The sequence below is a fragment of the Proteiniphilum sp. genome, assembly GCF_040307845.1.
In the GTDB taxonomy this organism is placed as follows: Bacteria; Bacteroidota; Bacteroidia; order Bacteroidales; family Dysgonomonadaceae; genus Proteiniphilum.
The window spans coordinates 57,672-146,902 of the sequence record NZ_JAWRIS010000018.1; the positions used below are offsets into that span (position 1 = coordinate 57,672).

Annotated in this window: 75 protein-coding genes, 1 tRNA gene and 1 pseudogene (1 of these 77 only partly in view); 40 read left to right on the top strand and 37 right to left on the bottom strand. The window is 46.0% G+C overall.

Annotated features, from left to right (window positions below; genetic code table 11):
- A protein-coding gene (fusA2, locus tag ABV001_RS04000; RefSeq protein ID WP_352421636.1) for an elongation factor G2 crosses the window boundary here: on the bottom strand, positions 1 to 1,432 show its 5' portion. It extends 725 nt beyond the left edge of the window; the window shows 1,432 of its 2,157 coding nt (coding positions 1-1,432); its start codon is at positions 1,430 to 1,432; the stop codon falls past the left edge of the window.
- Positions 1,433 to 1,734: 302 nt separating this feature from the next.
- On the opposite strand from fusA2, the gene ABV001_RS04005 reads away from it, so the two are divergent.
- The 4 genes from ABV001_RS04005 (at position 1,735) to ABV001_RS04020 (ending at position 8,016) form a co-directional block, all read left to right on the top strand.
- Positions 1,735 to 4,410, top strand: coding sequence for a calcium-translocating P-type ATPase, PMCA-type (locus tag ABV001_RS04005; protein ID WP_352421637.1), 2,676 nt, complete (start codon positions 1,735 to 1,737; stop codon positions 4,408 to 4,410).
- A 182-nt stretch (positions 4,411 to 4,592) separates the two neighbouring features.
- Positions 4,593 to 4,859: an OadG family transporter subunit gene (locus tag ABV001_RS04010; protein WP_352421638.1), complete on the top strand. Its 267-nt coding sequence runs from the start codon at positions 4,593 to 4,595 to the stop codon at positions 4,857 to 4,859.
- A gap of 13 nt (positions 4,860 to 4,872) precedes the next feature.
- Positions 4,873 to 6,804, top strand: a complete 1,932-nt coding sequence (locus tag ABV001_RS04015) for a biotin/lipoyl-containing protein (protein ID WP_352421639.1) — start codon at positions 4,873 to 4,875, stop codon at positions 6,802 to 6,804.
- A 72-nt stretch (positions 6,805 to 6,876) separates the two neighbouring features.
- Positions 6,877 to 8,016 carry a sodium ion-translocating decarboxylase subunit beta gene (locus ABV001_RS04020; RefSeq protein WP_502929846.1) on the top strand — a complete coding sequence of 380 codons (1,140 nt, stop codon included), beginning with the start codon at positions 6,877 to 6,879 and terminating at the stop codon, positions 8,014 to 8,016.
- Between the two features lie 136 nt (positions 8,017 to 8,152).
- On the opposite strand, the pseudogene ABV001_RS04025 reads toward ABV001_RS04020, so the two are convergent.
- The 4 genes and pseudogenes from ABV001_RS04025 to pnp form a co-directional block, all read right to left on the bottom strand.
- Positions 8,153 to 8,631: pseudogene (locus ABV001_RS04025) on the bottom strand (indolepyruvate oxidoreductase subunit beta).
- 77 nt (positions 8,632 to 8,708) lie between these two features.
- On the bottom strand, positions 8,709 to 10,280 hold the full coding sequence (locus ABV001_RS04030; RefSeq protein ID WP_352421641.1) for a thiamine pyrophosphate-dependent enzyme: 1,572 nt from the start codon (positions 10,278 to 10,280) through the stop codon (positions 8,709 to 8,711).
- Positions 10,281 to 10,713: 433 nt separating this feature from the next.
- Positions 10,714 to 10,944, bottom strand: a complete 231-nt coding sequence (locus ABV001_RS04035) for a hypothetical protein (protein ID WP_352421642.1) — start codon at positions 10,942 to 10,944, stop codon at positions 10,714 to 10,716.
- A 226-nt stretch (positions 10,945 to 11,170) separates the two neighbouring features.
- Positions 11,171 to 13,363: a polyribonucleotide nucleotidyltransferase gene (gene pnp, locus ABV001_RS04040; protein ID WP_352421643.1), complete on the bottom strand. Its 2,193-nt coding sequence runs from the start codon at positions 13,361 to 13,363 to the stop codon at positions 11,171 to 11,173.
- Positions 13,364 to 13,606: 243 nt separating this feature from the next.
- On the opposite strand from pnp, the gene ABV001_RS04045 reads away from it, so the two are divergent.
- A complete protein-coding gene (locus ABV001_RS04045) occupies positions 13,607 to 14,965 on the top strand; it encodes an ATP-binding protein (RefSeq protein WP_352421644.1) in 1,359 nt (452 codons plus the stop codon).
- A gap of 117 nt (positions 14,966 to 15,082) precedes the next feature.
- Positions 15,083 to 16,336, top strand: a complete 1,254-nt coding sequence (locus tag ABV001_RS04050; RefSeq protein ID WP_352421645.1) for an ATP-binding protein — start codon at positions 15,083 to 15,085, stop codon at positions 16,334 to 16,336.
- Positions 16,337 to 16,577: 241 nt separating this feature from the next.
- On the opposite strand, the gene ABV001_RS04055 is transcribed toward ABV001_RS04050, so the two are convergent.
- The 5 genes from ABV001_RS04055 to ABV001_RS04075 all read right to left on the bottom strand — a co-directional run bounded on the left by ABV001_RS04055 (position 16,578) and on the right by ABV001_RS04075 (position 24,281).
- Positions 16,578 to 17,678 carry an OmpA family protein gene (locus ABV001_RS04055; protein ID WP_352421646.1) on the bottom strand — a complete coding sequence of 367 codons (1,101 nt, stop codon included), beginning with the start codon at positions 17,676 to 17,678 and terminating at the stop codon, positions 16,578 to 16,580.
- 97 nt (positions 17,679 to 17,775) lie between these two features.
- Positions 17,776 to 20,889 (bottom strand): collagen-like triple helix repeat-containing protein, encoded by a 3,114-nt coding sequence (locus ABV001_RS04060; RefSeq protein ID WP_352421647.1) that lies wholly within the window; start codon positions 20,887 to 20,889, stop codon positions 17,776 to 17,778.
- Positions 20,890 to 20,946: 57 nt separating this feature from the next.
- The gene (locus ABV001_RS04065; RefSeq protein WP_352421648.1) at positions 20,947 to 21,585 is read right to left on the bottom strand and encodes a hypothetical protein; all 639 of its coding nucleotides are present in this window, start codon (positions 21,583 to 21,585) and stop codon (positions 20,947 to 20,949) included.
- Positions 21,586 to 21,645: 60 nt separating this feature from the next.
- Positions 21,646 to 22,023, bottom strand: coding sequence for an HU family DNA-binding protein (locus ABV001_RS04070; RefSeq protein ID WP_352421649.1), 378 nt, complete (start codon positions 22,021 to 22,023; stop codon positions 21,646 to 21,648).
- Between the two features lie 446 nt (positions 22,024 to 22,469).
- The gene (locus tag ABV001_RS04075; protein ID WP_352421650.1) at positions 22,470 to 24,281 is read right to left on the bottom strand and encodes a hybrid sensor histidine kinase/response regulator transcription factor; all 1,812 of its coding nucleotides are present in this window, start codon (positions 24,279 to 24,281) and stop codon (positions 22,470 to 22,472) included.
- A gap of 728 nt (positions 24,282 to 25,009) precedes the next feature.
- On the opposite strand from ABV001_RS04075, the gene ABV001_RS04080 reads away from it, so the two are divergent.
- The 3 genes from ABV001_RS04080 to ABV001_RS04090 all read left to right on the top strand — a co-directional run bounded on the left by ABV001_RS04080 (position 25,010) and on the right by ABV001_RS04090 (position 27,264).
- The gene (locus ABV001_RS04080; protein WP_352421651.1) at positions 25,010 to 26,170 is read left to right on the top strand and encodes a redoxin domain-containing protein; all 1,161 of its coding nucleotides are present in this window, start codon (positions 25,010 to 25,012) and stop codon (positions 26,168 to 26,170) included.
- A gap of 144 nt (positions 26,171 to 26,314) precedes the next feature.
- Positions 26,315 to 26,785, top strand: coding sequence for a transcription elongation factor GreA (gene greA / locus ABV001_RS04085; RefSeq protein ID WP_352421652.1), 471 nt, complete (start codon positions 26,315 to 26,317; stop codon positions 26,783 to 26,785).
- Positions 26,786 to 26,874: 89 nt separating this feature from the next.
- On the top strand, positions 26,875 to 27,264 hold the full coding sequence (locus ABV001_RS04090) for an HIT family protein (protein WP_352421653.1): 390 nt from the start codon (positions 26,875 to 26,877) through the stop codon (positions 27,262 to 27,264).
- Here ABV001_RS04090 and coaA read toward each other — a convergent pair.
- Positions 27,261 to 28,211: a type I pantothenate kinase gene (coaA, locus tag ABV001_RS04095; RefSeq protein ID WP_352421654.1), complete on the bottom strand. Its 951-nt coding sequence runs from the start codon at positions 28,209 to 28,211 to the stop codon at positions 27,261 to 27,263. The two genes, ABV001_RS04090 and coaA, sit on opposite strands and share 4 nt — an antisense overlap.
- Before the next feature lie 83 nt (positions 28,212 to 28,294).
- A complete protein-coding gene (gene htpG / locus ABV001_RS04100; protein ID WP_352421655.1) occupies positions 28,295 to 30,190 on the bottom strand; it encodes a molecular chaperone HtpG in 1,896 nt (631 codons plus the stop codon).
- Positions 30,191 to 30,839: 649 nt separating this feature from the next.
- On the opposite strand from htpG, the gene ABV001_RS04105 reads away from it, so the two are divergent.
- Both ABV001_RS04105 and ABV001_RS04110 read left to right on the top strand, forming a co-directional pair.
- Positions 30,840 to 31,358: an RNA polymerase sigma factor gene (locus ABV001_RS04105; protein ID WP_323423013.1), complete on the top strand. Its 519-nt coding sequence runs from the start codon at positions 30,840 to 30,842 to the stop codon at positions 31,356 to 31,358.
- A gap of 154 nt (positions 31,359 to 31,512) precedes the next feature.
- Positions 31,513 to 32,454, top strand: a complete 942-nt coding sequence (locus ABV001_RS04110; RefSeq protein ID WP_352421656.1) for a calcium/sodium antiporter — start codon at positions 31,513 to 31,515, stop codon at positions 32,452 to 32,454.
- Between the two features lie 51 nt (positions 32,455 to 32,505).
- Here ABV001_RS04110 and lon read toward each other — a convergent pair whose 3' ends face one another.
- Entirely contained in the window at positions 32,506 to 34,938 is a 2,433-nt protein-coding gene (gene lon, locus ABV001_RS04115) for an endopeptidase La (protein WP_502929847.1), read from the bottom strand.
- A 281-nt stretch (positions 34,939 to 35,219) separates the two neighbouring features.
- Here lon and ABV001_RS04120 point away from each other — a divergent pair, with 281 nt between their 5' ends.
- From ABV001_RS04120 to ABV001_RS04175, 12 genes are all read left to right on the top strand, one after another.
- Entirely contained in the window at positions 35,220 to 35,936 is a 717-nt protein-coding gene (locus ABV001_RS04120) for a tRNA1(Val) (adenine(37)-N6)-methyltransferase (protein WP_352421658.1), read from the top strand.
- Positions 35,937 to 36,087: 151 nt separating this feature from the next.
- The gene (locus tag ABV001_RS04125; RefSeq protein ID WP_352421659.1) at positions 36,088 to 36,516 is read left to right on the top strand and encodes a thiol-disulfide oxidoreductase DCC family protein; all 429 of its coding nucleotides are present in this window, start codon (positions 36,088 to 36,090) and stop codon (positions 36,514 to 36,516) included.
- A gap of 81 nt (positions 36,517 to 36,597) precedes the next feature.
- Entirely contained in the window at positions 36,598 to 37,134 is a 537-nt protein-coding gene (gene hpt / locus ABV001_RS04130; protein WP_352421660.1) for a hypoxanthine phosphoribosyltransferase, read from the top strand.
- 256 nt (positions 37,135 to 37,390) lie between these two features.
- A complete protein-coding gene (locus ABV001_RS04135; RefSeq protein WP_352421661.1) occupies positions 37,391 to 38,089 on the top strand; it encodes an energy transducer TonB in 699 nt (232 codons plus the stop codon).
- A gap of 69 nt (positions 38,090 to 38,158) precedes the next feature.
- The gene (locus ABV001_RS04140; protein ID WP_352421662.1) at positions 38,159 to 39,136 is read left to right on the top strand and encodes a polyprenyl synthetase family protein; all 978 of its coding nucleotides are present in this window, start codon (positions 38,159 to 38,161) and stop codon (positions 39,134 to 39,136) included.
- A gap of 53 nt (positions 39,137 to 39,189) precedes the next feature.
- The gene (locus ABV001_RS04145; RefSeq protein ID WP_352421663.1) at positions 39,190 to 39,885 is read left to right on the top strand and encodes a hypothetical protein; all 696 of its coding nucleotides are present in this window, start codon (positions 39,190 to 39,192) and stop codon (positions 39,883 to 39,885) included.
- Complete coding sequence (locus ABV001_RS04150) at positions 39,882 to 40,658, top strand: TatD family hydrolase (RefSeq protein ID WP_352421664.1); 777 nt, start codon at positions 39,882 to 39,884, stop codon at positions 40,656 to 40,658. The genes ABV001_RS04145 and ABV001_RS04150 overlap by 4 nt, the downstream gene beginning before the upstream one ends.
- 184 nt (positions 40,659 to 40,842) lie before the next feature.
- A tRNA-Ser gene (locus ABV001_RS04155) sits at positions 40,843 to 40,930 on the top strand.
- A 111-nt stretch (positions 40,931 to 41,041) separates the two neighbouring features.
- Positions 41,042 to 41,824, top strand: coding sequence for a MotA/TolQ/ExbB proton channel family protein (locus ABV001_RS04160; RefSeq protein ID WP_323424050.1), 783 nt, complete (start codon positions 41,042 to 41,044; stop codon positions 41,822 to 41,824).
- Between the two features lie 5 nt (positions 41,825 to 41,829).
- Positions 41,830 to 42,309 carry a hypothetical protein gene (locus ABV001_RS04165; protein ID WP_352421665.1) on the top strand — a complete coding sequence of 160 codons (480 nt, stop codon included), beginning with the start codon at positions 41,830 to 41,832 and terminating at the stop codon, positions 42,307 to 42,309.
- Positions 42,310 to 42,347: 38 nt separating this feature from the next.
- Complete coding sequence (locus ABV001_RS04170) at positions 42,348 to 42,980, top strand: biopolymer transporter ExbD (protein WP_352421666.1); 633 nt, start codon at positions 42,348 to 42,350, stop codon at positions 42,978 to 42,980.
- A gap of 2 nt (positions 42,981 to 42,982) precedes the next feature.
- Complete coding sequence (locus tag ABV001_RS04175; RefSeq protein ID WP_323424047.1) at positions 42,983 to 43,441, top strand: ExbD/TolR family protein; 459 nt, start codon at positions 42,983 to 42,985, stop codon at positions 43,439 to 43,441.
- 76 nt (positions 43,442 to 43,517) lie between these two features.
- Here the strand turns inward: ABV001_RS04175 and ABV001_RS04180 are convergent, their stop codons facing one another.
- On the bottom strand, positions 43,518 to 44,747 hold the full coding sequence (locus tag ABV001_RS04180; protein WP_352421698.1) for an anaerobic sulfatase-maturation protein: 1,230 nt from the start codon (positions 44,745 to 44,747) through the stop codon (positions 43,518 to 43,520).
- A 205-nt stretch (positions 44,748 to 44,952) separates the two neighbouring features.
- Here ABV001_RS04180 and ABV001_RS04185 point away from each other — a divergent pair, with 205 nt between their 5' ends.
- Positions 44,953 to 45,366: a DoxX family protein gene (locus ABV001_RS04185; protein ID WP_352421667.1), complete on the top strand. Its 414-nt coding sequence runs from the start codon at positions 44,953 to 44,955 to the stop codon at positions 45,364 to 45,366.
- 47 nt (positions 45,367 to 45,413) lie between these two features.
- Here ABV001_RS04185 and ABV001_RS04190 read toward each other — a convergent pair whose 3' ends face one another.
- From ABV001_RS04190 to ABV001_RS04210, 5 genes are all read right to left on the bottom strand, one after another.
- Positions 45,414 to 46,652, bottom strand: coding sequence for an ABC transporter permease (locus ABV001_RS04190; protein WP_352421668.1), 1,239 nt, complete (start codon positions 46,650 to 46,652; stop codon positions 45,414 to 45,416).
- The gene (locus ABV001_RS04195) at positions 46,636 to 47,841 is read right to left on the bottom strand and encodes an ABC transporter permease (RefSeq protein WP_352421669.1); all 1,206 of its coding nucleotides are present in this window, start codon (positions 47,839 to 47,841) and stop codon (positions 46,636 to 46,638) included. The genes ABV001_RS04190 and ABV001_RS04195 overlap by 17 nt, the downstream gene beginning before the upstream one ends.
- Before the next feature lie 95 nt (positions 47,842 to 47,936).
- Positions 47,937 to 48,935, bottom strand: a complete 999-nt coding sequence (locus tag ABV001_RS04200; protein ID WP_352421670.1) for an HlyD family secretion protein — start codon at positions 48,933 to 48,935, stop codon at positions 47,937 to 47,939.
- Between the two features lie 58 nt (positions 48,936 to 48,993).
- Positions 48,994 to 50,520 carry a TolC family protein gene (locus ABV001_RS04205; protein WP_352421671.1) on the bottom strand — a complete coding sequence of 509 codons (1,527 nt, stop codon included), beginning with the start codon at positions 50,518 to 50,520 and terminating at the stop codon, positions 48,994 to 48,996.
- Between the two features lie 124 nt (positions 50,521 to 50,644).
- A complete protein-coding gene (locus ABV001_RS04210) occupies positions 50,645 to 51,085 on the bottom strand; it encodes a MarR family winged helix-turn-helix transcriptional regulator (protein ID WP_352421672.1) in 441 nt (146 codons plus the stop codon).
- A 433-nt stretch (positions 51,086 to 51,518) separates the two neighbouring features.
- On the opposite strand from ABV001_RS04210, the gene pepT reads away from it, so the two are divergent.
- The 3 genes from pepT (at position 51,519) to ABV001_RS04225 (ending at position 54,892) form a co-directional block, all read left to right on the top strand.
- Complete coding sequence (pepT, locus tag ABV001_RS04215; protein WP_352421673.1) at positions 51,519 to 52,748, top strand: peptidase T; 1,230 nt, start codon at positions 51,519 to 51,521, stop codon at positions 52,746 to 52,748.
- Between the two features lies 1 nt (position 52,749).
- Positions 52,750 to 53,835, top strand: coding sequence for a glycine cleavage system aminomethyltransferase GcvT (gcvT, locus tag ABV001_RS04220; RefSeq protein ID WP_352421674.1), 1,086 nt, complete (start codon positions 52,750 to 52,752; stop codon positions 53,833 to 53,835).
- A 61-nt stretch (positions 53,836 to 53,896) separates the two neighbouring features.
- Positions 53,897 to 54,892 carry a lysylphosphatidylglycerol synthase transmembrane domain-containing protein gene (locus ABV001_RS04225; RefSeq protein ID WP_352421675.1) on the top strand — a complete coding sequence of 332 codons (996 nt, stop codon included), beginning with the start codon at positions 53,897 to 53,899 and terminating at the stop codon, positions 54,890 to 54,892.
- Here ABV001_RS04225 and folD read toward each other — a convergent pair.
- The 4 genes from folD to ABV001_RS17280 form a co-directional block, all read right to left on the bottom strand.
- The gene (gene folD, locus ABV001_RS04230) at positions 54,889 to 55,767 is read right to left on the bottom strand and encodes a bifunctional methylenetetrahydrofolate dehydrogenase/methenyltetrahydrofolate cyclohydrolase FolD (RefSeq protein WP_352421676.1); all 879 of its coding nucleotides are present in this window, start codon (positions 55,765 to 55,767) and stop codon (positions 54,889 to 54,891) included. The genes ABV001_RS04225 and folD overlap by 4 nt on opposite strands.
- On the bottom strand, positions 55,764 to 57,089 hold the full coding sequence (ffh, locus tag ABV001_RS04235) for a signal recognition particle protein (protein ID WP_352421677.1): 1,326 nt from the start codon (positions 57,087 to 57,089) through the stop codon (positions 55,764 to 55,766). The genes folD and ffh overlap by 4 nt, the downstream gene beginning before the upstream one ends.
- 96 nt (positions 57,090 to 57,185) lie before the next feature.
- A complete protein-coding gene (locus ABV001_RS04240; RefSeq protein WP_352421678.1) occupies positions 57,186 to 57,443 on the bottom strand; it encodes an ADP-ribosylglycohydrolase family protein in 258 nt (85 codons plus the stop codon).
- Positions 57,389 to 57,604 carry an ADP-ribosylglycohydrolase family protein gene (locus ABV001_RS17280; protein ID WP_502929841.1) on the bottom strand — a complete coding sequence of 72 codons (216 nt, stop codon included), beginning with the start codon at positions 57,602 to 57,604 and terminating at the stop codon, positions 57,389 to 57,391. The genes ABV001_RS04240 and ABV001_RS17280 overlap by 55 nt, the downstream gene beginning before the upstream one ends.
- Before the next feature lie 183 nt (positions 57,605 to 57,787).
- Here ABV001_RS17280 and ABV001_RS04245 point away from each other — a divergent pair, with 183 nt between their 5' ends.
- The gene (locus ABV001_RS04245) at positions 57,788 to 58,702 is read left to right on the top strand and encodes a cation diffusion facilitator family transporter (protein ID WP_352421679.1); all 915 of its coding nucleotides are present in this window, start codon (positions 57,788 to 57,790) and stop codon (positions 58,700 to 58,702) included.
- 131 nt (positions 58,703 to 58,833) lie between these two features.
- Here ABV001_RS04245 and ABV001_RS04250 read toward each other — a convergent pair whose 3' ends face one another.
- From ABV001_RS04250 to ABV001_RS04305, 12 genes are all read right to left on the bottom strand, one after another.
- Positions 58,834 to 59,295 carry an ATP synthase subunit C-like protein gene (locus ABV001_RS04250; protein ID WP_294081254.1) on the bottom strand — a complete coding sequence of 154 codons (462 nt, stop codon included), beginning with the start codon at positions 59,293 to 59,295 and terminating at the stop codon, positions 58,834 to 58,836.
- Positions 59,296 to 59,496: 201 nt separating this feature from the next.
- Entirely contained in the window at positions 59,497 to 61,314 is a 1,818-nt protein-coding gene (locus tag ABV001_RS04255) for a V-type ATP synthase subunit I (protein WP_352421680.1), read from the bottom strand.
- Positions 61,308 to 61,922, bottom strand: coding sequence for a V-type ATP synthase subunit D (locus ABV001_RS04260; protein WP_294081252.1), 615 nt, complete (start codon positions 61,920 to 61,922; stop codon positions 61,308 to 61,310). Before ABV001_RS04260 ends, ABV001_RS04255 begins: the two co-directional genes overlap by 7 nt.
- On the bottom strand, positions 61,922 to 63,241 hold the full coding sequence (locus tag ABV001_RS04265; RefSeq protein WP_352421699.1) for a V-type ATP synthase subunit B: 1,320 nt from the start codon (positions 63,239 to 63,241) through the stop codon (positions 61,922 to 61,924). The genes ABV001_RS04260 and ABV001_RS04265 overlap by 1 nt, the downstream gene beginning before the upstream one ends.
- A gap of 146 nt (positions 63,242 to 63,387) precedes the next feature.
- Positions 63,388 to 65,148 carry a V-type ATP synthase subunit A gene (locus tag ABV001_RS04270; RefSeq protein WP_294081251.1) on the bottom strand — a complete coding sequence of 587 codons (1,761 nt, stop codon included), beginning with the start codon at positions 65,146 to 65,148 and terminating at the stop codon, positions 63,388 to 63,390.
- A gap of 161 nt (positions 65,149 to 65,309) precedes the next feature.
- On the bottom strand, positions 65,310 to 66,164 hold the full coding sequence (locus tag ABV001_RS04275; RefSeq protein WP_352421681.1) for a DUF2764 family protein: 855 nt from the start codon (positions 66,162 to 66,164) through the stop codon (positions 65,310 to 65,312).
- Between the two features lie 46 nt (positions 66,165 to 66,210).
- Entirely contained in the window at positions 66,211 to 66,798 is a 588-nt protein-coding gene (locus ABV001_RS04280; RefSeq protein ID WP_294081249.1) for a hypothetical protein, read from the bottom strand.
- Positions 66,799 to 67,156: 358 nt separating this feature from the next.
- Positions 67,157 to 67,378, bottom strand: a complete 222-nt coding sequence (locus ABV001_RS04285) for a hypothetical protein (protein WP_352421682.1) — start codon at positions 67,376 to 67,378, stop codon at positions 67,157 to 67,159.
- 66 nt (positions 67,379 to 67,444) lie between these two features.
- The gene (locus ABV001_RS04290; protein WP_352421683.1) at positions 67,445 to 67,870 is read right to left on the bottom strand and encodes a thioredoxin family protein; all 426 of its coding nucleotides are present in this window, start codon (positions 67,868 to 67,870) and stop codon (positions 67,445 to 67,447) included.
- A 34-nt stretch (positions 67,871 to 67,904) separates the two neighbouring features.
- Positions 67,905 to 69,395, bottom strand: a complete 1,491-nt coding sequence (locus ABV001_RS04295) for a TolC family protein (RefSeq protein ID WP_352421684.1) — start codon at positions 69,393 to 69,395, stop codon at positions 67,905 to 67,907.
- 115 nt (positions 69,396 to 69,510) lie between these two features.
- Positions 69,511 to 72,630 carry an efflux RND transporter permease subunit gene (locus tag ABV001_RS04300; protein ID WP_352421685.1) on the bottom strand — a complete coding sequence of 1,040 codons (3,120 nt, stop codon included), beginning with the start codon at positions 72,628 to 72,630 and terminating at the stop codon, positions 69,511 to 69,513.
- A complete protein-coding gene (locus tag ABV001_RS04305) occupies positions 72,627 to 73,694 on the bottom strand; it encodes an efflux RND transporter periplasmic adaptor subunit (protein WP_352421686.1) in 1,068 nt (355 codons plus the stop codon). Before ABV001_RS04305 ends, ABV001_RS04300 begins: the two co-directional genes overlap by 4 nt.
- Before the next feature lie 236 nt (positions 73,695 to 73,930).
- Here ABV001_RS04305 and ABV001_RS04310 point away from each other — a divergent pair, with 236 nt between their 5' ends.
- The 3 genes from ABV001_RS04310 to ABV001_RS04320 all read left to right on the top strand — a co-directional run bounded on the left by ABV001_RS04310 (position 73,931) and on the right by ABV001_RS04320 (position 79,122).
- A complete protein-coding gene (locus ABV001_RS04310) occupies positions 73,931 to 74,824 on the top strand; it encodes an AraC family transcriptional regulator (RefSeq protein WP_352421687.1) in 894 nt (297 codons plus the stop codon).
- Positions 74,825 to 74,935: 111 nt separating this feature from the next.
- Entirely contained in the window at positions 74,936 to 76,240 is a 1,305-nt protein-coding gene (locus ABV001_RS04315) for an MATE family efflux transporter (protein ID WP_352421688.1), read from the top strand.
- A gap of 71 nt (positions 76,241 to 76,311) precedes the next feature.
- The gene (locus ABV001_RS04320; RefSeq protein WP_352421689.1) at positions 76,312 to 79,122 is read left to right on the top strand and encodes a M16 family metallopeptidase; all 2,811 of its coding nucleotides are present in this window, start codon (positions 76,312 to 76,314) and stop codon (positions 79,120 to 79,122) included.
- 46 nt (positions 79,123 to 79,168) lie between these two features.
- Here the strand turns inward: ABV001_RS04320 and ABV001_RS04325 are convergent, their stop codons facing one another.
- On the bottom strand, positions 79,169 to 79,900 hold the full coding sequence (locus ABV001_RS04325; protein WP_352421690.1) for a response regulator transcription factor: 732 nt from the start codon (positions 79,898 to 79,900) through the stop codon (positions 79,169 to 79,171).
- On the bottom strand, positions 79,897 to 81,237 hold the full coding sequence (locus ABV001_RS04330) for a sensor histidine kinase (protein ID WP_352421691.1): 1,341 nt from the start codon (positions 81,235 to 81,237) through the stop codon (positions 79,897 to 79,899). The genes ABV001_RS04325 and ABV001_RS04330 overlap by 4 nt, the downstream gene beginning before the upstream one ends.
- A 292-nt stretch (positions 81,238 to 81,529) precedes the next feature.
- On the opposite strand from ABV001_RS04330, the gene ABV001_RS04335 reads away from it, so the two are divergent.
- From ABV001_RS04335 to ABV001_RS04375, 9 genes are all read left to right on the top strand, one after another.
- Positions 81,530 to 81,682, top strand: coding sequence for a bacteriocin (locus ABV001_RS04335; RefSeq protein WP_352421692.1), 153 nt, complete (start codon positions 81,530 to 81,532; stop codon positions 81,680 to 81,682).
- Positions 81,683 to 81,747: 65 nt separating this feature from the next.
- Entirely contained in the window at positions 81,748 to 81,891 is a 144-nt protein-coding gene (locus tag ABV001_RS04340; protein ID WP_352421693.1) for a hypothetical protein, read from the top strand.
- A gap of 66 nt (positions 81,892 to 81,957) precedes the next feature.
- Complete coding sequence (locus ABV001_RS04345) at positions 81,958 to 82,647, top strand: hypothetical protein (RefSeq protein WP_352421694.1); 690 nt, start codon at positions 81,958 to 81,960, stop codon at positions 82,645 to 82,647.
- 481 nt (positions 82,648 to 83,128) lie between these two features.
- Positions 83,129 to 84,280 (top strand): HlyD family secretion protein, encoded by a 1,152-nt coding sequence (locus ABV001_RS04350; RefSeq protein ID WP_352421695.1) that lies wholly within the window; start codon positions 83,129 to 83,131, stop codon positions 84,278 to 84,280.
- Positions 84,281 to 84,305: 25 nt separating this feature from the next.
- Positions 84,306 to 86,474, top strand: a complete 2,169-nt coding sequence (locus ABV001_RS04355) for a peptidase domain-containing ABC transporter (protein ID WP_323424012.1) — start codon at positions 84,306 to 84,308, stop codon at positions 86,472 to 86,474.
- On the top strand, positions 86,471 to 87,775 hold the full coding sequence (locus ABV001_RS04360) for a TolC family protein (RefSeq protein WP_352421696.1): 1,305 nt from the start codon (positions 86,471 to 86,473) through the stop codon (positions 87,773 to 87,775). The genes ABV001_RS04355 and ABV001_RS04360 overlap by 4 nt, the downstream gene beginning before the upstream one ends.
- Positions 87,776 to 87,838: 63 nt before the next feature.
- Positions 87,839 to 88,147 (top strand): hypothetical protein, encoded by a 309-nt coding sequence (locus tag ABV001_RS04365; protein WP_352421697.1) that lies wholly within the window; start codon positions 87,839 to 87,841, stop codon positions 88,145 to 88,147.
- 59 nt (positions 88,148 to 88,206) lie between these two features.
- Complete coding sequence (locus ABV001_RS04370; RefSeq protein WP_323424009.1) at positions 88,207 to 88,374, top strand: class IIb bacteriocin, lactobin A/cerein 7B family; 168 nt, start codon at positions 88,207 to 88,209, stop codon at positions 88,372 to 88,374.
- A gap of 12 nt (positions 88,375 to 88,386) precedes the next feature.
- Complete coding sequence (locus ABV001_RS04375) at positions 88,387 to 88,560, top strand: hypothetical protein (RefSeq protein ID WP_323424008.1); 174 nt, start codon at positions 88,387 to 88,389, stop codon at positions 88,558 to 88,560.
- The last annotated feature ends 671 nt before the right edge of the window (positions 88,561 to 89,231 follow it).

Sequence of the window (89,231 nt, forward strand, 5' to 3'; positions counted from 1 at the left end):
TGGTCTCACGGTATGGGATCTTGGGTTCCTGGAATTCAATTTCGATCTTGTCATTATTCTCCAACCGCCATTTCAGTGTCCTCAGGTGGAACTCACCTTGTCCGGAGACGATCACCTGTTTCAACTCCTTGGAGTTTTCCACCAACCAGGTGGGATCTTCTTCTTTCATGCGGGTAAGCGCTTCGCTCAACTTCTCTGAGTTCGATTCGTTGACGGCTTTGATGGCTCTGCGGTAACGTGGTTCCGGATAACGGATGAAGTCGAATTTGTTTTCACTATCTTTCGCGTTGAGGGTATTTCCCGTGCGCACATCTTTCAGCTTCACCGCCGCACCGATACTGCCTGCCTGTAACTCTTCGGCCTTGTTGCGGATCTGGCCTGCCACGGTGTAAAGTTGTACGAGGCGTTCTTTTGAACCGCGGTTGGCATTGACCAGGTCGTCACCTTCTTTCACAGAACCCGACATTACCTTGAAGTAGGAGACTTCACCGATATGGGGTTCGACCGTTGTTTTGAAGAAAAAGAGGCTTGTGGGAGCCGATACATCGGGTTTTACCTCCCGTCCTTCGCTGTTGAGAGGTGCGGGCACATCCAGCGGGGAGGGTGCCACCATGCTCAGGAAGTTCATGATACGGTGCACTGCCATATTCTTTTCGCCTGACGCACAGAAGAGCGGGAAAAGGTCGCGGCTGATCATTCCCTTGTGGATACCGTCGCGCATCTCTTCTTCGGTAAGTGAGCCCTGCTCGAAATATTTCTCCATCAGCCCTTCATCATTCTCGGCGGCGGCTTCGAGTAAAGCCTGGTAATATTCACCCGCTTTCTCCTGTTCACTGCCGGGGATTTCCAGCACGTCGGGGGCGGTGGCGCCCGGTTTCCATTTATAGAGTTTCTGTTTCAGCACATCTACTATCCCGTCGAAAGAGGTACCGCTGCCAATAGGATATTGTACCGGCACTACTTTGCTGCCGTATTGTTCTTTCAGGCTGGCAAGGGTATTGTCGTAGTCGGCTTTGTCATGGTCCATCTGATTCATCAGGAAAACGAGCGGCTTATTCAGGTGGTCCACATAACGGAGCTGGTTGACGGTACCCACTTCTACCCCGTTAGCCGCATCGATCAGCATTAACGCCATATCCGTGACATTAAGGGCGGAAACGACCCCTCCCACAAAATCATCCGAACCCGGACAGTCGATAAAATTCATCAGCTTCTCTTTCCACTCGTAAGAAAAAACAGTGGAGAAGACTGAATATCCATATTCCTTTTCTACAGGGAAGTAGTCACTCACGGTATTTTTTCCATCTACCGTACCGCGTCGTTTTATAAGACCACACTCGAAAAGCATGGCTTCCGCGAGGGTGGTCTTACCTGAGCCTGCATTGCCAATGAGGGCAATGTTCCTGATTTCGTTTGTTTTGTAAACTTTCATACGCCTATTTTATTTTTTATTGATGTGTATGTGTAATGTGCCAATGAGACTAAAAAAGACTTTGCCGCGCTGTAAATGCCGGCAAAGTCATGCTATCTGAAATAGCGTCGCAATATATAAAAAACGTGCGACAAATGGTGCTCTAATAGTTATGTTATATAACATATTCAGGATAAATAATGACCGGAATTGGGGAACAGGAAAGAGTAAACATTTTTTTCTACCGTTTGTTTATTTTTCAAACGTTTCAGGAAGGTAACTTCCGCCATGAGGATGCACGGATATATTTAAAAGAAAAAAGAATGAAAGATCGTTATTACAGTCAACCGGTTGAGGAGATATTGCAGCAATTGGAAGTTTCATCGGATAGGGGGCTCTCTGAGGAGGAGGTGCAGAAAAGACTTGCCAGGTATGGAGCCAATCAGCTCCAATCCAAAAAACAAAAAACTCTCCTGATAATGTTCCTTGAGCAATTCAAGAGCATCATGGTGGTTATTTTACTGATCGCCGCCATCATATCGGGAGTGATCGGCATCATGGAGGGTGAAGGTTTGGTGGAGGCTTTTGTGATACTTGCCATATTGGTCGTCAATGCGGTGATCGGAACGGTACAGGAAAAAAAAGCGCAATCATCGTTGGATGCGCTCAACAAGATGAGCTCACCCCATTCTAAAGTATTACGGGACGGACAGGTGACAGAGATCACATCCACTGACATTGTGCCCGGCGATATAGTCGTATTGGATACCGGTGATGTTATTCCTGCCGATTTGCGGCTGATAGAGGCCGTGAACATGAAAGTGCAGGAATCGGCCCTCACCGGAGAGTCGGTACCCGTGGAGAAGAGCCGGGAAGTGCTGGAGGCGAAAGACCTTCCTTTGGGCGACCGGGATAATATGGCTTTTTCTACCAGCACTGTGACGTATGGACGAGGAAAAGGTGTGGTGGTTGGTACCGGGATGGGGACCGAAGTAGGGAAGATCGCCCATATGCTTCAAAACACGCAGGATACGGAAACGCCGATGAGCAAACGACTCGGGCAACTTGGGAAAGTGCTGGGTTATGTAGCGTTGGGAATATGCGCCTTTATATTTATCATAGGCGTTTTGCACGGCAACCATTGGTTGGAGATGCTGATGATGGCTGTCAGCCTGGCAGTGGCGGCCATTCCTGAAGGATTACAGATTGTTTCCACCATTGTATTGGCTATCGGCGTACAGCGGCTGGTGAAGTTGAACGCTATCGTACGTACCTTGCCTTCTGTAGAAACTTTGGGGAGTGTCACGGTAATCTGTTCTGATAAAACCGGAACGCTCACGCAAAATAAAATGACCGTCGTGGAGGGATGGACAGGCGGCAACCGGATCGATTTCCGTAATCCGCCGCTTCCCTCAGAACTCGACAGCGATGAACAGATGTTGCTCCAATCGTCTCTACTCTGTACTGATGCGCATCTGAAGAAGTTGTCGGGCGGAGACCATGAGACTGCCGGAGATCCTACCGAAACCGCTATTGTGGATGCGGCACTCGGGTTGAAGATGGATAAGAATGAACTGGATAACCGTTTTCCCCGGGTGGAAGAGGTGCCATTCGACTCAGAAAGAAAAAGAATGTCCGTCATCAACCGTATAGAGGAAGGGCAATTCCGCGTAAACCTGAAAGGGGGATTGGACGAGGTGCTTGCAGTCTCTACATATATACTTATCCATGGAAGGGTGCGTTCCATTACGGAAGAAGATCGTGAGACCATTAGAAAGGAGAATCAACGGATGGCGCAGTCGGCATTACGTGTACTTGCCGTCGCCTATAAAGATATGGATGCTCTTCCTGAAGAAGTGAGCACGGAAACGGTTGAAAGGGAACTTGTCTTTGTGGGGCTGCTTGGTATGATCGACCCGGCCAGACCCGAGGTGGTAGAAGCGGTGAAAAAGTGCAGGACGGCCGGAATCCGCCCCGTGATGATCACCGGCGACCATAAAGTGACGGCAGTCGCTATTGCCGATGAGATAGGGATTTATAATGAAGGAGACAAGGCCGTCACCGGCACCGATCTGGAAGAGATGGATGACGGCACGCTTTATCACGACGTAGGGGCCTATTCGGTATATGCGCGTGTAGCCCCTGAGCACAAGGTGCGGATAGTAAAAGCGTGGCAGTCCCATAGTGATATTGTGGCGATGACGGGCGACGGGGTAAATGATGCGCCGGCACTCAAGCAGGCCGATATAGGCGTATCGATGGGTGTGGTGGGTACTGAAGTAGCCAAGGACGCCTCGGATGTGATCCTGACGGATGATAACTTCGCGACCATCGTGAGTGCGGTGGAGGAGGGGCGCCGTATTTACGACAACATCCTGAAGGCGATCCAATTCCTGTTGTCGGCCAATGTAGGAGAGGTATTGCTCATTTTTATCGCTTCAATTGCCAATATAGGTAATCCGCTGACTCCCATCCTTATATTATGGATCAACCTGGTTACGGACAGCCTCCCCGCCCTGGCGCTGAGTATGGATCCTGCCGATAAGGATGTGATGACCCGTAAGCCACGGGATCCCAAACAGGGATTCTTTACCAAGGGAATGGTCTGGAGAATAGGATACCAGGGAGTTACTATCGGTTTGATCTCTCTGGCGGCTTATATGATCGGCTTTAAGGATGGTGGTCAGCTTTTAGGACAGACCATGGCATTTGCCGTACTGGGCTTTTCGCAATTGTGGCATGTCCGAAATCTGCATTCCAACAGGCGTTCTTCTTTCCAAACAGGCATATTCAGTAACAAATCATTGCTCGGTGCAATTTTCCTGTCGGCACTTTTGCTCTTTGCCGTATTGGTAATTCCCGGCGTGATGGATATTTTTGGTGTAACGGCGATGGATGCAGCCCATTGGCTGTATGTCGGCCTCCTTTCGTTGGTGCCTATTGCGGTGGTAGAGTTAGTGAAACTGATGAGAATCAATCATAGCAAAGATGAATATTGAATCTTTGCAAAGGCTCCTTAAATAATACTTAAATTGCACAAATTGGTTTTTTTTGCGCAAAAAATCAGATATTTTTCGTATTTTTGAAATCCGAAAATTACACTCTTGTGCAAAATTCACTCTAATCCTTTCAATTTAATTTTGTTAGGTTATCGCCTTTTTGGGTTAAAAAACAGGTATATATGGAAAATTTGAATACGGCGTTGGGCCTATTGGTCGTGGGGATAATAACTGTTTTTATCATTCTGTGGTTGGTTGTGGTGATTGGTAATCTGGTAATCCGTCTTACCAATCGTTTTATCCCGGTTGCGGCTCCGGCGGAGGGTAAATCCGAAAACAGGGGGGCTTCGGGAAAGAAAACAGAATCTAAGAAGTTAGCTGTTATTGTGGCTGCTGTAGATGCGGTGACACAGGGGCAAGGCAATGTGGATTCCATCGAGAAGAAATAAAAAATATATAAATATGGGAAGAGAGATAAAGTTTAGCCTGATGTACAGGGATATGTGGCAATCGTCCGGTAAATATGTTCCTACCGTGGAGCAGCTTAAGGAGGTAGCTCCTGCCATTATCGATATGGGATGTTTTGCCAGGGTAGAGACAAACGGTGGCGGGTTTGAGCAGATCAACCTGCTGTTCGGGGAAAACCCTAATAAAGCCGTACGTGAATGGACACAACCGTTTAATGATGCGGGCATACAGACGCATATGCTGGAACGTGGATTGAATGGAATACGTATGAGTCCGGTACCGGCCGATGTACGCAGATTGATGTTCCAGGTGAAAAAGAAACAGGGAACCGATATTGCCCGTTCGTTCGACGGACTGAATGATCCCCGTAATCTGGAGAATTCCATCAAGTTTGCCAAGGAGGCGGGAATGGTTGCCCAGGCTGCACTTTGCCTGACGGTATCGCCTATCCATACGGTAGAGTATTATACCGGATTGGCTGATACGCTGATAGGAATGGGCGCCGACGAAATCTGCGTCAAGGATATGGCAGGTATAGGCCGCCCTGCAAGTATCGGCAAGATCATCAAAAAAATCAAAGAGAAGCATCCTTCTGTTCTTATCCAGTACCACGGCCATGCCGGTCCCGGTTTCCAGATGGCCTCCATCCTCGAGGCTGCCTACGCCGGAGCTGAATATATAGATGTGGGTATGGAACCGCTCTCCTGGGGAACAGGCCATGCCGATGTGCTGGCGGTACAGGCCATGCTGAAAGATGCCGGTTTTGATGTGCCGGAGATCAATATGAAAGCCTATATGAAAGTGCGTTCACTTTCCCAGAAGTATATCGATGATTTTCTTGGTTATTACATCAACCCGAAAAACCGGTTGAACAACTCGTTGCTGATCGCACCCGGTTTGCCCGGAGGTATGATGGGCAGCCTGATGGCCGATTTAGAGAATAACCTCTCTTCTCTTAACAAATGGAAGAGAAAGCATGGACAGCCGGAGCTTACGCAGGATGACCTGCTGATCAAATTATTCGATGAAGTAACGTATGTGTGGCCCAAGATAGGATATCCACCGCTGGTAACACCATTCAGCCAGTACGTTAAGAACCTGGCGCTGATGAACGTGGTGCAGCTTGAGAAAGGCAAGGAGCGCTGGTCGATGATTGCCGACAATATCTGGGATATGATCCTGGGCAAGTCGGGTAAACTTCCCGGTGCACTGGCTCCGGAGATTGTGGAGATGGCGAAACAGCAGGGTCGGGAGTTTTATATCGGCGATCCGCAGGCCCTCTATCCCGACCAGTTGGAGGAGTTCCGTGCCGAGATGAAGAAAAATAACTGGGATTCGGGTCAGGATGATGAAGAATTGTTCGAGTTGGCCATGCATCCCGAGCAATACAGGGCTTATAAGTCGGGCGATGCCAAGCGGTCTTTCGAAGCTGACCTGGCAACTAAGAAAGCGGAAAAAGAAGCAACAGAGGCCCTTTCATCCTCAAAAAAGGAAACAAAGGCAGTCACTATCAACGGTGGGTTCCAACCCAGGACACTGGTAATCAATATCGACAATGAAGAATATGTGGTGAATATCTCCTATCCCGGGAACGGGGATGGAAATGGCGCTTCCCAGCCGCAGCCTGCGCAGACGGCAGCTCCAGTAAGCCAGCCGATAGCCGTAAATGCGGCACCTCCCTCCACCAACGGGCGGCTGAAAGAGGTGGTTTCGCCGCTGGAAGGAAAATTCTTCCTCACCAAAGACTCTTCGGAGACTGCGTTGAAAATAGGAGTTACCGTGCAGGCAGGCGATATCATCGGTTATATAGAATCGATGAAGACCTATAATGCCGTGGCAGCCGAAGAAAGCGGCAAAGTGACTGAAATATGCTTTGCCAACGGTGACGCAGTGGACGAAGATGACGTACTCATTAAAATGGCATAAGGAATGGGTGAAATTTTTGGGAGTCTGACAGAAATGACCGGGTTCGGTATCCTGGGATGGGATACCGTGTTGATGTGGGTGATTGCCTTTGTTTTGTTATACCTCGGTATTTTTAAACAATATGAACCGCTTCTTCTCGTTCCCATTGGGTTTGGTGTGCTGTTGGCCAACCTGCCCGGTGCAGGACTCGGCATAGTGGATAGTGCTTTGGTGCATAATGCCGACGGCAGTTATATGAATCTGCTTGAAATTGCTGATCAGCATGGTATTATGAATTTTCTTTACTATGCGTTGATCAAGACCGGTATACTTCCCCCGATCATCTTTATGGGGGTGGGAGCGCTTACCGATTTCGGTCCCATGCTGCGCAACCTGAAGCTCGCGCTGTTCGGCGGGGCAGCACAGATCGGTATCTTTTCCGTATTGATTGCCGCGGTTATTATGGGATTTACCTTGCCTGAAGCGGCTTCCCTCGGTATTATCGGAGGGGCTGACGGCCCGACCGCCATCTACACGACTATCAAGCTGGCACCTCATTTACTGGGGCCCATCGCCATTGCTGCCTATTCCTATATGGCGTTGGTGCCGGTCATCATTCCCGCGGTGGCTAAACTGCTGATGACCGAAAAGGAGTTCAGGATCCACATGAAGAAGATGGATAAGCAATATCCGCCCAAGCACGATATCAAGCACCTGAAAACAGTAAAGATTATTTTCCCGATCGTACTGGGACTGGTTGTGGCGGTTTTTGTTCCCTCTTCGGCGCCTTTGCTCGGGATGTTGTTGTTCGGTAACCTTGTGAAAGAGATAGGTACCAATACGAGCCGCCTTGCCGATGCCGCTTCGGGCCCTATCATGAACACGGCTACCATATTTTTAGGATTGACCGTAGGTGCTACCATGACGGCCGAAGTCTTCCTCTCGGGGCAGACGTTGGGTATTATCGTGGGCGGGTTCCTTGCTTTTGCTATTTCGGTAGCGGGTGGAATCCTGGCTGTGAAGGTAACCAATATGTTCTCGAAGAAAAAGATCAATCCGCTTGTGGGCGCTACCGGGTTAAGCGCCGTGCCTATGGCATCGCGCGTGGCCAATGAGGTGGCATTGAAATACGACAAGTCGAATCATATCCTGCAGTACTGTATGGCCAGTAATGTGTCGGGCGTGATCGGTTCAGCCGTGGCAGCCGGTGTGCTGATTTCGTTCTTAGGATAAGGATTGTATGGTTTTAATTCTACGGTGTGCGGCTCAATGGCCGCACACTCCCTTTCGGGGTTCCAGATCATCTTGTTCTGTTGCATATTTCCAAGGGTATTCTCATATTACCGGACGGGTCTCATTCCGGATCATTCTATTTTGTTGCATATTCTTTTCCGAGCCTAAAGGCTTTTATATTCATGTTGACCATTTCTTCACCTTTTCTTCCGAAGAACACTCCGATGGCTTTCTCCAACTCTTCTTCCTCTGCATGGCCGATTGTTTCATGGTCTCCATCAGTTCATCTTCATTCGGATAATGAGGAATATTCTTATGGGGTTCGGTTGCGGTCACAATGACACCTTCGGGTGCAAGGAAAGGAAGGTATCGGAGTGCCTCCATCGGTTCTATTGACAGGATCAGGTTTGCTTTGCCAAGCGGGATCAGATCCGAATAGATCTCTTCCGACGAGATCCGCAGGTGCGATTCCACCGCACCGCCGCGCTGGCTCATGCCATGCACTTCAGCCTGCTTCACATGCAGTCCCCGGTTCATTGCCGCCAGGTCTATGATCGCGGCGATGGTCAATATTCCCTGGCCTCCAACGCCTGCTATTATAATGTTTCTATGCATTTTTTTAAGAGAGTAAAGAGTAAAGAGTAAAGAGTAAAGAGTAAAGAGTAAAGACAGTAAATTATCACATTATCACATCATTTTCTGGCTGTCTGGATGCATTCCCGTTGTGAGATGATGACGGAGACGCCTTGGTAGTCGAGTTCTTCTTTCAATACCCTGCAGTTCTCATCGAGATTTTTTTTGAGGGGTATGATCGTCCGTATATGGTCTTCTTCTACTCCGATTCCTTTGCATATATTGTAAAAACGGCCTGTTCCCGCCGAATCCTGTCCTCCTGTCATGGCCGTAGTGCCGTTATCGGATATGATGACCATCATGGACGACCGGTCATTCACCGCATCCAATAATCCCGTCATGCCGGAATGGGTGAAAGTAGAGTCCCCTATTACGCATAGGGCCGGGCGTATTCCTGCATCTGCCGCTCCTTTTGCCATGGTGATGGCCGCACCCATATCCACACAGGTACTTATGGCGCTGTAGGGTGGTAACGCGCCCAGGGTGTAGCCCCCGATATCACCGAATACATGATGTTCGGGATACTCTTCCATTACGTGGTTAATGGCGTCGAACAGGTCCCTATGGCTGCACCCTTTGCATAGCATGGGTGGGCGGCCTGCTACGATAGTAGGTATCGTTCGTATTTCTCCGGTATCCACCTTCAGTGCTTTTACCAACAGGTTGGGAGAAAGTTCTCCCGTCCGGGGCAATGCCCCGTCTAACCGTCCCCTGAATTTTCCGTTCCCGAAGTAACCTTTCAGCAGTTCTTCGTATACCGGATATCCCTCTTCAGCAATAAGGATGTCTGGATATTTTTCGGTAAACCGGGAAATTATTTTTTCCGGAAGGGGGTATTGGGATATTTTCAGTACTGCTACCGGCAGGTTGTATGCTTTGATCACTTCCATCGCGTAATTGTTAGCGATGCCGAAGGCAATGACCGCTATGGTACCTTCTCCTTCGGTGGTCCGGTTAAAAGCCGATGATTCAGAAGCGTTGGCCAGTTCCTGTTGTTTTTCGAGCAGCCGCTGGTAATTTCTGCGGGCGTTTGCGGGCAGGAGTATCCATTTTCCCTTGTCGCCGGAAGGATGGAGTCTGTTTTGCTCCCGTGGCTCTCCGCGCAGGATCGCTGCGCGGGAGTGGGAGAGTCGTGTAGGAATTCTTACCATTACGGGCAACTCGGTTTTTTCCGACAGGTCGAATCCGTAACGTACCATATCATAGGCTTCCTGCTGGTGAGCCGGTTCCAGTACCGGGATCATGGCGAATTTGCCATATACGCGGCTATCCTGTTCGTTTTGCGACGAGTGCATCGACGGGTCGTCTGCCACTGCTACCACCAATCCTCCGTGTATACCTGTGACGGCAGCGTTCATGAATGCATCGGCGGCCACGTTCAGTCCCATATGTTTCATGCAGGTCAGGCTTCGTTTCCCCGCATACGACATTCCCAATGCAGCTTCGAAAGCCGTTTTCTCGTTTGTCGCCCAGGTAGACCTCACCTGTGGGGCATTCACCGTTTGCGACCGTTGTATAAATTCCGTAATTTCCGTGGAAGGGGTACCCAGATAAGCGTATACTCCCGATATTCCGGCGTCCAGGGCTGCTTGTGCAATGGCTTCGGCTCCCAGTAATAGTTGTTTGTGCATATCATTCTGTTCGGTTCCTGTAGATTATAAATTATGCAAAAACCTTACTCAATAGTGTGTTTTTATTATAAAAATAACGATTTAGGTTGCAAATATAGTGGAAGCTGAGGGAAATGCCAAACTGGTTGGGATTGTAAATCTTTATTTTATCAAAGAAGATGCTATAATTCTATCGACTATGACATAATCTCCTAAAAGATGAAAAATAATATTCCAGTGCTTATTTTTTGACAACAACCTTTTACCTTTTGGATTTATTTGTTTTACTGTTTCCCTCTCGGAGTAAGGTAAAACTTCTGCTAAATACTGAAGTGTTGATATGTCCTCATATAGACTTTTAAGGTAATTGTTTACTGCGTCTTGCGTGTATTTAGAAAGAATAAAATTTCCAATATTTTCTAAATCATTATATACTTCATTGCTGATAGCGATTTTATACAGTTTCATTTTTGTGGATATAATCTTCTAAATCACTAAAAAATGTATCTAGTGTAACACAATTACTCGGAAAATCTTCTGGCGTTACTGTCTTATGAAATTTTTTTAGAGAGAGATTATTTTCTTTCTTTCTGCTGAATTTAGTTTCTGGAATTGTTTTATAATCAGGGAGAGGGTCACTGACTTCATTTTGTTTTTTAGGGGGAGTGTATATTCTCTTTTTCATATGATTAAAATTATTGATTTTCAAATGTATCATATGGAACTCGCTTTTGATCATATTCTTGTGTGAGAACAATTATCATGCTCGTTTCATTTTCTTTAAAAACTATTATGTGCAAAAATAAGATATAAATATAAGAAAAACAAACGATAAGCATAAGAATATTCTTTAGAAAACACAAAAAAAGCGAACCTTTTCGGGCTCGCTTTTACTATATATATCGGTCTGCTTATTCTTCTGCGTCATGGTTACCGCCTCTTTCCGGGCGTTCACTTCTTTCAGGACGCTCAGGACGTTCCGGCCTTTCGGGACGTGGCAATAATACTTTGCGGGATAATTTGAATTTACCGGTTCTCGGGTCGATATCCATCAGTTTTACCTGAATCTTGTCGCCTTCCTTGATACCGGCATCTTCCACTTTTTCTAACCGTCTCCATTCTATTTCGGAGATATGGAGGAGTCCGTCTTTTCCGGGGAGGAACTCGACGAAAACGCCATAAGGCATTACCGAGCGGACGGTACCTTCGTACACTTCACCGATTTCGGGAATGGCTACAATACCTTTGATCTTTGCCATGGCGGCATCGATGGAGGCCTTGTTGTTGGCAGATATTTCCACACGTCCCTTGTTGTCGATTTCCTCAATGGTGATGACAGTTCCGGTTTCTTCCTGCATTCCCTGGATGATCTTTCCTCCCGGGCCAATTACGGCGCCGATGAAATCTTTCGGTATTTCGATCACTTCGATGCGCGGAGCATGTGGTTTCAGGTCGGCACGCGGCTCGGAGAGGGTCTCCATCATTTTGCCCATGATATGCTCACGGCCGGCTTTAGCCTGTGCCAACGCCTTTTCGAGGATCTCATACGAGAGTCCGTCTACTTTGATATCCATTTGAGTGGCGGTAATCCCGTCTTTGGTGCCGCACACTTTAAAATCCATGTCGCCTAAGTGGTCTTCGTCGCCTAAGATATCGGAAAGAACGGCAAAATTCTGACCCTTGTTTTCCGAGATCAATCCCATGGCGATGCCGCTCACCGGTTTTTTGAGTTTTATCCCTGCATCCATCATTGCCAGGGTACCGGCACAGACAGTAGCCATGGAAGATGAACCGTTCGATTCCAGGATATCCGACACCACGCGTACCACATAAGGATATCCTTCGGGGATCATCCGTTTGAGGGCGCGGTGCGCCAGGTTACCGTGTCCTATCTCACGACGACCCGTGCTGCGTTGCGGACGGGCTTCTCCGGTGGAGAAAGGAGGAAAGTTATAATGCAACAGGAAGCGGTCGGTACCGTGTATCAGCACGTCGTCTATAATTTTTTCATCTAATTTGGTACCCAGTGTGACGGTTGTCAGCGACTGCGTTTCACCACGGGTGAAGAGTGCCGAACCGTGCGGTCCCGGGATATAATCCACTTCGCTCCAGATAGGCCGGATTTCGGTGGAGCTACGCCCGTCGAGACGTTTTCCTTCATCCAGGATACAACGGCGCATTGCCTCTTTCTCTACATCATGGTAGTAGCGTCCCGAGAGCGCTTTCTTCTCTTCCCTTACCTCTTCGGGAAATGACTCAAGGAATTCTTCGAGGATCGCTTCAAAAGCTTCTATACGCTCATGTTTGTTGGGGTTCTGTGAGGAGGCAATCGCATAAGCCTTTTGATAGCATTTGTCCCATACCTGCTTACGGAGTTCTTCGTCGTTCTCCTCGTGGCAATAGGAGCGTTTTACCGTTTTGCCTGCCATTTCGGTCAGTTCCATCTGCGCACGGCAATGTTTTTTGATCTCTTCATGGGCAAATTTGATGGCATCGAGCATTTCCGCTTCCGATACTTCATTCATCTCTCCTTCCACCATCATGATATTGTCGATGGTGGCGCCCACCATGATATCGATATCGGCCTTCTGTAACTGGTTGAAGGTAGGGTTAATCATGAATTGTCCGTTGACACGTGCCACACGTACTTCGGAAATCGGCCCGTTGAAGGGTATGTCGGAAACAGCCAGTGCGGCAGAGGCCGCGAGTCCGGCCAGTGCATCTGGCATATCTTCACCATTGGAGGAGTAAAGGATGACATTCACAAAAACTTCGGCGTGGTAATCATCGGGAAAGAGTGGGCGCAGCGCACGGTCGATCAACCGGCTGGTCAGCACTTCCGAATCGGAAGGTCTTCCTTCACGTTTCAAAAATCCACCCGGAAAACGTCCGGAGGAGGCAAATTTTTCCCTGTATTCAACCTGTAACGGCATAAAATCGGTTCCGGGGGTTGCATCTTTGGCGGCACAAACGGTAGCCAGCAACATGGTGTCACCCATACGAAGGGTGACGGAGCCATCGGCCTGTTTTGCCACTTTCCCCGTTTCCAGCGTAATCGTGCGTCCGTCTGACAGCTCGATTTGCTTTACAATTGGATTTGTCATAAATGATAAGTTGTTATTTTCTTTGCATAAAATCCCCCAAAGGTACATAAAGTTTTGGTTTCTTGGTGCATTCGGGAGGATAAATTGAGCTTTGCGTACAAAATTGGCGATGATTGCGCATGTCAATGATTAGGATAATAGGGAAAAATGCAGATTTTTTGAAAAGTGTAATTTGTTATTGGTAATTTATATTGAAAAGTGTATATTTGTAGGATGAAATCATATTGAAAAGTGTAAACGGTGATGCTCTACAGGAAAATTGGCACATATATTGAAGATCATTTAAAGTCTGATTCAGACAGGATTTTAGTCCTTGAAGGAGCCAGACAGATTGGCAAGTCATACATTATCAGACAGATTGGTGAACGTCTATACGAGAATTTTATAGAACTCAACTTCGTGGAAGACGATGAAGGGGCACAACTCTTCAAGCACGTCCGCACCACGGAAGAGTTTTATCTGACGTTGAGCATGGTGGCCGGTGAAAAATTAGATAATGCCGATAACACACTGGTTTTCTTGGATGAGATACAACATTATCCACAATTTCTCACGATGCTTAAATTTTTGCGCCAGGAGCACCGTTACCGCTTCATCACAAGCGGAAGCCTGCTGGGCATCGCTCTCCGTTCCACCACATCTATCCCGGTGGGGAGCATTATCCGCAAAGAAATGTTCCAACTCGACTTTGAAGAGTTTCTCATCGCCAATGGATTCGGCAAAGATGCCATCGCTGTATTGCGGCAGAAATTCCGACAGAAAGAAAGCCTTGGCGAAGAGCAGCACCGCAAAGTGATGGACCTGTTCCGTCGTTATCTCCTTGTGGGCGGCATGCCCGACGCCGTGAATGAATATTTGTCTTCGCATAATATCGTGAAAGTGCGTGAAGTGCAAGAGTCCATCCGGGTGATGTACGGTGACGATGCGTCGAAATACGAACAGGACAACGGGCGCAACCTCTTGATCCGCCGCATTTACAATATGGTTCCGTCTCAGATGGAAAACAGGAAGAAACGTATCGTCGTGAAAGATATCCAAGGCCAAAAGGGGGATCGTTTCAGCCGTTATGAGGAGGAGTTCGAGTATCTTATATCATCCGGCATTACCATCGCCGTGCACGCCATTTCCAATCCACATTACCCCTTGACGGAATCTGTGCGGAAGAATTTGCTGAAACTATACCTGAATGATGTGGGCATGCTTACCTCCCGACTCTTTCATCATAACCTCCGTCCCGTGTTGGACGATGAAAAGAGTATCAATCTGGGAGCAGTGTATGAGAGTGTGGTGGCGCAGGAACTCAAAGCGCATGGCCACAACCTGTTCTATTATGACAACAGGCAAAAGGGAGAGGTGGATTTCTTAGTCGATGACTACGCCAACCTGAGCATCTTGCCCATAGAAGTAAAATCCGGCAAGGATCATACCATCCATAGTGCCTTGAACAACCTCCTATCCGTGGAAGATTATCATGTCCTGACCGGCTTGGTACTCTCCAATAAGAGGGAGGTGACAACCAAAGGCAAGGTAACTTATATGCCCATCTATTATGTGATGTTTCTTGATTCGACAGGCAGGAATGAAGAGGATATTTTCTTTTAATGTTGGTCAATACGTCTTAAAAATGTAGTGTACGTTGTCTTAAAAATGTAGTTTATTTTGTCTAAATTTTGTAGTCTGTAAAACAGTCACTATTTTTGCAAAATAAAATTTGTCGGCATGGTTTATAAAAAACGAATTATAGAACAGGAAATAACGAACAAACTCGCGGCTTCGGGAGCGGTTCTCGTTAAAGGTCCAAAATCATGCGGAAAAACCGAAACGTGCTTACAGTTTGCTAAAAGTGTGTTGCGCCTTGACCAAAACGAGCAGATTGAAGCTTTTATGGCTACTGATCCCAAGCGTTTGTTGCAGGGCGATACACCGCGATTGATTGATGAATGGCAAGAGCAGAAGAAAATCTGGAATTATGTGCGCCACGAAGTGGATGAACGCAAAGCAAAGGGACAATTTCTTCTTACCGGTTCCGCCAATCCGAATGATGATGTGAGGCTGCATAGCGGTGCAGGCAGATTTACCACCGTTGCGATGAATACAATGTCGTGGCAAGAGATGGGCTATTCCACGGGTCAAGTCAGTTTATCTGATTTGTTGAGCGGCAAAGTAGCGTCGGTTTACGATGAGGCGTTAACACTTGATATTATTGCGGAAAGAATGATTAAGGGCGGCTGGCCGGCATTGATAGACGAAAGTGTCGAAAATTCCTTGCTTCTCAATACTTCCTACATTGATTTATTGTGCGAAGTGGATGTGAGCAGGGTTTCGGGCGTAAAACGCGAGCCGCATAAAATCCGTTCGCTGTTGCGTTCCCTGTCTCGTAATGTAGCCACTTTGGTTGCAGACACGACATTAGAAAAGGATTTGAAATTAAATGAAAATCAGAATATTGCACGCTCAACAATCATAGATTATCTTGATGCTTTGGAGCGGTTGATGATTTTGTATGAGCAGCCCGCTTTCAATCCGTATATCCGCTCATCGGCTTCGCTCAGAAAATCGTCTAAAAGGCATTTGTGTGATGTTTCGTTGGCTATTGCGGTACTCGAATTAAACAAAGATGCATTGTTGGAAAACTTGTTGTTGACCGGATTTCTCTTCGAGTCACTCGTAACGCACGATTTGAATATATATGCACAAGCAAACAATGCGAAAGTATATCATTATCAAGATTCTTATGGATTAGAAGTAGATACGATTGTGCAAAAATACGGAGGAAATTATGCCGCTTTTGAAATAAAACTTGGCGTAGGATTTATTGATGAGGCTGCTGAAAATTTGGCTAAATTTGTGAAGAATATAGATACAAATAAAATGCAACTTCCCCAATCGCTCAACATTATCACGGGTACCGGAATGAGCTACCGCCGCCCCGATGGAATAAATGTCATTTCGCTTGCTTCGTTGGGAAAATAGTGGGAGGACGTGAGGCGGTAGCTTTTATACTGCGCACTCATGTCACAAACATATAAAAAGTTTATCAATTGAGCAACTTTCATTATCAAAATGATATACTTACAACGATAAAAAAGACGGGAATGCCTTGTGAAGGGCATTCCCGTTTCCCGGAAAAAGAATATAAATTTATTACTTGGTCTTTCTAAACGATGACTGAGTTATTGTAAAAAATCGTTTTTTCTTTTCCGTTACAAATCCTTTATTTATCGGTTACTTCCACGCGGCGGGCTTTGATAGTAAGTGCTTCCTGTCCCGAAGTCTTGGGATCTTTCCCTTCACCGGAGGTGGAGAGTCTTGCGGCGCTGACGCCTTGTTCCACCAGGTATTTCTTCACGGCCTCGGCCCTTCTGAGCGAGAGTCCGTCGTTATACGCATCGGGACCTCTGTGGTCGGTGTAACCGGTGATCTCTACATCCGTATTGTTGAATTCTTTCAGTACGGAGACGATGGTAGCCAGTTCATCGGCATACTTCTGGGTATCCACCTTGTCGCTGTCGAATGCAAAGTGCACGGCAGGCAGCGCGGGGAATGCCTTCACCACGGGGGCAGGAGCTGGTGCGGGTGCGGGCGTGGGAGCCGGTACCGGTGCCGGCGCGGGGGCCGGTTGCGGTTCATAATAAACCGGTTCGGTCCGTTTGTAGCTCTTGCCTAAGTTGATTTTGAGACCCACAAGCGCGTTGAAGTGCCAGTCGGGATTATCTGCTTTTTTCGAGTTGAAATGGTCGGAAAGCACGTTGGCATTACCTTCAAGGTTCAGTGCCACGGCGTCGCTCAGGCGGAAGTTGAATCCCAGTCCGAAGCGTCCTCCAAAGAAACCCTTGTTATCTTTCCAGAGGTATTCCAAGTCGTAGGTGCCTGTGTTAAGCGCGTTGGCGCCGTCGTTGTCAAACCCATAGGCATAAGCACCCCCACCAAAGAGATAGGGATTGACCGCGCGGTTGGGGTTGAATCCGGCAAACATGGCTGCCAGGTCGAGTACTACATCGATGTTCCCCTGCACAAATTTGAAATCATAGTCTTGTGAAGGAGCTACCCAACCCCCTTTACCCTGCCATCCGCTGGCGCCGAGGCGCATCCCGAAGACGGGGCTGAAGTTGTAACCCAAGTTCAGGGCAGCAGCGGGCGAGACCAGGTCCATAAACTTGGCTTCTCCCAATGTATGGGCTGCACCCCCTTGCAACTGCAGGTAGGCATACGGTTTGAAAACCGTCTTTCCCTCTTCCATGATTTGCCGCTCTTGTGCAAAAGTGGAAAGTGGCAAGAGGGTCACAATGAATAAAAGAATGATTAATTTTTTCATAAGCTATTTATTTTAGTGTAATGGATGAATAGTGGAAAAGAGGACACCCCCAAGGGTATCCTCTTTTAGCATATTCATAGCAAATAATGATATTTGCTTAGTTGCCTGTGCCGGCAGCCGGTTTCACGTTGATGGCCACAGTCTTGGTCGTTACACCCCACTTGTGTGTCACTGACACAGGAATGTAGAGAATCAGATCAGGATCTGTTGCATTCACATTGGCTCCTCCTTGATTTTCGAAAATCAATTCGCCATTGTTATAGCTGAGTGCATAGTTAACAGGCAATGCGCCGTTGGTAACACCTGCGGTGGGAACCAGGTTACCGTCGCTATCCTGCTTGAGGTTGGTCTTCACGTTAGCCGTATTGGTATCCCAAACAGCGGTTTGCACTTCGTAGTAAGCGTATAGTTCAACAGCATATTTCTGTTTTTCTGTAGGAGTAGCGAACGCTGATTCACGAACGACATAACCGTTCCAGTCGGTGAATGTCAAAGCGTCAGCGGTTTTAACCCTTGAGCCGTTGATTACGGCATCGGTGAAGGTACCGCTAAGTTTCGCGTCGATGTTGATCGGTTCAATGAATTTCACTTCAAATGCCTTCACTGACTTAACGATTTCACCTTCGCCACAGAGGTCTGCGGTGATTTTCACCGGCACATTCTTGCCTACCAAAGCTTTCGCCGGGGCCAATGGCAGTGAGTTCGGATTTGCTTCGGCTTCTGTACCGTTTTCGTCGAGTGCGATCACATATTCTTCCAAGGCATTTTTCTGGATTGTGGCAGCCAGCACATCATCACCACCTACAACAAAGTACAATTCAGTCTTGTCAACCGACAGTTTCAGGTTGTTTTTAGCGACCGAGTATTCGGTGGTACCGATGTAGTACTTGTAGTCTTTCAGTTTTTCTTCGTCGAATACGAATGCCACGTTGTTAGGAGCAAAGTCTTTCAGTGATGATTTGATGATCATCGCTTCATTAGAAGTGTATTTACCATCTTTATCCACGAAACCGTTTAACAGGTTGGCACGGATATTGGCGGTTGCGTTAGCCGGGCTGGCCGTTGCAGTTCCTGCGAAGTTGTACACCATCGGGTTCACCTTGAAGAGGTTGTAGCTTGTGCTCTGCCAGTAAGTGGCGTTATGTCCATACACGCTCAGTGTTGGCATGGTCACGGTGCCGGTCACCTTGATCTTCACGGTTACTTCACCATCTTCTCTGTCGCGGTAATATACATAAGCGGTCATCGGTTTGCCGTTTGCTTTAATCACGGCATCCTTGTCAACCACCCATGCGAATGGCAAGGTAACTTGGCCTGTCCAGTAAGGATCAAAGAATTCTTGTGCATAGCCCATATCTTCGAGAGGTTCTCCGTCAGCATCATAGAGTTGTCCGTCTAAGTAATAGTTATTGTGGAATTTCGTGCTTCCTTCAAACTTATTGTAGATATTGACATTCATCCATTCTACTTTCGGGCCGAATGCGGTACCTTCGCAGTTGAAATCAGCAGTCGTTTCGAATGTCAATTCCAACGCATCCTTCACTTCTTTCACGAACCTGATTTTGATATAACCTTCTCCGATTGCGCAACCTTCGGCATCAATCAACTGTACCCTTACGAGGGGCGTACGTCCGATGGCGGCAGTGCCGTCTGTACCGAACACTTTCGATTTGATGGTTCCCTTGTTGGCATCCAATAGGTTGATAAAATCCTGTTGGTTCGTTTCGTTGTTATCTTCTTTCCATACAATCGCTTTTCCGGTCGCGCCATCGATCAAGTCAAATTTGTACTTGAAGCCATAGTCTGCCGGTTCGATTATTTTACCATACCAAGTAACTGTGGACAGATAATCGATAAGATCCACCTGCTTGTCATACTGTACGTCGATCATATAGGGTTTATACTCCGCTTTCGCTAATTCAACCGTACTATAGTCCGGTCGATAGCTCCAATCAGGATCTATCCAAGAATAAGCTTCATAGTCATCTTCGTTACCTTTACGGTCGATTCCTCCAATATAATCACCATCAGCATCTACTCTTGCCCAGTCGGAAGTCACAGTAGCTTCCACACCGCTCACGCCATTCAGCGCCTTGTCGGAAAGCGGCACTTGCAAGGCAAGCATATCCATAAATTCACTCCATTCGTAGTTGCCTGGAGTTTGTTCCCTATCTTCAGGTCTTACTCCAATCATAGTGGGATCATCGAGTTCCAGTTCCACGGTCAAGATACCGTCTTTCAATGATACAAATGTGGCTTTCGGACCAATTTCGGCAGAACGGAGATCGTTAAAACGGTTTTCCTTGCCTTGGTAAGCAAACGTGATCTTCTCGGTGTTGATCATATCCTCGGTCACGCTGGAGGGGTTCATGTGATACTTCACCAACGTTTTGGGTTTTACATATGACCAATCAGCTTCTTCCCCTTCTTCAACTTCCACACAGGGAGACATGTACCACATGGTGGACACGGCGATGGCTTCTACCCCGTTCACGTAGTAGTCGGGAATCAGCACGAGGCTTCTCAATATCCTGTTGTTGTAGATGGTGATGGTGTCCTTATCTTCGCCTGCTTTCACACCTGCGAATATGACATCACCATTGGCTTCCACAACAGCGGTCATTCCACCCTCTTGTTTCCACTGCATGTCGGTCTTGGTCTTCACATCGCCTTCCACTTTATAGAAGTAACCGTCTACATTGGGTTCATAATAGATGCCAATGGTAGTGGAACCGGCTTCGCCGGGAGCACCGGGTTCGCCGGGAGCACCTTGTTCACCCTGTTCACCTTTTTCACCCTGTTCACCTTTATCGCCCTGTTCACCTTTTTCACCTTTCCAGGTATATTCGGTTTTCACGCCGTCGATGTACCAGAAACCGTCTTCATTGGCGGTAACCACCGATCCGGCTTTACCTTCAGCACCGGTAGCTCCGGTATCACCTTTTGCGCCGGCAGCACCATCCTTACCGTTTGTCAGGTTGTAAGTACCCTTATCGGTAACAACTGTCAAACCGTCAGCGGTTGATGTTACGCTTGTGATAACGGCACCGGCATCCACTTTTGACTTGAGGTCGTTCAAAGTGGTGCTAAGCCCAGCAATCTGTTTTTCCAGGTTGCTGATGTCATCATCATAGTCCTTACACGAAGTAACTGTGACAAATGCCGCAATTACCGCGAAGACTAACAACTTAAATAAATAACTTCTTTTCATACAATAAAAATTTAATAATAAAAATGAATTAAAATAATTGGTTTTTATGTTTTACAATCAGACACTGATTTTCTTTTTTTTCTTCCTCTGAAGAAATAATTCCGCTAACGAAGGATGCTGCAGATTCAAGGAATGGCTGCCGTTGAGCAGGCCGGCGATGGGTTCTTCTTTCTGATACGATACTTTCTTAGCCTCCTTTCTTTTGTATTCTGCCTGGGATGTATATTCAGGAATATAGCATACCTCTACCGACCCCAGTTCGATCAGGTCGTCCGTGTTGGCAAAATCCATGCATACCTTCAACAGTATGCTGTTATTCACCACAACATGGCAGGCCGAACCAATGATGCAAGTGGCAGGTATTGTTTTCTTTATCTCTTCGTTATATACCACCGTGGCAGATACCGGTTCGCGCTGCTCTACTAACCGTACGAGCGTCACATGGCTCTGTATGCCGGTCCTGTGGTATGCGATCTGGATATCGGTGATCAGGCTGCCCTTGTCCACGGGTAACATCATGTAGATCCATTTGGAATCGCCCGGTTCGTTCACCCTGACCCTCAACCCCGGATGGCATACATAAGGATAGTCGATCCTGATGCTGGGATCGCCTGTAACAAACCCCAACGCGTGAAGCATCAGCGATTGTTTCCTCGAAAGGAGTTTTTTGGGAATAGGATCGAAACTGTTGTCCATCTGTCTCTATATTTCTGTTGTTGTCATGTGTTATATGAAACTATCTGCAGCTATCGGCGATTATTTTACTTCTTCGAAAGCAATATTCTGTAATGTCTTTTTCAATTCGGGCGAAGGGGTAAACACCACCCGCATGTTCTTGATGTTGCCGGGAGTGAATTCTTCCGGTTGTTCTACTCCTTCGCTCGAGAGCGAGAGGCGCAGCGTGCCGAAATTATTCAGGTTCACACTATACCCTTCTATTAAATAGCGGGGAATTTCATCCACCATATTCTCGATCACATTGATGACCGCGCCCCGGGCGAGAAATGATTTACCGGCAATACCCTTGCTTAGCTGATAATTATTTATCGTGCCTTCTTTTACAGGGCTGGCATACCACTTCCGTTCTGTATCGGGCTCGAGCGGATTGGCTTTTTGCACTAATTTATACTTCATAGACCTCTATTTTATTTGTTTTTTTGAATATGATCATTGCCGGGTATGAAACATGTGAATAGATATATTGCTCGATTGCTCTAAAAGATTGAATATGACTCTATTTTGCCGTTTGTTTCATTTTTGTTACGTTTGGAGCATTTTTTTTGCCCGTATCCTGATTGTCTTCCGACCGTTTGGCGTTTTTTTCCAGTTTTTTCGTTTTTGCTGTCTCTGAACGTTTGTAAAGATTTGGACGTCCTTTGAACCGCCTATATATTTTGATGGCAAACTTACGCTTTTCGCAAACTGTAGGTTAGGATTTATTTTGTTAAATTTAGGATAAAACAGGCTTTAACATTTATGGTCGTTAGTATTATTTACTCATTTAATAAATTTAATATATTGATATATAAAATAATATCTGTGCTAATAATCGATTTTTTGATAGCGGATTTTTTCTGATTTTAGATCAGTGGCTGTCGCTTGAATTGGGTGGGTGTGATCCCGGTATATTTTTTAAATACCCGTGAAAAGTAGTTCACATCGTAGATGCCACATTCCGCGGCTACTTCCCCGATGGTTTTCTCCTGGGTGTTGAATATTTTCTTTGCATGGTTGATCTTCACCTGTAGGATATAGGTGGAGGAGGGATATCCGGTGATGGCATTCAACTTCTTATTCAGTTGGGATACGCTGATTGCCAGTTCCCTGGCCAATTTCCCGGGCGTGAAGTCGGGATTTTTCATTTCACGGTAGATAATATCGGTCGCATGGCGGAGGAATTCACTGTTTATATTGGTTTTATTGTCGGGCTCCGTTTTTTCTTCTTTCAGTACCGATCTGCAGTATTTCTCTTTCAGCAGTTGGCGGGTCTCCAGTAGGTTTTCCACCAGCAGTTGCAGCTCTTCCGGATAAAATGGTTTCCGGACATAACTGTCGGCACCGCTTTTTAGTCCCTCAAGCAAGTCGGATTCGCTGTTCTTTGCAGAGACAATGATCACGGGGATGTGATTGAGCAGGGGAGATGACTTTATTTCCCTGCACAATTCAATCCCACTCTTTTTAGGCATGATTACGTCGGTGATGACGATGTCGGGGATCAATGTATTGGCGATATCCCATGCTTTCTCTCCGTTGCGGGCATGTATGATGTGGTAGTGCTCCTGCGGAAACAGGGAGCGGATATAGATGGCGATGTCCTTATTGTCTTCTGCCAGCAAGATGGCAGTGCGCGGGTCGTTCTCGCTGAGGTCAGAGGAAGGCGGTTCCTGGGCGGTTTCCCCGGGTGTGGACGTTATGAGCGGAAGAAGCGGACTCTTTTCGGGTGTCCAGTGGGCATACAGCTGTTTCTCATTTCTACGGAGAGGCAGTTTAACGGTGAAAGTGGATCCTCTTCCCACTTCGCTTTCCACCCGGATGGTCCCTCCGAGCGCTTCTGTCAGTTGTTTGACAAGCGCAAGCCCTATCCCGTTGCCGGCAGATATTTCCTTCCCGGTTTGCGGATATTTGTAAAACAGGTCGAAGATATGGAGAAGCGTCTCTTTCGGGATGCCTTTTCCTTGATCGATTACTTTGATTACCAGTGTATCCCGTTCTTTTTTGTCTCTCTCCATGATGAGCTGGATGCGGGAGCCTTCGTCGCTGAACTTGATGGCATTGGAAAGGAGATTATAAAGGATTTTTTGGAGCCAATCGGGTACAAAGTCGGTTTCGGTTTCGTTTTCTGTGCAGAAAAAAGAGAGTTCTATCTCTTTTTGCCCGGCATAGATACGGAAGGTTTCCGATATCATTTCTACAAAAGCAACGATATTTCCGGTTTTCCACTCGACGGTTTTGTCGGATGATTGCAAATTAGCGATGTCGAGGAGTTGGTTTACCAGTTCGGAAAGGCTTTTCCCTTGACGTTCTATGGCATTGAGGTAAGTGGACAGGTTTCCATTGGAGAGGTTTTTCTGATCTTTTAATTGTTTACTTAATCCCAGGATGACGGTCAGCGGGGTGCGGATTTCATGGGTGACCTTGGCGAAAATATCGCTAAGGAATTGTTCTTCCTGTTGCAGCATGCGGTTGTTCTTTATCCGTTCAAAAACAGAGAATAATAAGGCCAGTAAAGCCAGGAGAAACAAGCTTGCACCGATGTAAATACCCGCTTTCCCGTAATATAGTACAAGCGGAGGGGTGTGCAATGCAGGTAAAAGAACGGGGGTGACAAGTCCTCCCCATAGCGGAGTTTTATCGGGTACTAAACTGGATAGAAGAAGGTAAAGTGAATCCATGCGATATAATTCGATATAAATTGTGTTCCTACTCTTTATGCTTTATACAAAAGAATAAGAGTTTCTGAACTCTATTTCGGTATTTTATATGACTTTATTGGTGCGCCTCTCTATATATATATTGGGTGCAAGATAGCACCTTTTTTTTATTTACAAATACAGTTTCTTTTATTGAGAATTTCGGACAAATCGCTGACAGGATAAAAGTCGTTTTTTTAATTATATTTAACTAAGTCTTTTTTTTTATCCCGCACGCGTTTATCCTGCTTGACCAGTGCAAATATATTCGGGAAGTGCTAAAATTCACGCGACAATTCGTCTGAAAAACACGACATCTCTCTTTTAGCTGATTATTAGCTATATATAGAGGGTTATTTTTAAAAAATAACACTTTCCCGGACAAAAAATAACAAAATGGATACCCTTCCCATCATGGGCAATGTCACCGGGTACCGTCATTTTATTCAATAATTAGCCAAATCATGTCTATTTCAAGAGAAAATCTTGTAAATTTGCGTATTCGATTGTTATTCGCTTCGCGTTATTCGCTTTGCTGTTATTCGCTTCGCGTTATTCGCTTTGCTGTTATTTCCCGTTTTGCGGGATAACTCAATAACAACTGAATAACAACTGAATAACAACTGAATAACAACTGAATAACAACCGAATAACAATCGAATAACAACCGAATAACAATCGAATAACAACCGAATAACAATCGAATATATATGAAGAAAATATTGAGGGAATTTTTGCCGCTCTTATTGATTGGGATGGTTCTTTTTGCCTGTAAAGAAGGGAAAACGTTTAAAGTAACGGGGAATATCACATCTGCCGAAGGAGATACTTTGTATCTGGAACATCGCGGTCTGGCGGCTGTCAGTGTGCTTGATTCCACTGTGTTGAAAAATGACGGGGCGTTTTCTTTCAGGCAACCGGCGCCTGAGAATCCGGAATTCTATCAATTGCGTATGGGGGGTAAGATAGGTGTTTTTGCCGTGGATTCCACGGAAATACTCCGTATCAGTGCCGATGCTTCAGACTGGTATAATTCGTTTACCGTGGAAGATTCGCCGACCAATAACCAGATGAAAGAAGTGGACGCCCTCACCCGCGTTGCCGCCCGCAGTATTGCCGGCCTGGAGGATCAACACAAAGCCGGATCGATGGACGATATGGCGTTTATTGGGCAACTGGATACCACGTTGCAGCAATATAAAACGGCCGTATCGAAACTGATCTTGGGAAACCCGTCAAGCGCCACGGCCTATTATGCAGTTTTCCAGCGGATAAACGATTGGCTCATTTTTGATCCCTATAACAAGCAGGATTATGCGATGTTCGGTGCTGTAGCCACTTCGTGGAATCGTTATTATCCTGATACGGAAAGGACAAAACATTTGTATGAATTTACCATGAACGCGTTAAAAACCCGGAGGAAACAAGAGCAACAGGCACAACTATTTGAGAATATCCCAGTGGAAGAGGGAATGGGGTTACCCGATATTGTCTTGTCGGGTGTGGATGGACGGAAAGTGGCATTGTCCTCCCTGGACGGGAAGGTGATATTGCTCGATTTTGTGGTGTATAGTGCAGATTTTTCACCGAAACACAATATCGATCTGAATAATTTATATGGTCGTTACCATGCGCGTGGTTTTGAAATATACCAGGTGTCATTCGATTCAGATGAACATTTCTGGAAAACAGCGGCTGCCAATCTCCCCTGGATCACCGTCAGGGATCAGCGGTCGGTCAATTCCACCTTATTGGCGACCTATAATGTGAGACAAATACCCACCGCTTTCCTGATCAATCGTGAGGGTGATATCATTGCCCGCATTGAAGACTATGGCCAATTAGCCGGTGAACTGGATAAAGTGTTGTAAAACATGTTCGGAAATTTTGTGTGATTGGAATAAAGTGTTACTTTTGTAAAAGTATAAACATGGAAAAAAGGGGTTCCGGTCTTGTAATAAAGGCCGGAATTCTTTTTCTTTGCGTTGAGTTTAAAGTATAAAAAAAAGAGAACTATGGCCGTAACGTATATGACCGAAGAAGGCCTTCGGAAGTTGAAAGAGGATTTGGTAGAGTTGGAATCTGTGCAGCGCCCCGAGATATCGCGCCAGATTGCAGAAGCAAGGGACAAGGGTGACCTGTCGGAAAATGCGGAATATGATGCGGCAAAAGAGGCGCAGGGGATGCTGGAAGCAAAGATATCCCAGCTGAAGAACCTCATTGCCAATGCCCGTCTGATTGATGAGAGCGCCATTGGTACGGATGAAGTGCAAATTTTGAATAGAGTAACCATCAAGAATTTGAAAACAAATAAGTTGATGACTTACATGCTCGTATCGGAAAGTGAAGCTGATTTGAAAAGCGGTAAAATTGCCGTCAGTACCCCCATTGCCCAGGGTTTGATGGGCAAGAAAGTGGGGGATGTGGCCGAGATAAAAGTGCCGTCGGGCACGATGACGTTTGAGGTCGTTGAGATTGCGATTTAGATAGGATAAAGAGTAAAGAATAAAGACTGTTAGAACCAGGAGCCAAGACTTGGGGTTTGTTCAACAATTCAACAACTAATCGAGCAGCAATGACTATTTTTAGTAGAATAATCGCGGGAGAGATTCCTTCGTACAAGGTTGCAGAAGACGACCGGTTTTATGCTTTTCTTGATATCCGTCCGATGTCAAAAGGGCATACCTTAGTTGTACCTAAGCAGGAGACTGATTATCTCTTCGACCTGGATGATGCACTTTTGGGTGAGATGGCTGTTTTTGCAAAAAAAGTGGCAAAGGCGATTGAGAAGGCCATCCCCTGCAAGAGGGTAGGGATGATGGTTATCGGCCTGGAAGTGCCGCATGCACATATCCACCTGATCCCTATCCAAAAAGAGGGTGACATGAGCCTTGCCAACCCCAAATTGGAACTCTCTCCGTCAGAATTCGAAGAGATCGCGGAAAAAATCCGTACTTCTTTCTAAATTTTCCGGATGCGGACACCCCTGACAAAATGGCATTCTCCTTTCTCGAGGATCAGGTCGGCCCGGAAACGGGTGGGGAGGATATTTTGTTGCAGGTTGGGCAGGTTGATCTCGTCCCATACCTCATTGGCGAATTTCAGCAGTTTTTTCTCCGAGTAGGAGGCGTATCGGTGGAAATAGGAGTCGGGATCCTGAAAAGCCGTTTGTTGCAGTTTCTTAAACCGGTCGATATACCATTCCCGAAGATCTTTCTCGCTCGCGTCCACATAAATAGAGAAGTCAAAGAAATCGGACACAAATACCCTTCGTCGCATCTTCTTCCCCGGCGATACCTGTAATACGTTGATCCCTTCCACGATAAGGATATCCGGCCGCTCGATCGTTTGCATCTCTCCTTTGACCACATCATAATAGAGATGTGAATAGACAGGTATTTCGAACGTGTCGCGTCCCGATTTTACACCAGCAAGGAACGACAACAACTGCCTGGCGTCGTAACTCTCCGGAAATCCTTTTTTGTTGAACAGGTCTCGTTTCTCCAATTCTTCGTTGGAATAGAGGAACCCATCGGTCGTGATCAGTTCCACTTTGGGCTGTCCGGGCGTCATGGAGAGCAGCTTTTGCAGTACCCGCGCGGTGGTGCTCTTGCCGACTGCCACGCTTCCGGCAATGCCGATAATATAGGGAATGGGTTTGCTCGTATTGGCGAAAAACTGGTCCCGTTCGTTATGCAGGTTACGGTAGTGGGTGATGTGGATCTGCAAGAGCCGGATCATGGGTATATAGATCTCTTCCACCTCTTCGAGGGTGAGCGGTTCATTGAGCGCTTGCAATTTGGTGAGATCTATATCGGAAACAGGAAACATAGGATGTTCCTCCAGCTTGCTCCACTCCTCACGGGTGAAAGCACGGAAAGGAGAGAAGGTCACCTCGTAGACTTTGTTCATTACACAACTTTTTGCCGCAAAGATAGTGAAAATCACGTGCAATGCCCTCACTTACTCGCAGATTTCCACTTTTTCACTTTCCATCAAATCATCTCAAAACTTCTTTTCACGAAATTGCTTAGTGCCTCTCCTTTGAGCATCCCGTTAGAAAGAAGGGCGAGGTCTACTAACTGTTTTAACCGGTTGTCTGCCGAGACTTGGGCTATAAGTTCTTCCTTTTCCTTCTCTCCGCTCTCATTGATCAGTTCTTTGACGAACGGATGCTGCACATTCAGTGTGATCTGGTATGTGTCGGGCATTTCTCCGTAGAAAGCCATTTGCTGTTGCATGGCAGCCATCTCTTTCATTCGCCGTGAGAATTCGTTTTGGGTGATTTGAATCGGCCGGGAAGCTTCTCCAAGCGCTTTGAAATCGACATTGAATTCTGTTTTTTCCATTGCTGGGAGTTGTGATTTCACCGCTTCCGACAGATTCTCTTTCTGCTGGTCGGTCAATTCCACTTTTGGGGCCTCCTCTTTTTCGATGATATGTTCGATGGTGTCGCTATCCACCCTCACAAAGCGGATCTTTTCAGATTTTTGTTCCAGGAGTCCCATCCAGTGAGTGTCAAGTTGTCCGTCCATCAGAAGCACGTCGTAACCTTTCTCTTTTGCCGCGTCGATATGGCTGTATTGTTCTTGTTTGTCGCTTGCGTAGAGGTATATAAGGTTCCCGTCCTTGTCGGTCTGGGTGGATTCGGTAAGCGTCTTGTATTCCTCTGAAGTAAAATATTTGGCATCTATATTTCTGAATAAGGCAAATTTGATAGCCCTGTCGCAGAATTTCTCGTCGGATAGCATTCCATATTCAATAAACAGTTTTAAACTGTCCCATTTCTCTTCGTATTGAGTACGCTCTTTCTTGAATAAATCTTCCAGTTTATCAGCCACCTTTTTTGTGATGTGGTTCGATATTTTCTTCACGTTCTGGTCGCTTTGAAGATAAGAGCGGGAGACGTTCAACGGGATGTCGGGCGAATCGATTACACCGTGCAGGAGTGTAAGAAATTCCGGTACAATACCTTCTACCGAATCAGTCACAAAAACCTGATTACTGTAGAGTTGTATCTTATTACGTTGCAGGTCGAGGTTATTCTTTACTTTCGGGAAATAGAGGATACCGGTGAGGTGGAAAGGGTAATCCACGTTCAGGTGGATCCAGAACATCGGTTCGTCGTTAAAAGAAAGAGGATATAGTTCCCGGTAGAATTTCAGGTAATCTTCCTCCTTTAATCCGGCCGGTTTCTGCCTCCATAGCGGATTAGTGTCATTGACGACATTGTCTTCTTCCGTATCCACATATTTTCCATCTTTCCATTCCTGTTTCTTTCCGAAAACGACCGGTATGGCGAGGAATCTGCAATATTTCTTGAGTAGTGACTCAATTTTATCCTTTTCCAAAAACTCCTTGTTGTCATCATCTATATAAAGGATGATGTCAGTACCACGGTCCTCTTTAACGGTCTCTTCCATTGTAAATTCGGGCGATCCGTCGCATGACCATTTCACGGCTTGCGCACCTTCCTTATGGGATTTGGTAATGATCTCCACTTTTCTGGACACCATGAAGGAGGAATAAAAACCCAATCCGAAGTGGCCTATGATGGCATTTGCACTCTCTTTGTATTTATCCAGAAAATCGTTCGCGGAAGAGAGCGCTATCTGGTTAATATATTTGTCTACCTCCTCAGCAGTCATACCTATACCTCGATCGGAAACGGTCAGAGTGCCTTTATCCTTATCAATAGTGACATGTACTGAGAGATCTCCCAAACTACCTTTAAATTCGCCCACATCGGCCAGGGTTTTCATTTTCTGCGTGGCATCCACTGCATTTGATACGATTTCACGGATAAAAATCTCATGATCACTGTAGAGAAACTTTTTGATAATAGGGAAAATATTGTCTGTCGTTACCCCTATCTGTCCTTTTTGTACCATAATTTATTCGATTGTTATTCAATTGTTGTTCAATTGTTATTCAATTGTTGTTCAGTTGTTATTCGATTGTTATTCAGTTGTTATTCGATTGTTATTCAGTTGTTATTCGATTGTTATTCAGTTGTTGTTCGATTGTTATTCAGTTGTTGTTCAGTTGTCCCGCAAAACGGGAAATAACAGCGAAGCGAATAACGGCGAAGCCGAATAACCATTGAATTGGCGAAGCCGAATATCTATTGGATAATGCAAATTGTATGCCATAAAGTTTGATTGTCGGAATAAGATGGCTGGAATTTTTCTTTCTTTCCCGATAATTAACCGGTTATGTTAAATGGCGGGGTTAACATATGGAAATTTACTTATCATTCATGAATTTTTATTTAGAATCGTTCTAAAAAACTTTTCTATTTGAATCTATTATAATCATTTATTCAGTAATTTAGGTTATAAATTATTTTTATCAATTATCGAGGATATCCGGTGTGCTTTTTTGTATGTTTATTGGTCTGTCTATCAGTATGTTTTTGATGACTCTCGATTTGTTAACACTAATTAATCGTTTTTTGGTGTGCAAGAGGATTGTTTTTAAAGATATCTCCCTATATTTGCAAGAACAACGATCATTTAACACAACTAAAGTTCATAGCTTATGAAAACAAAGATGTCTTTCGAGAAACAACTATTGGGGCTGCAGGACAACATGTTCAACTTCGCGTTGACATTGACAGCCGACAGGGAAGAAGCTAAGGATCTGTTGCAGGAAACAACTCTTCGTGTACTGGATAACAAGGAAAAATATTATGAGAATGTAAATTTCAAAGGGTGGGTCTTCACCATCATGCATAATATTTTCGTAAATAATTATCGTAAAATCGTCAGAAGCCAGACTATCATCGACAAGACAGAGAATCTGTATCATCTGAATTTACCGCAGGATTCCGGATTCGATACACCTGACGGGGCTTATACGATCAAAGAGATCAACAAGGCGATCAATAGTTTTACCGATGAATATAAAGTGCCTTTCTCCATGCATGTGTCCGGGTACAAGTATGAAGAGATCGCGAAACATCTGGGATTGCCCATCGGAACTGTAAAGAGTAGGATTTTCTTTGCCAGGAAAAGGCTTCAGGAACTATTGAAGGATTTTAGGTTTTACGCTGAATAATTTTGGAGTAAAGAATAAAGAATAAAGAGCAAAGATAAAAACCCCTTTCATGCAAAGGGGTTTTTTGATGAATAAGATGTGCCTGTTGACTGTTTTCCTGTGAAGGGGGTAGAACAATAGATCGTCTTTGTAGGTTTAATATAAAAATTAGTATATGGAGATTGTTTGGTTATTGGCCTCGCTGGTTATTTTGTATTTTGGCGCGGAAGGATTGGTTTCCGGAGCATCATCATTGGCGAAACGCATCGGTATCAGTCCTTTGGTAATCGGGTTGACGATTGTTTCGATTGGTACCAGTGCGCCGGAGCTGGTGGTAAGTATAAAGGCTGCAATGAACGGGCAAAGTGCCCTTTCTGTCGGCAATGTGCTGGGGTCGAATTTTTTTAATATCGGGATTATTCTTGGACTATCAGCCCTGATCTATCCGCTCGCGGTGAAACGGCAATTATTGAAACTGGATGTGCCGGTGATGTTATTGGCGACGTTGCTGTTTTTTCTGTTTTTTCTTGATTCCCGGATATCGAAGATCGAAGCGCTGGTCTTTATTGTCTTCTTCGTTTCTTATACGGTATATCTCCTTATTTTCTCAAAAAAGAAAAATGCCCCGGAAAACGATCATGGCGACGATGACGGGATACGGTTGAGTAAGCATTGGTTGATAGATGTGTTGTTTATCGGTGCAGGATTGGCCGGCCTGGTGTACGGTTCCGATTTATTGGTGGAGAATGCTGTTGTTCTTGCAGGGCGTTTGGGAATGTCGGAAGCAATGATCGGGCTTACTATTGTGGCCGCCGGGACCAGTATGCCGGAGTTGGCCACTTCGGTGGTGGCCGCCATTAAAAAACGGGCTGACATAGCGATAGGGAACGTGGTGGGATCGAATATCTTCAATATTTTGTTGATCCTGGGTGTGGCGGGACTTATCCAGCCGATCAGCGCGCCGGACATCAATTATGTGGACAGCCTCTTTGTGATCGGGATAAGCCTTTTGTTATGGGTCTTCATGAAAAAGAACACCCGTCTCGGACGGTGGCAGGGAGCCGCTTTTATCTTATTCTACATGGTTTATTTTTCAGTAAAGCTTTCCTCGATGTAAAAGACAGCGTATCCGGAAAGGTAACTATGCTAACCGGATACGCTGATATGATTAAAAAATGAAGTCTTTCGGATGGTCCACTTTCTCGTTCATAAGCGCCAATTGCAAGACTTCCTCTACGTCGCTTACATATTGGAAGACAAGTCCTTCCACATATTGAGGATTGATCTCATCGATATCTTTCTTGTTCTCCTTGCATAGAATGATCTCTTTGATCCCTGCCCGCTTGGCTGCCAGGATTTTTTCACGGATACCACCTACGGGAAGTACTTTGCCGCGCAGGGTGATTTCGCCGGTCATCGCCAGATTGGGACGTACTTTCCGTTGGGTGTAGACCGAAGTCAGGGAAGTGATCATTGTAATACCTGCCGAGGGGCCGTCTTTGGGTATTGCTCCCTCCGGGACATGGATATGGGTATTCCAGTTTTCAAATATTTCCGGATCGATATTCAATTCCTGGGCATGCGAATGGACATATTCCATGGCGAGCATCGCCGATTCTTTCATCACCTCGCCCAGATTTCCGGTGAGGGTAAGTTTCGCACCCTTTCCCCGGCTGAGAGAACTCTCCACGTAAAGAATTTCACCGCCTACGGCAGTCCATGCCAGTCCGGTTACTACTCCGGCGTACCGGTTGCCCTGATAGCTATCCTTGCTATATTCTTCAATTCCCAGGTATTCTTTCAGGTCGGATACTTTGAGTGATTTCGGATAAGTTTCATCTGCAGCTATCTTCCGGGCTACTTTCCGCATGATCTTGGCGATTTTTTTATTCAACTCACGTACGCCCGATTCCCTTGTGTAGTTTTCTATGATCTTCTGGATGGCCGGTTTGGAAATAGAGAAAGCACCTTTACTGATGCCATGGTTCTGAAGTTCCTTGGGGATAAGATGGCGATGGGCGATCTCGATCTTCTCTTCCGTGATATACCCTCCCACGTTGATCAACTCCATACGGTCGAGCAGCGGTTGGGGAATGGAATTCAGGTTGTTTGCCGTGGCAATGAAAAGCACTTTCGACAAATCATAATCGATGGACAAGAAATTATCATGAAACGTAGAGTTCTGTTCCGGATCCAATACTTCGAGCAATGCCGAGGAAGGATCACCCCTGAAGTCATTTCCGATCTTGTCTACTTCGTCCAATATGAAAACGGGGTTTCCGGTGCCGGCCTTCTGTATGTTCTGTATGATCCTGCCGGGGATGGCGCCGATATAAGTACGGCGGTGTCCGCGTATTTCGGCCTCATCATGCAGTCCGCCAAGCGATACCCGTACGTATTTGCGGTTGAGCGCTTCAGCAATGGATTTTCCCAGCGAAGTCTTGCCTACCCCGGGAGGGCCGTAAAGGCAGAGGATAGGGGATTTCAGGTCGCCTTTCAGTTTGAGTACCGCCAGGTGCTCAATGATCCGCTCCTTTACTTTCTCCATGCCGAAGTGGTCTTTGTCGAGTACTTTCTGGGCATTTTTCAGGTTGAAATTGTCCTTGGAGTAAACGCCCCAAGGCAGTTCGAGGATAGTCTGCAGGTATCCGAACTGTACCGAGTAATCGGGTGATTGCGGATTCAGCCGTTCCAGTTTCTGTACCTCTTTCTCGAATGTCTTGGCTACTTCGTCGCTCCATTTTTTATTTTTAGCCTGTTTCCTGAATTCGTCAATCTCGATTTGCTGGGTATTTCCTCCCAATTCTTCCTGGATGGTTTTGATCTGTTGCTGCAAAAAATATTCTTTCTGCTGTTGATTCAGGTCTTCCCGGGTCTTCATCTGGATGTTCATCTTGAGCTCCAGTACCTGGGACTCACGGTTCAATATCATCAGCAGGCGGTAGGCTTGTTCTTTCTCGTCGTTGATACTCAGCAGTTCCTGCTTCTCATGGCCTTCGAGAGGCAGATTGGTCCCACTGTAGCTGATGAGCATATCGGAGAATGACTCACTGCTGAGGGTCTGCACCAACTCCCTGGGTGGTTCACCCAGCATATGAAGCATGTGAAGCAGTGAATCACGGATGGAATCGAGGATGGCCTTGAATTCTTTATCCTCTTTCGATGTTTTGAGGTACTCCCTTATTTTGAAGGTAGCCTTCATATAAGGTTGGGTTTGGGTTATCTGTAGCCATTCGAACCGTTTCCTCGCCTGTACGATGATGCTGAGATTATTGTCTCCCAATTCAATCACACGGATTACTTCGGCAATCACGCCGACCGGATAAAGATCGACCTCTTGCGGGTCGTCTACGGTGGCATCTTTCTGGCATACCAACCCGACATATTTTAGTTTCTTGCCAAGCGATTTGATCAGGTCCAGCGATTTTTTTCGTCCAACCGATATGGGCAAAGTACTTCCCGGGAAAACAATCGTATTGCGTAACGGGAGTATGGGCAGGGTTTCCCCCAACTGCGATTCGTCTATCTCCTGGTTCCCGTCAATGAAATCACTGGTAATAAAGGATATTACATTTGTTTCGGGATACTCTTCAGGACTCATATATTTTTTGAATGGATTCATCATCGTATTTGTGTCTGTTCTCAAAACAGAAAAATGCTTACTTTTGTTTTTGATTTGAATGATATTAATCAAAATCCGTGCCAAAGTTAGGTGGTTAGGTGGTCCAGTGCCTAAGTGGTTAGGTAGAAAGGTTGAAAGGTGGTTCAGTGCCTAAGTGGTTAGGTGGAAAGGTTGAAAGACCTGTGGAGACTGGGGGACTTGGAGACTTGGAGAGAGGAGATCAACAAATCAGTAAATCAACACATCAGCAAATCAACCCTATGAGCAATCCTTATTTCCGGTTCAAGCAATTCACTGTTTTTCATGATAAATGCGCCATGAAAGTGGGAACGGATGGTGTGCTGCTTGGCGCATGGGCCAGCGTGGATAAAGCGGTAGATGTACTGGATGTAGGCACAGGTACCGGCCTTATTGCATTGATGGTGGCGCAACGCAATTCTCGGGCAAGAATGGTTGCCATTGATGTGGATGAATATGCAGTGGCGCAGGCGACGGAAAACGTGGAAAATTCTCCTTTTGCTGACAGAATTGCCGTTGAATTATGGGATTTCCGGCAATTTGTCCAAAACAGGCCGGAATGTTTCGACCTGATTGTTTGCAATCCGCCTTATTTTTCCGATTCTCTTCTCCCGCCGGATAAAGCGCGGGCAACGGCAAGACATTCCGTTTCGCTGACGTTGGACGAATTGTTGTTTTCCGCACGGAGCTGTCTCAGAGACCGGGGGGTGCTTTCCCTTATCCTCCCTTATGACAAGAATGAAGAGTTAGACCGCTTGTGTGAAAAACATGCTTTTTACATGAAAAGAAAAACTATTGTATATCCCTTGCCCGATTCCAACCCAAAACGGCTGTTGATTGAGTTGACGGTGCAACTGCCTGGCCACAGCGAAACAAGTTCGCTGATCATTGAAAATAGCAGACATCGATATACGAAAGATTTTTCCGAAATGGTCAGCAATTTTTATATACACCTCTGACATGAGGGATGATTATCAGTTATCTAATTCCTCGATCAATAGAATGTCCATTATTTGATGCGCTCTTTTTCGAAGTGTCTTGGAACGACGATCCCATTTGTTCACTTTCACTGAATTATTTTTATCTTTGTTTTCCATAATCAATAGAAAAATGAAATCCATTATTTTTTATGACGGAGAATGCGATGTCTGTAATTATTGGGTGAGATGGATTATAGAGAGGGATACCGACCGGATTTTCAGGTTTGCGTCATTGCAATCAGATTTCGCCGGTGATTTATTCTTACATTTTGAGAAGAAAATGGGATATGATTCTATGGTCATCTTTAAGGACGGTACTGATTTTTTAACCAAATCAGAAGCCGTTTCCTTTATTTTGTTTCAATTAAGAGCCGGTTCTGTTCTCTACAAAATATTAAAAACTACGCCCCGATTCCTGTCAGATATAGGTTATAATTGTATTGCGGCAGTTCGCAAAAGAGTCAGAATGCGCACTTGCCGTGTGTGGGACAATGAAGAGAAGAAACTTTTTCTGAACGATATTGATTTTCCGGATTGGTTATCCGAGAATAATCTATGATAAAATGCCGAAAAAGTGATTTTCATTTTCGTAAGATCATAAAAAGTAGTAATTTTGACGCTTTAAAAAAAATCCGGAATAGTGAAAGAAGTCATAACCATTAAGGATAAACAGTTTGAGTTGTTTATCGACCAAGAAATCATTGAACAGGGGATAAAGCGGATTGCCGGACAGATAGATTCAGACCTGCAAGGAAAGGAACCCATCTTCCTGGCTGTGCTCAACGGTGCTTTTATGTTTGCCGGAGAGTTGATGAAAAAGGTTTCCATTCCCAGCGAAATTACATTCGTACGCCTCGCTTCCTATCATGGCACATCTACCACCAACAGGGTGCAGGAAGTGTTGGGCCTGAATGAGAGTATCGAAGGCCGTACCGTGGTGATTGTGGAGGATATTGTGGACAGCGGGAATACTATGGTCGCACTCAAAAAGGAGTTGGAGAAATATAACCCTATGGAGGTGAAGATCGCCACTCTGCTGTTTAAGCCTGCTGCATTACGACAGAAACTCCATATCGATTATGTGGCCCTTGAGATTCCCAATGACTTTATCGTAGGATATGGATTGGATTATGACGGATACGGCAGGAACCTGAAAGATATATATAAGGTGAAATAAATGACTTTCATCAAAAATATTTTCCATCCTTTAAACCACGGCCGATGAAGATTGTCATAGTTTCAGAGAATAAAAAAACGGCAGGGTGAAAAGATCATCACAGGAATGTGAAAAAGTGGATAAACGCAATTAAAGAAATGAAAAAGCGATTTTTTTCGCAAATTTCTTCATAAATTGCGGTAGGGAAAGAAAAAATAGCTATTTTTGCATTTAAACAGAGTGAAAACGAAAAGCAGTAGATAAAAAAAGATTCACAATGAACAGAGATGAAGTAAAAAAATCGCCGAAAGCGAATCTGGAAGGACATCGAGGTACCTATATCCTGATGGGATTGGTGCTGGCTGTTTCTCTCCTTTTCTTCGCTTTTGAATGGTCGACCGAAACTCGAAAACTGGACGAGACTGTTCTTGTGCAGGATGTTTTGGCCGAAGAGGAAATCGAGATCACTCGTCGTGACCCGGCACCTCCACCTCCGCCCCCCCCGCCTGAACCTGAGACACCCGAAATTATCGAGGTGGTAGAGGAGAAGGTGGAAACCAGGATGGAGATAAAGTCCGAAGACGACCAGTCTCAGAGACAAACGGAAGTCTATATTCCGCCTCCACCACCCAAGCCGAAACAGGAAGAGGTTACCGAAGAGATCTTCGTAGTGGTGGAAGAGCAACCGGAATTCCCCGGTGGAAATGTAGCCATGATGAAGTTCCTGAGCGACAATATCCGGTATCCGGTCATTGCACAGGAAAACGGGATTCAGGGTCGTGTAATCTGTAACTTTGTAGTAGAACGGGATGGTAGCATCACTGACGTACAGGTGGTGCGTGGACAAGACCCCTCCCTGGACAGGGAAGCTATCCGTGTAATCCAGCAGATGCCTAAATGGAAACCCGGAAAACAACGCGGGTCTGCGGTACGTGTCCGGTTTACATTGCCGGTAGTATTCCGTTTGCAAAACTAAAATAGTATAAAAATGTAAAAAAGCTGCTTTTGAATCCCAAAAGCAGCTTTTTTACTTGTGTGAATGGTGATGAAGCAGAAAATATCCCTTTTAGAAAAAATCATTGATGATTCCATCAGGAAAGTGTTGAAGGACTACCAGCCACGGACACTGTTTGATCCCGCCCAATATATATTATCATTGGGAGGAAAGCGCCTTAGGCCGCTATTGACATTGATGGCTGCGGATCTCTTCGGTAAAGATCCGGAAGACGTGATAGATGCTGCGTTGGCAGTGGAAATATTCCATAACTTCTCCCTCGTGCATGACGATTTGATGGATAAGGCCGATTTGAGGAGGGGATATCCGACGGTGCATAAAAAATGGACTGAAAATAGCGCGATCCTCTCGGGGGATGCCCTGGTCATTGAAGCATACAGGTATATTGCAAAAGTCCCTGTGGATGTGCTGCCTGATATTTTGGAGTTGTTTACTACTACAGCCATGGAAATATGTAAGGGGCAGCAATACGATATGGATTTTGAGCAGCGTATGGACGTCACCGAAGAAGAATATATCGAAATGATATACCTGAAAACGGCCGTTCTCATTGGTTGTGCATTGAAGATCGGTGCGATCATAGCAGGAGCTGCAACTGAGGATGCTGATTTATTATATAAGTTTGGTATCAATATAGGGCTGGCGTTTCAATTGAAGGATGATTTGTTGGATGTATATGGCAATCCCGAAACATTTGGGAAAAAAATAGGTGGGGATATCTTATGTAACAAAAAAACATTCCTGTTGATCAAGTGTTTAAAGAATGCAAGTGACGAACAGAGAGTGGAATTGAACAAATGGTTGACGGCAACTGCATACGACCCCGAGGAGAAAATCAAGTTCGTTAAAAATATTTATGATGAATTAAATTTGAAATTTATCGTTGAAAATCTTATTGAAAAGTATTACCTTGCGTCGCTTGATTTTCTGTCATCGATCAATATTGCCGATGATCGTAAAAGAAATCTGATCACTTTGGCGGAGAATCTGATGTACAGAGAACGGTAATAATAAAAAAGAAAAAAAGAAAGGCTTGCTGATAAAGGATAGCCGTACGTTACATGCCCTATCGTAGATTACCCAATACAGACAGCGCCCGTATCCGGGCCTTGAGATCGGCAGTGGATAAAGCCGCCAATACCGATTTTCAGGAACTCTCATTCTCCACGGGAATTCTTGATGAGGCCAAGAGTGCTTTGACCCATTTCGAACATTTGTGTGCCCGTTATCAGCAGTTGTATGACACGCAGGTGAAAGCCGGCAAGTCTTTTATCGGAAAAACGAAAAATGCCCGCATGTATATTTCCCATTTTATACAAGTGTTATACATGTGTGTGATGCGTTCCGAGATCAGAGAAGAGCAACTGACCCTTTATGGACTGGAAAAAGCCAATATGGTTGTTCCCGATTTGACCTCTAACGAGCAACTGTTGGAATGGGGCCAGAAAATTATCGATGGAGAGAACCAACGTACCTCACAGGGTGGTGTGCCTATTTATAATCCCTCCATTGCCAAGGTGAAGGTTATGTTTATCCTTTTTAAAGAAGGTTACCAAACCCAGAGGTTGCATCAGAAGGCTACCTCCCGTGTCTTGCAGGAAGTGGCTGCTTACCGGGAAAGAGTGGATGAGATCATCCTTGAGATATGGGAAGAGGTGGAAAAGCACAATAACGGCTTATCTCCCGAAAAACGGCTTGCCCGCAATCGTGAATATGGGATTGTGTATTATTATCGAAAAGGAGAAATTGCGGAATGAACCTTATTGATACGCACGCCCATCTCTTTGTGGAAGAGTTTAAGGATGATCTCCCTGAAGTAGTGGCCCGTGCAAAAGGGGTGGGGGTGGAGAAAGTATTATTGCCCAATATCGACCAGGATTCTGTGAGGTATCTGCAACAGTGTGTACGGGATTATCCCGGTTTTTTTTATCCTATGATGGGCCTTCATCCAACCAGCGTTACGGATGATTTCGAGAATCAGCTGGATATCATTTACCGGGAGTTAAACTCCGGGGATTATATAGCCGTGGGAGAGATAGGGATTGACCTGTACTGGGACACCTCTTTGAAGGAGGCGCAGATAAAAGCTTTTGAGACCCAGTTGAAGTGGAGCATTGAAAAAGATTTACCCGTATCAATCCATTTCAGGAATGCTACAGAAGAAGTGATACAAAGTATTCGAAGGGTAGGAGCCCCATTATTAAGAGGGGTGTTCCATAGTTTTGGGGGTACGAAAGCAGAGTTGGAAGCTATATTGGCACTGGATAATTTTCTGATTGGGATCAACGGGGTAGTGACTTTCAAAAACTCGGGATTATCCGAAACGTTGAAACATTGTCCTTCCAACCGGGTGGTACTTGAAACCGACTCCCCTTACCTGGCGCCGGTACCTTACAGGGGAAAAAGGAACGAGTCGGCCTATCTGTCATATGTGATTGGGCAACTGGCCGGGATATGGAACGAGAGCAGGGAATCAGTGGCACGAATCACCAGCCGGAATGCCGGAAAAGTGTTCAAATGGGAGGATTAAACAGGGTTTCATGTGTCAACCTAAGGCCTGAAATGGTTTTTTATTAAAATTATTGGGATAGAAGTAGCATATATTTGATAAATTCTGTAATTTTGTTTCCTGAATGGAGCGGGAATGAAATATTTTTTGTAATTTGCACCCGTTTTCAAAAAAATCTCTTTCAAAGAGATCTCCATTCTCTTAGGGAGAGATGCTCGAGTGGTTGAAGAGGCACGCCTGGAAAGCGTGTATACGCCAAAAGTGTATCGCGGGTTCGAATCCCGCTCTCTCCGCATTTATATAAAAGAAAAAAGTCACTATAAAGTAAGATATACACAAAAACAGAAATATACATATTAAAAACAAACAATTAAAGATCATTAATCAAAAAAATTGAACACACAATGAAAAAGTTATTTGCAATTTTAGCAATCTTCGGAATGGTGTCCGTAGGATTGTCGTCGGTTCTTTTGGCGCAAGATACAGAACAAGTGGCTACTTCCTCTGTGCAGACAACCCAGGCTGACGTTCAGGAAACATCAGGTGGTTTTCATCAGGCAATAAAGGTGAAATTTATTGAGGGTGGTGCCGGCTTTATGAGCACGATTGCTATCACTCTGATCCTGGGTCTGGCTTTCTGTCTGGAAAGAATTATCTACCTGAGTCTTGCTGATGTGAATCCTGATCCTTTCCTGAATAAGGTAGGCGATGCACTCGACAGAGGTGACGTGGAAGCCGCAAAAGATATCGCACGCAATACCAGAGGACCTGTGGCATCGATTGTATACCAGGGTTTACTTCGCCTCGACCAGGGAGCCGATGCGGTAGAACGGTCCATTGTTTCTTATGGAGGCGTACAGTCGGGACTACTTGAAAGAAACCTTTCATGGATCACCCTCTTTATCGCGATCGCTCCGTCCCTCGGGTTCTTGGGAACAGTAGTAGGTATGGTGCAGGCATTCGATGATATCCAGAGGGCAGGCGATATGAGCCCGACGATTGTGGCCGGTGGTATGAAGGTGGCTTTGATCACTACCGTGGGTGGTTTGATCGTGGCTATTATTCTCCAGATCATCTATAACTATATCCTTTCTAAGATGGAGGGTCTCCTAAATAAGATGGAAGATGCTTCTATTACTTTCCTGGATCAAGTGATCAAATATAACGTTAAATACAAAAACTTGTAATTATTATGGCTGTAACAAAAATACACAGAACTTCCAGATTTACCCTCTACATCAGTGTCTTGATCACTCTTGTAGTATTGGGTTTATTCTATCTTGGAGGTCAGGTGCCGGCACATGAAAAGTTTGTCGCCGATATGAGTCAGCCTAAGTTTACGGATATCATACTGTATTGGGCCTACGTTCTTTTGGCTGTTACCATAGTCGTTCTGATTGGGTTTGCCATCGTAGGTTTCTTGAAAGGGCTGAAAGAGAATCCAAAGAAAGCCTTGACCGGACTTCTGACGCTTGTGGGATTGGCTGTATTGTTGATTGTGACTTATGCCATAGGCGACGGCACAATTTTAAGTATTCCCGGATATGAAGGAAAAGACAATGTCCCTCCGACCTTGAAGATGACCGATATGTGGCTTTATAGCGCATATTTCATGTTTGTGATTACAATGTTGGCGATGATTATCTTGCCGCTGTTTAAAAGAAAAAAATAACCACCCGATTAAAGGTTAATTAAAAGAAAGGTTTTTTTATGGCTAAAACAAAGAGAAAGGTTCCACCGCTTAATGGAAGCTCGATGGCCGATATTTCTTTTCTATTGCTGATCTTCTTCCTGTTGGTTTCGAATATGGACGTCGACTCCGGTCTGGCACGCCGATTACCGCCACCTCCACAAACCGAAGACCAGACTTCGGTGGATGTGCAACGCAGGAATCTGTTTATTGTTCTGGTGAACGCCAGGAACGAGACCATGGCAGCCAATCAGCATGCCACAGAGTGGTATGCCAATGAAGCGGAGTTACGGGGCGAAGTAGGAGGAAAGGTTGCGCTGAAGGATAGGATTAAAGAGTTTGTTTTGAACACATCTAACAGCGCTGATTTGCCCGAATTGGAAGAACAGGATTTCGACGCCCCTATAGGTATTGTTCCTGTTACCGCATCGCATGTGGTCTCTATCCAGAATGATGCCACTACCAGTTATAAAGCATATATAGCTGTGCAAAACGAAGTGGTAAGGGCATACAATGAATTGAGGGAAGAGGGTGCGAAGAAATATTTCAACACCTCTTATGGAGAGTTAACGGAAATGCAACAGAAACAAATCCAGGATCTTTATCCTCAACGTATCTCTGAAGCTGAACCTAAAAATTATGGAGGACAATAATTATGGGAAAATTCAATAAAAGTGGTAAGCGGGAAGTACCGGAAATGAGTACTACATCTATGCCCGATATTGTTTTTGCCATCTTGTTCTTCTTTATGGTTACTACGACCATGCGTTCGGAGACATTGCTGGTAAAAGTGACTGTGCCGCATGCTTCGGAAGTGCAGAAATTAGAGAAGAAATCGCTGGTGACGTATATTAATATTGGTCCTCCTGCTGATGTGAAACTGGGTACCGGAACACAGATGCAGTTGAACGACAGGTTCGCGCAAGTGGGCGAAATCCAGGATTATATCGCACAGGAAAAGGCCAGTATGAATGAAGCGGATCAACCGTTGATGACTGTTTCCATTAAAGCAGACGAAGATACGCGGATGCAGTATATTACAGATGTGAAGCAGGCACTAAGACAGGCTTATGCGTTGAAAATCAGTTATTCTGCCCGGAAGGGGGAGAATTAATAGCTGAAAATAATATCTTAAAAAAACCGGGTTATTTCAATAATCCGGTTTTTTTTTCACCTTTCCACCCTTCCACCTAACCACCTCTTCTCACCCATTCCATCACATTGGCCGGTGGACGTTTTGCCAGTAATTCACCTTTCATGAAATCCATATAAGGTGCCACATGGGAAAAAAACTTATAATATCCTTTACAGAGGTAATTTAATCCTTCGTTACCGTATTTGTCTTTGATAAACCTGTTTTTGGGACATTCCCCATAGCAGGCAAAAAGCATATCGCATTCCCTGCATTGTTGGGGGAGTGTATCAAATTTATCATTGCCGAATTGCATTTGTTCCTCGGAATACATCATTGAGGTGAGTGTCCTGCTGTAAATATTGCCTAACCTGTATTGGGGAAAGACGAAATGGTCGCACGAATAGACATCGCCGTTGAATTCCATTACCCCTGCATGTCCGCAGGTCCTGGCCATGGTACATACCCCGGGTTGTTCACCTACCCAGTTCGCCAGTGTGGAATCAAAGATCTGGATAAATATTTTACCTACATCCTGTTTAACCCATTCGTCAAAAATGGCGCAGAGAAAATCACCCCATTTCCCCGCATCCACAGTGAAAGGAGCCAATTCCACTTCTTCCTCTTTTTCTTGTGCGGTGGCCAGCTTCATCTCCCGGTTGTTCTTGTGTAAACGCTCAACAATAGGGGTGAACTGTATGTATTGGCATCCGATTTCTTTGAAGAACCGGTAGAACTCCAGAGGATAATCCACGTTATAATCATTCACTACTGCCATGCAGTTAAATTCCACGCCATGTTTCTGAAGGAGTTGGATTCCTTTCATGACACGGTGAAAGGATGGCCTTCCCATCTTGTCGCGCCGGTATTCATCGTGGAAATCCTGCGGCCCGTCGATCGATATTCCCACCAGAAAATTGTTCTCCTTAAAGAAAGCGCACCATTCGTCATTAAGGAGTGTGCCGTTGGTTTGGATGGAATTGTCGATCTGCCGGCCTTTCGCATATTTTTTTTGCAATTCCACTGCTTTTTTATAGAACGAGAGAGGACGCATCAGTGTTTCCCCGCCATGCCAGGTGAACATTACCTGGGGCATGGTCTGCGATTCGATATATTGTTGGATAAACCGTTCAAGAAGCTCTTCGCTCATTACCTGGTTCTTCCTGCCATAAAGTATTGCCTTTTCCAGATAGTAACAGTAGTCGCAGTCGAGGTTGCACTTCGATCCTACCGGTTTAAGCATTACGTACATCGGTTTGGCAAAGGGAGCAAAAGTAGACATATCAATTTTATTTATAAAACAAAGATAAACAATTTATATCATTGTGCGGTTTAGTTGGCTGGGAAAATTAGGTGCCTGAGTGGTTAGGAGCCTGAGTGGTTAGGTGCTTGAGTGGTTAAGTGGAAGAGTGGTAGGACACCTATATCCTAAAGTCCTGGTTCTTGGTTCTAAAAGTCTTGGTCCTAAAAATTTTGGTTCTAAATAGAAAAATATGAAGAAAAATAATTTATTACAGTTCGGGTGGTTAATTTTAAGGGTCGGTATAGGAATATCGATTTTTCTCCACGGTTTCCCGAAAATTACCGGTGGAACGGAGATGTGGACGGCCATAGGGGGCAGTATGGGCATATTCGGTATTACTTTTGCTCCTGCGTTCTGGGGATTTCTGGCGGCTGCCGCAGAATCAATTGGAGGGCTTCTTTTTGCACTTGGCCTGTTCTTCCGGCCGGCAGCCATTATGCTTACCGGTACGATGCTCGTTGCCTTGTCGACACACCTTGCCGCGGGGGACAGCTTTATGGTGTTTGGGCATGCACTCGACCTGCTGATCGTCTTTGCCGCATCCATTCTGATTGGTGCCGGTAAATATTCTTTCGATGCTAAATTCCTGCCGAAAATTGCTTAAGACAACGGAATCCCTTCTTTCCAACCGGGAAAGGAGGGATTCTGATCTCAGGCCGATTGGCAATCGGCAATCATGCTTTTTCTTTCTTTGGTGCGCGTTTGTAGCCGATAGGCAAAAATCGTTGCGACAAAGTATACAGCCGCTTGGATCCACAGGGCGATATACTCGAATTGTACCTGGTGTAACCCGGCACCCATTGAATTGATCTTTAGATATCCCTGGATACCGAATGTGCTGGGAAATATCATTCCGAATGCTTTCCAAAGCCAGGGCATGTTGGACTGGGGCCATGAGAACCCGCTCAGGAAGAGCAACACCAGCGAGAAGAACGGGAAAACAATCATGGAGGTTTCCCTGTTACGGATAAATACCGATATCAACATCGAGAAGAATATCACTGCCAGGAGGAACGGGGTGAAAAACCGGACAATATCCAGCGGATCGCCTATGTGGGGAAGCTGGAAAATACGCGGTATGGCCAGCAGTGCGTAGCTGGATATCACTACGTACATGCTGAAATAACACAGGGCCTTGCCGAAGATGATGGGGAAGAACCTGCCTTTCTGGCGCAATTTGGGGTCTACGATGGCCAGCTTTTCTTCACGCAATGTGCCGGTCAGCATGGTAATCCCGAAAAAGAGCGTTTGGTGAATAATCACCACCAGCACCACCGGGAGAAGGAAGCTGCCAAACCCCATCGGCTCGTTGTACAGGATATTCTTTTCGTAGCGGAAAGGGGCGGCGGAGATTTCGGCGGTCCTGCCCGTTATTCCGGCGGCATTCAGCCGTTCCATCTTGATGTCGTTACCCGTTTCCACGATGGCCAGGTTGGCACCCAGCATCATGGTGCGGTAATACATGAAACTGCTCATGTCGCAATAGACCGACACGGTGGCTTGTTCGTTGCGGTGGATTTTCTGACTGTAGTCTTTGGGAATTAAGATGACGCCATGTATCTTATGTTTGAAATAAAGCTCCTTTGCCTCTTCAAGATTGTTGACGTGATAGGCCACGTGCAGATCGGGGGTGGCGTCTAACCGTCTTGCCATGTCGCGTGAGCGTACGCTGTTCGACTCGTCGATCACGGCCACAGGTAGCTCACGCACCGTCTCGTTGCGGTAGATAGAGGGGTAGAGCAACGGATAGATGAGTGTTGCCCCGAAGAAAATAATCACGAGTCCCGAATCCTTCAGGATAATCCGGTATTCATCCAGCGTGATGTAGATAACCCGTCTTATCTCGCGAAAGAGACGGACAAAGAGATTGGATTTATTGGAGTTGTTCATTGAGTTGGCTGTTTTTTATTGCTGACCTTTCATTTTGCAGGATGGCGCTCCTTAATCGCGGATATATCAGGAAAGGCAATAATAGAAATGCGAGCATCCCGGCGAAGTATACCAGCGAATAGCGTATGTCGGTACCGCTCAGCGCTTCATTCACATATATCTTGAAATAGTAGCGTATAGGGAAGAGCCATGAGAATATCTGCACGCCCCGCGGCATCGACTCGATCGGGAAGGTGAAGCCGGCAAAGGAGACACCCAGCAGGCTGTAGAACATGCCGATGCTGACGGCGTTGCGCAAACGCTGCAGAATACCGATGATGAATATGCCGATGGCCTGGTGCGCTATGACGAAGACGAACATGGCCAGTGCCATCCATACGATGCTGCCGTTCATGGGAAATCCCATCACGCCGTAGAGCAGGAACAGTCCCAGCCATCCCAACAGGGTGAAAAGGACGGTATGGGGCAGTATCTTCCCGGTCAGGGCCGAGAGTATGGAGTCGTTGCCTTTGGAAAGCCACTCCCGCGTGGTGTTTTGTTTCATCTCCACTCCGATGGCGTAGATGGTGAACATGATGATCAGCATCTGCAGCACGCCGGGCAGTAGCACATTCGAAAGATAGACGCTGTAATTGGTGAAGGGATTGCCTATCTGATGGGAATCCATGGTGATGGGTTGCAAAATGGGCATCAGGTCGCCCGTGACGCCCTTTGCCTCCAGCGATTGCTGCAGGATAAAGCCGGTCATCAACTCGCTGATATAAGTCAGATCCTTGTAGGCAAGCGTGCCGGCCACCAGATAGACGTCGTTCACATAAAAAGAGAGGGCGGGCTGACGATTGGCAAGCAGGTCGGACTGAAATCCCGGCGCGATATCGATGATACCATAGATGCGTCCCCGCTGCATATCTTTGCGGGCCTCGTTGTAAGAGGCGTATTTGCCCACAATCTCCACCATGGAAGAGGCGTTGATATTCCTCTCCAACGTGCGTGACAGCGATGAATTGTCTCCATCGACAATCCCGATAGGAAGTTGCTGCGGCAGCCCTTCCGACATAAGTGTCAGGAAGAACAGGTAACAGAAAAGCATCGCACCAATCGAAGAGAGAATATAGACCGGTTGCGTCAGCATCCGTTTCCACTCCCTGCGGGCTACATGCCTTATCTGCTGTATAATTGAGTTGGACATTTTTTATAATTAAGAATTAAGAACTAAGAACTGAGAGCCAAGAATCAAGACTAAGTTAGTGAACTAATTGGTCATTGGTAATTAGTAATTGGTAATTAATTCCCTACCACCAACGCTGTCATGCCGGGGCGAAGGTCTTTGATGGGCTCTACCGGTCTGGCGCGGACTTCAAATGTTTTCAAGTCGAAGTCGCCGGTCGTTTTTGTGGCCTTCCAGGTGGCGAAGGATGCCATCGCCTTGATATAGGTGACTTCCAGTTCTGCTTCCTGATTGTTCAACGCCGGAATCCTGACGGTGACCTTTGCTCCTTTCTTCATATCGTTCAGCAGGTCTTCGCGTACGTTGAAAGTGAACCAGATGTCATCGAGATCCACGATATTCATAATGGGTGCGCCGGTTCCGACCAATTCTCCCGGTTTGGGGAAAACTTCGGTCACCTCTCCTGAAATAGGAGCGACGAGGGTGGTCTCTCTCATATAGGCTTCCACTTCCTGAATGGCACCTTGTGCCTGATCGACCAGCGCCAGCGCAGCGGCCTTGTCTTCCGCTTCGGCTCCGTTTTTCGCCATCTCGTATTGTGTCTTGGCTGCCGCGGCCTGAGCAACGGCGGCCTGGTACTGCGCTTCGGCTTCATCCCGTTTCTGGGCGGGAACGACTCCCCTGTCGAAGAGGCGCTGCACGCGGTCATACGACTTCCTGGCGATATCGGTGCCCACTTCCGCTTTCTGCCACATTTCATACGCACCCTGGATCACTTCGTCGCGGGCTCCCTTTTGTGCCTTGCGGTCTTGTGCCTTGGCCGCGTTTTGGGCAGCCGTGGCTTGTGCCAGCTTCGCTTGGATTTCGGGGCTATCGATGAAAACCAGCGTATCACCCTTCTCGACCCATTCTCCCTCTTTGGCCAGCAGTCGCTGGATACGTCCTGCCATCTTGCCCGAGACACGCACCTCGCTGGCTTCGGCTGCCCCCTGGATAACGACCGGTTCCGGTTTATAAATAATCCATCCGATAATAAAGACCACCAGTAACACGGTGATGAGCCCGACCAGTGCAATCCGCAGATTGCGTATGTTCTCTTTTTTTTCTTTTTCCATTTCAGTATGTTGTTTGTTGAATCGTTAAATCGTTTATTTGTTTACTTCACCTTTCCACTTAAAAAAGATTTCCCACTGATTTCTTCAAGTACAAATTATGTAATTTCACATCGACAGTGGCATCGAGGTACTCCGATTCAGCCGATAACCAGGCTGTTTGTGCCATCAGCAGATCGGTAGAGGTAATCACTCCCGCATCGAAACCCTCCTGGGCATAATAGAGATTCTCTTTGGCATTTTCCACATTCTTCCGGGTCATTTCCTGTTTTTTCAGGCTCTCATTGATCCGGTAGCTGTTTTGATGTACCTGCAACTCGATCTTCTCTTTTGCTTCTTCCAGTTCGAGTTTTGATATCACAGCTTGTGTGCGCGCGGCATTCAGGGTGTGGATCTTCTCGCCGAAATGAAACAGGGGAATGGCTGCGGTCACACCGACGGTGAACATACCGTTGAATTTTTTCTCGTATCCCTTGAAAACGCTGGGGTTGGTGGTGGCATATCCTCCGGTGAGGGCGATAGTAGGCATAAAGCGGGAGGCCATGATCTTGCTGTTGGCCTCGGCTATATTGTTTGCCTGCGTCAGCATCTTGATCTCCGGGCGATTTGCCCATGCCTGTTCAATGGAGACAGCGGGTTGTATGTCGATGGTCTCTTTCAAATCGGCATCTTTTAACTCGATCCGTTCTTCCAAAGGCAATCCGCAGAGTTGGTTCAACGCCATCCTTGAAAGATTCAACCCGTTTTCCGCCTTCGTCAGCGAAACATCTGCCTCATTCAGCCTGACTTTTATCTTCAGTACGTCTGCTTTGGTCGCCAATCCCTCTTCCAGAAGCGCCTGCATATTCTTATCAAGTTCGGAAACCAGGTGGTGGAATTCTTTTGCCAGCTGTACCTTATTTTCCAGCGATACCACACGCCAGTATGCTTCATCCACATTCACTATAAGATCTTCGGTTTTCTCCTGCACACGCACTTCGGCTATTGCCTGATTGGATTTCGCAATGTTATTGAGTTGGACGATCTTGCCTCCCATAAAGATGGGTTGCACGAAACTGATTCCCCCCACGAAGATATTGTGCATATCGAACTCCATTGCCTCTTTGGGAAGGAGCGCGTGATTTTTCCATTGCAGGTTCTCCGGATTTATTGCGGGATCGAACGGTTTACCCTGTGCGTCCAGGGGAACCGGTTTACCGTCGACCAAAGTGAATTTATTATTGACGGCCGATTCTTCAAAGGTGAATGTGCCGTCGGCGTTGGGGGTAGGAATGGAGTTCGCACCAATGCCGGTGCCGAAATTGCCGTTCGCGTCCACTATGCCGACCGGTAAATAAGCATCCGCACCCAGGAGGGATATATTTTTTTGATTGTACATATACGTCCCATAAGCCGAAATATTAGGGAAAAACTCTGTAAATGCGGCTTTTGATAAGGATTGGGCGGCACGCACATTCTCCTCGGCAACTTTTAAGCTCTTATTGTTCTCCAGTGCCAATTGCCGGCATTCTTCCAGATCCAGCACCCTTTGCGCTTGCAGGGAATGGATGCAGCATAAGCAACAAGTAATAAATAATAATTTTTTCATAATTTCAATAGTTAGTAAGACAACTAACCGTGGATTGTAGATTGTATCTGTTTTATTGGATTCTCTCAAAAAACTTTTTTTTTAATTTTATCTTCCTTGTGTGATGTTATGAACAGGGGCTTTTTTAATATGCTCTTAAATTGTTCATAATCCGTATCAAAACATCTTTGGCTCCGCTCAGTTCCTCATCCGATATATTTTCCAGTGCGTGATTCACAATATCATGCACCACGTCGGTCGTTTTTTGCCTCATCGCACCACCCCGGGGAGTGAGGAGGATGAGGTTGTTACGCCGATCCGCAGGGTCGGATACCCGCATAACCAGGTTCTTTTTTTCCAGATTATCGATCAACCTTGTTACGCTTGGCTTGTCTTTTTGGGTGAGATCGCAGATGTCCTGCTGTATGATCTTATCTTTGTCCCATAAGCAGGACAATACCGTCCATTGCTCGGTTGTGATGTCAAGTCCTTCCTGTACGAAAGCCTTCAGTACGGTACGGTTGATGAGTCCGGAAATCTTTCCGGAAAGAATTTCAAATATTTCTCGCTCTGTTACTTTTAGCATAGGATTTTTCTTTTATAGTTGCATAAACAACTAATAGGCGGCAAAGATATATTTTTTCCTCGAATAGTTGCACCTGATTTGAATTTATTTATCTTGTTTTAACTTTTTGTAAAAGTGAGAGGGGCCCGAAAGAGGTATTTTTGGCATAAAAAAAGGGTAAGCTTACTATATCGCTCCGCTACAACCAAATACCCTTGCTTCGATCAAGACCTGGGGGATTCAATGGGAGCTGGCCGTATAGGACTTACCCGAATGCAAAGGTAAGACTTTTTTTTGAGTTACAAAATGGTGAAGTTTATTTTTACTATCTTTAGATAAGATAGGATGCGCCTCGGAAAATTGCAAGCAAGCTTGGCTTTTCTCTCGGCTTTCACTATCTTTGTAGGGTGAGTGCGATCAAAGTTATATAAGAATATTCCAAATATAAATAATCATGGATATTATAGATCGGTTTATTAAGTATGCTCGTATCGATACGCAATCGGACGAGAATAATACACAAACCCCCAGTACACAAAAGCAATTCAATTTAGCGAAAGAGGTGGAACAGGAAGCGTTGGAGATGGGGCTGACAGACGTGAGCCTCGATAACAATTGCTATTTGATGGCCACTTTGCCGGCCAATACACCAAAGAAATTACCGGTACTCGGTTTCATTGCCCATTTCGATACCAGTCCCGATATGAGCGGTAAGAATGTGAATCCGAGGATTGTAAAGAATTATGATGGGAAGAAGATCATATTGAATGAGGCGAAAGAGGTGGTGCTTTCTCCGGATGATTTTCCTGAACTCCTCGATCACAAGGGAGAGGATATTATTGTGACAGATGGAACGACCTTGTTGGGTGCAGACGACAAAGCCGGTATAGCAGCGATTATGAACGCCATGCAATACCTGATTGACCATCCCGAAATTGAACATGGCAAGATCCGTATTGGTTTTACACCGGACGAGGAGATTGGCCGGGGAGCCGATAAATTTGACGTGACTAAGTTCGGTGCTGATTGGGCCTATACCATAGACGGAAGTGAAGTGGGAGAATTGGAGTACGAGAACTTCAATGCCGCTTCGGCCAAAATTGAAATACAAGGGAGAAATGTTCACCCCGGATATGCAAAGGGGAAGATGGTCAATGCACTGCATCTGGCCAACGAGTTGATCGCGCTGCTGCCGGAGCAAGAACGGCCTGAACATACCGTAGGCTATGAGGGTTTTTTCCATCTGATCTCCTTGAGTGGGACAGTGGAGGACGCTGATCTGTCGTTTATTATCCGCGATCACGACCATGTGAAATTTGAAGAACGTAAACGGTTAATGGAGGATGCTGTGGCAACACTGAATAAAAAATATGGGGACCGGCTTACGTTACAGATGAAAGACCAGTATTACAATATGCGGGAGAAAGTGGAACCGGTGAAATATATTGTGGATTATGCCTATCAGGCTATGGAGGAAATTGGTGTGAAACCTAACGTCAAACCCATTCGAGGGGGAACCGACGGTGCACGTTTGTCGTTTATGGGGCTTCCTTGTCCCAATATCTTTGCCGGGGGTATGAATTTTCACGGGAAATATGAGTTCCTGCCTGTCCCCTCCATGAAAAAAGCATCGGAGGTAATTGTGAAAATAGCCGAAATAGTAGCTAAAGAGGAAAAAATATAATATGAAGACAACTCCATTTACAGATTTGCATATCGGGCTGGGAGCCAAAATGCATGAGTTTGCAGGATATAATATGCCGATAGAATATTCCGGTATCATAGATGAACACCTGACGGTAGTGAATGCGGTGGGTGTGTTCGATGTGTCGCACATGGGAGAGTTTTGGGCGAAGGGTCCGAAAGCGACGGAATTCCTGCAACGGGTGACCAGTAACGATGTCTCCGGCCTTCAGCAAGGGAAAGCGCAATACACCTGTTTTGTGAATGAAAAGGGTGGGATAGTGGATGATTTTATCGTTTACCACTACGAACCGGAAAAATATCTCCTGGTGGTGAATGCCGCCAATATCGAAAAGGACTGGGCATGGTGTCAACAGTGGAATACCATGGGGGCAGAATTAGAAAATGCCTCCGATCACATGGCACAATTGGCTATTCAGGGCCCCAGGGCAATGGAAACGTTGCAAAAGCTGACGGATCTGGATCTGTCGGCCATCCCCTTTTATGCATTTGAGACCGGTACACTGGCGGGTGTGGAAAACGTGATCATTTCCAATACCGGATATACCGGTGCAGGAGGATTTGAACTCTATTTTTATCCTGAACGGGGTCGGAAAATCTGGGATGCGATTTTTGAAGCAGGTGCAGAGTACGGCATTAAACCCATCGGACTGGGAGCGCGTGATACCTTGCGGTTGGAGATGGGTTATTGCCTGTATGGGAATGATCTGGATGACACTACTACACCATTACAGGCGGGTTTGGGATGGATCACCAGGTTCGCGGAAAACAAACCGTTCGTAGGGCGTGAAGTGCTGGAAAAGGAAAAAGCTGAAGGCGTATCACGTAAACTCTGTTGTTTTGAATTGGTAGACAAAGGTATCCCCCGTCACGGATACGAGATTGTGACTGCGGAGGATGAGATAATCGGAAATGTGACTTCCGGAACCATGTCTCCCGTATTGAAAATCGGTGTTGGCATGGGATATGTGAAACCGGAGTTCGCGAAAGCAGGTACCGACATCTATATAAAGGTGCGTAACAGGAATCTGAAGGCAAACGTGGTAAAAGCCCCTTTTAGGAAGTAGGAGCAGATATTCAATCTATCTAATTTCATTTTATCACGAAAAGTATTCTCCCGTTTTCTTTATGCAGAAAAAAACGAAGATAGTCCGGAATCTCTTCTTTCTCCTCGGTGGAGTGGCGCTGGGTGTATTAATTTACAAGACAGGGTTTAATAATATTTTAGATAATATAAAACAGACCGGTTGGTGGTTTGTACCGATTATCGGGATGTGGGTTATTGTATATCTTGCAAATACATACTCTTTTTATATTATTTTAAATGACGGGAGTGAAGATGCGAAACAGGTGGGATTTCTGCAACTCTTCCAGTTGTTTGTCAGTGGCTTCGCGATCACTTATATCACTCCTCTGGGAATGATTGGCGGGGAGCCTTATAAGGTTCTTGAATTGAGGAAGTTGGTCGGAATACAGAAGGCTACCTCTACCGTGCTTCTCTCCACAATGATGCGTCTTGTTTCACATTTTATCTTTTGGATGGGGTCTATCCCCCTGCTGCTTTTCTTTGTGCCGGTGCTTTCCGGCTTCATGGAATGGCTCATTACCCTGGTCAGTGTCTTCTCGGTGTTATTCCTTTTTTGGGCATTCAGGGTATATTCCAAAGGAGGCGTGGAAAGAACGATAAGAAAGTGTGTCGGTCTCCCTTTTATGGGTCGGCGGGCAAGGGCTTTCTATCGGCATAACCGGGAGAAACTCATCCAGATGGACGGGCTGATTGCCGATCTTTATAAAAACCGTAAAAAAGACTTTGTCTCGTCACTTGGATTGGAGCTTTTCGCCCGTTTTTTTATGTGTGTAGAGGTAATACTGATCATGCAGGCGATCGGATCGCCGGTTTCTTTGGGGCAAGGGGTGCTGATCGAGTCGGTCCAGTCGTTGGTCTCTAACCTGTTTTTCTTCATGCCGATGCAGATGGGTGCCCGTGAAGGTGGATTCGTGCTTGTGTATGGCATCCTCTCGCTTCCGGCCGCCTATGGCGTGTTCGTCAGTCTATGCAAGCGTATCCGTGAATTGTTCTGGACGATGATTGGCCTGCTGTTGATCAAGACAAGGCGGGATTAAAAAATTTCCTTTTTTCCTGCAAGAAGCGTGTTTTTTAACAACGACACAATGGTCATTGGCCCTACACCTCTGGGAACGGGAGTGATATAGGAGCATTTTGGCGCTACCTCATCGAATTGTACATCACCGGTGAGTTTGAAACCCGATTTGGTCTTGCTGCTGGGAACACGGGTAGTACCCACATCAATCACCACGGCGCCTTCTTTTACCATGTCCCCCTTCAGAAATTCAGGTACGCCCAGTGCGGCGATAATGATATCCGCCTGCAAGGTGATCTCCTTGATGTTGGGAGTGCGGCTGTGGCAGACCGTGACGGTGCAGTCTCCGGGATAGGCTTTCTGCAGCATCAGCATAGATACCGGCTTCCCGACGATATTACTGCGGCCCAGCACTACACAATGCTTCCCTTTGGTTTCTATTTCGTATCTTCTGAGCAGTTCCACGATACCGGCAGGTGTGGCGGAAAGGAAACAAGGCATACCAAGTGACATGCGACCCACATTTACGGGATGGAAACCGTCTACATCCTTACGGTAATCGATGGCTTCAGTGACTTTAGTTTCCGAAATATGCTTCGGGAGGGGTAATTGCACAATGAACCCGTCGATATCGGCATCGTTATTCAACCGGTCTACACAGGCAAGCAGCTCTTCTTCGGTGACATCGTCTTCATAACGAACCAGCGTGGAGTTAAACCCCACCTCTTCGCACGATTTTACCTTATTGGCCACATAGGTTTCACTTCCACCGTCGTGACCGACCAATACCGCCGCCAGATGCGGAGTTTTACCACCGGCAGCTTTTATCTTTGCCACCTCTTCGGCTATCTCCTTCTTTATCTGTGCGGCTATCGCTTTTCCATCAATTAATTTCATCTTCTTTTCATATTCCGCATTGCCTGGCGGCCACCGCCGGAAGTCATCATGCGCATCATCTTACGGGTTTCGTCGAACTGCTTGAGGAGCTTGTTCACTTCCTGTACATTGGTGCCGCTCCCCATGGCTATACGGGCACGGCGACTTCCATTCAGTATTTCAGGATTGGTGCGTTCCTGGGGAGTCATCGAACGAATAATGGCTTCAATGCCCTTGAAAGCATCGTCGTCGATATCCAGGTCCTTGATTTGTTTACCCACGCCGGGAATCATCGATGCCAGGTCTTTCAGGTTACCCATCTTTTTGATCTGTTGTATCTGGGCAATGAAATCGTTGAAATCGAACTGGTTCTTGGCGATTTTCTTTTGCAGGCGGCGTGCCTCTTCTTCGTCGTATTGCTCCTGCGCCTTTTCCACCAGTGACACAATATCACCCATGCCGAGGATACGGTCCGCCATACGCTCCGGATGAAACACATCGATGGCATCCAGCTTCTCACCCGTACCTACGAATTTGATCGGTTTATCTACCACCGAACGGATAGACAATGCCGCCCCGCCCCGGGTATCCCCGTCGAGCTTGGTCAGTACCACGCCGTTGAAATCGAGCCGCTGGTTGAATTCCTTGGCTGTGTTGACCGCATCCTGTCCGGTCATAGAGTCTACCACGAAGAGGATTTCCTGCGGATTGACCGCTTTCTTGATCGATTCGATCTCGTTCATCATCTCCTCGTCGATGGCAAGGCGTCCTGCGGTGTCGATGATGATCAGGTCTTTCCCGTGCTGGCGGGCATACTGTATGGCGTTTTGCGCGATCTTGACCGGGTTCTTGTTATCCTCTTCGGCATAAACCGATACGCCGATCTGTTCGCCCAGCACTTTTAACTGTTCGATGGCAGCAGGACGGTAGACGTCGCCGGCAACTAACAACGGGTTTTTACCCCGCTTGCTTTTAAGCATGTTGGCCAGTTTACCGGAGAAAGTGGTTTTCCCCGATCCCTGCAACCCCGACATCAGGATAATGGCGGGATTCCCCTTGATATTGAATTCGGCAGCGCTGCCTCCCATCAGTGCGGCGAGTTCGTCGTGCACGATCTTCACCATCATCTGTTCCGGCTTCACGGCGTTGAGCACGTCCTGCCCCAACGCTTTCTCCTTGACCGTTTCGGTGAATTCCTTCGCGGTTTTATAGTTCACGTCGGCATCCAGCAATGCACGGCGTACATCTTTTAATGTTTCGGCCACGTTGATCTCGGTGATCTTACCCTGACCTTTCAGTATCTTGAACGACCTCTCCAGTCTTTCACTTAAATTTTCAAACATAATATCCTTATACTCTTTTTATTCTGCCCTTGTTGTGGATGATTTCCGTGCTAATTCCCGTGAAACAAATGCTGTTTCTTCTTAGGCGGTACAAATTTACATGAATTTTCGCCTATCTCCAAGTCGTTCTGCTAAATCCACAATATCATCATATCTTGCGATTTGTCGCAGCCATTTTTGGGGGATGCTGTCGAATCCGTAAAGAAGTCCCGCCGGTCCGCCGGTGACGGCAGCCGTGGTATCTGTGTCCTGTCCCAGGTTTACGGCTTTCAGTATCGAGTCTTCGTAGTTGTTTGTTGTCAGCAACCAGATACTTGCTTCGAGCGTGTGCAATACATATTCGAGCGTGTGCAATACATATCCGTTACTGGATTTTTACGAATTGTCTCCCGGCTAAGGAACTCAACGGGAACGTCTAAGGCATCACCGACAGCAACGCCAAAAAGTGCCGATTTTATGTTGCAGGAATAATCAATATCTTGATTTGGAAAAGCAATGATTGTTCTACTCTTCATATTCTCTATATGCCTAAAAATAACATGCAAATGTAAGCAATTTTAGACTATTTGAGTTGCAGGTCACCCGATTTTCAATTTTCATTATGGTTAAGTTCAAATAAATTTATTTTCTGCTTGCATTGCTTAACGAAAATATTTATCTAAAATGACTATTTTTGTTGGCTCATAAGGATCGCTACAATGAAAGGAAATCCGCTTCGTAAATTTATATATCTCTCTATTGCCGCAGCAATAGTCACTATATTCCTGAAATTTTATGCTTATTTTGTGACCGGTTCGATGGGGTTCCTGTCGGATGCGTTGGAATCGTTTGTGAACTTGTTTGCCGCGGTTTTTGCGCTGGTGATGTTCAATATCTCCCTGAAACCGGCGGATAAGGAGCATGAGTTTGGACATAGCAAAGCGGAATATTTCTCCAGTGCGGCGGAAGGGGCGCTTATTCTGGTCGCTGCTTTCACGATTATCTGGTCGGCTGTGCCTCGTCTCATTGATCCACGGCCGATAGAGAATATCCATACCGGTTTGCTCTTTTCGTTGTTGGCGTCATTGGTGAATCTGGGAGTAGGGATTACGCTGATCCTCCAAGGAAAGAAAAGGTGTTCTCTCCTGCTGGAGGCAGATGGCAAACACTTGCTGGTGGATGTGTGGACTTCACTCGGGGTAATTGTGGCTATCGTCATTGTCAAGTTTACCGGATGGATGATTGTCGACCCTATCATCGCCATCTTAGTGGCACTCAATATTATCTATACGGGATACCGGCTGATAAAACGCTCTGCCAGTGGATTGATGGATGCCTCCCTTCCCGAAGAGGATATGGAAAAGATTACTGCTTATCTGAACTCATTGAAAAGCCAGCAGATTGAATACCATTCGCTGTTGACCCGTGCTGCCGGTCGCCGCAAATTTATTACCATGCATGTGCTGGTTCCGGGCAAGTGGACGGTAAAACAGGCGCATGACCATGCGGATAGGATCGAGGAGACTATCGTGAATATGTTCGATGAACCGGTGACGGTACAAACCCATCTGGAGCCGGTGGAGGATCCTGCCTCGATGAAAGATATCGGTATCGACCGGCAGGAAGTCGATTAGCTAAAGCAGCCGCAAGATATACAATAACCCCCAAAAGTCAGACAAAAATCTTTCGGGGGTTATCGGGATTCAATACGTTGCGACAGCATTTCCGCCAGCTTTATTTTTCCTGACCGATTGTCCGGTTTTTATTAAGCTACAGCTGAACCGATAAGGAATACACCGGCCAATGCCACAATAGCATACAACTCGGGGAATACGGCAAGGATAAGGGTGTTCCCGAATACGTCATTTCCCTGACCGATGGAGGCGATACCATTCGCACAAACCTGTCCCTGACGGATAGCGGAAAGCAATCCTACCAGCCCCATTGAGAGACCTGCTGCAAAAACAGCGGCAGACTGAATCGCCGTGATCTCAGGAGTCAGAATGTTGAAGATACTCTGGAACATAAAATATCCGGCGAAGCCATACAATCCCTGTGTGCCGGGCAGCGCAGTCAATACAAGGAAATTCCCGAATTTGCTGCTGTCTTTCTTCAATGCCCCGATAGCCGCATTGCCGGCAATGGTAACCCCATAAGAGCTGCCGATACCCGAAAGTGCGATCATAAGTCCGATGCCTAAGTAGGCGATTAATAAGTTGGTGTCCATAATGTTTTATTGTTTGTGATTGATTTGAATTTTTTATTTTTTACTTCGAAGATTTTCTGTCGTCACTCGGCATACTATAAACAAGTTTACTTCTGCCCTCATTCCTAAGAAAATTCACTCTTCACTCTTCACTCTTCACTCTTCACTCTTCATTCTTCACTCTTCACTCTTCACTCTTCACTCTTCACTCTTCACTCTTCACTATTTCCTAAAAGGATTATATTTTTTGCCTCCTCCTTCAAATTCCGCATTTTTATAAAACTCCACAAAGGTAAGACGCAACGGATGCACAAAGGCGCCAAGTACGTTCATAAACATGTTGATGGAGTGCCCGAAGAGGAAAATCAGCAGGAAGACGATTGATCCTCCGATCAGGTTGTCCGGCTTCAGTCCCAATGCCAGGCTGTTGAACACGCTTGCCAGGATACCACCGGAGAGCCCTAATGCGAAGAGGCGCACATATGATAATACGTCACCAAGCAGTCCGGTCGCCATATTATAGGTATCCCACAATCCGAGCCCGAAATTCATGAACGGATTCTTCCCCGGAGAGTTGAAGAAGAAGATCAGTATGGCTGAAAGTCCCATTATGATAAGGTGCAGGGTGCCTCCCATCGGCATAATAGCCGGGAAAAGGACAGCCACGATCACGCTCATGAGCAGGACGAACCAGCCAATGGTAGAGAGTGCCTGGGTCCATCCGAACTGCTTGATGCGGTTCACGATCTTCAGGAACATGGCGAACATGATCTGCACGACTCCTAATATAAGGGATAGTGTGAACATCTGTGAGTTATCAAAATAGACCTGATTCTTCATGTTCTGGAAGAAAGGGATATTGGTCTCGTAGATATTGAACCCGAAAAATCCTCCTGTGAGCAGCCCGCACACCATGGTGGAGAGCCCCAGTATCTGTACCAATGCCAGCATACCCCGCATCGTACGGGAGATTTTCTCTTTTCCGAAAGTCCTTGCCGCCGTGGCGCCTAAAAACAAGAGCGTTCCATAACCGATGTCTCCCAGTGACAATCCGAAAAAGATCATATAGAAAGGTGCAAAGAATGGTGTGAGGTCGATCTCGTTATACTTGGGTAACATATAGAGTTCGGCGATCGGTTCGAAGAGCCGCATGAAACGGTTGTTCTTGAACTTGATCGGCACGTCGTCTTCAGGTTCGGGATCGGATACCCGGAAATAGACATCCTGCGATTCCAGATATTGTGTGATTTCCGCCACATTCTCTTCCGGCGCCCATCCCTGTAGGAGCAGCAGTTTGTCTTCTGCCGCGGGTGTCGCACTGCGGGCTACCTTCGTGAAGAAGATATCCGATTCAATGGCTTTCAGGGCTGCCTCAGCCGATGGAATCTCGGCGGAAAGCGCTTTCAACGCTTTATCTTCTTTTTTTATCTTTTCCTGCAGCGAGTCGATGAGTTTATTAAGGGCTTCTAATGAAACCTCAGGAACTTTCATCTCCTCGAGTTGTAATTCATCTGCCGGCTGTGTGCCTTTTGTGATCGTGATAAAATAGGTCTTGGACCCTTCCTTTTGAATAACCACGGCATTGTATTGTGTTTCCCATTCGGGATCATATTCTTTGCCGGGAACGATAAAGAAACGGACATGGTATCCCTCTTCTTTCAGGCGGTAGATATTCTCCGGGTCGAAGTTCCCCCAGGGACGCAGGTTGTCACGCTCTTTGAGGCTGACCTGCAACTGCTGGTAAAGTGCGGATTTTTTATTTTCTATCTGCTCTATTTCCGCGGGGATTTCCATCCCTCGTCCAGTATCGGCATCGAGATATGGGGCCGGTGCTTTTTTATCGCGCAGCTGCTTTAGTTTTTTAATCGATTCATTTAACCGTTTCGATGTAGAAAGATAGTCCTGCAATTTCTCTTCATCCACCTTCATACTGTCCTGCTCCGCCACATGTATCATTCCCATGTCGCGCAGTGCATGCAGGAACCGGTCATAGTCCTTATGGAAAGAGATAAACACAAATTTCTTCATTGTCGCTACCATACGCTTCCCTCCTGTTCTCTACGTTGTTCCTGGTGTGCCCGCATGATTTTCTGCGATGATTTGGAGAGGTTCTCCTCGTCTTCCAAATAGCGTTTTATCTTCAGGATGGCTTCCTGATAGCCCGGTATCTGCACTTTTTCGAAGAGGTTGACCTTTTGGGTGGTCTTTTTCCTCGCATATTCGAGCCGGGAGAGCTTTATCTCCTGGAAATCGCGCCGGATCCCTATCTCTGCCAGTCCTTCGAGGGTATTTACCCCGTCGAGGAACCACTTGGGGCGGTTGAAAAGGCTAAACGGACGGATTTCGAAATCGACTTTGTCGAGGATCGGGAGAAGTACGCCTGCAATTTTCCTTTTTGAGAGATGGACATCCCTTACGCGCAGCAGGGTAGGGTCGAACTCCGTCCACATGCTGACCATCTTGTCGTATGATTGGATTTTTTCTTCGAGTTCCCTGTCGAGTTGTGCTATCTCCTCTTTGGTCTTTTTCACTTCCACCCGTAATGCCGATTCCTTGTTTTGCAGCGTGGGAAGCGCCCGTTCACGGACAGACAGTTGTTTTTCCAACTGCTGACGCGACGTTTTATTATATTGAAATCGAATAGCCATTATTGTTGCCAGTAAGTATCTATCAATTCCTGTTTCATATTTACCTCGGCCGGCCTGAAATGCTGCGATAACAGTTTCCATGTATTGTCGAGCATCTCGGTGGTATCGAGGTTCACATCAATGGCGAGTATCTTTTCAGCGTAGTCTTTGGCAAACGAGAGCGCCCGCGTGTCGTAATCGGTCAGGTCGAACCCGTTTTCCAGTTTGGTCTTCGCATTAGCCGCATCGGCATAGAGACGTACGGCTGCATTCATCACCTGCGGATGGTCTTCGCGGGTTTTCTTTCCCTGTACCAGTTGTTTCAGACGGGAGAGAGAACGGAACGGGTCCACAACCACTTTCCCCACGTCGCTGTCACGCCGCAGGAAGAGCTGACCTTCGGTAATATATCCGGTGTTGTCTGGTACGGCATGGGTAATGTCACCCCCTGAAAGAGTGGTTACCGCTACAATAGTGATGGACCCTCCAGCCGGGAACTGCGCAGCTTTCTCGTAGATTTTTGCCAAATCGGAATAGAGAGAGCCCGGCATTGAATCTTTCGACGGGATCTGGTCCATACGGTTCGATACGATCGAGAGCGCATCGGCATAAGAGGTCATATCGGTAAGCAGTACCAGTACTTTTTCATTTTTGTCCACGGCGAAATATTCAGCGGCGGTCAGCGCCATGTCGGGAATCAGCAGCCGTTCTACCGCCGGATCTTCAGTGGTGTTCATAAAGCTGATGATCCTGTCCAGCGCCCCCGCATTGCTGAACACGTTCTTGAAGTAGAGGTAATCGTCGTTGGTCATCCCCATACCGCCCAGGATGATCTTATCGGTCTGCGCGCGGAGCGCCACCGTGGCCATCACCTGGTTAAAGGGCTGGTCGGGATCGGCAAAGAACGGGATCTTTTGTCCCGACACCAGTGTATTGTTCAGGTCGATCCCCGCAATACCGGTAGCAATCAATTCCGAGGGTTGCTTGCGCCGTACCGGATTCACGGAAGGCCCGCCGATGGGGCGTTCTTCTCCTTCGGGTACGGGGCCTCCGTCGATCGGATCACCGTAGGCGTTGAAAAAGCGGCCTGCCAGCTGTTCACTTACCTTCAACGAAGGAGATTTTCCCATAAAGATCACTTCGGCATTGGTAGGGATACCTTCGGTCCCTTCAAAGATCTGAAGGGTCACTTCGTCGCCGATGATTTTTACCACCTGTGCCAGACGGCCTTCCACCGTGGCCAGTTCATCGTAACCCACATTGGTAGCCTTGACCGAACAGGTGGCTTTGGTGATCTGGGTGATTTTCGTATATATTTTTTGAAATGCTTTTGCCATAATGCTCTTTTATTTATTGTTATTCGGCTTCGCCGATTCTATTGTTATTCACTTCGCGTTATTCGGCTTCGCCGTTATTTCCCGTTTTGCGGGATAATTCAATTACCACTGCATTACAACCGAATAACCATTGAATAACCATTGAATAACTACTGAATAACTTTTTTCCGGTCTATCAATTCATCCAACTGTTTCCGGTATTCATTGAACTTGTCCGATCGGAACTCTGAATAATTCATCTGTCTTCCGATATTGATCAGTTCTTTGAAGAAATCGGCCACTTTGTCGAAATGGTCAAACTCGAAATCGGTACGGCAAATATCTGTTACCAGATCCAGGATATATTTCTGCCGTTCTATGGGGGTTACCGAGTCGATATCATCGAAAGCATCCTGTTGTAATACGATAAAATCAATCAGTTCCGATTTCCAGAAGGTGATGTGATACGCTGTCGGTACGCCGTCATCACCCAGGATATTGATCTGCTCTGCAATCTCTTTCCCGCGCAATAAGCGGGTCTTGGCTTCATTTACCTTCTCTGTCCAGTCGGCCGAGATATGTTCCGAGATATATTCTTCAAATTCGGGATACTCGATATATTTGGAATAAGAGTCGATCGGGTTGATGGCCGGATAGCGTTTCTTGTCGGCTCGGTCCTGTTCGAGCGCGTAGAAGCAGCGGGCCACCTTTTTTGTGTTCTCGGTCACCGGCTCCTTGAGGTTACCTCCGGCAGGTGATACCGTACCGATAAAGGTGATGGAGCCTTCCTTGCCGTTGTTCAGGACCACGTGTCCTGCACGGCCGTAGAAGTTGGAGATGATCGCCGACAAGTCCATCGGGAACGCATCGGGTCCGGGAAGTTCTTCCAGGCGGTTACTCATCTCGCGGAGCGCCTGTGCCCATCGTGAGGTGGAGTCAGCCATCAGCAATACTTTCAGTCCCATGGAACGGTAATACTCTCCGATGGTCATGGCGGTATATACCGATGCCTCACGGGCGGCTACCGGCATGTTGGAAGTATTGGCCACTATGATGGTGCGTTCCATCAGCTTGCGGCCGGTATGGGGGTCGATCAGTTCCGGAAATTCGGTAAAGATTTCTACTACTTCATTGGCACGCTCACCGCAGGCGGCGATGATCACGATATCGGCTTCTGCCTGTTTGGAAATGGCGTGTTGCAAGACTGTCTTGCCGGTACCGAATGCGCCCGGGATAAATCCGGTTCCTCCTTCCACAATGGGGTTGAGGGTATCGATGGAGCGGACTCCCGTTTCCAGCAGTTTAGAAGGACGGGGCTTTTCCTTGTAAGCCGTGAGAGGCATCTTTACCGGCCAGCGCTGGATCATGTTCAGCTCGGTTGACTGGCCGTTGCTGTCTTCCACCACGGCGATGGTCTTATAAATAGTATATTCACCCTCTTGGGTGATACTTTTTACGGTGTATTCCCCTTTCATGGTGAAAGGCACCATGATCTTATGGGGTTGGAAATTCTCGTCCACCTCACCTAACCATGATCCGGCGGTCACTTTGTCACCGGGTTGGGCGATCGGTTGAAAATGCCATAACTTCTCTTCATCGAGCGGGAAGGTGTAATCCCCCCGTTTCAGGAAGATACCATCCATCTTGTCGAGGTCATTCTCTAACCCGTCAAGATTGCGTTGCAGCAGTCCCGGCCCCAGTACCACTTCGAGCATGTGTCCCTGGAATTCCACCTCAGTGCCTACGGTCAACCCGCGCGTGCTTTCAAACACCTGCACGTAAGCATTATTCCCGACCACCTTGATCACCTCCGACATCAAACGGGTGCCATTGAGGTCGATGTAGGCGATCTCATTCTGGGATACCGCACCGTCTGCTTCCACAATAACGAGATTGGATATGATTCCTTTAACTGTTCCTTTTGTTAGCATATATGATTCAATTTCATTAGGCGTTTTCTCTCAACGGCATAATCCAAACAAGTTTGTCTTCTGCTCGTATTGCTTAACGAAAACGTTATTTGTATTTTTTCTTTCTTCGTAAGTCGTACCAGTGCAACTAAAGCCTTCGTCTGATGATATTTTGCGACCTATTACAGATCTTCCGGTTTCTGTATTTCGTTTTTCAATTGTGCGATCAGTTCCCGGAAGACGCGTTCCCCCTCTTCCGCGTTGAGGCTTACCCACCGCTCCAATATCCTGAGCTTGCACAGATAGGCGAAAATATATTCGATATCGAAATAATCGAACAGGGTGTTGTCATCCAGCCAATTCCAGCGAAATTTGTCGATCTTGCGCTCCCGCTCGTAGATATCCGGTTCTTCGGCGATCCGAATGATATCATCATAATAGTCGAGTTCGCGGCTGATGCCGAAGTCTCGTGCGTTGGCATTTTCCCTTATCAATTGGGCGATTTCGTTATTGCCGACCACTACCTGGCTGATATCCATGCCGTATTTCCTTGCGAAGAGAGCCGAGAGGATATTGCCGATGTTGAGGTTCATTTCGAACCATCCGGCGATCAGGCTGTTCTTTACTCCCATGCCGTAGTCCGCGTACAACGAACTGATCAGGTCTTCCAGCGTTTTCAGGTGTCCTGGTATCTCTTCATCGAGCCATGCCCTGACCGCCTTTTCAAAATAGGGTGGCACCCGTTTGTTTTCTATGGTGTCTCCCTCTCTTACCTGCCGGATTACCTCTTCCAGGTCGGCGCGCGTGAGAATTCCCCGACTCTGCAATTCTTCCTCCTCTTTCTTTTCCAGTAACCGGAAAAGATTGTCGTTATCATAGGAGAGAAAATAGCTGTCCAGAAGCTTCTTGTTTTCCGGGGTAACGGCTTCGTCGAGCATCTCCCTGAACTCCTCTACGGAGAAGGGCAGTTTCATACTGTCGAAAGAGAAATCGGGCAGTCCGGATATAAAGTAGTAATATTGATTCTTGAAAATCATAGGCAAAGCCAATCCCTTGAAAGAGATTGATGAAAATTTTCAGTTTCTAAAAAAGGAGTTGTTGTATCTGGGGACGTAAAAATTCCCTGAAGTAGTTGACAAACTCTTCTTCCCCGAATTTTACTTTATAGGAACCATCTTCGGGAGCGAGGGTGAACCCGGTCTTGATGCCGTTTACCGACTCAATCTTCAATCCTTTGTCCAACAGGTCTTTGGAGTGAGAGGCGATATAGGATTTGAGCTCTTCCGGATTTTCCACGCCGACGGTCAGTGCGTCGTTTTTAGACCAGTTCCGAACCAACTCCAGGATTAATTTTTGCATGAACGATTTGTCTTCCACGGCAGCTTTTACCTGCGTGGCGGACAACTTGTCGGTCACCAGGTTGATGATCTCCGTTTTCAGTGCCTCTGAAGATTGGGCTGCATAGAGTTTTAACTCTGCCTCGGTGTTTTTTTTCAGTTCAACGCTCTCCTTTTCCGCAGAAGAGAGCAATTCTTTGGCCTTAATACGCGCAGCATCCAATATCTGTTGCTCCTGTGCCTGTGCTTCCGCAATAATCCTGTCGGCTTCCTCTTTGCCTTTTTCCACGCCTTCCACGTAAAGTTTTGACGTAAGTTCCTGAATTTTGTCCATATAATAGTATGTAATGAGTTTTTCTACTTCCTAAAGTTGACACTCTTCCCTTGTTGTGGGTTGATTGCCAGGCTATTTGGAAAATGTGAAAAGTGAAATCGCAAATTTACAAAAAAGAATGTATAATAGTTGTTTAATCATTTCAAAAAAACAGAATAGTTTTTTATAAATTTCAGGTTGCCTCTTTTCCGGCTGAACGGTTATTTTTTATAACCATTTCTTTTGGGAGCGTTTTCCCAATCATACAAAGTTATGGCATAGTGCTGTATCGTGTTTATACTAACTTGCCGAAATGAAAGTTTTAGGTTCCCAACCTTACAAAGTCAATACCCAAAAGTTGTTCATCATGATACGGTATTTATTTACTTTCCGGTTCCCTTTTCATTTCTCCGGCAATGAAACACCCCAGCAGTCCTCCGTACAGGGTGCCATAGACACAGTTTACCCACCATTCGCAGGAGAGAGGGTATGTGCCCCAGTATATTCCGAAATAGAACCAATAAACGGAGGCAATCAAAGCTCCGACGATCATGCTTAACAGGATTCTCCTGTTTTTACGGATAAATAACGGTGGGTTCATGCGATTATTCTATTTGTTATCAATATGGATGAAACTTGCGGTAATGGTATTCTTGGGGGAGACTGTTTACCGGGTTGTCCTTGCATATATGATCTCCAGATTACGTTGGGAAACAACCCCCATAATCCGGGCGACCTCCTTGCCATCGTGCAGGATCAGCGTGGTGGGTACTCCGGAGATCGTATACTTCTGTCCATATTCCGGGTAGTTGTCCGGATTCAGTTTGAAAAAACCTGTACGGTGTCGGTTATTCTTTGCCAGGAGATGGAGGGCGCCCTCCATCTTGTCGCAATGTTCCGAATTTTCCTGATAGAACAGCACAAAGCACCAGCGGGAGGAGAGACTGTCGGCAACGGACGTCCCATCCAGTTCGGTCAGGTATCCGGATGTTTGATCGGGTGACCTTCTTCTCAGATCCCGGATCCCCAGCCAACGGGTCAGCCCCGAGAACAGGATAATAGCTACAACAAAATGCCACGCTTTTAATTTCATATATTTCATTCTCTCTACTTGTCCTTTCTGTCCATTACAACTTACCTGCCGCTTTCAGATAATAAGTCTGGTTCAGCCATGAACGGGTCACAGCGTCAACATGATCCTTCCATGCACGTTGCCAGGTGGTTTGCGCTTCCAGGTAATCGGCAAGCGTTTCCATGCCGGTCTTATAGCGGTCTTCGCTTACCCGCATGTTTTCTTTTGCCTGGTCCAGAGAGCGACTGGTGAGTTGTACTTCGAGAATGGATTCATCCCATTTATCGAAAGCCTGTGTCAGTTCAAGTTCCATCTGTTGGGCAATGTCGTCCCGTTGTAATTGGACGATAGCCCGCTCAGTTTCGGCAGCACGGATCTTATTACGCCCTTCACCCCACTGGAATAGGGGAATATTGACGGAAACCATGGCTGAGAAAGACGCCCCGTCAAGGAGTTTATTACCGTTCAATTCCATCCCGTTGATATATCCGTAATTAGCTGCAACGCCTACCTGGGGAAGAAAATCACTGCGGGTAAGGTTGATTTCCTGTTCTTTCAGCTGCATCTGTTGCTCAAGCATGGCATATTCGGGGCGGGAAGTGTAATCGGACAGATACCTGTTTTCTAAGGCGATAGATTCGTCGAATGATTCAGGTAGGGATATTTCACTGTCGAGTGGAAAACCGATTACATAACAGAGATTTTTACGTGCCAGCCTGTGTCCGTTTTCAGCCTGCCGCAGCTGTAATTCGGCTTCATTGACCTTTACCTGCACTTTTAGCACATCATTCTGATGCTTCATCCCGACTTCCTGTGCATTCTGTACATCCCGCATAAGTTCTTTGACCACGCGTTGGTAAGACTCCGCCAGGTTGACCAGTTCCCTCGTCTTTGCATAAGTCCAGTAGGCTTCATCAGCTTTTACAATGATTTCCGCACGGGAGAGTTGCTCATTCAGTCCGGCAATTTTATTTCCTATCTGTGCCATCCGGTAGGCAGACGTTATTTTACCACCCATGTAAATAGGTTGTTCAGCGCGCAATCCGGCCATCCACGTATTTTTCAGTTTCATTAAAATGTCCAGGCCGGGAAAAAGGGCATATTGGTTGAAGATGGGATTCCCATCAGATCCCATGACAGGGTTCCCGTCCGGACCATGAAGGATGTTCGGTACCAGCTGACCCGTTGCCGGATCGGGAACATAAGTAGGAAGATAACCCCCTTCAAAGCGGGTGTTCAACTTCGTATTGGAATAAAGATAGTTCCCCGAGGCAGAGATTTTGGGGAAGTAATTGGCCTTGTATGCTTTTAAGGTGTATTCGGCCTTTGCTTTGTTACGGGATGCTATGGATATCGCCTTATTGTTCTCCAGTGCCAGCTCCCGGCATTGGTCGAGGGTCATTTCCCGAACTGACAGGGAAGCTTTTTCCGGTTTATCGGCGGCTTTTCTCCCTTGTTCTTCCGCGGCACTCATTTCCTGCGCCCATGAAAGAGTAGGGACAAATAATGAGCAGAAAATCAATATTATTATTTTGTTTAGTTGCATATTTTTTTAAGTGAAAACTAAAAGTGAAAAACTAAAAGTGAAAAATTAAATCACCCAATCATCTCTATTTCCCGAAGGTCGGGACAAGTTGTCAAGATTTATCGGGATTGGCACATTAATCAATCTTAATCTTAAAGAACAGCGCATATAACACCGGGATAAAAAGCAGTGTGATCAGCGTGCCGACCAGCAATCCTCCCATGATTACCACGGCGGCGGGACCGAATAGCGAATCGCCCAATAGTGGGATCATCCCCAGGATGGTTGTCAGCGAAGCCAGCATCACCGGGCGAAAACGGCTTTCAGAACTGTCCATCAGTGCTTTTATCGGTTCCACTCCGTTTGATATCTGTAAAGTGATCTCGTCCATCAGCACAATACCGTTCTTGATGAGCATGCCTACTAATCCCAGTGCTGCTACTATGGCGACGAACCCGAATGTTTTACCGGACAGGAGCATCGAGGCGATGATGCCGATAAAGAGCAGCGGCAGACAAAGGATGATGATGAGAGGTTTCTTATAATCTTTGAAAAGCATGATCAGGATGCCAATCATCAGGATAACCGCAAAGGGATAATATTTGAAGAGGTATTTCATTGACTCGTCGCTCGCACTCCGTTCCCCTTCCCATTTCATGCTGTAGCCCGCGGGCAGGTCGATACTTTCTATCTGCTGTGCGATGGTCTGGCGGGTATTTTCTACCGCCTCTCCCGATATGGGATAGCATTGCACGCGCATGGCACGTTCGCCATTGCTGCGGATAACTACAGGTTCTTCCCAGTCGATATAGACTCCGTTGGACGTCTGGCTAAGGGGGACGGTTTCCAGTATCGATGCCAGCACATCTTCTTCCGAGATAGCCCCGGTCATTAATCCCTGCAAGGTTTGACGGTCTAAGCCGGTCAACGAAGGCAGCATGTTGAAGACAGGCGTATGCTCGATCGACTCTATGGCGTTGCCGTCTTTATCGACACATTTCACGGTAATGGTCTTGCTGTCGATGCCGTCATAGAAAACGCCGGTGGGTATTCCGTCCGTCGCGCTCATGATCGACAAGCCGACATCCTGGCGGGTTAAGCCTATGTTCCGTGCCACCGGTTGGTTGTAATCCACCATCAATACCGGCACTTTGGGTTCCCAGTCGGTGGTGGGCATATATATCACAGGGCTGGCGTTGATGATTTCCGTTGCCTGTGCCGACAAACTCCTGAGCACTTCGGGATCGGGACCGCGGAATTCAATCTCGATAGGGAATTTCTTGTACATCAGGTTATAGCGTTTTACCCGGATATAGGCGTCGGGGAAATGCATGTTGAGATAATCCTGTATTTCATCGATAGAAGCGACGAGGGCTTTGGGTGAAGTGTAATCCACGATCAACTCACCATAAGAGAGCGACGGGTCGGCAATGCTTCTGACCAGGTTGTAACGGCTGGGTGTACCGCCGATGGATGTGGTGACATGGGTGACATCTTCACGGGCGAGCAAGTAGTCTTCTATTTCGCTCAGGTCGGCTTTTGTCTTTGTACTGTTGAGTCCTTCCTGCAATTTATATTCTATATAGAGCTGGTCGTAATCCATGTCGGGGAAAAATCCTTGTGGAAGGAGACGGAAGAATAATAGGCTGACGAGTACCAGCGCGACTCCCGTACCCAATGTAATGAGGCGATGCGACAACGTCCAGTTCAGTACTCTCCGTAAGGCCCGGTAATATTTGTTGTCGTAAGGATCTTTCTGTTCTTTGCCTTCTTTTACTTTTAACGATCTGTCCGCCATAATAGGAACCATCGTCAATGCGATCACCCAACTCAACAGAAGTGAAACCGCCAGCACGATAAACAGGTCACGTACATAAATTCCGGCCGTGTCGGGCGACAGGAAGATGGGCCAGAATGCCAGCACTGCGATCAATGTGGCTCCCAGTAACGGCATTGCCGTTTTTTTGCCGATGGAGGTCAACGCTGTTTTTCGTTCCACTCCCCGCTCCAGGTCAATCTGGATACCGTCGAGTATTACAATGGCATTATCCACCAGCATCCCCATTGCCAGTATGAATGAGGCCAGCGAAACCCGTTGCAGGGTGCCGTCGAACATTTGCAGTATCATCAGCGAACCGAATACAGTAACAACCAGGCTTAAGCCTAAGATGAGTCCGCTCCTGAACCCCATTGAGAAGATAAGTAAAAGCACCACGATAAGTACCGATTCAATCAGGTTGACCATAAAGGAATTCAATGCCGTGTTGACCCTTTCGGGTTGGAAGAATACCTTGTTCACTTCCATGCCGGCAGGCAGCCGCTCGTCCACCAGTTTTTCCACCACTTCATTTACCTTTTTGCCTATTTTTGTGATATCAGTTTCACTTAAAGCGGAGATGGAGATACCCAGCGCTTGCTTTTTGTCGTACCTCAGTTCATTGCGGACGGGACTTGTATTTTCTTCAGTGATGCGGGCAATGTCGCGCAGCCGTAACTGGTCGTTTTCATGCCCCTGCAGCAAGAGGTCTCCGATATCATCCACCGTCCTGTACCTGTCATTGACCGATACCCGTATGCGTGCGTCGCCGCTTTCGTAGTAGCCGGAATAGATGGTGCGGTTCTGGCCGTTCAGGGTGGAGAGCACTTCTGCGGGATGTACACCCAGGTTGGCGAGTTTATCTTCATAGAGTTCTATGTTGATGGATGTTTCCTGTTTCCCGTAGAGGGTTACATTGGATATCCCCTCTGTTTTCAGGATTTCCTTTTTGATCAGTTCCGCGTATTTCCCCGCCTCTTCATGGGTATATCCCTCAAAGGTGAGGGCATAAACCATACCGTAGACATCGCCAAAATCATCCATTACAACGGAAGGGGAGGCTCCCTCGGGCAGATTGGCCTGCACATCGCTTACTTTTCGGCGAAGAAGATCCCAGTACTGCTCCACCTCGTTGTTCTGCACCAGTGTGGTCAATTCGACCGTGATCATGGATACGTCATTCATCGAGCGGCTATACACATCGCCGATCCCTTTCATGGAACGGATGCTCTTTTCCAGCATATCGGTCACTTCGAGTTCCACCTGGTGGGCCGAGGCGCCGGGATAGAGCGTGACGACGGTTGCTGTCTTGACCTTCAGTTCCGGATCCTCCAGCTTACTCATATTATAGTAAGCAGCCATGCCGCCGACTACCAGTACGACGAGCAGGAAATAAATCAGTTTCCGGTTACCCAATGCCCAGTTTCCTACGTCATTCATAACAAGCCTCCTACGTTGGTTTCAGTCGTTTGGGGTAACAGTTCGACTTTTTCCCCGTCCGACAGATGGTGGACTCCTGCTGAAACAACTTTTTCGCCGGCACGCAATCCTTCCGAGACGGTCAGGGTACCGTCGGTCATTATTTCGGAGATGCGGATAGCGCGGGCATTAACCCTTTGTTGCGTTGAATCATACACCCATACCGTGGGGCTGTTATTGATTTCAAACACGGCGTTAAGAGGGATGGAAACCATGGTGGCGTTCTCCGGCTTGTATTGGATTGTCACCATAGTGGACATGCCGGGTGAAGGTAATGGCGAATCAGGTTCTTTATTGAACCGGAGACGAACGGTATAAAGCTGGTTCAGGTTTGCTTTCCGGTTGATGGCGATGAGTTCCAGCGGGAAAGTGCGGTTGGGGTAGAGTTCAAAATAGCAGCTGTAAGAGTCGAATTGGTCGCGTTGGATAAACTCACCTGCGGGAATATAGATCTCTACTTCCGGTGTTCCGGCACTGATCATTGAAAAGACAGGCATCCCGGCGCTGATTGTTTCGTTGCTGTCAAAATAGCGCTTTTGGATGTACCCGTCGAAGGGCGCTTTCAGCTTCGTATCCGATAAAGCGTTTTTGTGGGCGTCATATTTGGCGGTGATTTGCTGTAATCCCGATACGGCTTTGTCGTAATCGTTTTCCGATACACTTTGTCTTTCATGGAGTTGGATTATCCGTTCCGCTTCCGCCTTTATCTGTTTATATTCTGCTTCTGTAGCCGACAGTTGTACCGCGTAATCGCGCGAATCCATTTCGGCTATCACCTGCCCTTTTCGAACAAATTGTCCTTCCGTTACATTGATCTTTGTGATCGGTCCGCTTATACGGAAAGCCAGATTCACCTCTGATGCTGCTTTTACCTTACCCGGGAAGGAAACGGTTTTTTTTTCGCCATAGGTTATGGCGGAATCTACTTTTATCGTTTTAATCACTTCTTTCTGTCCCTTATGCTGCTTGCATCCGGTAAAAACCAGAAGCGATGCGCACAGACAGATAAATACAATCTTCTTCATATGACTAAAGTTAATATATTTCTCTTATTGATCCGTGGATTACCCAATCGCTGAAATTTCAAATCATTTCTGATTTTTTGGTGAATCGATTTTGTTTTAAGCGCAAAGGTATGGGTAACGTTTTGTATAAATATGTCCGTTCTTTCAATAAAAATGTTCAAATACGGAAATAGATATTTAATAACAACGTTTTTTATCTAAATAATGTTTATTTTTGGAATATAAATAATAGTAAAATGAAACGAACGACTTCGGGACAACATACTTTTAAACGTCTTTCTTTTAACAAGGAGGGCAATATTTATTTTGAGAGTTTCGTATTGAAAGGAAGTGAGAAGGATATGCTTGGAGTGGAACAGTTTCCCCGGGTTGTCGATGCGGCAGGTTTATGTATTTGCCTGGAAGGGAAAGGAGAGGTGGGTATCGGTGCGCAGAGTTATCAGATGAAAAAAGGGGATATGAGTGTGATTCTTCCCAATGATATCCTGTTTATAAATAAGATAAGTCCCGATTTCAAGGGCTATACGCTGGCTTGCACCCCCGATTTCTTAAGCAATGCCGAAATTCCCATACCTTCCAGGACACCCATCTACCTTTTTATCAAAGACAATCCGTGTGTCTCATTGGAAAAGAATGAGCAGGACGACCTGGTAAAACTGTGTGAATTTCTGGATGAATATGATTCCAGGAAAGACCATCCCTGTCGGCAAGAAATCTCAAGGAACCTGGGTTATGCCATTATTTATGAGGTAATCGGCATCTACAAAAATAAACAACCGTTACGTCAACAACCTTATTCCCGGAAGCAGGCATTGTACTTTGAGTTTGCTCAATTGATCACAAAACACTACAAGGAACAGAAAGATATTGAATTTTACGCTGAACAACTATGTATCACTTCCCGCTATTTATCGGTCGTATGTAAAGATATCAGAGGAACGACGGCCAAAGAATGTATCGATTTGCACATCATGGTGAACGCGCGTATTTTGCTTACCACTACAACTATGACCATTCTCCAGATATCGGATGAACTGAATTTTGCCAATCCCTCATTCTTCACCCAGTATTTTAAAAAACGAACCGGGGTAACTCCTAAAAAATACAGAATTGTAAATAGGCCGACATAATGGATGGTCCGATGGATACCATTCTGATAACAAGTGGATTGATGAAATTGTCAAAAAGATAGTGACCGGTAAATTTCGGGAATATCGCTTTTTTAAAGTAATTTTGCGCCAATGGACAAAAGGATTTTTAAGCTTGCCCTTCCCAATATCATCACCAATATCACTGTTCCCCTGCTGGGAATGATTGATATTGCCATTGTCGGGCGTCTGGGTTCGGCCGTTTATATCGGAGCCATTGCGCTGGGTGCCAACATTTTTAATATGATCTACTGGAATTTTGGATTTTTGCGGATGAGTTCCAGTGGTTTTGCCTCCCAGGCATTGGGTGCCCGGAATTTTCCGGAGGTGATGAACGCTTTTATCCGTTCGTTGGCGATTGGTGTGGGTGCAGGATTTTTAATTATACTGCTGCAGTATCCAATCGGTCTGTTGGCCTCCAGTCTTATACAGTCGGGGCCGGAATCAATCGAATATGTGATGACCTATTTCCGTATTGTAGTGTGGGGAGCACCGGCAGTATTGGGTATGTATGCATTCAAGGGATGGTTTATTGGTATGCAGAATGCGAGGATTCCGATGTTCATCGCTATCCTTAATAATCTGCTGAATATTGTGTTGAGTATCCTTTTTGTGTTTGGCTTCGGGATGAAGATCGAAGGGATTGCGCTGGGAACCACCCTTTCACAAGTCATCTCATTGATGGTTGCCGCCGGTTTCTGGTGGAAATACTATCGCCGGTTGCGGAAATATATACGCAAAGAAACGATTTGGGACAGACAGGCCATACGGGAGTATTTCAGGGTGAACGGCGATATTTTTGTCCGCACTTTCTTATTGACCCTGGTAACCACCTTCTTTACTTTTGCCTCTTCCGGGATGGGAGAGACTATATTGGCGGTAAATGCTTTGTTGATGCAGTTCTTTATGCTTTTCTCCTATTTCATGGATGGTTTTGCCTATGCTGCCGAAGCGTTGACCGGCCGGTTCTATGGGGCAAAGAACCGGGAGTACCTGCAATGGATGATCCGCAGGGTTTTTTTCTGGGGATTGATGGTGAGCCTGGTGGCGGTAGTCGTCTATATGCTCTTTCCCGATCCTATATTGCGTATCATGACCAATGACCTTGCTATTATCGGGCATACCAAAGATTTTATGTTCTGGACAATACTCATCCCGATTGTCGGTTTTGCCGCTTTCCTGTGGGATGGCATCTTTATCGGTGCCACCGCCTCCGCCGAGATGCGCAATGCGATGATCGTTTCATCTATTGTCTTTTTCGCCTGCTATTTTATCATGACGCCACTGTGGGGAAACAACGGCCTCTGGTTGGCTTTTATCCTTTATCTTTTTGTGCGGGGAGCAACGCAGACCCTCTGGGCGAAGAAAGCACTCCGGTTCCCAACCCACGTTATATAACGTTCGCTTAACGTTGTTTTGCCTGCTTGATAGGTAACTTTGCCGTGAAACTTTATATTAAACGGAAAAATATGAAAAGAGTATTTTTATTATCGCTTCTGCTGGTGATCCTCTCTTCGGGGAGCTATGCCCAGCAGATACCGCCTGTTCCCGTCGATGACCAGGTGAGGACCGGCCAATTGGATAACGGATTGACTTACTACATCCGTGAGAACAAACTACCCGAAAACAGGGCTGACTTCTACATTGTGCAGAAGGTGGGCTCTATCCTGGAGGAGGAAAACCAGCGCGGACTGGCGCATTTCCTGGAACACATGGCATTCAACGGTACCAAAAATTTCCCGGGAGGGGAGGAGGGAAGAAGCATCATCTCCTACCTCGAAACCATCGGCGTGAAATTCGGTACCAACCTCAATGCCGGCACGGGGATGGATGAAACCATCTATAACATCAACGACGTGCCCGTTACCACATCCGGCGCGGTGGAGTCGTGCCTGCTGATCCTGCACGACTGGTCGAATGCGCTGCTGCTCCGGGAGAACGACATCGACAAGGAGCGTAAGGTGATCCATGAGGAGTGGCGTACCCATAGTGATGCTTCGCAGCGTATCATCGAGTCGGTGGCGCCGTCAATTTTCAAGGACAGCAAGTATGCCCACCGGATGCCTATCGGACTGATGAGCGTGGTGGACAATTTTGAGCCGCAATTGTTGCGGGATTATTACCACAAATGGTACCGTCCCGATCTGCAAGGAATTATCGTGGTGGGTGATATCGATGCCGGTGAGATTGAAAAACAGATCATCGAAATTTTTTCACCGGTTGCATTGCCCGAAAATGTGGCAGAGCGTGTGTACGAGCAGATTCCCGATAACGATGAACCCATTGTCGCCCTCGCTGTCGATAAGGAACTGCCGATGAATAACATCATGGTCGCCTATAAAAGAGACCAGGTACCCAACGAACACAAAACCGGGATAGACTACCTGGTGACAGATTATGTCACGGAGATGATCGGACAGATGTTGAACGAGCGCCTGCAGGAGATGCTACAGAAGAGTGAAACGCCGTTTGCCTTCGCCATCGTCAGGAACGGTGCCTATTTCGGTGTCGGGACCAAAGACGCCCTGCAACTGATCGGAGTTGCCAAGCCCGGGCTGGCCGACACTACCATCGCCACCCTGATGCGTGAAGTAAAAAGGGCGAGTGATTTCGGGTTTACCGCAGGTGAATATGAGCGCGCCAAAGCCAACTACTTGAGCGGCCTTGAAAAACTGTATAACGAGCGAGGCAAACAGTTGAATAACTTCTATGTGCAGCAATATGTAGCACACTTCCTGAAAAACGAGCCGATCCCCTCTATCGAAGACCGTTATAACATGATGAACCAGTTGGTACCGCATATCCCATTGGAAGCGGTGAACCAAACCATGCAACAACTGCTTACCGAAAAAAACCGGGTGGTAGTGCTGATGGGAAGTGAGAAGGAGAAAGATACCTATCCCTCGGAGGATACGATCCGTGGCATTATCGGGCAGGTCGATCACGAAGTGCTCGCCGCCTATGAGGACGACACGGTGGCCGAACCGTTGATGGCAACCCTGCCCGCGAAAGGCAGCGTGATAAAAGAGGAAGCGGATGCCGGTAAAGGCACGACTGTATGGACTTTGTCCAACGGGGCAAAAGTGATAGTGAAGCCGACCGGTTTCAAGCAGGACGAGATACTGCTGCATGGGTTTGCCACGGGTGGCACGTCGGTGCTGGATGACCAATATATCGCCGAGATCAAGTTGATGGACGATGCCGCTTCGGTTGGAGGTCTGGGCAATTTCAGCGCCACTGCCCTGAAACGGAACCTTGCCGGCAAGAATGCGGAAGTGAGCTTCAAGGCAGATACGTTCAACGAACAGGTCAACGGAAAGAGCAGTGTAAAAGATCTGGAGACGATGATGCAACTTCTTTGGCTGAACTTCACTGATGTGAGGAATGATGATGAGGCGTGGCAATCCCTCGCCGGAAGGCTAAAAGGCATATTGCCCACGTTGCTCAATAATCCCGATTTCGTGTTTGCCGATTCGCTGATGAATACCATATACATGCGCAATCCCCGCTTTTCATTGCCTACCCTGCAGGAGATTGAAACGGCGGATTACGGGACATTGCTCGACCTGTACCGATCACGGTTCGAGAATACGGGTAACTTTACCTTCACTTTTGTGGGAAATATCTCTCCCGAAGAGTTAAAGCCGTTGGTAGAGCAATATATCGCCTCCCTGCCCGGCACCACTTCCGGAAGTCAACCACCCAGGGAGATAGCCACCAGACAAGGTGCCTGCCGCAATCATTTCTCCCTGCCGATGGAGACGCCCAAAGCGTCTACGGCTATCATCTATACGGGGGAGATGGCGTATACCCCGGAGAATATCATCAAATTGGATGCGCTCGGACAGCTTTTCCGGATGGAATTTACCGAGAAGATCCGTGAAGAGGAGGGTGGAACTTATGGCGTACGGGTACATCAGGAAGCCGAGAAATTGCCCAGGGAAGGATTTACTTTGCAGTTCCAGTTCGATACCGATCCCGCTCGTCGCGACGGATTGGTGGAGGCGATGGACAATATCACGGCCGGTATCCGGCAAAAAGGCCCCGATGCCGGAATGGTACAGAAAGTGAAAGAGTATATGTTAAAACAACATGCCGACGACCTGAAAAAGAACGAATACGCGTTGCGCAATACATGGCAGTACTATGTGCATGGAATTGATCTGGAAACGGATTGGGTGAAACAGGTGAACGACTTGTCGAGCGACACACTACGGCAATTTGCCGAACAACTGTTTGGACAGGACAACCGTATAGAGGTCTCCATGACTCCCCGGTAAAGAACTAAGAACTAAGAGCTAAGAGTGGCGGGCGATACAGTGCTTGTCACTCTTTTTCCAGTTTCAGCCCTTTCGCCCGTTCATTCACGATTTTAACGGACTTGTCTTCCGAGAGGTATTTACGCAGTTTGGATATGAACACATCGAGGCTGCGTGAGGCGAATACCGGATCATTGTCCGGCCAGAACCGTTCCAGGATTTCCGGACGAGGTACCAGCCGGTTACGGTTTTCATGAAAGAGCAGGAGCAGTTGCGCTTCACGGGATGTGAGTCTCTGCGTTATCCTGTTATTGAACGACAGCGTTTCATTTTCCGGGTCAAAAACGTATCGGCCTATGTGTATGTGCCGGTTGTTCCCGGTTATGCCACTGTTCTCACCATCAGATTGTAATACTGTTTCACTCTCTTTTTGTGTGCGTTTCATGATGGACTGAATGCGATAGTGAAGCTCTTCTGCAATATAGGGTTTCTTTACATACTCGTCGATACCCGCATGATAGCCCTCACGCAGGTCTTTGGGCGAAGTGAGGCCGGTAGCGAGCAGGATAATCACCTTTTTGTCTTTTTCACGGACAGCACGTGCCAGTGCAAAACCATTCATCTCCGGCATCTGTACATCGGAAACAATGACATCAGGACGAAACCACTCATAGAGGGGTAGGGCCTCCTTTCCGTTAGCAGCCCATCGCACCTCGTACAGGTCGAGCAGTTCCAATCCTCCCTGCACAGCATAAGCACATGCCTCGTCATCTTCTACCAGCAGCAGTTTTATCATCATTGGTCATCTATGGGTTTGTTGAATTGTATCTCCTCGAACGGGAGAAATAACTCGAAGAGCGTGCCCTCTCCCTTTTTGCTGTATAGATTCACTGTTCCGTGATGCGCCTCCGCCACACTCTTCACATAGCTGAGTCCCAGCCCGAAGCCGGTCGCTTCTTTTCTTTTCACAGCTTCCCCACGTTCAAATTTATTGAAGATGGTCTGCAGGTTGGCAGAGGAGATACCATAACCATTGTCTTTTACCCCGATATGCAGGCCGTTTTCCTTTAGCCGGCAGTCAATTTCAATTTCAACCGTTTCTCCCGAATACTTGACGGCATTGTCTATCAGATTGCTGACCGCGTTATGGAGCATTGTTTCATCTGCGTTGAAAAGGATATTGTCAGGTTGGAAACAGGTAGAGAACCGTACCTCTTTTTTAGCCTGCATAGTGAACTTTTCCACCAATTGCCGGATAATTTGTACCACATCGGTTGGTTTAATAGTCGGAGAGAGAGGCGATTGTTCAGCCCGTGCCACCGCAAGGATACGGTCTGTGAGGGCTTGCAGGTTTACGATCTGCAGTTGTGCAAGGTCGATGTATTTATTTCGTTTTTCCGTGTCCGCGACCACTTTGTCATCCTTCATCAAGGCGTTCATCTGGTAGATGGTTTGCAACGGCGAGGCCATATTGTGTATGAGGGCGTTCGAAAAGTCGGTTTGTACTTGCCGCAGGTGCCGTTCGTTAGTAAAGGAGCGCATCACGAAGAAAAGTGTATAACCGACGAAAAGAATCAACAGCAATGAAAGGATGAGGGCGAACAGCATCTGCCTGAAGATGGCGCGGTAGGGAGATACAAGCAATACCTGCACTCCTTCACTTCCATCCATCCGTATGGGGATGATCTCCGAAGCCATGGCTCCCTGTAATTTCCCCTCTCCTTTTGGATGGGTACTTTCCAGCACTTCTCCCGTCTTAGGATTGAGGCGGTTGATAATAAATTTACCGTGAAGTTTTTGCTTGGCAATTTCTGTATGGAAAATAGTATCAAGTATATGGAGTGAAATAAAATGATTTTTTCTTGCAAAAAGGTCCTGCAATAAAAGCTGGGGAGTTCCAAAAGATCCTGTTTCGTAATCTTGTTCTACAGTACCAAGCTCTTCGTTTGCTATAAAATTCGCATTTGCTCTGATAATTAGTTCTTTATTAACAGAAGTGTTGAATATATCGCTAATTTGAGCATGTAATTGCTTTTGCGTTAACTGGTATGCATTTGCCATCCATAACCCTTGTAATAGCAGGACCACAGCTATTGCACCATAAGTAAGCACCCGTATATATTTTACAGATTTCATAGCTATCGGAAAACTGTTGTCGAACAAAGATATTATTTTTTTATTAATGTTAGGCAAGAAATTTAAAAAAATATACTCATTTCACTTCGAAACCTAAAGTGATAATGAATTATTTAAAAAGAATAGAGGTTTGTAATATTAACGTGGTATAGTTTTTTCTTTCAAGATCAGTGTTATAGCATGCTTAACGTTATTAACCTAAGTTATATAAGATATTGTTAACCTGCTGTGCAAATCACGCTTTGTAATTTTGAGGTGTAGTAGTGAAACAAATTATTATAACATTTAAAAAATGAAAGAAATGAAAGAAATGAAACAATCAGAAAACACATCTTTTTATGTACTTGAGAAAAATGAATTAGAAAATATTTATGGAGGAGGAGTTACAATCACTTATTATATTGATGAGCATGGTAATATAAAGGCTAAAGCAGTAGTAAATTAAAAATCCACTCACGGTGAGTAGATAATAACCAATTAAAATTTTGAACAATGAACAAAAAGGTAACAATGAAAAGGATGTTGGCTTTAACTAACGAAGAAGTGATGAGTACATTGGGTGGTTATGCACCACCTGAAGGATGGTGGGATGATGTATTGAATCCTCCGAGTGAACCAAAGCCGATAGATCCAAAGGATTTAATATACTGGTAATTTCTATTGTTGGAAATTTAAAAATGAAAAATTTAGAATCAGAAACAATTATTAAAACAAAAAACAATGAAAAGAATAAATTATTTAATTATCTTCGTGGGTATAGCTGTAATAGTGTTTTCGGCGTGTAATGAAAAATTAGATTCAACCTTTGAGTCTGACGTATATGAAGAGCAGGTCGAAATGCCTGTGATATCTGATAATTCAATTGAATTGTATAAAAATTTTAAACAGTTTATAGCTGATAGAGATGCAGGATCTCTTCAACAGATAATCACTTATTTAAATGAGAAAGATGATAATCAATTATTAACAACAAGAAGTTTTGCAAATAAAATAGATGTTTTTAATAATTATCTCTTAGAGAATGGAATAATAGAAGAGCAACTGTCTGATTTTTTAGAAGAGAATCCCGATGAAATGACTAAAGTTGTTGAACTTGTATGTTCTTCTGAATTTAGTGATTTCTATAATAAATTAAAAAACATATCTTTAACTGAAGAAAATGTTTTTTCGAGTCAAATTTATGATGAAGTACAGTTGACACATTTGGAGAAAACAATGTTATTATTGCTCCTTTCTTCGGATATGGATATTGATTCTCAGACCCGCTCTTTTAAGAGTTGTGTGAAAAGATATGCAAAACTCACAGGCATAGCTTTGAAAGCCATAGCGATATCAACAGTTGATCCGGTAGCTGGAGCTGAATATGCATCAGGAGAGTTGGGGAATATGGGATCTGAATATGACTGCTGAAAATTTTAAAAATAAATGACTTATGAATAAAATGCGGAGTAAAATAATAGATTATTTTTATTATCTTGCGACAATTATCATTCTAATATTCGCTGTGATGTTTTTTTTTAAGGGAAAAGATGTCATAATTGAGAATGCATTATTTTTAATATCGGCTTTTGTCGTGTGGATGATTCTACTCAATATCAAGATATATAGGGAAAATAGAGGTAGAATCGAGAGGAGAAAAAGATTCTTTACGACCAATGATAATGATAAATTAATTTAATACTTAATTTCTTTCTGAAAATGGTTACAGTGCATAAGCACGATATAAATACATTTTCAGTAATCTTCTTTCAATGGGCAATCTCAGAGTTAAATTCATTCAGGAGATTGGAATTTGGTGCGCTATAGTTTTTGTAGATTGGGGAAGTATGGCCTATTAAGTGGGGGATATTTGCTATTTGGGAGAAGATTTAATAACCACTTTATTAGCCAAATGAAAACATTACCACAAAACTTGATGCAGGATTGCCTGGAGTCATATATCTACAAGCATACCACAAAATCGCAGACCATATATATAACGGTATTGCTGGCAATAATTGTCTGTCTTGTATTACTCCCGTTGATATATGTGGATGTGACTGTGCAAAATGCAGGTATGGTGCGGCCTGTGAATGAACGAACCGAAGTAAAAGCCTCCGTTTCGGAATGGGTGGACAGCGTGTATGTACGCGAAGGCAGCCGTTTACAGCAAGGAGATACTATTTTACGCTTGCGTGCTGATAACCTGTTGGCGCGTAAATTGCTCCTTCAGCAAAAAATGGGCGATTTAAACCGGCAACTGGCCGATTTGGGACAACTGGCACAGGGGAATGCCCCGCAACATTTTGCTTCGGGCGTGCGTATGCAGGAAAACGTGTATTACATGAAACGAAAGAATGAATTGGAAACATTGCAGGAGAAAGCCCGGAATGAACATGCACGGAACAAGCAACTGTTCGATAAAGAAGTTATCTCACCTGATGAATACGAACAGTATATGTTTGCCCTTCGAAAAGCTGAAAATGAATATTCATCCCTCGTCAATAACCAGTTGAGCGTGTGGCAGACCGACAAAAACAGCCTTACTATGAACCGTGCGGAATTACAGAGTTCGTTGGATCAACTGCAGAAAGAGCACGAAATGCATTACGTCACCAGTCCCGTAAGCGGGACGCTTGAACAATTCTCCGGCATATATAAAGGTAACAGCATCTCGGCCGGCCAGACATTGGGTGTGGTGAGCCCCGATTCGACCCTCTATGCCGAGGTATATGTCTCTCCCCGGAATATCGGGTACCTGCATGAAGGCATGCCGGTGAACGTGCAGGTAGAATCATTTAACTACAACGAATGGGGTACAATTAGTGGAACGGTACGTGAGATATCGAGCGATTTTTATTATGATAGCAACGCACAAACCAGTTATTACAAAGTGAAATGTGAACTGGGCCGTGATTATCTTACGTTGAAAAACGGACGCAAAGGACAGCTTAAAAAAGGGATGACCGTGTATGCCCATTTTATACTCACACGCCGTAGCCTGTTCGACTTGCTCTACCAGAAGATAGACCACTGGATCAATCCCACACAGTACAATTCCTGATCAATTTTCTTCAATCTCTCCATAAATGAAACGAGGAACCAAAATAAAACAACACGACATTACCGATTGCGGCCCTGCTTGCCTGGCATCTATATGTGCCTACCATGGTTTACGGTATCCCATCGCGAAAATCCGGCAGTATGCCTTTACCGATCAGAAAGGTACGAACCTGCTCGGCCTGATTGAAGTAAGCAAGCGTCTCGGTCTGGAAGCGCGGGGGGTAAGGGGTGATTACGATACGCTGATACAGCACGGTGTATATCCTGCCATTGCCCATATCGTGGTGAAAAACGCCCTGCACCATTTTGTGGTGATCTACAAGGCGGATCCTAAGCATATCCATGTGATGGACCCGGCGGATGGCAAGATGCATAAACTGACCCGTGAAGAGTTTGAAAAGGAGTGGTCGGGCATCCTGTTACTTATAAAAAAGGATGAATCGTTTCAGGGAGGGAAACAGACCCAGAGCGTGATGCGCCGTTTCTTGGGACTTTTGTTGCCTCATAAGGCATTGATGTTCCAAGCATTGTTTGGCGCCATCATATTCAGCATATTGGGTTTGTCCACATCGGTATATGTGGGCAAGATCACCGACTATGTGCTGATAGATAAGAACTACAATTTGCTGCACCTGATGGGAATCATTATGATTTTGATCATTTTGTTACGGACATTTATCGGCTCCATGAAAAGCATACTGGCACTGCGTACCGGGCAGCATATCGACGCGGTGCTGATTTTAGGGTATTATAAACATCTTCTTACACTTCCACAGCAGTTTTTCGACACGATGCGCGTGGGAGAAATTATTTCGCGTGTGGGCGATGCCGTCAAGATCAGGAATTTTATCAACAATGTCTCCATCGACCTTGTCGTGAACGTGATGATCCTTTTCTTCTCTCTTTGCGTGATGTTCGTTTACTCATGGCAACTGGCGTTGATCACCCTTGCTTCGGCGCCATTGTTCCTTATTATCTATGTTGGTTTTAACCGCTTAAACAGAAAATACCAGCGCCGGATAATGGAATCGAATGCCGAGCTTGAAAGCCAGCTGGTAGAATCCATCAACTCCATCAATACCATCAAACGGTTCGGCGTGGAAGATTTTGCCAACGTGAAAACCGAAAACCGTTTCGTACGCTTGTTGCGGAATACATTCCGCAGTATTTACGGGGCTATTATTGCACAGGGCGGTATCCAGTTTGTCTCTTCGGGTATAACCGTAGCGGTACTTTGGGTGGGTAGCACGCTTGTTATTAAACAACAGATTACCCCGGGAACGTTGATGCTGTTTTATTCGCTGGTGGGTTATGTGATTGGCCCTGTAGGATCGCTTATCACGGCGAACCAGACCGTGCAGGATGCCGTGATTGCGGCAGACCGCCTGTTCCAGATCATGGACCTGGAACGTGAGGAGCAAGCGGGAGAACACAAACAAAATCTTTGGCGGAGCAGTATCGGTGATATCACATTGGATCATGTGTCGTTCCGGTATGGATCGAGAAAGCAGGTGTTTACCGACCTGTCGCTGGTGATTCCGAAAGGAAAGACAACTGCCATTGTGGGAGAAAGCGGTTCGGGAAAAACCACGCTCATCTCGCTGTTACAGCATATCTATCCGATTCAGGGCGGAAGTATCCGGATCGGGAAATACGACATAAAGCAAATCACCAATGAAAGCCTGCGTGAACTTGTGGGTACGGTGCCGCAGCAAATTGAACTGTTCGCGGGAACTATCCTCGAAAATATCGCTTTGGGAGATTTCCAGCCGGACGTGAAGCGGGTTTCAGAAATTACGGAGCAACTGGGCTTGGGTGATTTTATCAGAAGTTTACCGAACGGATTTGCCACCTATATCGGCGAGCACGGGGCTTCCCTTTCGGGCGGCGAAAAACAACGCATTGCCATTGCCCGTGCCCTGTATAAAGACCCGGAGGTGCTGATCTTTGACGAAGCCACCTCCTCGCTTGACTCCATCTCCGAGAAATATGTAAAAGAGACATTGAATGACCTGGCCGCGAAAGGAAAAACCATCATTGTGATTGCCCACCGGTTGAGCACGGTGCGCGATGCCGACAATATCGTGGTATTGGAAGAGGGCAGGCTTGCCGAACAGGGTTCTCATGATAGCCTGTTACAAAATAGAGGTGTCTATGCCAAATTGTGGAATGAACAATTTAACGTTATCCGATGAACAGGGAAAGGCTACATATTTTGTTTCTCATTGTTGTTACAGGGTGCATGACGTTGAATGCACAGGAGAAATGGACACTGGAGCAATGTGTGCAATATGGTCTGGAGAATAATCTTACTCTTATGCAAATGCAGGGAGAGAAAGATCAACTGCTGGTCAGACAGGGCGCCATAAGGAACAATCGTTTGCCGGGTGTGGAAATGAATGCTTCCCAGCGATTTAATTTCGGGCGTTCGCTAAACCGCGAAAATGTTTATGAGGACATAAATTCCTATACCACGGTAATGGAACTGAATGTGGAACTACCGCTGTTCGACGGCTTCCAGACCCGGAATGCCATCCGTGAGAATAAAATGGAGGTCCGCGTATCGGAAGAGGATATGGCTGCCCAAAAAGATGAATTGGCGCTTAATATCACCAATCTGTTCTACCGGGCGGCAATCTATAAGGAGGTGTATAAGATCGCGCTTGAACAGAAAAAACTTACTGGAGACCAGCTTCAACAGAGCAAGAGCAGGGTTGAAGCCGGAATGGCTCCCAAGGGATTGTTACTGGATATGGAAGCCCAGTATGCGGAGGATGAATTGACCATAGTGGAGGCAAAGGGAAATCTGGACAGGGCATTGATTGAATTAGCCCAGTGGATGAATATGACGGAGAGTGTGGAAACATTTGACGTGGCTATCCCTTCCGTGCCGGATAACCGTATTGCACTATCTGCCGGTAATGAAATTCATACAGACCGTTTTCCGCAATTACGTTCCGCGCAGTTCCTTTTGGAAGGGATGGGATGGGCATACCGCAAAACCCGGTCAGGGTATTTCCCGATAGTATCCTTGGGAGGGAGTATTGGAAGCAGTTACTATAATCAATCGGATATGCAGAATTCCCCATTTTCACGGCAGTTGAAAAATAACCGACAGTCGTACATTTATATAGCCTTGCGGGTTCCTTTATTCGACAAATTTGTCACCAGAAGCAATTTACGCATAGTGAAGGCGGAGATGGGGAACCAATCCTTCAAGATAAAGGAAATAGAGAACACGTTGCATTCGGAAGCACTGAAAATAAAGGCAGACCTGATAAATTCACAACAGAAAGTGGTTACGGCAAACCAGTCGGTTGCAGCCCATAGTGAGGCTTTTCGTTTTGCGACCGAGAAGTTCAGTGCCGGAAAGATATCGGTTTATGAACATCTCCAGGCAAAACAAAAGCTTGCGAATAGCCAATCACAGGCAGTTCAGGCAAAGTATGAACTGGCATATAAACTGGCAGTGTATGATTATTACTATAATCGTTGATCGAATAGAAGACTAGATTATTACAGGAGGTATATTATGACACTTTTCCAACAAATTGACCGGATGAAGTATATCCATCATCTTATCAGTAAGGAACGAACCGGAAACCCGGAGTATTTTGCTTGTAAGTTGCAACTCAGTAAAAGGCAACTTTTTAATATTTTAGAAGAAATGCGCATTTTAGGGTTGGATATCCGTTACAGTAAAATGAGAGAAACGTATTATTATAATGGGGATAAATACCTCGATATTTCCTATTCTTTGAAAGAATTATCAGAAGAGGAAGTAGAAAATATCTATGCAGGCATGATATTTTTCCCAAAGTGCAATTTTATTTCACTCTACCCCGCTAATTTTACTTCCGTAATTTAGAGGCGCGCAAATAAATTACAAGAACAACTTTATTATTAACAATTTAAATGTAATTTTGTATGAAGAATTTAGAATTTATGGAGCTGAATGCTCAGGAGTTGGAAGAAGTGAATGGGGGAATAATTGGTTGGGTGATTGCAACTTTAGTAACATATGTTGTTATGGACGTAGTAATGAACCCTAAAAGTGCATGGGCAGAAATAGAAGCAGGTTATAACAGTTATTAAAAAGAAGACAATATGAAAAAAGAAATTCTAGAATTCGAAGAAATAACCATCAAGGAAATGTTAAACACGAATGGTGGTTCCGTGAGTGAAGGTACTGGAGGTTTTTTAAGATGGTTGGGATGGTTATTTGCATATCACAATGATCCATATAATAAAGCAGCTTGGGAGATGACGCATAAAATATAATACTAAAAATTCAACAGTAGGTAATTTATTACCTACTGTTGGTAATAAATAATTATGAAGAAAGTACTACTAGGAATTACGCTTGGAATAGTAATTTGGATCTCAATAAATTGTATGTTATATTATAATAGAATGGGAATAATAACACTTGATGCACTTTGGATACAATCAAGATCAGCCTTAGCTGGTGGATTTTTTTTGTTTGTATTATATTTACTAGTACGCAAAATCAAAAAATGAATTCTGTTCACTAGTGTCCCGTTAAGGTGAATTAGTTTGGGTTGTACTAATTTCTCTTATCAAGAATTGTATTTGAATATGAAATGTGGCGCACTCTATTACTCTTATAATCAAACGAATGCATGTTACACCTAAAATGCTTGTCGTTCCAACTGAAGACAGCTTTGATCCATCTTATGGCAGAACGGAAAGGCGGCAAAGAAAGACAGACCGCTTAGTAAGGGCATATAATAACGAGGGGTAATAATCTAAATGGATTTTGTCAACATGCATTGGTAACAGAATCAATAATGAGTCCCCTTTAAAAAGTAGTAAAAATTAGTATTCGTTCTCTTCGGGATGATTTTTTCATTCCGAAGAAGTCGATAAAAATAGAAAGTCGGTTTGAAAAACGGGATATTATCTTTTCGATATAGCCGTTGAACAACCGC

Bases quoted from the DNA above. Each gene is read 5' to 3' on its own strand.
- ABV001_RS04005 (WP_352421637.1), top strand. From the start codon at position 1,735: ATGAAAGATCGTTATTACAGTCAACCGGTTGAGGAGATATTGCAGCAA.
- ABV001_RS04010 (WP_352421638.1), top strand. From the start codon at position 4,593: ATGGAAAATTTGAATACGGCGTTGGGCCTATTGGTCGTGGGGATAATA.
- ABV001_RS04015 (WP_352421639.1), top strand. From the start codon at position 4,873: ATGGGAAGAGAGATAAAGTTTAGCCTGATGTACAGGGATATGTGGCAA.
- ABV001_RS04020 (WP_502929846.1), top strand. From the start codon at position 6,877: ATGTGGGTGATTGCCTTTGTTTTGTTATACCTCGGTATTTTTAAACAA.
- ABV001_RS04030 (WP_352421641.1), bottom strand. From the start codon at position 10,280: ATGCACAAACAACTATTACTGGGAGCCGAAGCCATTGCACAAGCAGCC.
- ABV001_RS04035 (WP_352421642.1), bottom strand. From the start codon at position 10,944: ATGAAAAAGAGAATATACACTCCCCCTAAAAAACAAAATGAAGTCAGT.
- pnp (WP_352421643.1), bottom strand. From the start codon at position 13,363: ATGACAAATCCAATTGTAAAGCAAATCGAGCTGTCAGACGGACGCACG.
- ABV001_RS04045 (WP_352421644.1), top strand. From the start codon at position 13,607: ATGCTCTACAGGAAAATTGGCACATATATTGAAGATCATTTAAAGTCT.
- ABV001_RS04050 (WP_352421645.1), top strand. From the start codon at position 15,083: ATGGTTTATAAAAAACGAATTATAGAACAGGAAATAACGAACAAACTC.
- ABV001_RS04055 (WP_352421646.1), bottom strand. From the start codon at position 17,678: ATGAAAAAATTAATCATTCTTTTATTCATTGTGACCCTCTTGCCACTT.
- ABV001_RS04060 (WP_352421647.1), bottom strand. From the start codon at position 20,889: ATGAAAAGAAGTTATTTATTTAAGTTGTTAGTCTTCGCGGTAATTGCG.
- ABV001_RS04065 (WP_352421648.1), bottom strand. From the start codon at position 21,585: ATGGACAACAGTTTCGATCCTATTCCCAAAAAACTCCTTTCGAGGAAA.
- ABV001_RS04070 (WP_352421649.1), bottom strand. From the start codon at position 22,023: ATGAAGTATAAATTAGTGCAAAAAGCCAATCCGCTCGAGCCCGATACA.
- ABV001_RS04075 (WP_352421650.1), bottom strand. From the start codon at position 24,281: ATGGATTCACTTTACCTTCTTCTATCCAGTTTAGTACCCGATAAAACT.
- ABV001_RS04080 (WP_352421651.1), top strand. From the start codon at position 25,010: ATGAAGAAAATATTGAGGGAATTTTTGCCGCTCTTATTGATTGGGATG.
- greA (WP_352421652.1), top strand. From the start codon at position 26,315: ATGGCCGTAACGTATATGACCGAAGAAGGCCTTCGGAAGTTGAAAGAG.
- ABV001_RS04090 (WP_352421653.1), top strand. From the start codon at position 26,875: ATGACTATTTTTAGTAGAATAATCGCGGGAGAGATTCCTTCGTACAAG.
- coaA (WP_352421654.1), bottom strand. From the start codon at position 28,211: ATGAACAAAGTCTACGAGGTGACCTTCTCTCCTTTCCGTGCTTTCACC.
- htpG (WP_352421655.1), bottom strand. From the start codon at position 30,190: ATGGTACAAAAAGGACAGATAGGGGTAACGACAGACAATATTTTCCCT.
- ABV001_RS04105 (WP_323423013.1), top strand. From the start codon at position 30,840: ATGAAAACAAAGATGTCTTTCGAGAAACAACTATTGGGGCTGCAGGAC.
- ABV001_RS04110 (WP_352421656.1), top strand. From the start codon at position 31,513: ATGGAGATTGTTTGGTTATTGGCCTCGCTGGTTATTTTGTATTTTGGC.
- lon (WP_502929847.1), bottom strand. From the start codon at position 34,938: ATGAGTCCTGAAGAGTATCCCGAAACAAATGTAATATCCTTTATTACC.
- ABV001_RS04120 (WP_352421658.1), top strand. From the start codon at position 35,220: ATGAGCAATCCTTATTTCCGGTTCAAGCAATTCACTGTTTTTCATGAT.
- ABV001_RS04125 (WP_352421659.1), top strand. From the start codon at position 36,088: ATGAAATCCATTATTTTTTATGACGGAGAATGCGATGTCTGTAATTAT.
- ABV001_RS04135 (WP_352421661.1), top strand. From the start codon at position 37,391: ATGAACAGAGATGAAGTAAAAAAATCGCCGAAAGCGAATCTGGAAGGA.
- ABV001_RS04140 (WP_352421662.1), top strand. From the start codon at position 38,159: ATGAAGCAGAAAATATCCCTTTTAGAAAAAATCATTGATGATTCCATC.
- ABV001_RS04145 (WP_352421663.1), top strand. From the start codon at position 39,190: ATGCCCTATCGTAGATTACCCAATACAGACAGCGCCCGTATCCGGGCC.
- ABV001_RS04150 (WP_352421664.1), top strand. From the start codon at position 39,882: ATGAACCTTATTGATACGCACGCCCATCTCTTTGTGGAAGAGTTTAAG.
- ABV001_RS04160 (WP_323424050.1), top strand. From the start codon at position 41,042: ATGAAAAAGTTATTTGCAATTTTAGCAATCTTCGGAATGGTGTCCGTA.
- ABV001_RS04165 (WP_352421665.1), top strand. From the start codon at position 41,830: ATGGCTGTAACAAAAATACACAGAACTTCCAGATTTACCCTCTACATC.
- ABV001_RS04170 (WP_352421666.1), top strand. From the start codon at position 42,348: ATGGCTAAAACAAAGAGAAAGGTTCCACCGCTTAATGGAAGCTCGATG.
- ABV001_RS04175 (WP_323424047.1), top strand. From the start codon at position 42,983: ATGGGAAAATTCAATAAAAGTGGTAAGCGGGAAGTACCGGAAATGAGT.
- ABV001_RS04185 (WP_352421667.1), top strand. From the start codon at position 44,953: ATGAAGAAAAATAATTTATTACAGTTCGGGTGGTTAATTTTAAGGGTC.
- ABV001_RS04190 (WP_352421668.1), bottom strand. From the start codon at position 46,652: ATGAACAACTCCAATAAATCCAATCTCTTTGTCCGTCTCTTTCGCGAG.
- ABV001_RS04195 (WP_352421669.1), bottom strand. From the start codon at position 47,841: ATGTCCAACTCAATTATACAGCAGATAAGGCATGTAGCCCGCAGGGAG.
- ABV001_RS04200 (WP_352421670.1), bottom strand. From the start codon at position 48,935: ATGGAAAAAGAAAAAAAAGAGAACATACGCAATCTGCGGATTGCACTG.
- ABV001_RS04205 (WP_352421671.1), bottom strand. From the start codon at position 50,520: ATGAAAAAATTATTATTTATTACTTGTTGCTTATGCTGCATCCATTCC.
- ABV001_RS04210 (WP_352421672.1), bottom strand. From the start codon at position 51,085: ATGCTAAAAGTAACAGAGCGAGAAATATTTGAAATTCTTTCCGGAAAG.
- pepT (WP_352421673.1), top strand. From the start codon at position 51,519: ATGGATATTATAGATCGGTTTATTAAGTATGCTCGTATCGATACGCAA.
- gcvT (WP_352421674.1), top strand. From the start codon at position 52,750: ATGAAGACAACTCCATTTACAGATTTGCATATCGGGCTGGGAGCCAAA.
- ABV001_RS04225 (WP_352421675.1), top strand. From the start codon at position 53,897: ATGCAGAAAAAAACGAAGATAGTCCGGAATCTCTTCTTTCTCCTCGGT.
- folD (WP_352421676.1), bottom strand. From the start codon at position 55,767: ATGAAATTAATTGATGGAAAAGCGATAGCCGCACAGATAAAGAAGGAG.
- ffh (WP_352421677.1), bottom strand. From the start codon at position 57,089: ATGTTTGAAAATTTAAGTGAAAGACTGGAGAGGTCGTTCAAGATACTG.
- ABV001_RS17280 (WP_502929841.1), bottom strand. From the start codon at position 57,604: ATGAAGAGTAGAACAATCATTGCTTTTCCAAATCAAGATATTGATTAT.
- ABV001_RS04245 (WP_352421679.1), top strand. From the start codon at position 57,788: ATGAAAGGAAATCCGCTTCGTAAATTTATATATCTCTCTATTGCCGCA.
- ABV001_RS04250 (WP_294081254.1), bottom strand. From the start codon at position 59,295: ATGGACACCAACTTATTAATCGCCTACTTAGGCATCGGACTTATGATC.
- ABV001_RS04255 (WP_352421680.1), bottom strand. From the start codon at position 61,314: ATGGTAGCGACAATGAAGAAATTTGTGTTTATCTCTTTCCATAAGGAC.
- ABV001_RS04260 (WP_294081252.1), bottom strand. From the start codon at position 61,922: ATGGCTATTCGATTTCAATATAATAAAACGTCGCGTCAGCAGTTGGAA.
- ABV001_RS04270 (WP_294081251.1), bottom strand. From the start codon at position 65,148: ATGCTAACAAAAGGAACAGTTAAAGGAATCATATCCAATCTCGTTATT.
- ABV001_RS04275 (WP_352421681.1), bottom strand. From the start codon at position 66,164: ATGATTTTCAAGAATCAATATTACTACTTTATATCCGGACTGCCCGAT.
- ABV001_RS04280 (WP_294081249.1), bottom strand. From the start codon at position 66,798: ATGGACAAAATTCAGGAACTTACGTCAAAACTTTACGTGGAAGGCGTG.
- ABV001_RS04285 (WP_352421682.1), bottom strand. From the start codon at position 67,378: ATGAACCCACCGTTATTTATCCGTAAAAACAGGAGAATCCTGTTAAGC.
- ABV001_RS04290 (WP_352421683.1), bottom strand. From the start codon at position 67,870: ATGAAATTAAAAGCGTGGCATTTTGTTGTAGCTATTATCCTGTTCTCG.
- ABV001_RS04295 (WP_352421684.1), bottom strand. From the start codon at position 69,395: ATGCAACTAAACAAAATAATAATATTGATTTTCTGCTCATTATTTGTC.
- ABV001_RS04300 (WP_352421685.1), bottom strand. From the start codon at position 72,630: ATGAATGACGTAGGAAACTGGGCATTGGGTAACCGGAAACTGATTTAT.
- ABV001_RS04305 (WP_352421686.1), bottom strand. From the start codon at position 73,694: ATGAAGAAGATTGTATTTATCTGTCTGTGCGCATCGCTTCTGGTTTTT.
- ABV001_RS04310 (WP_352421687.1), top strand. From the start codon at position 73,931: ATGAAACGAACGACTTCGGGACAACATACTTTTAAACGTCTTTCTTTT.
- ABV001_RS04315 (WP_352421688.1), top strand. From the start codon at position 74,936: ATGGACAAAAGGATTTTTAAGCTTGCCCTTCCCAATATCATCACCAAT.
- ABV001_RS04320 (WP_352421689.1), top strand. From the start codon at position 76,312: ATGAAAAGAGTATTTTTATTATCGCTTCTGCTGGTGATCCTCTCTTCG.
- ABV001_RS04325 (WP_352421690.1), bottom strand. From the start codon at position 79,900: ATGATGATAAAACTGCTGCTGGTAGAAGATGACGAGGCATGTGCTTAT.
- ABV001_RS04330 (WP_352421691.1), bottom strand. From the start codon at position 81,237: ATGAAATCTGTAAAATATATACGGGTGCTTACTTATGGTGCAATAGCT.
- ABV001_RS04335 (WP_352421692.1), top strand. From the start codon at position 81,530: ATGAAAGAAATGAAAGAAATGAAACAATCAGAAAACACATCTTTTTAT.
- ABV001_RS04340 (WP_352421693.1), top strand. From the start codon at position 81,748: ATGAAAAGGATGTTGGCTTTAACTAACGAAGAAGTGATGAGTACATTG.
- ABV001_RS04345 (WP_352421694.1), top strand. From the start codon at position 81,958: ATGAAAAGAATAAATTATTTAATTATCTTCGTGGGTATAGCTGTAATA.
- ABV001_RS04350 (WP_352421695.1), top strand. From the start codon at position 83,129: ATGAAAACATTACCACAAAACTTGATGCAGGATTGCCTGGAGTCATAT.
- ABV001_RS04355 (WP_323424012.1), top strand. From the start codon at position 84,306: ATGAAACGAGGAACCAAAATAAAACAACACGACATTACCGATTGCGGC.
- ABV001_RS04360 (WP_352421696.1), top strand. From the start codon at position 86,471: ATGAACAGGGAAAGGCTACATATTTTGTTTCTCATTGTTGTTACAGGG.
- ABV001_RS04365 (WP_352421697.1), top strand. From the start codon at position 87,839: ATGAAGTATATCCATCATCTTATCAGTAAGGAACGAACCGGAAACCCG.
- ABV001_RS04370 (WP_323424009.1), top strand. From the start codon at position 88,207: ATGAAGAATTTAGAATTTATGGAGCTGAATGCTCAGGAGTTGGAAGAA.
- ABV001_RS04375 (WP_323424008.1), top strand. From the start codon at position 88,387: ATGAAAAAAGAAATTCTAGAATTCGAAGAAATAACCATCAAGGAAATG.